We start from the raw sequence: 115343 nt of genomic DNA on the forward strand, positions 1-115343 counted from the left end.
TATTAACTAGAGATCCAAGAATGGTAGAGCGTAAGAAATTCGGTCAGAAGAAAGCGCGTAAGAAATTCCAGTTCTCTAAACGTTAATATCCAACACAAAATTGGGGATTTGTTTTCAAATTCCTTCTGTCATTTCGAGCGAAGTCGAGAAATAATCTATTCGCTTTTGCTAATTAAGACATTTCGACTACGCTCAATGTGACAGAAAAAATTAAATTTAGCCACGAGTTGGCATTTTATTGAAAAGAACCTGAAACGAGTTCAGGTAAAAAACCAGTTATTGTTGTCCATGACGGTTACCGTCAGGATTTAGTTTAGCATCTAAATGACTGAGGCAAGCGAAAGCCACCACTTAGTCATTGCTAATTCAACAGAACGTAAACTATTACAAAAAATGGAAAAAGTAGAAGTAAAAGAACTACTAGAAGCAGGTGTACACTTCGGACACCTAACCCGCAAATGGAATCCAAACATGGCGCCTTACATTTACATGGAGCGCAACGGAATCCATATCATTAACCTTTACAAAACCGCTGCTAAGATCGAAGAGACTTGCGCTGCTTTAAGTAAAATTGCAGCCTCAGGTAAGAAAATCTTATTCGTTGCTACAAAAAAGCAGGCAAAAGACATCGTTGCCGAAAAAGCAGGTGCTGTTAACCAACCATACATTACTGAGCGTTGGCCAGGTGGTATGTTAACCAACTTTGTTACGATTAGAAAAGCCGTTAAGAAAATGGCCTCTATAGATCGTATGAAAAAAGACGGTACTTTCGATTCGTTATCAAAGAAAGAACGTTTACAGGTGGATCGTCAACGTGCCAAGTTAGAAAAGAACTTAGGTTCTATATCTGACATGACCCGCTTACCTGGTGCAATATTTGTGGTTGACATTTTACGCGAGCACATTGCTATTAAGGAAGCACAGAAATTGAACATTCCAATCTTTGCCATGGTAGACACAAACTCTGATCCACGTCAGGTAGATTATGTGATTCCTGCAAACGATGATGCTTCAAAATCTATAAACAAAGTGTTATCTATCGTTGCTTCAGCTATCGAAGATGGCTTAAACGAAAGAAAAGCAGAACGTGCCGAAAAGGATAATAAAGCAAAAACTGATGCTTCGACAAGCCCAGCAGCCACTAAAAAAGCTGAAAAAGCAGAAGTAGCAGTTCAAGAAGAAGAATAAAATAACAATAAGAACATATGTAGAAGTCGTTTAATTCTTTTCTTTGCTGAGAATCAATTAATCGACTTTTTAAATTTAATAACTATGGAAAATACTGTAAAAATTACAGCTGCAGATGTAAATAAATTAAGAAAAGCTACTGGTGCTGGTATGATGGATTGTAAAAAGGCATTAGTTGAAGCAAATGGTGATTTTGACAAAGCCATTGAAATCCTACGCAAAAAAGGACAAAAAGTTGCTGCTAAGAGAGCAGACAGAGAGTCTACCGAAGGTGCTGCAATTGCAAAAGTAAATGACGCTAAAACGGCTGGTGTATCTATCGTTTTAGGCTGTGAAACTGATTTTGTTGGTAAGAACGAAAACTTCGTGGCTTTAGCACACGATTTAGCTGACTTAGCATTAAACTATAATTCTAAAGAAGAATTTTTAGTTGCTGATTTCAACGGCATCACAGTAGCAGAGAAGTTAATTGAGCAAACTGGTGTTATCGGCGAAAAGTTAGACATTAATGCTTTTGAAAAAATAGAAGCACCTTACGTTGGTTCTTATATCCACGCTGGTAACAAAATTGCGACCTTAGTAGGTTTATCTGCAAATGTAGAGGGTGCTGATGTTGTTGCTAAAGATGTCGCTATGCAAGCTGCTGCAATGAGCCCAATAGCACTTAATGAAGAAGGTGTTGATGCCGCAACTATTGAGAAAGAAATTGAGATTGCTAAAGATCAATTACGTCAAGAAGGCAAGCCAGAAGCTATGTTAGACAATATTGCTAAAGGTAAATTAAAGCGTTTCTTTAAGGACAATACTTTAGTGAATCAAGCATTTATTAAAGATAGTAAAGTGAGTGTTGCTGATTACGTAAAGACTATTGGTGATGTTGAAATTACTGTATTTAAACGCGTTGCCTTAGGATAATCTGCCTAACAATAGCAAAGTCAAATTATAAAGAGCCTTTACCACAAAGGCTCTTTTTTTGGTTTTTTTTCACTTTTACAGATGCTAATAATTGTTTAGCTTTGTTCAACTTTCAAATAATCTAATGAAATATAAAAGAATACTACTTAAACTATCTGGTGAAGCCTTGATGGGAGATCGCCAATATGGGATTGACCCAATGCGTTTGGCAGAATATGCGCAAGACATAAAGGAAATTACTGATCTCGGCGTAGAAGTTGCTATAGTTATTGGTGGAGGAAATATTTTTAGAGGTGTAGCTGGTGCCATGAATGGTATGGACCGTGTGCAAGGTGACCATATGGGAATGCTAGCCACCGTGATAAATGGTTTGGCGCTTCAGAATGCCCTAGAAGATGCCGATGTAAAAACACGTCTGCAAACTGCAATTAAAATTAATGAAGTTGCAGAGCCTTTTATTAGAAGAAAGGCACTGAGCCATTTAAGCAAAGGACGTGTTGTGATTTTTGGTGGTGGTACTGGTAACCCCTATTTTACAACCGATTCTGCAGCTGTATTACGTGCTATAGAAATTGGCGCTGATGTGATATTAAAAGGCACACGTGTGGATGGTATTTATACGGCAGATCCAGAAAAAGATAGCAGTGCTATGAAGTTTGACTATATTACTTTTGACGATGTGTTGAGTAAAGGTCTAAAAGTGATGGATACCACGGCTTTTACGCTAAGTCAAGAAAATAAATTACCAATTATAGTTTTTGATATGAACAAAAAAGGAAACTTACTTAAAGTAGTTTCTGGTGAGCCTATCGGTACTGAAGTTAACCTTTAGTTTGGCGTAACTTTTGATAGCTCTCCATTAAAAATTTAAATACTATGAACGAAGACATTCAATTTATAATAGACACTGCTAAAGAAGCTATGGAAAATGCCCTAAAGCATTTAGAAAAGCAGTTGGTTAATATTAGAGCTGGTAAGGCTAGTCCTGCTATGCTAGGAAGTGTAATGGTAGACTATTATGGCTCACAGACTCCGCTAAATCAAGTTGCTAATGTTAATACACCCGATGGTAGAACTATTTCGGTTCAGCCTTGGGAAAAAAGCATGCTTCAAGAAATTGAACGCGGCATTATGCTTGCCAATTTGGGCTTTAATCCTATGAATAATGGAGAAATGATTATTATCAATGTTCCTCCATTAACTGAAGAACGCAGAAAGGAACTGGCCAAACAGGCTAAATCTGAAGCTGAAGACGCTAAGATTGGTGTACGTAATGCCCGTAAGGATGCCATGAATGATATTAAGAAATCGGATGTTTCAGAAGATTTTCAAAAGAATTCAGAAATAGACATACAAGAACTTACCGATTCTTACGTTAAGAAAATAGATCAAATTCTTGATGTTAAGGAAGGTGAGATTATGACGGTTTAGATAGAGTACGTTATTATTCTGTTCCTTAAATAATTGATATAATTTCTGACCTCAAAAACAGAGTATCTACTTTTTCTAATTTTAAATTTAACCCTCTTAAATGCTAAAGCATCTATTTGTTGTTTTTCTTCTTTGTCTTGCAACAAACAGCTTTGCTCAAAATCCTATTTCTAAAGAAAGAGATTCTTCGAAAGTAGCAAGAGACTCCATTAAAAAAGCCGAATTCTTAAAAAATATTGGTAATGGTTATTTACCTATCGGTTTCTTTAATCTAGACCTTAGATATCTCATAAAATATAATCAGTTTGAAGGAATCAGAACAGGGTTGGGCGGTATCACTAATGAGCGTTTTTCCAAAAAATACAGAATAAACGGTTATTTAGTATACGGGTTTTTAGACGAGCGCTATAAGTATAGTATCGGAGGTGGCTTTAGAGTTAACGAAGCATCAAATACCTGGATTAACTTATCGTACACGGATGATTTGCAAGAGACAGGAAGTTCAACTTTTTTGACCGACAAGCGGTTTTTTACTTTTTTTGAACCACGACTCTTAAATATAAACTTATTTCACAGGCATATCACAAAGTCCGTGGGTTTACAACATAAAATATCTAATCATCTACTATCCGAAACCCAATTTGCTAACAGTAGAGTAAACCCAACTTACAATTACAACTTTGTTTTAGATGATGAAACTTTTAACACCTTCAATCTAAGTACAGCTAAACTGAGCTTACAATGGAGCCCTTTTAGTCAATTCGATTTAATCGATGACCGAATTGTTGAAACCAAGGATGGGTATCCAAAATTTACGCTACAAGTTACACAAGGTTTTAAGTCTGTATTTGGTAGTGATTTTAATTTTTCAAAGCTAGACTTCAGAACAGTTCAAAAATTCAACCATAAAAATGATGCTTCAACCAATCTAACTTTGGTTACAGGTATCGCTGGCGGTGAGACGCCGCTTACACATTTATATCATGCTTACCCAAATAATATTACTAAAGAAACCATATTGCAACGTTTTTCGGTGGCTGGTCTTAACAGTTTTGAAACTATGTTTTTTAATGAGTTTTTTAGTGATAAGTTTATGACTTTTCAGGTTAAGCATTTTTTTAGTCCATTTAAAATCTCTGAATGGTTCAAGCCCCAATTGGTGCTTATTTCGCGTTATGCCCTTGGAGATATGAATAGCATAGATAGACATCAAGGAATCACCTTTGATACTCTAAATCATGGATACTCAGAATCTGGTTTTGAAATAAACAAATTACTTTTCGGTTTCGGATTGAGTTTTGCCTATCGTTATGGTGCTTATCACCTCCCAAATTTTGAAGACAATATCGCTTTTAAGTTCACATTTAACCTAACACTTTAATCATTTGGTTCCACGCTGTATTGCAACTCTTTGTAACCTAACCTTCCATCATCAGATACGGATTCAATAACCACCGTAAAATCACCTGTATTGTCTGAGTGGTGATAGCTTAGTTCTGAAAACCCTTTCTCATTGGTCATTAAAACAGGTTTCCAAAAGATTGTAGAACGTAGGTCTGGCTCATTAAATTCAAATGGTCGCTGCTCATCGTCGTATTTTGGAATATAGAATTCTTTTTTTACAGATAATACTGGTACGCTATTAACTGTAACCGTTTTTCTAGATTTTAAGGTATCGTACAATCCATTACCAGATTTTGTAAAAATAGAAATAATACTTCCTGTTGGAAAAGGTGGTCTAGCTCCAGGATTTAATTTTAAGTAAAGTTTTAAAAAGTCTTTGGGGAAGTCAATTAACTCAAAACTTTTTATCTCATCAACTCTCATGTATTGAAGTAAGGAGTAATCATTTTTTTGAACTGGAACACCATCAATAAAGATTATGGTTACATGGCCTCTGCCTCCAACTAAAGATTTTGCTTGTAGATCACCCGTATAAGGATTTCGGGACACGCGGATCTTGTCTGGATAGGAAAACATTAGCACACTGTATAAACCATATGACCAATCTTCTTCTTTTTCTTTAATTTCTTCACCCTCTATAACCATATTTGGCCTTCCATACTTATCGAACATTTCCTGTCGTTCTGGTGTCATTTTATACCCTTCAAGAAATACTTCTTCTAATTGTGTAACTCCTGTTAAGTCCTCAAAGAACCTATCTTCAACTTGCTTATTATATCTGTTGTCTTCTAAAATATTCTCTACTATACTGTCAATAACTACTACTCTTTTTCTAAAATCGTAATTGATTGATAGCGGCTTCTTTTTTGTTAAAGCGATTGTATACTTCTGTTTCTCTTTCTGCGCTATACTTATGGGTACGATAATGATATCTTTAAGTTCCCCATACATGTCCGGAAGGTCAAAAGTAAAACTACCTGGTGCCACTATTTCTTGAGTTTGGATTATTTTTTCGGAGTCAAATGTTATAAGCATCAAGTCTAAAGGCCTTTTTTTTAATCTACTATCTTTAATATTTACAATACCCGAAACAGTTAGGTTCTTTTCTTGTTTATAATTTAACTTTTGTATAGGTTTTTTATACTTGTAATTTCGCCACCCTTGTGTGAGCATTAAATGGTCTATATTTAATTCAGTATCTTCCCTAAAGTACATGTTAGGCGACTCAATGCGACCTTTTAGATCCGAACATAAAAGCATGTACGATAAAATGTTTGGTCTTGATATCCTTGAATGCTCAAATCTTTCTTTTTGAATTACAAGTACTGAATTATTAGATATTAAATCCGACTTATCAGAACTTAAAGTTTCTAAAGTCATTTTAACTTCTTCGCGTTGTTTGTAGATTGATTTATCTAGTGCTGCTTTAACCACAAATCGCATATCATTCCTTTCGTTGAAATATAAGCGTTCTGCTATTGGTAATTCGTTTTGATCCAAAACCGTAAGAACAATCACTCCCTCTGGAAGTGTTTTTTTGGGGATTGAAAAAATATATCTACCATTGATGAGTTGTGCTTTCAAATAATAGTATTGATAACCTCTAGAAGCTACCTTTAAATATGTAGTTTCATCCATTCTATAATTCGAAAATACAGCAGCAGTAATGATATCATTTCTCTCAGAAACATTTAACACATCTCCTTGGTTATAGATTTTAGGGAGCAAAACTCTTTTATTAAATTGTTTGTTATCAATAGATACTATCGATGCTATGTAGTCTTCCGAAGCAGTAACAAAAGGCAATTCAAAACTCCCTATACCCAACCTATTACTTTTAAAATTTGTTATTAATTCGCCTTTTTTGTTCAATATCTTGCCCTCTATAGGAACGCCTTTTCCATTAACGTTAACAGCTTTAAAACCAACTTTTGAGCTAAGACCTTCAACTAATTTTCCACTTTCAGGAAAAAACTGAATATCAACAGTATTTAGAGTTGGAGAAAAGGCATTTTCATATTCTAATCCAAACTCTGTTTGATACCCAATCTTTACTTGTTTTGCATTCTTTGGAACCAAAAAATCTAAAATAAACTTAGAATCTCGAGATTTGTTTAACCATGTAGAATCTCTTTTATCATCAATATTGATAAAAACCTTTAAGGATTTACTATGCTTAGAATCGATTCGATTTGGATATAAGTCTGCTCGAAATTTATAGGCCGTGTTAGAGGAATCAATACGTCTTACATTATCAATTCCTGCACTAGAGAATTCGTTTTCTAAATCTGAAAAAATCTGTATGTAAGTATCAAAAACAAAGTTGTAACCAAAGTTTTTGTTCCATTCGGTATATGCTCTAATCTGATAAACACCTTCGGGATAGGTACTGTTCAAGTCAAAATAACCTTGCCCGACTCCCTTTTTAAGTTTAATGACCTTTGAATCAACAACCTTTTCTTCAAAACTTATTAAATCTACATACAGTATATTACTGGTAATGTGAGAATTGTGTAAAGTAGCGTTTGCTACGATAGCTTTGAACCAAATGGTATTATCCGTTGTATAAACATTGTTATCTAACTGAAGGTAAACCTTCTCGGCTAGGGCCTCATGAGCAAAAGCATCTGCTATTTGGGCATGTAGAGCACCAAAAATGCAAAGCTGAAAAAACAAAATAACCGAAAACAGAAACCTTTTTCCGTTAGGCTTTGCTTCTAAGCAAGTTAAATTATGATGACTAAGGCTATAGCTCAAAACCCAAATTTTGAAGACAAAATTGATTTTAAATTTACATTTAGCATGTCTTTATAGATTTTTTTCAATCACTAGTGTTATTTTCTTGTACACTGTACTCTAATTCTGCATAACCAATCTTTCCTTCCTTAGATATGGTTTCTAAAACAACAACAAAATCACCCTTATTATCCGAGTGGTAAAACTTAACTAGTGCTTTTTCGCTATCCTTCATTTGTACATGCGGTTCCCAATAAATAGTTTGACGATAATCGGGCTTATTCATATAAAAATTGTCTTCCACATCATACCTTGGAATATAAAATTCCTTTGTTGGAGAAAATCCTTGAACATTAAATATGCTTTGCTTTTTGTTAGGTTTCAAAGCGCCAAATAAGCCTTTTCCATTACGTGTATAAATAGACAATATACTTCCCAATAATAATCCAGATGGTGGAATTGTGTTAAATACTTCCGCATACAAAAATTTTATTTTCTGAGGATCATCAATGATTTCAAAACTTGTCACTTCTGATGCAGGTATTTCTTCAACCAAATAGTGACTATATTCATTAACCGGAATTCCATCAACTACAACCATATTTACGTGGCATTTTCCACCCCGAGCAGTACCGATTCTTAATACAGTAGGACGAGCAGATGTTGGGCGGATTACACTATTTATAACCACCTTGTCCCCAAATCCCACTAATACATCTCCCAGTCTGTCAGAATATGTGATATTCTTTCTTATGTCCTCACCATCAATAACTGTATCTGGTAAGCCATACTTTTCTGCCATTTCTCGACGTTTGGGTGTCATAGTGTACCCATAAACTTCCACCTCATCTAATTGAATGCTTCCGTACAAATTCTCAAAATAATCTTTTTCAATTTGCATTATTTCACTCTGTTTTTTTATAATATCCTTATAGATAGTCTCATTGACAATTGCTGCTCCTTTCATATGCTTCTCTACAGCCAATGTCGGTTTTTTTGACATAACAACGTCAATACTACTTTCTTTCTCATTAGCATTTGATGGTTGCATTAATATTTTATTGAAATCACCCATTAAATCTTCAATTTCAAAATAAAAATTGCTTGGAACATTTAAAGTCATACTAAGCAAAGCCAGTTCTCCCTCTAAATCCATCACTACAAAATCCTTGCTGGTGTCTTCGACCTTAGATTGCTTTGTTTTTACTATACCTTTAAACGGTATGCCCATTTCCTTTCTATATTCAAAGACATTGTTAATGGTATTATCGTATTTGTAATTTCTCCAACCCTGAGTAAGCATTAAATCATCAATATTATGCGCACTATCAGTTTCAAAGTAAACATGTGGTGATTCGATATGACCTTTTAAATCCGTAGTTAGTAGCAAATAGGTTAAAACATTGCCTCTTTGAGAATCTTCCATATCTATGCGCGATTTATCCAATACCAAAACGGAAGTGTCGAAATTGTTTGTGTTAGTAGATTTCAACTCAGCTTCTGCTTGCATTGAAATTACCACTTCCTCTCGCACATTAAATGTTTGCTTATTTAGCTTGGCACTAATATTTATGCTAGACATTCCATTTTTATTGAAATACAAACGTTCTGCAATGATTCTCGATTGTTGATCATAAACCGCAAATACAATAATGCCTTCAGGGAAATCAGTTTTAGGGATTGAAATATCACTACCGCTGTTTTCTAGTTTTAAATCTTCGTCTAAATAGGTGATTCCTCTCGAATATCCTTTAAGGGATATGATATCATTTAGGTATGAGTTTGAGTTAAATTCTATGTTTATATAATCTATATCATCATAAACTTGCATCGTAAGACCTTCATTATATATCTTAGGTAGAGACACAATCTTTTCTGTTGTTTCACCATGTATAGCTGTAATTCTCGATTTGTAGATTTTACTGCTATTAGGATTATTGAAGATAAAATGACCCATTCCTAAACTGTTACTCTTAAACTGAGCTACTACAGCATTAGTGTCATCTAGAACTTCTCCTTCAACAGGTACACCCATTCCATTTTGATCAATGGCTTTAAATCCAACCTTACTTGAAATATTATGAATGAGTTTCCCTCCTTCAGGAAAAAATTGCACATCAATGTCAACTCTGCTTAATGCTTTATCCGATAGGCTTAAAATTTTGTTTTGAGAGTTTTTAATTTCAATTGGTTCTGCTTTAAATTCATCGGTAACAATTTGTATCGGTTTAATAAACACGAAATCATTTAAAAAGTTCTTGTTCCATTCCGTATATGCCCTTACACGATATAAACCATGCTCTATACTCGAAGCTACATCAAAATGACCATTACCTAAGCCTTTAGTTAATTTAATTATTTTACTATTGACAACTTCATCTTTCTCATTTATCAAATCCACATAAAGCACACCACTAGAGATAACACCAGTAAGTGTTGCAGCATTAACGACAATAGCCTTAAACCAAATTGTTGAATTAGCTGTATAAATTTGACTATCAGTCTGCAAGTAGATTTTCTCCGCAAAAGTATGACGTGCAATTTCATTATTTACCTGAGCATTTACGAAAGAAAAGAATACATGAATAAGAAACAATAGAAGGATGGAAGTCTTTTTCATAACACTTTGATTTTACTTTCAAGATAATAAAATCCCCGAAAATTCTTACCTAACAAATTGTTAAAACCATTCCTCTAGAATTAATACGGTAAAGTGACGTTAATTAAACTTAATTCCCATTAAGAATCCTTAGGTTTTTTCTACCTTTGCGGCTCATTTTAGACGAGGTATGTTTAAACTATTAACCATAGGTTTTTGGGAAGCCGTTGCAAGATTAATTCTTCGCAATAAAATCTTCATTCTCATCGCTGTAATCGCAGCAACTGTGTTTTTTAGTATGCAGTGGAAACACATGCGCTTCACCTATACTGAAGCCAATATGTTGCCCGATGACCATGAGGTTAATCTTATCTATAATGACTTTCTAAAAGTCTTTGGGGAAGAAGGCAATCTTGTTGTTTTGGGCGTAAAAGACTCAACCGTTTTTTCTGTAGAACAACTTAATAAATGGAACAGGCTAGCCGAGTCTTTTAAATCTTATGATGAAGTAGAGACTGTATTATCCATTAAGGATCTTCAAAAATTAGTTAAAAATACCCAGAAAGAACAGTTCGATTTAGAACCCTTTATTAAAGATTCTATTACAAGTATTGAGGAAATAAATGCGCTTCAAGAAGACTTATTCAAAAAGTATCCTTTTTATGATAACTTCTTGTTTAATACAGAAACTAAGACGATACGAACAGCTATTTATCTTAAGAAAGAGATTGTAAATACATCGGCTAGGAAAGATTTTATAATCAATATTCTAGATAAAAAAATTGAGGATTTTAAGACAAAAACCAATCTTGATGTCAGAGTTTCTGGCATGCCATACATTAGAACACTCAACTCACAAAATATTGTTGATGAAATACCCATATTTATTGGTGCCGCTCTTTTTATAACGTCTTTAATCTTCTTTTTGTTTTTTAGATCTTTTAGAGCCACATTTATTTCACTGATAGTGGTTTGTGTTGGGGTGATGTGGACCTTTGGAATATTGGGTTTACTGGGTTATGAGATTACTGTCCTAACAGCTTTAATCCCGCCATTGATTATAGTTATTGGTATACCTAATTGTATCTTTTTGATCAACAAATACCAGCACGAGGTAAGGTCTCATGGCAATAAAGTAAAATCGCTTCAGCGTGTCATCACTAAAATTGGTAATGCCACGTTGATGACCAATGTTACGACTGCTTCCGGCTTTGCTACCTTTATCCTAACACAAAGCAAATTGCTAAAGGAATTTGGTCTTGTTGCTTCGTTGAGCATCCTTGCCATATTCATCTTATGCCTGCTCATTATACCTATAATGTATACATTTTTGCCTTATCCCAAAGAACGTCACTTAGAACATCTTAATAAACGTTGGATTGGTGGATTTGTAGATTGGATGGAGCGGATGGTTAAGCATAAGAAAATTACCATTTATGTTACTGCACTGATTTTGATTATGGGGAGTATGATTGGTATAAACAAAATTGAGATTTCTGGCAGTTTAATCGAAGACATGCCGAAAAACAAACAATTTTTTAAGGATATCCGCTTTTTTGAAGATGAATTTAATGGCATTATGCCACTGGAAATCATGGTAGACACCAAGCGTAAAAAGGGCGTAATGAAGTTGGCTACCTTGAGGCGTATCAATGAGCTTGAAGAACTTATTGAAGACATCCCAGAATTATCCAAACCTATTTCGGTGGTAAGCCTAGTAAAATATAGTAAACAGGCTTATTATAACGGCAACCCAAAATATTATCAATTACCTACTAGTCAGGAAAACAGCTTCATTTTGTCTTATGCCAAGAACTCGTCATCAGATGTTGATCTGTTAAAGAATTTTGTGGATAGTACAGGCCAGTATGCTCGAGTCACTACATTTATGAAAGACATCGGTACTGATAAAATGGAGCGTATTCAAGAAACACTTCAAAATAAAATTGATAAGCTATTCCCCGAGGAACGTTATGAAGTTACCATGACTGGCAAGGCCTTGGTATTTCAGAAAGGTACAAAATATTTGGTAAGAAACTTGGTCATTTCATTATCACTGGCTATTTTCTTGATTTCGTTGTTTATGGCTTATTTATTTCGTTCCGTTAGAATGATTATAGTATCCCTTATCCCTAATTTATTACCACTTTTAGTCACTGCTGGTTTAATGGGCTACTTAGGAGTACCTATAAAGCCATCAACAATATTGGTCTTCAGTATTGCTTTTGGAATTTCGGTGGATGATACAATACATTTCTTGGCAAAATACAGACAAGAGTTGCAAGCCAATCATTGGAAAATCAGAAAATCCGTCTATGCTGCATTGCGTGAGACAGGCATTAGTATGTTCTATACTTCAATAGTACTTTTCTTCGGATTTTCGGTATTTACCATTTCGAGTTTTGGTGGCACAGTTGCTCTAGGTGCATTGGTATCCATAACCTTATTGTTTGCCATGCTTTCTAATTTATTATTATTACCATCACTTTTATTATCATTAGAACGTAACATTGCCAATAAGGAAGTATTGCGCAAACCAGCAATAGATATTATCCCTTCAGAAGATGAACCTGAAGAACGTATGGAAAAAAATCAAGAACAATTATCTTAGCATTTTCAAAATCATTACAAATGACAACAAAAACCGTAGCAGAATTATTATCAGAAGATATCACTTTACAAGATGTTTCCGTAAAAGGTTGGGTAAGAACTTTTAGGGCAAATCGCTTCATTGCTTTAAATGATGGTTCTACTATAAATAATATACAGTGTGTTGTTGATTTTGAAAATTTTGAAGAAAATCTCCTAAAGCGGATTACAACTGGTGCTGCTGTATATGTTACAGGTGAATTGGTGGAAAGCCAAGGAAAAGGTCAATCTGTAGAGATACAAGTTAAAGAATTGGAAATCTTAGGGGATTCTGACCCAGAAACATATCCAATTCAACCCAAAAAGCATTCATTTGAATTTTTAAGGGAAAATGCACACTTACGTACGAGAACTAATACATTTAGTGCAGTAATGCGCTTACGTTCTTCGTTATCGTTCGCCATTCATAAGTATTTTACTGAAAATGGCTTTTATAATATGCATACACCAATAATTACTGGTAGCGATGCCGAAGGTGCAGGCGAAATGTTCCGCGTAAGTACTTTAGATGCTAAAAATCCACCGTTGACTGATGATGGAGACGTTAATTACAAAGAAGACTTCTTCGGAAAAGAAACTAACCTCACGGTTTCTGGTCAATTAGAAGCTGAGACTTACGCCTTGTCCCTTGGGAAAGTTTATACGTTTGGCCCAACATTTAGAGCAGAAAACTCTAATACATCCCGTCATTTGGCAGAATTCTGGATGATAGAGCCAGAAGTGGCTTTTATGGATTTGGCCGGAAACATGGATTTGGCCGAGAATTTTCTAAAATCAGTACTTAGCTATACTCTAGAACATAATAAAGAAGATTTAGAGTTTTTAGATGAGCGCTTGCGAAAAGAAGAGGAAAAATTACCTCAAGCCGAGCGAAGTCCGATGAACTTAATTGATAAAATTAGGTTTGTTGTAGACAATAACTTTAAGCGGGTAAGTTATACTGAAGCTATAGATATTCTACGCAATAGTAAGCCAAACAAAAAGAAAAAGTTTAACTATCTCATTGAAGAATGGGGAGCAGATTTACAATCAGAGCACGAACGTTTCCTTGTAGAAAAACATTTTAAATGCCCTGTGATTTTGTTTGATTATCCCGCCAATATTAAAGCCTTTTATATGCGACTAAACGACGATGGAAAAACGGTAAGAGCTATGGATGTGCTTTTCCCAGGTGTTGGTGAAATGGTTGGTGGATCTCAACGTGAAGAGCGCTTAGGGGTATTACAAGAAAAAATGAAAGCATTAGACATACCAGAAGAGGAATTGTGGTGGTACCTAGAACTTCGTAAATACGGAACTGCCGTACATTCTGGCTTTGGTTTAGGATTTGAACGTTTGGTTATGTTTGCGACCGGAATGAGCAACATTAGAGATGTAATTCCATATCCTAGAACACCTCAAAATGCAGAGTTTTAATTACCTTTATCATTAAGGAAATTTTATGTCGTTAAAGCAATATTTACAATTTAAACTTTCGCAAAAGCTATCGCCTCAGCAGATTCAACTAATGAAGTTGATACAGCTACCCACACAGGCTTTTGAGCAACGTTTAAAGCAAGAATTAGAAGAAAACCCTGCATTAGATACTGGAAAGGAATCCGAAACATCTGACGATGGTTTTGATGAATTTGATAATTCTGTAGATGACTTTAATGATAATGAAACCATCGATGCCGAGGATATCAATGTCGATGAATATTTGAGCGATGATGAAATACCTGATTATCGTACACAAGCCAATAATTATAGTTCGGATGATGAAGAAAAGCGTGTGCCATATGCTGCGGGAACTTCATTCACCCAGCACTTAACGAATCAATTAAACACATTTAGGCTTTCTGAACAAGAAGAAGAGATTGCTTATTTCTTAGTGGGCAGTGTAGATGAAAGCGGCTACATACGTCGTTCGCTATCAGATATTACTGATGATTTGGCTTTTACCCAAAATGTTTACACTACAGAAGAAGAGGTAGAAAAAGTGCTTAAGGTTGTACAACAATTAGATCCTGCTGGTGTTGGTGCGAGAAATCTTCAAGAGTGTCTTAGTATTCAGTTGAGCAGAAAAGAGCAAAACCCTGATGTAGAGTTGGCATCTGCAATCATCAACAAAGCTTTTGAACAGTTCACAAAAAAGCACTATAAAAAGTTGATGCAAAAATTCGGTGTTAATGAAGAAGAACTCAAAGATGCTATTGAGGAAGTCGAACGGCTTAATCCTAAACCAGGTGGTTCGTATGCAGGCAATAACAAAATCGTTGAGCATATTGTACCAGACTTCGCCATTAAAATAGTTGATGGTGAATTAGAATTGACTTTGAATGGTAGAAATGCACCTGAGCTTCATGTATCTAGGGAATATAACAATATGCTTAAAGGTTATAAGGACAGTAAAGATAAGTCTAAAGCTCAAAAAGATGCTGTACTGTTTATCAAGCAAAAATTAGACGCTGCGAAGTGGTTTATTGAAGCTGTAAGGCAACGCCAGCAAACTCTTTTTGTAACGATGAGTGCCATAATGCACTATCAAAAAGACTATTTTTTAACTGGTGACGAACGTAAACTGCGCCCTATGATTTTAAAGGATATTGCAGACGAAATCGATATGGATGTCTCTACAATATCTCGAGTAGCCAATAGTAAGTATGTTGATACACCTTATGGAACCAAGTTGATTAAAGAGTTCTTTTCCGAATCCATGACCAACGACCAAGGTGAAGAAGTATCCACAAGAGAAATAAAAAAGATTCTCGAAACGGTTATTGAAGAAGAGAACAAAAAGAAACCTCTAACTGACGAAGCCCTTTCAAAAATCCTTAAAGAAAAAGGTTACCCAATCGCCAGACGCACTGTTGCTAAATACAGAGAACAATTAGATATTCCGGTAGCTCGATTAAGAAAGGAGCTATAATAAACAAAATAATGGATGAAAGATTTTATTCTAAGAAGCATATCGTTTGTTTTTCATCCATTAATTATGCCTTTGCTTGGTGTTATTTTTTATTTTCATAAAACTCCTCGTTTTATCCCAGAGCCTATTAGGAATGCTAAAATTTTCTCTATCATTATATTAACGATTATACTTCCTATACTGCTTTTCTTTTTACTTAAAACCATAAATAGGGTGGAGACCATTTACTTAAAAAGTACTAAAGAACGCTTAATCCCTTTAGTTATAAATTGTGTTATCATTACATTGATTCTTATACGTGTTTTATCACCTAATGAAATCATTGAATTGTACTATTTCTTTTTAGGTATATTATGTTCTACGTTAGCATGTTTCATCATGGCTGTTTTTAAAGTAAAAGCGAGCATACATATGATTGCTGCTTCTGGCTTTTTTATGTTTGCCATAGCCATTGGTATTCATTTTAAAATAAACATTAATGGTACAATTGCCTTAATGATGATTATTTTGGGAGCCATTGCAACATCGCGTTTGCATTTAAAGGCTCATACTAATCAAGAGTTGATTATTGGTGTATTTACAGGCCTCTTTCCGCAGTTAGTATTGATGAATTATTGGTTATAGTATATAGAACATTAAACCAATTTTGAAAAATCTCATATCTATAGGTTGATCGTTCAGTCTTACTGAGTTGTCAAAAATTGCATTAAGTCCATAATAGGCATGGAAATTCCAGGTTCCGTAGCCTGCACTAAGAGTTAGACCATATTGAAGCCTATTGAATTCATCAATATTAGATAGTTTTACATCACCACTATCGCTTATAAACTTTGTAGAATTATAAAAAAGGTATCCTATTTTAAAGCCAGAGTATATTCTCCAAAAATTATAATCTGTAGCACTAGATGTCCTCCATCTAAACTCAAAAGGTACTTCTAACAAATAAGTGGTAAACTTATTTCTAGAGACATTAACTTCACTCTCGTCTATAATGTTAAAGGTAATCTCATCATTAGTCTCTAAAATAGAAATGTTCTGGTTATAAGAATTTGAAGATAATCCCAGCCCTATACCTATAGCTACATTTCTTCTTTCGTTAATTGGCATATCTCTAATAAAACCGAAATGAAATCCAGTTGAAAACCCATTTTGATTAACGCCATTAGGCCTTGCTCCTAGAAGATTGTAAGTAACCGAAATGTAAAACTGATCTTCTCGATAGTTCTTGTATAACTCTGATGTATCCGAATTATCATCATTCTGCGAAAAACAAAAACAGCTTATAAAAAGTATAAAAACCAGTTGCACATTCTTCATAAAGCTAAATCTACAAAATCTTTTAAACGACATAAAATAAAAACGTCCTGATTGTTTCATCAGGACGCTTCTGTATAAAATTAAGACTATTATTTATTCTGCTCTAGCATTAGCAATATACATTACCTTTAATGTATTTGCCTTTCTGAGTTCTTGTTTAATGTCTGACACCAAACCTGCATGAGTGTTTTTATCTATTTTAAGACCCACTACAAATTTAGGTTGTAATTCTTCAATCAATTCTGCCTGTGCAGCCAATACACTTGATTGCACTTCCTCAACACTTATTATAGCATCGTTAAATTGGATAACAGGTTCTGTTCCCAATTGCGAAAATGAACTACTTGGTTTACCAGCATAAATAAATGCCGTTCTGTCCTTCTTCAGCTTTTCTACCTGATCTGCACTTGGTAGTACATTCTCAATCATTAAACTACTATCGCGCATTACTGTTGCTACCATGAAAAAGAAAAGCAACATAAATACAATATCTGGTAAAGATGCCGTCGAAATCGCTGGCAAATCTCCTGATTTTCCTTTTTTAAACTTTGACATATGTGTTACTTTTTAACTTTTATCTGGTTCTGCTTCGGATAATTTCATAGGATATAATTTCTTAATAGTCTCAATACGACTATTTAAAATGGTATCCTTGCTAAATTGGTTCTTTTCTTTCTCCGCCAGCATAGCTTTATAAACATTCTCCGCATCAGGGTAAAATCTCTTGTACAAGCGCTCTGCTTCGCGCTCTCTTAAGAAATTATAAGCGGCAACAAGTTCATTCTGAACATCCATGTACTGTTCGTAGGATGTTTCTCTATCATGCTTCATGGATATAATCGCCTTATCTGGATGGTCGGACGATGATGGGTCTTTTTTTCCTTTACAATAATCGCAAGTCTCACCTTCTGCATTTGTACTTCCTCCATTATCTAGGAAATCAATTGCAGCTTGTCTTAAATCTTTCAACTCCATTTGCTCTTCTTCTACAAGCAGTTGGTTACGACGGTTAATTAAAACCGTAAAAAGATTTTTTTGCTTAATTACAGGTGGTTCAACTTCAGAGTCATCGATAGGTGGCAAACTTCTTAATAATCCTTTATCTTTTTCTATCGTTGTTGTTACTAGAAAGAAGATAAGTAATAAGAAGGCAATATCAGCCATCGATCCTGCATTTACTTCTGGTGCTGCTCTTTTTGCCATGCCTTATTATTTACTGATTGTTTTTTTAACGCCAGAGAAAATCATTGAGATTGCTGCAATAACTATCAAAATATAGAAAGCAATTAAACCTCCTCCTACTACTTTTGATTCACTTTCAGAAGCCATTGTATCACCATATTTGTATAGCCCTTTGGCAAATGATTCATCTGGCCCAACCGAAATGACATATGATATAATTAATACTGCTGCGAATGCTCCTATTCCTATTAACGTATTTTTTAAGCCTGAAGTATTTGTGAATAGATTTTTAACAACAAAAACCACCACAAATAATAGAACCAGACCCAATATAATATAGGCAACTATTGCCAATGGATCGACTATGGCAGTATCCCCTGCCAAAGCTGCTGCTTTAATTTCATCATCACCCTCCGCTATTATTCTTCCAAGGAAAATAATACCAGCTAAGCTAATAACTAAAGCTACTATTCTTAATATTTTGTGTAACATAATTTAGTTCGGTCTTTATTATTTTTTGTGTCTTACTAGCAAATCCATTAAAGTGATTGAGGCATCTTCCATATCATTTACAATACTATCAATCTTAGCAATAATGTAATTGTAGAATATTTGAAGAATAATAGCCACAATAAGACCAAATACTGTTGTTAAAAGTGCTACTTTAATACCACCCGCTACCAATGAAGGCTGCATATCACCTGCTGCTTCGATTTTATCGAAAGCTTGAATCATACCAATTACCGTACCCATGAAACCAAGCATTGGTGCTAAGGCAATAAATAAAGATATCCAGGATACGTTCTTTTCTAACTGTCCCATTTGCACACCACCATAAGCTACTACTGCTTTCTCGGCAGCATCAATGTCTTCATCAGCCCTGTCTAAACCTTGATAGAAAATAGAAGCAACAGGTCCTTTAGTATTTCTACATACTTCCTTAGCCGCTTCGATTCCACCGGAAGCTAGTGCATCTTCTACATTTTGGGTTAATTTTTTAGTATTTGTTGTCGAAAGATTTAAGAAGATAATTCTCTCTATAGCAATCGCCAAACCAAGAATTAAACATAATAGTACAATACCCATAAAGCCTGGTCCACCTTCAATAAAACGCTTTTTTAATTCTTGGTGGAAACTCAAATCTTCTGCAGGAGCATCGTCTTGAGTCACAGTTGTTATTGTTGCTGTTGCTGTTGTAGATGCTAAAGTTGTTGCATTAGCGTTAACAGTTCCGATAGCCATTAAACAAGTAATGGCAAGGATAGAAAATAATCTTTTCATTGTTCTTAATCTTAATTTTATTAGTTAAAGTGTTAAAGATAAAAAAAATAATGTAACCTTTCCTTAAAATCTATGCAGAGAGGAAGGGATTCGAACCCTCGATACCCTTTTGGAGTATACACACTTTCCAGGCGTGCGCCTTCGACCACTCGGCCACCTCTCTGTAGGTTTTATTAAAAATTACGGTGTGCCAAATAACAAAAAAAATGTTAAACACTAAAATTTGAGCCGTTAATTTTAGGTCATTTCACCTCTTAACGGTTTTTCAAAATAAAATTGGAATTCTTCAAAGCTAATATTGTATCCTAAAAGGTACATCAATTTAGCCACTGCAGCTTCTGTGGTTATATCCTTACCAGATATAACACCTATACTTTTTAATTGGGAACTTGTGGCATATTTTCCCATAATAACGCTACCGCCAAAACATTGCGTAACATTAATAATGTGCAACCCCTTGGCGATAGCTTTTCTAAGTAAGTCCACAAACCATTTTTCTGTAGTTGCATTTCCTGAGCCATAAGTTTCAATAATTAGACCTTTTAAACCGTTTGTATCTAAGATGGCTTTCACCAAAGGCTCAGAAATACCTGGAAATAATTTCAGTACCCCAATATTTGTATCTAATTGCGTTCTTACAATGAGCTTTTCCTTAAATTCTTCCTTTATCAAAAACTCATGATTAATTTTTAGGTGAACGCCAGATTCTGCCAAAGTTGGGTAATTTGGGGAGTCAAAGGCTTCAAAATGTTCGGCATTAATCTTCGTCGTTCTGTTTCCTCTGTAAAGTTTGTATTCAAAATATAAGCACACTTCCCTTATAGTTGGAATTCCTTCTTTGTGTAGTGACGCTAGTTGAATTGAAGTGATCAGATTTTCTTTAGCATCCGTACGTAAATCACCAATAGGTAATTGAGATCCTGTAAATATGATTGGCTTTTCTAGATTTTCTAGCATAAAACTTAAAACAGAAGCCGAATAACTCATCGTATCGCTACCATGCAATACAACAAATCCATCATAATCTTCATAATTAATTTCGATAATTCTGGCCATGTTTTCCCAATATTCTGGATTCATATTTGAAGAATCTATTGGCTCACCGAAAGATACTGTCTCCACAACACAGTCTAATAATCTTATTTCTGGAATCCTTACCAGTAAACTATCAAAATCAAAGGCTTTAAGTACACCTGTATCAGCTTCTTTTAGCATTCCAATGGTACCACCTGTGTATATCAGTAGAATATTAGGTTTTCTCATATATTAAATTCCAAATACTTGTTTTGAATTTTCCGTCGTGATTTTCGCAATCGCTTCTTTGCTAATTCCGTAAAGTTCGGATAATTTTTCTAATACCTTATTAATATATTGGCTCTCATTTCTTTTGCCCCGATAAGGTTTAGGTGCTAGATAGGGTGCGTCTGTTTCTAGGACAATATGTTTTAAATCTATCTGATTAATAAACTGATCTATTTTCCCGTTTTTAAAAGTCACTACACCACCAATCCCTAACTTCATATTGTAAGATATGGCCTTGTGTGCTTCTTTCAAGGTACCTGTAAAACAATGAAAAATTCCGAATAAATCTTCTGACTTCTCTTGCTCTAAAACATGGAAAATTTCATCAAAAGATTCACGACAATGAATAACAATTGGCAGTTTATACTGTTTTGCTAAATTTATTTGATGCCTAAAAGCTTCAATCTGAATATCCAAAGTGGTTTTGTCCCAATACAAATCAATCCCAATTTCTCCAACAGCATAAAATTTTCGGGATTGTAGCATCTGTTCTACATGTTCTAATTCCTTTTTATAATCGATTTTAACATGCGTTGGGTGAAGACCCATCATTAAAAATATATGTTGTGGAAAATCTTTTTCTAGCTGTAACATGGACTCCGTGTAGGTAGAGTCAATAGCGGGAACAAAAAAACGAGTAACATTACTTTCTATAGCTCTCTTAATCATATCCGACCTATCCTCTTCGAAAGCTTCACTATATAAATGTGTATGTGTATCTGTTATAATCATTTTTCAAAAATAATCGTTTAGAGTATTATATTTGCACAAATTTTAAAAATGGAAACATTAAAAGATTTTCTTCTCAATAAAGGCTATTCCAAAATAAAACTCAAACTGACTACAACCAATCATTTTGAAATTAAGGCTTCCATAAATGGCGTAAAAGGGAGATTCATTGTAGACACAGGTGCATCGAGTAGTTGTGTTGGTTTTGAGGCAATTGACCGTTTTAAACTTAAAGTAAAAGACTCGGAGATAAAAGCCGTAGGGGCTGGTGCCTCTAACATGATGACCCAGATTTCCAATTCAAACCATTTAAAGATTGGAACGTGGAAAAAAAATCGTATCGTCTTAATTTTATTTAACCTTTCGCACGTTAACAACGGTCTTATTAATCACAATGCCGATCCAGTTGATGGGATTATCGGTGCCGATATACTAAAAAAAGGGAAGGCTATTATTGACTATGAAAAAAAATATCTGTACTTAAAATTAAAGGAAATTTCATTACCTAAAGATTCTTAGTATATTTAAGTCCCTAGTTGAATTAATAGCAAAATGAATCCAACCATCATAATTGCAGACGATCACCCTTTGGTGCTTAAAGGTCTTGAGGATTTTTTGTCTGAGAATGATTTCAATGTCCTAGCAAGTGCAAAAAATGGTAAAGAAGCTCTCGCATTAATAAAGGCTCATGTCCCAGACATTGCCATCTTAGATATTAAGATGCCTTTTTACTCAGGCTTACAAATTGCCAAGAAGTGTAAAGCAGCCAACATTAACACAAAGATTATACTTATTACTTTTGAGAAGGATGAAAAAATATATAACGACGCCAAGAAATTGGGTATCTACGGCTACGTCCTAAAGGAATTTGCATTAGACGAAATAGAACATTGCATACACTCGGTTATTAAAGACAAGCCTTACTTTAGCCCTGATCTTTTGGCTTATATCGAAGTAGATAAGGCTCCTGATGGATTAGACTCCCTTACTCAAGCTGAAACTAAAATTTTTAGACTTATTGGAGCCAATAAAACAGCCACTGAAATAGCAAATGAGCTCTTTATTTCGACAAGAACGGTAGAAAAACACAAAAATAATATCCGTCGTAAACTCGCATTAGACTCAAAATCAGCAAGTTTGTATTTTTTCGCTAAAGAAAATCAAAAATATCTCTAAAAATACGTAGTTCTACGTATAGTATGATATTGTTTTATTTATGACATTTACAATGTTATTAATTAAGGGTTAATAACGAGCTATTAATTAGTTCTTAGGGGATTATTTGAGCCTCGGACAATGTTCGGGGCTCTTTTTATGAAAAAAAGTCAAAAAATACGTAGTTCTACGTATAGTATGGTATTATAATTATTCGGAATTTTACAGAGCTATTAACCAACAATGCCTCAGATTAAATTCTCAAAAGCTCTGGTCTGACCTAAAGCTCAGAGCTTTTTTAACAACATACACCATGCGTACAATGAAAGACAATATGGCAAAAAGGGATAGATTATTTATGATACTATTAATAGTAAGTTCTGTTGTAGTCATCTCAGCAAATATAGCTGTTAATTTTTTTAGTTAATTTTAGTTAGTTGCTCTTGTTACTTAAGAGTAAAAAAAGCGCAATCTTCAGAAGAATTGCGCTTTTTTAGTTATTATTTTTCTTGCCTTACATCTCTAAAGCCTTTTTGGGATTATTATCCATCAATAGCTCTACAGGATTTTCGAGTGCTTCTTTAACTGCTACCAAGAATCCAACGGATTCTCTTCCATCAATAATTCTGTGATCATAAGATAAGGCTACAAACATTACTGGGCGAATTTCTACTTTGCCAGCTATTGCAACAGGTCGTTCTACAATATTATGCATTCCTAAAATACCACTTTGTGGAGGGTTAATAATAGGTGTAGACAACATACTTCCAAATACACCTCCATTAGATATCGTAAATGTACCCCCTGTCATTTCATCAACAGTGATTTGGCCATCTCTTGCTCTTATTGCTAAACGCTTAACTTCAGATTCAACACCTCTAAACGTTAAATTCTCTGCGTTTCTAATGACCGGTACCATTAAGCCTTTAGGTCCTGAAACAGCAATACTAATATCCACAAAATCGTAGGTAATCATTTCCTTACCATCGATCATTGAGTTAACAGCTGGATATAGTTTTAAAGCTCTTACTACAGCTAAAGTAAAGAAGCTCATAAATCCAAGGCTTACCCCATGCTTTGCCTTAAAATCTTCTTTATATTGTTTGCGCAAATCGAAGATTGGAGACATATCTACCTCATTAAAGGTCGTCAGCATTGCTGTGGTATTTTTAGCTTCAACCAAACGTTCGGCTACTTTACGACGCAGCATCGACATTTTGCTACGAGAAGTACCTCTATTGCCTCCTGTAGGAGTTCCCATGGATGGCACAGCATTAACAGCATCGTCTTTTGTTATCCTTCCATCTCTTCCAGTTCCTGAAACAGAACTCGCATCAATCCCCTTTTCATCCAATATTTTCTTTGCTGCTGGACTTGGTGTCCCTGTAGCATAAGTTTTAGATGCAACAGGTGCTGCTTTTATTTCTTCTTTCGTAGCAGTCTCTTCCTTGGTTGCTGAGCTTGTCGAAGTGTCTTCTTTTGCTGACGTATCTGACCCTTCTGGTGCTTCAGCACTAGTATCAATTAAACATACCACTTCTCCAACGGCTACTGCATCACCTTCTTCTGCTTTCAGCGTAATAGTACCACTAGCCTCAGCCGGTAACTCGAGGGTCGCTTTATCACTATCAACCTCAGCAATCGCCTGATCTTTCTCAACATAATCACCATCTGAAACTAACCATTCTGCTATTTCTACTTCTGTAATAGACTCGCCTGGTGAAGGCACTTTCATTTCTAAAATCATACTTAATATTGTATTTAACTTTTATGAAGTTGAATTATTCTTTGTATCTTATTTGGTTGTTCTTGCTTTTATCAAAAACGTAATCTATAACTTCTTGATGTCTTATTTTTGAGCGTACAGAACTCCCTGCCGCTGGTGCTCCATAGGGTCTTCTACTAGCAGCTCTCCATTGTCTAGCTTCTTCCAAATGCATCAACATATGCCCATAAGCGCCCATATTTCTCGGTTCCTCTTGCGCCCAAACAACATCATCGACATTTTTATATCTCTTTAAAACAGCTCTAATTCCTGCAGCTGGAAGTGGAAACAATTGTTCTACCCTCACTAAGGCCACATCGTCTCTTCCCCGTTTTTCTTGTTCTTCTAATAAATCATAATAAAACTTACCAGTAACAAATACTAAGGTTTTTACTTTAGCTACATCAGCGGTTTCATCATCAATTAACATTTTAAAACTTCCGTTGGCAAATTCATCTACGCTTGAAACTACTTTTGGATGACGCAGTAGACTTTTTGGTGTAAATACAATTAAAGGTTTTCTGTAATTCGCCTTCATTTGCTTACGCAACAAATGGAACATATTTGCTGGAGTTGTACAATCAGCAACAAACATATTATCCTTAGCACATAATTGCAGGTAACGCTCCATACGACCGGAAGAATGCTCCGCTCCTTGTCCTTCGTATCCATGAGGCAATAATAGCACCAGTCCGTTAGACATTTTCCATTTATCCTCACCAGACGATATGTATTGATCTATCATTATTTGAGCTCCATTACTAAAATCACCAAATTGTGCTTCCCATATGGTTAATGTATTTGGACTTGCCATAGCATAACCATAATCAAAGCCAACCACTCCATATTCAGATAATAGCGAGTTATAAATATTGAATTGTCCCTGATTTTCTGAGATACGATTTAATAGTAGTATTTCTTCCTCACTATCCTCTACTTTAACTACAGCATGGCGGTGTGAAAACGTACCGCGTTCTACATCCTGACCCGATATTCTGACATTAAAGCCTTCTAACAATAATGACCCATAAGCCAAATGCTCTGCCATAGACCAATCGAGTCGATCTTCATTGAACATAGTCTGTCTTGACTCAACTAATCTCTGAATCTTACGGAAAAACTTCTTGTCTTTAGGCAGATTGGAAATCACTTTAGTGACATCTTCTAACACGCTTCTGGAAACCGTTGTGTCCACAGACTCCATCATTTCAATCTCAGTAACGCGCTTAAGGCCTTTCCATTCCTCTTGCATAAATGGTGTAATCTCTGTTTTATCCTCTTTACGCGAGTCTTCTAACTTTTCCTCAAGCTTTTCTTTATATTTTGCTTCAATATGTTTTACATAACCTTCATCTATGGTACCTTCATCCAACAAACGTTGTGCATAGATATCCCTAGGGTTTTTATGCTTTGCAATGGCCTTATACAACAATGGCTGTGTGAATTTTGGTTCATCGCCTTCGTTATGACCATATTTTCTGTAACCCAATAAATCTATGAATACATCGCGCTTAAACTTCATTCTAAAGTGCAGAGCAAATAAGGCTGCATGAACTACCGATTCAGCATCATCGGCATTAACATGTAAAACTGGTGATAATGTCACTTTAGCAACATCAGTACAGTACGTACTTGAGCGACCATCCAAATAATTAGTTGTGAATCCGATTTGGTTATTGACAACAATATGAATCGTTCCATTGGTTTTATAGCCTTCTAACTTAGCCATTTGCACCACTTCATAGACCAAGCCCTGACCTGCGATTGCAGCATCACCATGAACCACAATTGGGAGTACCTGGGAGGCGTCGGAAATTTCATCCTTATCTTGCTTTGCTCTGGCAATGCCTTGCACTACAGCACCAACAGTTTCAAGATGTGATGGATTTGGTGCAATATTTAAATTGATTTTTTTATTGTTATAGGTCTCACGGTTACTTGTCCACCCTAGGTGATACTTTACATCACCGTCAAACACTTTTTCTTCGTAGTCCTTACCATCAAATTCGCTAAAAATATCTTTAGCCGATTTACCAAAAATATTAGTTAGGGTACTTAAACGACCTCTATGTGCCATTCCCATAACAAACTCTTTGACGCCTTCATCTGCTGCACGCTCTATAATGGCATCTACTGCTGGAATTAAAGATTCATTGCCTTCTAGCGAAAAACGTTTCTGCCCAACATATTTGGTGTGCAGAAACGACTCAAAAGCAACCGCTTCATTTAATTTTTTTAGAATATACTTTTTTTCATCAACCATAAATTGTGGATGATTATCATTGACGTTGAGTTTATTCTGAATCCATTGTATTTCCTCTGGTTTCCTTATGTACATGTATTCAACTCCAATTGAATCACAGTAAATACGTTCTAAATGATCAATAATAACCTGAAGTGTATTAGCACCTATACCAATAATTTCGCCTGCTGAAAAAACGGTGTTTAAATCACTCTTAAAGAGTCCGAAATTTTCAATTTCTAAGGTCGGCGCATATTTTCTTCTCGCTCTTACAGGATTGGTCTTAGTAAACAAGTGGCCTCTGCTTCTGTAGCCATCAATGAGTTTTACGACCTGAAATTCTTTTTGAAGTTGTTCTGGAATTTGAGTGGAAACTCCTTCTACAATTTCACCATCCATCCCATAATTTTCTGACCCAAAATCGTACCCTTGAAAAAAGGCACGCCAACTCGGTTCTATAGCATCAGGATTTTGTAGGTATTGGTCGTATAAATCAGCAAAATATGCCGTATGTGCTGCGTTGAGAAAGGAATACTTATCCATTATTTTTACGAGACATTGTCGTTTCAACAAAATTTCTTCAAAAATACAACATTTAACAAAAATAACTGCTGTTTTATTATATTTATAACAAATAGAAAAGAACCCATTTTTATCATGAAAAAATCGGATTTAACAACTTTCAAAAAGGGACTATTAGCCACCTTTTTAGTATTTACTTTTAGTCTTTTTTCTTCAGCCCAAAATTCTTCTGATGGCAACAGGTTTTGGAACAATGTACAATTCGGCGGTGGTATAGGCCTAAACTTTGGAGATGGTTTTTTTAGCGGTGTGCTAGCACCAAATGCATTATACAATATTAGTCCTTATGTAGCCACTGGTATAGGCTTAAATTTTCAATACAGTTCGCAGCGTGATGCTTTTACTTCTACTGTTTTTGGAGGTAGTCTTATTGGTCTGTTTAACCCTTACCCAGAATTACAACTTTCAACCGAATTTGAGCTTCTCCATGTTAATAGGGATTTCGATGAGCAATTTGTGAGTAATCTTGATGACAATTATTTGTACCCTGCGTTGTTTTTAGGAGCTGGTTATCGCAGTGGCAATGTTACTTTCGGCATACGCTACGACATTCTTTACGATGAGGATAGAAGTATTCAAAATCAGGCATGGATGCCGTTTGTTAGGTTTTGGTTTTAATTTATATGGGAAATACCGACTTCCCAGTTTTAATGTGCTCAACTAACTCCTCTAAACTCGTATTATTAAGTTTTCTAATTATAGCCTCCTTCTCGTTGTATGCCAAATGATGGAGAGAACAAGGGTTATCAATATTGCATTTTTTTAAGCTTAATAGGCAAGAATTCATTCGCTGTTCCTCATCCATAGCAATCACTATATCGTAAACTTTCGCCTTCTTATTATCCTCACTCAAATAGAAACCACCTTTTGGCCCTCTGGTTGAGGATATAAGATTCTTTTTTGATAATTCCTGTAGAATCTTGGCGATATATGCCTTCGGAACGTTAATAAGTCCAGCCATATCATTTACGACGACCTTCTTTTCTTCGGATGAATTTACGGCCAAATACAGCACAGCTTTTATGGCATATTTAGTAGAATTAGAAAACATAAATCCAAAATAACAATTTATATCAAAACAAAAAAGACTTTTTTGTCTTAAATATGATTATTATCATATTTTATTAATAAGCCTCCTTCTATATTTGCTTTTACACTAAATCATAGATTCCAATGAGAAAAACACTAAAATTTTTGACGTTAATTATCACAATGATACTATTTAGTTGTGGAGGAAATGACAAAAAAGAAGGCATTTCGTCCGACAAAAAAGAACCTGTAAAGGAAGAGGTAAAGGTACCAGCATCTGAAAGAATTAATTTAAACAACAAAGGAGTAGGAACTATTACATCTGTTGATTTAGGATTAGTTGTAGATCAAGACATGGCAGCACATGGAAAAGAAGTATACGATAGAATGTGTACCGCATGCCATAAGGCTGATAAAAAATTTATTGGCCCTTCACCTAAAGGGATTTTGCAACGTCGTACACCAGAGTGGGTAATGAATATGATTTTGGATCCTGAACGAATGGTTAAAGAAGACCCATTAGCAAAAGATTTACTGATGGAATTTAATGGCTCACCGATGGCCAATCAAAACTTAACCAAGGAAGAAGCCAGAGCTGTTCTAGAATATTTTAGAACACTTTAATAAATAACTATAAAATCAAACCAATGAAAACACTTATCAAATTATTCTATTCTGTTGTGATTTTGGTTGGTCTTATTGCATGCAATAACAACACAAAAACAGACGAAAACACAGCTAAGAATAGTACAACTAATGAAAGTACTTCAGAAAAAACAGGTCAAGCTTTCATTAAAGATGAAGGAGGCAAGCCTAATGCGCTACAGTTAGCGTTGCAGTCCGAAGACCATACTACTTTAGTAGCTGCTGTGCAAGCGGCTGGAGTAGAAAATGCTCTGGTTAATGTTGGTCCGTTAACCGTTTTTGCGCCTAATAATACAGCCTTTGCTAAAATAGACGAAGCTACACTCAACGACCTGTTAAAGCCAGAAAACAAAGAGCAATTGGCATTTATTTTAACCAACCATGTAGCACCTAGTAACTACCCTGTAGAAATGCTACAAAAAAATGCTGCAAAAAACAGAAAGCTCTATATGGCCTCAGGAAAATACGTAGAGGTCACCGAAAAAGACGGTGATTTATATGTTGGTGATACAAAAATCATTGCAACGGTTAACGTAAGTAATGGTTGGGTTCATGTGGTAGAAGATGTCATATTACCCGAGTAATAAATAAACTAATAATAAATCAGTACAGTATGAATAAGATATGTAAATATGTTTTGGGTATCGCTACATTAATTTTTATAACAAATTGTGGGAATAACTCCAATACAAATAATTCTGGCGCTATGGCTTCAAGCAAAGCCGAGAAGGTTTATGTCGCGCCAGGCGAACATGATGAGTACTATGCCTTTTTCTCAGGAGGCTATAGTGGTAATATTACCGTTGCTGGGTTACCTAGTGGTCGTATGTTAAAAGAAATTCCTGTGTTTTCTCAGTTCCCAACCTCAGGTTATGGCTATTCAGAAGAAACCAAACCTATGCTAAACACGTCTTTTGGATTTGTACCATGGGACGATTCTCACCACCCAGATATTTCGCAAACCAATGGTGAACTGGATGGCCGATGGATATTTATAAATGGAAACAATACACCTCGTATTGCAAGAATAAGTTTAGAGACATTTGAAACTGAAGAAATTATCGAATTACCCAACTCTGCTGGTAACCACGCTTCTTCATTTATTACCGAAAACACAGAATATATTGTAGCAGGTACACGTTTTGCTGTACCAAATCCACAGCGGGATATGCCTATAAACGAAATGAAAGGAGAATTCAAAGGCCCTCTTTCGTTTGTAAGCATTGCTGAAAACGGAAGAATGAATTTGGATTTTCAATTAAATATGCCAGGATTCAACTACGATTTAGCACATCCTGGACGAGATAAATCTCATGGTTGGTTCTTCTTCACCAGTTATAATACTGAAGAAGCCAATACCTTAATGGAAGTCAATGCATCTCAAAATGATAAAGATTATGTGGCTGCTGTTAATTGGCAAAAAATTGCTGAATATGTCAAAAATGGTGGAGGAAAAAAGGTTGACGCCACCTATGCCCATAATGTATATGACCATAAGACACATATGGCAACTTCTACCATGAAAGAAGGTGTAACTATGGTAGACCCAAGAGAGGTAGAAGATGCAGTATTTTATATTCCAATTCCTAAATCACCTCATGGTTGTGATGTTGACCCAACTGGCCAGTACATCGTAGGTAGTGGTAAGCTTTCAACTGATTTAAGTGTGTATTCATTCGACAAAATGATTACGGCTATTGAAAACAAGGATTTTGTTGACGAGTCTTATGGAATCCCTGTCTTAAGTTACGAAAACACTTTAGCTGGTGTTGTTAAACAACCAGGCTTAGGACCTTTACATACCGAGTTTGACGATAAAGGTAATGCCTATACAACGTTCTTTATATCTTCTGAAGTCGTTAAATGGAGTTTAGAAACCTTCGAGGTATTAGACAGAGCACCAACGTTTTATTCTGTTGGTCACCTCATGATTCCTGGCGGTAACTCTCGCAAACCATTTGGAAAGTACTTAGTCGCCATGAATAAAATTACTAAGGATAGATACTTACCTACAGGACCCGAGTTAGAACACTCGGCTCAACTATATGATATTTCTGGTGATAAAATGGAATTATTATATGATTTCCCAACTCATGGTGAACCTCACTATGCTGCTGGTATTAGAGCTGACATCATTAAGGAAAAGAGTAAAAAGTATTACGAATTATCCGAAAATGAGCATCCTTACGCCGCTAAGAGTGAGGCTGAAGCCAAAGTAACTCGAAACGGCAATGAAGTACATGTAAGTATGACTACCATAAGAAGTCACTTTGCACCAGACAATATTGAAGGTGTTAAAGTAGGTGATAAAGTATATTTCCATATTACCAACCTAGAGCAAGATTTTGATGTACCTCACGGATTCTCAATTATTGGAGCAAATACTTCAGAGATATTAGTGATGCCTGGACAAACCAAAACTATTGTTTGGGAGCCTAAAAAAGAAGGAGTCTGGCCGTTCTATTGCACGGATTTTTGTTCTGCCTTACACCAAGAAATGCAAGGTTATGTTAGGGTTTCTGGCAGAAACTCAAATACACCACTAAAATATACACTAGATGAATAGAGAAAGAGTTAGATAAGTTTTAGTGTTAGAAAATAATATTTAACTCCGAGTGGACGAGCAGTACCTCTACTCGTCCATTCTTTTAAATTAATATTCTATGAAATCAGCAAGTATAGTCATGATAATAGGCTCAGCTCTATTACTAGGTTTGTTTGTTTTTCCATTATGGAGTATAAAGTTAGAAGCACCTCAATATCCAAGTGGTATTGGCATGTACATTAATTTAGATGGGCTAGAAGGTATTGAAAAGCACGATCTTCAAAATATTGATGGCCTTAATCACTATATCGGTATGAGAACTTTACCAAAGCCAGAAGACATGTGGGAATTTAGCGTATTTCCTAAAGTCGTGGGTGGCATGGCCATATTAGGTATATTAATCGGTCTCATCGGTTTATTTAAAAATATATCGCCCAAATGGTTCTTAGGTTGGTTAATCCTCATGTGCATTCTTGGTATACTTGGCATGTATGACTTTAATGCCTGGCTTGTGGATTATGGCACTAACCTAGATCCAAAGGCCATTATGAAAATGACCGATGCGGATGGTAATCCTCTTAGCTATAAACCTCCTCTTTTAGGAACGAGACATATTTTAAATTTTGTGGCGCATTCCTATCCACATACTGGAGCCTATATGATGGGTTTTGGAATGTTCCTCACATTTGTAGCCTATTTGATAGGGAACAAAAAAATGAAATCTCTTAAGACATGAAACATTTCAATTTAATAGCTATGCTTTTACTTTTCATCAGTTGCAGTAAAACACCTGAGCCGATTAGTTACGGAACAGATATGTGCCATTATTGTAAAATGACCATCGTGACCAAAACACACGCGGCACAGATGGTTACTGATAAAGGTAAACAGTACAAGTTTGACGCTATTGAATGCATGATTCATTTCCTGGATGATAAAGAAGACCTTAAAACTAATAGTAATTTACTAATTGTAGATTACAACCAACCTGGAATAATGGTTAATGCCAGAACGGCCGGATACCTAATTTGTGATGAGATTACAAGTCCGATGGGAGCCAATCTCACAGGCTTTTCTTCAGTAGAAGATGCTCAAAAAACCATTGATAGTAGTAGTTCGACCTTATTTTTTGATTGGGATGGTATTTTCAAAAAGTTTAATTAACTTAATACTATGAAAATACCTTTTTGTGTTCTATTTGTTTTGATCTCAACCTGCTTTGCAGCAGCTAAAACAATAACAATTTGCAAAGCAGGTTGTGATTTTAAGAGCATACAAACTGCCGTTGATAGTTCTAAAAGCAGTGATAGCCTCTTTATTAAGGCTGGTCTTTACAAGGAATCCAATATTGTTATTTATAAAAAATCACTTCACATTTCTGGTGAAAAGGGTACTGTAATCGATACGCAAAACCATGGTTATGGTTTTTCAGTTGAGGCCACCGATATTGTCATTAAGAACCTCACCATTAAAAACATAGAAATAAGTTATACCAAGGAATACGCAGCAATACTATTATTTAAATCTTACGATTTTGCTATTGAAAATGTTAGAGTAGATAATGCCTTTTTTGGGTTCTTAATCCAAAAATCAAAAGATGGTTTGATAAAAAACAATACTATCTCAGGTGATGGGAAAGCTGAAGCAGATTCTGGTAATGCCATCCATTTATGGCATTGCGAAAACATAAAGATTATAGACAATGATGTGCGTAGAATGCGCGACGGTATTTATTTAGAGTTTGGGAATAGCAGTTACATTGCCAATAACTATTCAACTGAAAATATGCGCTATGGACTTCACTTCATGTTTTCAAACGATAATACTTACGAGAATAACATCTTCGAATTCAATGGTGCTGGTGTAGCAGTTATGTTTTCCAAGCGAATCAAAATGTATGAAAATATCTTCAAAAAAAATTGGGGAACAGCATCTTACGGTATCTTGCTTAAAGAAATAAACGATGCTGAGTTAAAACACAATATTTTTGAAGACAACACCATTGGTATTAATGCGGATGGCACTAACAGAATTACTTATACCGAAAACACCTTTAAGAATAATGGTTATGCCATAAAAGTACATGGTGCTTGCTACGATAATATCTATTCGAGGAATAACTTCTTGTACAATTCATTTGACTTGTCTTATTCAGGCAAACTCAACAGCAATAAATTTGAAAGCAACTATTGGAGTAATTATACAGGCTATGACTTAGATAAAGATGGTATCGGAGATGTTCCGTATAGACCCGTGAAGTTATTTTCATATCTGGTTAACAGAACGCCAGAAAGTATCGTTTTATTAAGAAGCTTGTTTATAGATATCATAGACTTTTCAGAAAAGGTATCGCCAGTCTTTACGCCAGAAAACCTTATTGATAATCAACCTCTAATGCATCAAGTTACATGGTAGAGATTATAGATTTACACAAAAAATTCGGTAAAAATAATGTGCTCAATGGTGTTGATTTGAAAATTGATAAGGGAGGGATTTTTGCAGTTTTGGGGCCAAATGGTTCGGGTAAAACGACCATAATAAAATCTATTTTAGGTATGGTCATACCAGAATGTGGTACTATAAAGTTATTTGATACCGATATTAAAAAAAACTCCGATTACAGGTTTAAAATTGACTACTTACCACAAATAGCCAACTTCCCTAGCAACTTAAAAGTGATAGAGCTTTTTAGGATGATTAAGGATTTACGTGGCAAGACAGATAGAGACAAGGAACTCATCAAAACCTTTAAATTAGAGTCCTTTTTAAATAAAAAACTAGGCACACTTTCCGGTGGAACCAAACAAAAGGTCAATATTGTTTTAACTTTTATGTTCAATAGTCCTATAATAATCCTCGATGAACCAACCACAGGCTTAGATCCTATTTCGCTCATTAGGTTAAAAGAACTTATAGCAGAGGAAAAACAGAAAGGAAAAGCCATCTTAATAACCTCTCATATTATGAGCTTTGTAGAAGAAGTAGCCGATGAGATTGTTTTTATCCTCGAAGGCAAAATATACTTTAGAGGCAGTATAAAAGCACTAAAGACAAAGACAAAACAACAAGACTTTGAACATGCAATCGCTAAAATTTTAACAGAACACAGTGTTTAAGATTTTAAAATATAGTTTTTACGATTTAATGCGCAGTAGCTGGAGTTATGTGTACTTAGGGTTTTATCTGCTATTAGGAATTGTACTGTTGTTCTTAAATAATGACCTTTCTAAGGCCATCATTACATTAATGAATGTTATTATCGTTTTAGTACCTCTAATAGGAACCATTTTTGGAGTGATGTATTATTACAATTCTAAAGAATTCACCGAACTTTTATTGGCACAGCCCGTAAAGCGTTCTTCCATTTTTTTAGGGCAATATTTGGGTGTTTCAATATCACTGTCCATGAGCTTAGTTTTAGGGCTAGGGCTGCCTTTTGTTGCCTATGGTCTATTTAGGTCTAATGCCATTTGGGATTTTTCATTGTTGCTAATTGTCGGCATCTTTCTCACATTCATTTTTAGTGCTTTAGCCTTTAATATTGCGCTATCCAATGAAAATAAAATCAAAGGTTTTGGTTATGCCATTCTGATGTGGTTGCTGTTGGCAGTTGTTTACGATGGTCTTTTCTTAGTGTCTCTTATTCTTTTTGAAGACTATCCATTAGACAAGTTATCGTTAATTGCTACCATGCTGAACCCCATTGATTTATCAAGAACGCTCATCATTCTAAAGCTAGATATTTCTGCATTATTGGGTTATACGGGTGCCGTATTTAAGCAATTCTTCGGAACAAGTTTTGGGTTGATTATCTCTTTTATAATGCTATTAATCTGGGTGCTATTGCCAGTACTTCGTATTATAATTAAGTCCAAAAGAAAAGACTTTTAGTTTTAGCGAAAGAACTTATTGAATCTAACAAACACTGATATTTATCAGTTTATTTCGGATAAAATAGTCCGAAATTTGCAATGTGATAAAACAGTTTATAAACAAAATTACCGCAATACTCTTGGTCTTTGTTTTATTGGCCAACAACATCAATACCATAGTTATTGTTGCGGATTTTGTCATTAACCAAGATATTATTGCTGCAACTCTTTGCATCCAAAAAAAGGAGCAAAAGAGCTGTAATGGAAAGTGCTATTTACGTAAGGAGCTAAGCAAAGCCTCTAAAAAAGCACCCAATGAGTCAAGGCTAGCACATCAATTTACAGAATTATCATATTTCTTAAAAGCACCTGATGCATCAATTCAGAATGTAACACTTTCCACGACTCATAACAAATCCTTTATTTTCTCATCTTGTAATCTCCATCCACGGTTATTGGTTCTAAAAATAGCTCATCCCCCAGAATTTGCATGATTTCTTTAATACAAATCCGTTTTCTCACAAGAGGGAACTATTTATTAAAAAACTAGTTAAAATATAATTATGCAAACACAATCAAAATGGCATGATAAAGTACTTATGGCTTTACTATGCGGCATTATTTCCACAATTTCGGCAATTGCACAAAATACAATAAACATAAAACTATTGGATAAAGCAACTTCGCAACCCGTAACAGATGTAACATTTGAGTACGGTAACCAAAACGGTGTTTCGGACGCCAATGGCTTTATCACTTTTACCTATGAAAAAAAGCGTTCAATGACCTTTTCACATATAAATTATGGAGTATGGTCTTTAAATGACGCTCAAATCTTAGAAATGATTGAAAAAAAGACACTTCTGTTGACTAGTGTTACTGAAAATCTATACCCTGTGACAGTTATAGCACTCAGGTCCAAAAATCAGCCTAGTAAAGATGTTAAGCTCGAATACAGGGATCAATTAGCCCATGACGCAGCCAATATCCTAAACAAAAAACCTTCTCTTAATAGTATTAGAAAAGGAGGTAATTATGGATTTGACCCTGTTTTTAGAGGCTTTAAATATGACCAGCTAAACGTAGTTTTAAATGGTGCTCAAAGTGCCACGGCAGCTTGTCCAAATCGTATGGATCCACCAACAAGTCAAATGGCGCCAAATATGTTAGAGCGTGTAGAGATTCTAAAAGGACCGCACGCCCTCAGATTTGGAACTGGTTTTGGAGCAACCATAAATTTTGTTCCTGAGAAAAGGCGTTTTTCAGAAGAAAATGATGTTTATGGCCGCTTATCCAACAGTTATGACGGCAATGGTAATATCCTTAGGAACGAAGGGCAAATCGGTTTCAGTGGGAAAAATCATGACATTGCTGTATTTGGATCATGGTCTCAAGGTAATGACTATACCACAGGAAATGGTGAAACTGTTGCTGCGGATTTTGAACGAGGAAGCTTTGGTACAAATATAGGATTCATGTTTTCTGAAAACAGCCAACTCAGTGTATCGGCAGTTTATAATGTGGCTAGAGATGCTGATTTTCCTGCATTACCCATGGATTTACGAAAGGATGATACTTGGCTGTTAAATGCTAGGCATGACATTACTTTTGACGAAAAAAAGCATCTAAAGTCATGGAACACAACCGCTTTTGCTTCTTTTGTGGACCATCTTATGGATAATCTCCTAAAACCACTTGACCCAAGAATGCTCAATGCTCAAACCAATGCTACAACTTACAATTTTGGAGGACGTACAGAAGGTGTTTGGAACTTTGAGAACTCTAATCTCTTTGCTGGTGCTGATTTTAGGCAAGAAGGTGCCGAAGGTATTCGTGAGCGCGAATTCCTCATGGGGCCAAATGCAGGAAATACATTTACGGACAATGCATGGCAAGATGGTTTCATTTCAAAAACCAGTGTTTTTGCCGAATATCATTTTAAACCTAAAAACACTAGATTTATAGTTTCCACGAGACTAGAATTAAATAATGGCAATATCAACGACCTTACGGAAGAGTTTGAAAATAATAATGGCGAAAGTCAAGTCACTCAGTTTAATCCTAGTATTAGTATTGGCGCCAGTAAAAACCTCAGTAAAGGCATAACACTTGGAGTTTGGTTGGCACGCGCACAACGAAGTGCTGGCTTAACCGAAAGGTATATTAATTACTTTCCTGTAGGGCAAGACCCCTTCGAACTTTTAGGGAATCCTCAGTTAGACCCTGAAATAAATAATCAATTGGATGTAACATTTCAGTGGCAAAAGAAAAACACGCTTGTCTCTGTAGATGTATTTGCCGGATATTTAGAGGATTTTATATCTTCATTTATCGATCCAAGTCTTACGCCTAGATTACCTAATAGTCCTGGTGTGAGACGATTTGTAAATATTGAAGACGCCTTTAAAACTGGTTTTGAAATCAATTGGCGCCAACAGATTTTAGTAAATCTTGAGCACCAAGCTGGTATAGCCTACACTTATGCTCAGGATTTGGAACGTGATGAACCACTTCCGGAAATTGCACCTTTAGATTTTAGATACACGCTATCAGGAAGTTATTTAGACGGAAAGCTATTGCCAGAATTGACCTTTAGGCACGTTCTAGAACAAGCGCGGATATCTGAAGAGTTTGGAGAAACCGAAACTCCTGCATTCTCTGTTTTAGATATTCGATTGGCTTACCAATTCTCAAACTCTGCCAGAATTACTGCTGGTATTAATAATGCTTTTGATGAAAATTATTACGAACACCTCAACCGTTCTGTGAGAGGCAACAACCTCCCTATTTTTGCGCCAGGACGTAATGTGTTTGCATCTATAAACTTTACGTTTTAAAACAGTTATAATTTGAGTCTTACCAAAACACAACAACCACTTCACATTTAGAAGTGGTTGTTACTCTTATAACATAGAATCATGATAGAAACTATACCTTTTCTATCAAATAGCTAATCAAATTGGTTATAGCAGTAATACCTACAAGCTTATATGTTGCAGGTAAAACATGAAACTATTTTTATAGCCAATAATTGCACAACTTTTTTAATTGAAATTTTCAGAGAAGCACTAACTTCATTTTTTAAGCGAATTTAGATTTGTACCAAACCTTTTGCCATTCGCGCTGAAGGATTAAAAACGCAACATGTTCTGAAAGCTTAACTAAATCTTCACCATCTAAAGCACGAATTTTACTTTCGGAAACATCAACCTGATAAAGAAGATTCAGGTAATCTGAAAATTTATTTTGAATCAAATGAAAAAGGGTTTCTTGTAGCACTAATTTTAAGCTCAAAGGCAGGGTTTCTTCATCAAATTCCAAACCCACATTGGCATACAATAAATCCTTGTTCAATTGAACAATTAGCTTTTGATAAAGATTAAATGCATTGACTTCAGCAATTAAGTCGTCAAAAGTACTTGGCAGTGTCATTACACACGTCTTGTCATTAAATATTCACCAAACGACCTCAGCAATTGCTTCTTATTACTAGAAATATTTAAGTCTTCAAGAATATTAAACGCTTTATCTGTATAGACTTCAACAGCATCTTGTGTAGCTTGAGTGGCACCCGAATTATTGAAAAGGGCTTTTACTTTACTAATCTTTTCATCATTAGAAATTGAGCTACTCGACATAACAGTAATTAAAGTAGATGTATCATCTTCATTGCCTAACTCTAAAGTCTTAAGGTATAAATAGGTTTTTTTGTTCTCTAAAATATCTCCCCCTACTTGTTTACCAAAAGTTTCTGGATTACCGAAAGCATCGAGGTAATCATCTTGCAATTGAAACGCAATACCTAAATAACGTCCAAAATCATAAATTAAATCCTGATCTTCTATAGACGCATTGGCAACAATGGCACCCATTTTCATAGCTGAACCTACCAAAACAGCTGTTTTGTACTCAATCATTTTTAAATATTCAGTAATGGTAACATCATCTCTAGTCTCAAAATCGATATCGTACTGCTGCCCTTCACAAACTTCCAAGGCTGTTTTACTAAAGAGTTTTGCTAAAGATTGAAACGTTTCTGGCTCATAATTTTCAAATAACTTATAGGCTAAAATCAACATAGCATCACCTGAAAGTATGCCAGTATTTAAATCCCATTTTTCATGTACCGTCTTTTGACCTCTTCGTAAAGGTGCGTCATCCATAATATCATCATGAATCAATGAAAAATTATGAAATACCTCAATCGAAAGTGCGGCATCCATTGCGGATTTGATATTGCCGTCAAAAATTTCACAGGCCATTAAAGTTAGAACAGGTCGTAAACGTTTACCTCCAAGCTTAAGAATATAATTTATGGGTTCGTAAAGGTTTTTTGGTTCTTTTTCAACAGCAAAATCTTCTAAATAAGTAATAAAAGATTTTTGATAGGCTTCTATATTCTGCATAGCGCAAAAATAAGGCTTAATACATGTTTAAAGCTAACGTTACCAATGTTAAATAATTATTAAAACTTTGGAAACTTTTATTGTTTTTAAAGTTTCCTTATCTAAATTTGCAGCCTAATTTATGAGAGAAAAAATTATATACAAGGCATCTAAGTTATTCTTAACACTTGGTTTTAAGAGTGTTACTATGGATGATATTGCAAATGAATTGGGTATTTCTAAGAAAACCATCTATGTACATTTTAGCAATAAAACGAAGTTGGTAGAGGCAGTAACTTTCCATTTGTTTGACACTATTTGCGATGGAATAGATGATATTTGCGAAAAGGCTCCTAATCCAATTGAAGAGTTATACTCAATAAAAATGTACGTAATGCATCATCTTAAAAATGAAAAAACATCTCCAATTTTTCAATTAAAGAAGTATTACCCTCAAATCCATAACCAATTGAAGTTTAAGCAATTTGAAAAGATGCATACCTCTGTAGAGGAAAGTCTTCAGCAAGGTGTAGATTCAGGAGTTTTTAGAGATACTATAGATGTCGACTTTATTTCTAGAATGTATTTTACAGGTATGACAGGTATTAAAGAAGAACTGTTCTTCCCCAGGAACAAATACCCAATGGAGTATTTAATGGAAAGCTATCTAGAATACCACTTGCGTGCTATCGTTACCGAAAAGGGGTTCAAAATATTAAATCAATTTATAACGAAAAATCAATCATAACAACTAATGAAACATATTTCAATACTACTAATGCTGATGTGTTTAAGTTTTGGATTTTCCCAAGACATCCCTAATAGCTTTTCCCTACAAGAGGCTATTGACTTTGCATTAGAAAATAATAGAGTTGCAAAAAATGCGGCGCGAGATATTGAGGCTGCCGAAAAGCAAAAGTGGGAGACCACTGCCACTGGCCTACCTCAACTAGACGCCAATATTAGCTATCAGAATAATTTAAAGCAACAGATATCCTTGGTGCCAGCGGAATTCTTCGGTGGAGAAGCAGGGGAGTTTGTTGAAGTTATATTTGGTGTACAACACAATGTCAATGCTACCGCAACTTTAAATCAACTCATCTTTGATGGCTCATACCTTGTAGGTCTTCAATCCGCGAAAGTCTTCCTTGAAATTTCAAAAAATGCGAAGGTTAAAACAGATTTAGAAGTTAGAAAGAATGTAATTAGTGCTTATGGCAATGTCCTTTTGTCTGAAGAAACTATAACCATTTTAGAAAAAAATATTGATGTAGTCCAGGAGACATTAGATGAGACCACAAAAATTTATGAAAATGGATTAGAAGAACTAGAAAGTGTTGAACAGCTCCAAATCACATTATCTAATCTTCAAAGTAGTTTCAATAATGCTAAGCGCCTAAAAATTATAGCATACCAAATTCTCAATATTGCTATGGGTATTGAGTACACCGCATCGATAACTTTAACGGATACTCTTGAGGATTTAACCTTAAAAAACATCTCTTTGGAAACCTTAGAACAGCAAGATGATGTTACGACGACGATAGACTATCTTATCGCGGAGAACGACAGAAAATCAAAGGAGTTACTGTTAAAGTTAGAAAAATCTAAAGCTTTACCACGACTAAGTGCTTTTTTAAATGGTGGTTATTTAGGGTTTGGTAATGAATTTACATTTTTTAACCGCGATCAAGATTGGGCAGGTTTTTCAACACTCGGGTTTAGCCTGGATATACCTATTTTTAGCTCAGGTGGAAGAAGTGCAGCAACACAACGCGCAAAAATAAATCTCGAAAAATCCAAAGATGAATTAATTGAAACCGAACAGCGACTTGGTCTCGAAATTGAAACTGCTAAAAGCAACTACAGGTTTTCTACAGAAGACTATTATAACAAAAAACGTAATCTTGATTTGGCAGAACGTATTGAAGTAAAAAATCAAACTAAATTTTTTGAAGGTATTGGCTCTAGTTTTGACTTAAGACAGGCACAAATCCAATTATATGATGCACAAAGAGATTTATTACAAGCTATGTTGGATGTTATAAATACCAAAGCAGAACTGGAAACTATTACCAATAGAATTTCAGAAAACTAATCCATAATAAACACTAAAAAATGAAACATATATTATCCATAGTATTAATCGTCGTTCTCTTTACCGCTTGTAGTGGAAACAAGAATACCGATTCTGTAGACACTGTAATTACTGAAGGTGATTTGGAAAAAATGAAAAGTAAGAGAGATCAGGTTTTAAAATCCTACGATAGCATAGGCAAAATCCTAGGTACTTTAGAAGTTGCTATTTCGGAGAAAGACACCTTAAAACGATTACCATTGGTGACATCTTTCAAAGTTAAAGACACATTGTTTAACCATTTTATTGACATACAGGGTGATGTAGACACTAAAGAGAATATTATTATTTACCCTGAGTATTCTGGTACTTTGACCCACATCTATGTTAAGGAGGGACAAAATGTATCCAAAGGGCAATTATTAGCTAAAATTGATGATGGTGGTCTAGCTAATCAATTAGCACAAATGAAAACGCAATATGAATTGGCCAAAACTACTTTTGAAAGACAAGAACGCCTTTGGAACCAAAAGATTGGAAGTGAAATTCAATACCTTCAGGCCAAAGCCAGTATGGAAGGCCTTGAGAACTCAGTAAAGCAAATGCAATCGCAACTAGGCAAAACTAATATTAGAGCGCCTTTTTCTGGAACCATTGACGAGATAATCACAGATCAGGGGCAAGTTGTAAGTCCTGGAGCCAACCAGTTAATGCGTGTTGTAAGTTTAAAAAACATGTACGTAAAAGCATCCGTTCCAGAGACCTACCTCGGCACCATCAAAAGAGGCACATACGTTAATGTCGCATTCCCATCCCTTGGTCAACAAATTGATGGCAAGGTGAGACAAGTTGGTAATTTTATCAATCCAAACAATAGAACTTTCGAGATAGAGATAGCAATTCCTAATAAAGAGCAACTTATAAAACCGAACTTAGTTGCTAATCTAGAAATTAACGATTACAAAAAGGAAGGTGCACTTGTAATTCCTGATAACGTTGTGCAAGAAAACGCATTAGGACAAAAGTTTGTTTATCTCATTCCTGACGTAAAAAATTCTGAAACTAAGGTCATAAAGACCCAAGTCGACTTAGGATTAGCTTATGGCGGTTATGTAGAAGTATTGAATGGTATTAAGGATGGTGATGTCATTGTTAAAGACGGTGCCATAACCATGAGAGATGGTCTTACAGTAAAAGTAAAATAATCTATTAGTTATTAATCATGGAAAAAACAAAATATAAATATTTCGGCCTCTCATCATGGTCAATAGACAATAGAAAAACAGTCTTTGTTATTATTGCCATTATACTTATCGGAGGTCTATTGAGCTATTCGTCCTTACCAAGAGAATCGTTTCCTGAAATCATAGAATCAAAGATTTATGTGAGTTCTATATATCCAGGAAATGCAGCAGAAGATGTTGAAAAATTAATCACCAAACCTTTAGAGGAAGAATTTGATGATATTACAGGTGTTACCAAAATCACTTCTACCTCAGTACAAGATTATTCATCAATTCAGGTGGAATTTCAGGAAGACATAACTCCAGAAGAAGCAAAAGTTAAGATTAAAGATAAGATTGATAATGTAAAAGCACAGCAAGACTGGCCTACTCTTGATGGTGGCGTAAAGGTAGAGCCAAATGCATTCGATCTTAACATATCTGAAGTAACACCAATTGCCAATATCAATATCACAGGAGATTTTACTTCCGAACAATTAAAGGACTTTGCAGAATTACTCCAGGATGAGATTGAAGAACTTCAAGAAATAAAAGAAGCACAAATCTTAGGAGCAGAAGAAAAGGAAGTTGAGGTAGCGGTTGATATTTTTAAAATGAATGCATCCAACCTAAGTTTTAATGATATTATTGGTGCCATTCAATCCGAAAATGTCACAATTTCTGGTGGAAATGTTATTCAAAATGGCATGCAAAGAAACATTCGAGTGCTTGGGGAAATCGACGACCCTCAACAACTCCAAAATGTCGTAGTTAAAAATGATGGTGGACGAATTCTTTTAAGAGATATTGCCAAAGTTAACTTTAGAGAGAAAGATAGAACAACCTATGCCAGAGAATATTCCGATCCTGTGGTGATGTTGAGTATTATGAAGAAAAGTGGCGAAAATATGATTACCGCTATTGAAAAAATAAAAGTAATTATAGAAGAAGCAAAAGCCAACTATCTTCCAAGTAATGTAAATATTTCTATTACCAATGATCAATCCACCCGAACTGAAGCGCAAGTCTCTGAATTAGAGAATAGTATCATATTTGGTGTTCTTTTAGTTGTTGGTGTTTTAATGTTCTTTTTAGGGTTTAGAAATGCCATATTTGTCGGTATAGCCATACCGCTATCCATAATGATGTCCTTTTTAATATTACCCATATTTGGTGGTTTTATAGGCATCAACATAACACTCAATACCATGGTACTATTTGCTACGGTTATGGGGCTTGGTATGCTGGTAGATAATGGTATTGTGGTCGTTGAAAATGTATATCGATTGATGGACGAAGGTGTACCAAGGTTAGAAGCCGCCAAACAAGGGGTAGGTGAAATTGCATGGCCAATTATAGCCTCTACCGCAACGACACTAGCTGCGTTTTTACCTTTAGGGTTTTGGCCAGGTATTATGGGTAAGTTTATGATTTATTTCCCATTAACACTTGCCACAGTTTTAGGATCTTCTTTATTTGTGGCATTGATTATAAATTCAATGTTGACTTCGGTGTTTATGAAAACCGAGGAGGCAAAAATGGAAAAAAAAGCCCTAGTTAGAATCAGTTTAAGCTTATTCGCTTTTGGTGGCTTACTAGTGGCATCTTATTTCATGAAGAATGGAATTATATTCATGTCATTAGGCTTAGTATCTTTATTACTAGGAATTATTTTAAGTGTAGTTGGATGGCTTAATAGAAAATGGACTCACATTCTAAAAATTGGTTTAGCTATCTTTGGAATAGGCATTTTCTTTTCAATCATCGGGTTTACAGGTGGACCAAAAGCATTTTTAGGGTTTGGTAATCTATTTATTTTACTATCTGGTATCCTATGGGCGCATAAATACTTTTTATTACCGCTTTCAGAAAAATTCCAGAATACTTTATTACCTGCTTTAGAAAATAGATACAAGCGCTTTTTAGATTTTGCACTTAGAGGAGGTAATGCCTATAAGTTTTTCTTCGGAACATTTGGGTTACTCATTCTTTCATTTTTTGTTTTTGGAGCATCTTCAATCAACACCTTATTCTTCCCAGAGAATGAAGCTAACCAGGCCATAGTTTATATTGAATATCCTGAAGGTACAGATATTGCCAAAACCAATGAGGTCACTCAAGATATTGAAGCTAAAGTCATAGAAACCTTAGATCAATATACCTACATGAAAGACGGAGTGCCTTATAACTACATGGCAGAGTCTATTATTTCGCAAGTAGGTGAAGGCGCAGGCAATCCACAAACTGATGGAGGTTCTCAAAACGAAATGCCACATAAAGGTAAGGTTACTGTTTTGTTTAGAGAGTATAAATACCGCTTAGATGCAAATGGCGAGAAAGTGAGCAGTAATGATGTTTTAACAGAAATGCGAAAAGCAGTTCAAGGCTACCCAGGTGTTTCTGTAATCGTCGATAAAAACCAAGATGGACCACCAGCGGGTTATGCCATAAATTTAGAGATTAAAGGTGAGGATTATAATGAATTATTAGTCGAGGCAGAGAGCATTCAGCAATTTGTTAATCAGTCTAATATTCCTGGAATCGAGGAACTGAAAATCGATGTTAATCAAAATAAGCCTGAAATGGAAGTTTTCGTTGATCGAAAAAAGGCTGGTGATCTTGGTGTTAGTACTGCCATGATTGGCCAGACATTACGACAAGCGATATATGGTTTTGATGCATCAACATATAAGGAAGGGGAAGATGATTACGACATATACGTGCGTTTTAACAATGAAAACCGATATAACGAAAGTGCACTTTTCAATCAATCTGTGACGTTTAGAGATAACAATGGGAATCTCAAAAAAATACCAATATCATCTGTTGTCAACAAGCGTAATATTGCCACATTTAGCTCTATCAAACGTAAAAATTTAAAGCGAGTTATCACCATCTATTCTAATGTTTTACAAGGCTATAATGCTACCGAAATTGTGGGCAAAATCAATAACCTAATGACTAATTACAGCTTGCCCAGAGGTATCACTTATGAGTTTACTGGTGAGCAAGAAGAGCAAGCTAAAAACATGGCTTTTTTGCAAAATGCGCTTATTATAGCATTAGCACTAATTCTATTGGTCATTGTAGCACAATTTAACTCCATAAGTAAACCTATAATCATTTTTGGAGCTATTATTTTAAGTTTTATTGGTGTGCTATTCGGAATGGTCATCTTCGGCGATGACTTCGTAATTATTATGACAATGATGGGTATTATTGCCCTAGCAGGAATTGTAGTAAATAATGCCATCGTACTTATTGACTATACTCAATTGTTAGTAGATAGAAAAAAACTCGAACTTGGTCAAGAGGAAAACAGTCTTTTAACTAGGGAGCAATATCGGGAAGTTATAATTGAAGGTGGTAGAGCACGTTTAAGACCAGTTTTATTAACAGCAATCACCACAGTATTAGGTTTATTGCCTTTAGCAATCGGTTTTAATATTGATTTCTTTTCTTTATTTACAGAGTTTGATCCAAAAATTTATTTTGGTGGAGATAATACCATATTCTGGGAACCAATGTCTTGGACGATTATTTACGGATTAATTTTTGCAACCTTCTTAACTTTAGTTATTGTTCCAGTAATGTTTTATTTATTGAATAGAGCAAAAATTAGGTTTGCATCCAATGAAAAAAATACTGAACTAGTTATAGATAAGCAGTAATTAAAAAAGCCCTTAGATATTTCTTAAGGTTTGATTAATAGCGAAAAAAGCCGCAACAATTGTTGTGGCTTTTTTATTTTTTTGTCCTTAAGTTGATTAAATTTGCACCGCTGTTCACCAAAGCTCTTTAGAGTGCGAAGCATTTAATTTTTTGATATGTATAGAAGTCATAATTGTGGCGAATTAAGAGTCACCGATAACAACACAGAAGTTACACTGGCAGGTTGGGTACAAGGAGTTAGGGATAAAGGATTTATGATTTATGTAGATCTTAGGGATCGTTATGGTATAACCCAACTTTATTTTGATGAAGACCAGACTTCAAAAGACTTAATGGAGCAAGCTCAAAGGCTAGGTCGCGAATTTGTGATTCAAGTTAAAGGAACCGTTCAAGAACGTGCCTCAAAAAATCCAAATATCCCAACAGGTGACATTGAGGTTCTAGTATCGGAATTAACAGTTCTAAATAACTCCCTTGTACCTCCATTTACTATTGAAGATGCTACTGACGGTGGTGATGATCTTCGTATGAAGTACCGTTATCTAGATATTCGCCGTAATCCTGTTAAAGACAGTTTGATTTTTAGACATAAAGTGACCCAAGCGGTTAGAAATTATTTATCGAGTGAAGGTTTTATTGAAGTTGAAACTCCTTACTTAATAAAATCCACACCAGAAGGTGCTCGCGATTTTGTGGTACCGTCGCGTATGAATGAAGGTCAATTTTATGCGCTTCCACAATCACCTCAAACTTTCAAACAATTATTGATGGTAGGTGGAATGGATAAATACTTTCAAATTGTAAAGTGTTTTAGGGATGAAGATTTACGAGCGGACCGTCAGCCAGAGTTTACACAGATAGACTGCGAAATGGCTTTTGTAGAGCAAGAAGACATTTTAAATACTTTTGAAGGTTTAACAAGACATCTCCTCAAGGAAATCAATGGAGTTGGAATAGACAAATTCCCTCGAATGCTCTATGATGATGCGATGCGTCTTTATGGCAACGACAAGCCAGACATTAGATTTGGGATGGAGTTTGGTGAACTCAACACGGTTGCTCAGCACAAAGACTTCAATGTCTTTAATTCAGCTGAATTGGTCGTTGGTATTGCGGTTCCTGGCGGAAATAGTTATACCAGAAAAGAGATTGACAAACTCATTGATTGGGTAAAACGACCGCAAGTTGGGGCCTTAGGTATGGTCTATTGTCGTTGCAATGATGATGGTTCATTTAAGTCTTCGGTAGATAAATTCTATGACCAGGACGATTTAGCCAAATGGGCAGAAGTTACAGGAGCCAAAGCAGGCGATTTAATCTGTGTGCTTTCTGGTGAAACCCATAAAGTAAGAGCACAGTTAAGTGCGTTGCGTATGGAATTAGCAGAACGTCTAGGTTTACGTAAACCTAATGAGTTTGCTCCACTTTGGGTGATGGATTTCCCACTATTGGAATGGGACGAAGATACCGAACGCTACCATGCCATGCACCATCCGTTCACTTCACCTAAACCTGGTCAGTTAGAATTGTTGGATACTAAACCAGGAGAGGTTAAAGCCAACGCTTATGATTTAGTCTTGAATGGTAATGAAATTGGAGGAGGCTCTATCCGTATCCACGACAAAGCAACCCAAGCTATAATGTTAAAACACTTAGGGTTTTCAGAAGAAGGAGCCAGAGCACAGTTTGGTTTCTTAATGGATGCTTTTGAATATGGTGCACCACCACATGGAGGCATTGCTTTCGGGCTTGATAGACTGGTAGCTATTCTTGGAGGCCAAGAAACCATAAGGGATTTTATTGCCTTCCCAAAAAATAATTCGGGTCGCGATGTAATGATAGATGCACCAGCTCCCATTGATGATGAACAACTTGAGGAACTCAATTTAAAATTGAATTTAAAATCATAATAACCAAATCCTGCAAAAGCAGGATTTTTTTATTTAGATTTAAGCTATGCCAACTAAATCGAATTTTTTCAAGCGCTTACACATTTGGAGATACAAGCATATCTCTGAAAAAAACTTTATCTTTTTATTAAGTTTACTCATTGGGTTAATAGCCGGTTTAATTTCAGTTTTTATTAAGAACGTCACCTTTGCCATTGAAGCAATCCTTGAAAAAGGTATCATTCTCTCTGAGAACAGTATTTATTTTATTTTGCCCATTGTAGGATTGTTTCTAGTCTACTTATTCGTTAGGTATATTTCAAAAACACCTAGCAAACACGCCATTCCATCTATATTATTTGCTTTATCAAAACGCGATGGCATTATTCATAAACGGAACATCTATTTACCATTGATAACGGCACCATTAACCGTAGGTTTTGGAGGTTCGGTTGGTTTATTAGGACCAGCCATTGCGTCGGCGTCAGCCTTAAGTTCTAATCTAAGTCGTTTATTGCATATTGACCGTAAGACGAGAAGCTTACTCATTGCCTGCGCTGCCGCAGGCGCCATTGCTTCTATTTTTAAGTCTCCGATTGCTGCCATAATTTTTGCTATCGAAGTCTTTAGTTTAGATTTAACTTTTGCTTCCTTATTACCACTTTTAATAGCATCCGTTTCTTCCGTAATCACCTCCTATTTCTTTTTGGGTGATAGTGTACTTTTCGATTTTAATGTCACAGATAAGTTTGCCATCAAAGACACTTTATTTTATATTTTATTAGGTATAGGCACTGGCATTGCCTCTATCTATTTTTCAAAAATCTATTTTGGGATTACCGCTTTCTTTAATCGATTTAAATCCGCACGGCAAAAGCTGATTATTGGAGGAATCGCCATTGGAGTGATGTTATTTTTTATTCCACCGCTCTATGGTGAAGGGTTTGGTTTTATCAACAACTTAATGTTAGGTAATGATACTGAAGCTCTGGGAAATACACCTTTTGATCAATATTTGGATAATATTTGGATTGTTATCGGATTACTTTTTGGTATTACCATCTTTAAAGCTATTGCGATGACAACAACCTTTGTGGCTGGAGGAACTGGTGGAATTATTATTCCTTCATTGGTAATGGGTAGTGCCTTAGGCAATGTCGTTGCTAAAGTGATTAACCATTGCGGTCTGGGTTTTTCAGTATCTGAGGCTAATTTTACATTAATTGGAATGGCTGGTCTTATTGCTGGTGTGCTTCATGCACCATTAACCGCTATTTTCTTAATTGCTGAAATTACTGGTGGTTACCAATTGTTTGTACCTCTAATGATTACCTCTTCAATGTCTTTCATCATTAACAAAAATGGACTCGACCATACCATATACACTAAAGAGCTGTTAGAAAAAGGAGCCCTATTAACCCAGAATAAAGATAAAAGTGTGTTAACCCTTATGAAGCTAGACTCAGTTATTGAACAAGACTTTGTAACCCTATACCCTGAAATGACTTTAGGAGACATGCTAAAAAAAGGCGTTTCAAAATCGAATCGAAATTTGTTTCCAGTGATTGATGAAACACATAATTTCATAGGGATTATTCAGTTGGACAATATTCGGTCGGTGATGTTCGATCCAAGTCTGTATGACTCTACCACGGTTGAAACCTTTATGCAAAAACCACCAGAAATTATTTATTACGAAACCGATTCCATGGAAAAAGTAATGACAAAGTTCCAAACCTCTCGTGCGTGGAACCTGCCCGTAATTAAAGACAATAAGTACTATGGTTTTGTTTCAAAATCCAAGCTCTTAACGGCTTATCGCCGCGAATTGATTAATTTTACATCATGAAACCTATTCACATCATAACGTTAATTGCTTTTATCGCTTCAATCACTAGTATAGTTTGTGGTTTGGCATTAAGTGTTGATTATTCCCAAAAACTTGTTGGCTTTGGTGTACTCGGTTTATTTCTCGTTGTTTTTCCCCTATTTTCCTACTACAGATGGAAAGGGAAAGATGTAAAAGACTACATGTTAACAAAGGAGAATCTTGAAAAAATGAGAGAAAACCAAAAGCGTCACAAGTATTAAGAAATTGTAACTTTTTGAAATAAAGTGCCTTATTTCTCATTAGTGAAATAAATAACTGTACCTTTGCACTTTAATTTTTATTTATTTATAATGACTGGAACAGTTAAATTTTTCAATGATTCCAAAGGCTATGGATTCATTACCAACGAAGAAACAGGAAAAGACATCTTCGTACACGTATCAAACCTTAATGGCGTAGAGTTACGCGAAGGTGACAATGTAGAGTACACAGAAGAAGAAGGAAGAAAAGGAATGGTAGCTGCTAATGTACAGGTACTATAAGTATATATCTTACAAGTTTCAACGCTCAACCTTTGGTTGGGCGTTTTTTATTTAAAGACAATTGCAAGTTATTTTTTATAATCTTTACGATATAATAAGGCTGCGTCATAACGGAAGTTGCCATTCCTTCAGGGGATTTGTGCATGACTTCTACTAAAATACGATCTGTATTATTTTCAATATTTAATTCTATGCTATAACCTCCTGAGATCTTTACCTCATCAAAAACAGCAACGATTCTAAATTTTGAAAAATCTATTTTAGTCTCCAAAAAACTTTCAGACACGCTATTTACCGAATTTATCTTCTCTAATAATTTGTCCCAGTCTTTTTCATTAGAAATCACTGTGCTTTGCTTTTCTAATCCTTCGTCACCTGAACCGTAAAGGTTACCTTTAGCAATCAAAACCACATTTTCAACACCACTTGTTTTAGAGTTATTGGCTTTTGTCTTACAATTTAAAGGAAGTAAAAGTATTAGTACGACAATGATTTTATTCATGTTAAATAGTCTCTTAGTTCAAATTACGCTTTTCAATAAAAAAACGCTTCATAAGTTCTGATGCTTCATCAGCCAAAATACCACTGACCACTTTAGTTTTAGGATGTAGTTGAGTTCCCATGGCTCTAAATCCGCGCTTTTCATCAGAAGCCGCATATACAATTTTAGCAATCTGGCTCCAGTACAAAGCACCAGCACACATTTGACAAGGCTCTAATGTAACATAAAGTGTACATTTGGTTAAATACTTTCCTCCTAAAAAATTAGCTGCAGACGTAATAGCTTGCATTTCTGCATGTGCAGTGACATCATTTAACTGCTCAGTGAGATTATGAGCTCTAGCAATAATCCGATCTTCAACCACAATGACTGCACCTACTGGGATTTCTCCTTTTTCAAAGGCTACCTCAGCCTCCTGAAGTGCTTTTCGCATAAAATAGGTGTCATCATATGGCTTAATCATAGTGGTAAAAATACGATTCTATTTGAACTAATAATATAATTTCTATATGGTACATTTGTAGTACTTTGAAAAAGTTGTTAGAACATATTAATCTGCCTAAAGATTTACGTCAACTTAAGTCATCTGACTTACCTCACCTTGCCAAAGAGTTACGTGAGTTTATCATCAATATTGTGGCGACCAAAGAAGGCCATTTAGGGGCAAGTTTGGGAGTTGTAGAATTAACCATTGCCTTACATTATGTGTTTAATACTCCTGAAGATTTGTTAATTTGGGATGTTGGGCATCAAGCCTATGGTCATAAAATTTTAACTGGTAGAAAAAACATATTTGATACCAATAGGCAACTCAATGGTATAAGTGGATTTCCTAAGCGAAGTGAAAGTACGTATGATACTTTTGGTGTAGGGCATTCTTCCACTTCAATTTCCGCCACTTTAGGGATGGCAATTGCATCACAGCTTAAAGGAGAAGACATACATCATATTGCAGTTATTGGTGATGCTTCTATTGCTAGCGGCATGGCTTTTGAAGGACTCAATCATGCTGGAGTTACTGATGCTAATCTGTTGGTTATCCTTAACGATAACGCTATAGGTATCGACCCTAGCGTTGGAGCCCTAAAACAATACCTCACCAATGTAAAAAAGGGCACTCAAAAGCAAGATAATGTTTTTGAAGCTCTAAACTTTGACTACTCTGGTCCGATTGATGGTCATGATTTACCGCTTTTAATTTCAGAATTAGAACGACTTAAAACAATTAGAGGACCTAAATTCTTACATGTCATTACCACCAAAGGTAAAGGCTTAAAACAAGCTGAAAAAGACCAAGTAAAATACCATGCACCCGGCAAATTCGATGCTAGCACTGGAGAACTAATTGCTAAATCCGGCTCTAGCCAGCCACCAAAGTATCAGGATGTCTTTGGTGAAACGATTGTTGAACTCGCTTTAGAAAATGAAAAAATCATTGGTATTACTCCTGCTATGCCAACAGGAAGCTCCTTAAAATATATGATGGGAAAAATTCCAGATCGCGCCTTCGATGTTGGTATTGCAGAACAGCATGCTGTAACCCTAGCTGCTGGTATGGCTAGCCAAGGACTCATTCCGTTTTGTAATATTTATTCTACCTTTTTACAACGTGCTTACGATCAATTGATTCATGACGTTGCTTTGCAAAACCTCCCTGTTATTTTTTGTCTAGACAGGGCTGGATTAGTAGGTGAAGATGGTGCAACACATCATGGTGTTTTTGACTTGGCCTATTTAAATTGTGTTCCTAATCTCGTCATTTTTGCTCCAAGAGATGCCATCGCTTTACGAAACATCATGTATACGGTTCAATTAGGCATTGATTTTCCTATTGCTATTCGTTATCCAAGAGGTAGAGGGCACCTTCTAAATTGGGAAAAACCTTTCAAAATTATTAAAATTGGTAGAGGTGTAACTCTAAAAAAGGGAAAGCAAGTTGCAGTTCTATCTGTAGGAACCATGGCAAAAACCGTAGAAGATGCTATAGCAGATTTAGACGTATCGCATTACGATATGCAATTTATAAAACCACTTGATGAAGACTTATTGCATAAAATCTTTAGAGAACACAAAACAATATTAACCATTGAGGATGGTACTGTTGTAGGAGGTTTTGGAAGTTCTATTTTAGCGTTTGCCAATAAAAATAACTATAAGCAACCCATTGAGGTATTAGGTATACCAGATAAATTTATTGAACATGGCTCAGTTAGTCAACTGCATCAACTTTTACAATTAGATTCAAAATCCATAAAAAAGAAAGTTGAAGATTTACTCTTCGTTCTCAAGAATAGCTAAATCTGTTTGATTTTCAATCTGCTCTACATCTGAAGTATCTTGAATAACCATTTCATCTTTCTGATAAGAGATATCATCGAGCATTAATAGACAAGCGAGGACTACCATAAAAATGACCAAGCCTCCGGCAATATTATTTCTCATAAGTAGGTTTTTTGGGGTTGATTATGAGATAAATAAAATAAATAAATCGGTTAAAAACAAAATTAATCGATGAAGTGCATCTATAAAATTTGACCTTTGAGCTTTTGGTGTAACAACAAAGCATTTGTGTCTGATAATTTTGAGATATAGAAACATATCGCCATAAGATTGTCATACAAAGACATGTTATTTAGATTCACAGTTTCTGGAAGAAGGTTTAACAACAATCTATCATAGTGAGTTAAATTATCAATATAATAGTTGTAAGCTAAATCCCCATGTACGTTTAGTAATTGATTTAAAATCTCGTACCCAGCAATTTCTTTGTTAATGACTTCTTTTGAGCGATAGACATTTTTTACGCTCAAATCAATGATATCCTTTATTTGTGCCTTGTATTGGCTTACATCCAAAAGGGCTGTTTCAAAATCCCCATTTAAAATAGAGGTTTCGTTAGCCATAAAGATTGAAGCAGCTTCGTCTATTAAAGTATTTATAGCTAAAGCCCTTAGATAGCTCACGCGGTCTTGGGTAGTTTTTAAGGCGTTATAGTTTGATGTAATAATTCTGCCCTTCACTAGTTTTATTAAATATTCTAGCGCATAGTCTTCTTCAATAAGCCCTAGGTTAATACCGTCTTCAAAATCGATAATAGTGTAACAAATATCATCTGCTGCTTCAACTAAATAAGCTAATGGATGTCTATTATAACTTAGATGGTCATTACTTCTTTTTATCAATCCTAACTCGTTAGCTACATCCTGAAACATAGCTTTCTCACTCTGGAAAAAACCGTATTTCTTATCTACGATATGACTTGTTGGTTGCTTAGGAAGTGATTCTTTAGGATATTTCATAAAAGCACCTAATGTAGCGTAACTTAGACGTAATCCTCCTGCTCTTCCTGGCCTACTTTCCGTCAGGATTTTAAAGCCATTGGCATTCCCTTCAAAATCACATAAATCCTGGTATTCTTCATCAGTCAGCCCTTTTTTAAACCGAGAGCCTTTTCCATTTTTAAAATAAGCTCCAATCGCTTTTTCTCCAGAATGACCAAAAGGAGGATTTCCTATATCATGAGCCAATGCAGCCGCAGCAACTATGGCACCAAAGTCGTTAATCTTGTAACCATGCACGCTCAATAGATGTGGATGCTTTTCTAAAAGTAACTTCCCCACTTGTCTCCCTAAAGACCTGCCAACGACACTTACTTCTAAGCTGTGTGTTAGTCTTGTGTGCACAAAATCAGTTTTTGATAGCGGAACGACTTGCGTTTTATCCTGCAGACTTCTAAACTCCGAAGAAAATATAATCCTATCATAATCAACCTCAAAACCAACACGAGTTTCATCCTGTTCCTTTCTAAGCCTCTTATTCGTATCCCCTAAACGCTTTAAGGATAATAGTTGTTCCCAATTCATAGAGTAACTTTTAGTAGGTGCAAGATAGATAAAATGCTACAGAGTTGATTACAAAACACATAGTTAGAAATTAGATTTTTAATGTTACCAAATTGTTTCCTTAACATCAATCTGCTTAATATTTTCCTAACGGTAAACTAACCTTTTCATTACAAATCTTTAATTTTCGTATAACCTATAACAACGGTAATCAAAGTTTCTTTGCATCATTAATAGATTCATATATAATGAAACATTTTTTAACCGTATTGACTACATTTTTTGTAGTTATTTGTTTCGCTCAAAACACGGGATCTGTTGCAGGGAAGGTAACAGATAAGGATTTCAATAACGAGCCATTACCTTTTGTAAATATTTTAATCAAAGGCACTACCAATGGTACATCCTCTGACATTGATGGTCTCTATGTAATTGATGATTTGGAACCTGGTTCGTATACCGTTGTATTTAGTTACGTGGGATATGAAACTCAAGAAATTCCAGTTACTGTAGAGTCAGGTAAAGTCACTAATATCAATGTTCCTATGAGTGCTAGTGCAGCCAGTCTTGACGAAGTGGTTATTACAACCACAACAAGAAAAGAAAGTGTTGCCGCCCTACTCCTTGACCAGAAAAAAGCGATTGAGATAAAAGAAAGTATTGGAGCTGTAGAATTAGAAAGACTAGGGGTTGGCGATGCCTCTGCAGCAACAGCTAAAATTTCAGGTGTATCTAAATCAGAGGGTTCAGGTCAGATTTACGTTAGAGGTTTGGGGGATAGATACCTAACTACAACAGTAAATGGACTTCCTATACCTTCAGACAACATCGACAAAAAGAATATAAATCTCGAGCTTTTTCCTACAAGATTTATTAGTAGTGTATCTATTAGTAAAACGTTTTCACCATACAACTCCACCGATCAAGCGTCTGGTAATATAAATATTACTTCAAAAAACATTACGTCTCGCAAAGACTTTGGTATAAGTCTGTCAAATGGTCTTAATACGAATGCTGTTTTTGTAACGGATAATTTTGTAACAACAGCTTTAAATGATGATTTGAGCTTTGGCATATTTTCCAGACCTTACGATAATAGTAATTTAGCCAATGCTTTGACAGAGCAAAGCTGGAATACTATCGGTATAAATAATCCCATTAACTATTCATTTAGCTTTAATGCTGGAGGTTTTTTAGATGAAGAAGGAAAGTTTAGACTTTCTTTTTCTGGTGGGCAAAGCGTGGATAACGAATACCGTGAAGGTGTATTCAGATTTTTCGATAGAGGAATTACCGAAAGTCTTGTAGATGAAGACGACCCAAATGGCCCCAGAGGAGCAAGAGACTTTGTGCCTGATGGTGACAACAGATATTGGCAAAGAACAGTCAACACCAATGGGCTTCTTGTTGGTCAATACAAAATAAACCAAAATAACCAACTTAAGTTCAATGCATTTGCCATAAATAAGGTACGAGAAGAAGTCTATGAAGGTGGGCGAAGTGGCGATGCTATCTTTTTTGACGAATTGACGCCAAACCGTATAGCTGGTAATCAGTTTGTGAGGGACCAAAACATTAAGAACACATTTTTATCTACCATACAATTAATCGGTGATCATAATTTGAGTGCCAAAAATAAATTAGACTGGGCTATAGGCTACAATCGCTTGGCAGCAGATGAACCCAACCGTATTAGAAATGAATTGAATTTTAGAAACGTTGATGGCGTACCTCAAGATGAAAGACCTATAGAATTTGGAAATACAGGTGGGTTTCAACAACGAAAAAGTTCTCAGGAAATATTGGACAATGAATATAATGGTAGAATAAAAGATGTCATCAGCTTAAAAATGGATGAAGATGAGAATGATATTTATAAGCTAAGTTTTGGCGGGGACGGAAGATATAAACAAAGAGATTTTGAATCACTTTTTGAAGGCTTTGAAGAAGGCGGTCCTATTGGATCATATAACCCAGCATCAATAGATAATTTAAGTGCGGATTTCACTCAGGAGAATGTAGATAATGGGAATTTGATATCACCACCTCCAGTTAATGATATGTATGATGCAGAATTAACCTCCTATGCAGGATTTGTTGATTTTGTAGGTGTTTTCGGTAAGTTGACTGCAGAGGTAGGCTTAAGGTACCAGAGCGATAGGATTTTTGTTGATTATTTTGTCAACAATGCTCCTGGAGGTCCTGATGGAGAAGCCGAGTTATCATATAATAATTTATACCCCTCATTTAATTTAAAATACGATCTCAATGATAGAATGGCATTGAGGCTTTCTGGTAGTTTAAGTCAAACACTTCCCGAGTTTAAAGAGATTGCCCCTTTTGAATATGTATCGCCAGAAGGTTTAATTGAAGCGGGTAATAGACTTGTTGAACGTTCTACCAATGCTAACATAGACTTGAAATATGAGTTCTTTCCGTCTAATGACGAGCTAATATCAGTAACCGCTTATTATAAAAACATTGATGACGCTATAAACAGATCTCTACGGACAGGTGGTGGTGATGTATTTTCTTATTACAATACTGGTGACGCTCGCATATTTGGTGCAGAATTGGAAGGGAGAGTTTATTTAATAAAAAAAGGAGATTCTCTACCAAATCTTAAACTTTCCGGAAATGTATCGTACATCAATCACAGACAGACTTTAAAAGATAGGTCTGAAGGCATAAATGAAAATGGAGCACAAAGAACCTTTCAATATGGAGGTAATGATGAAATAGGATTGGAAGGCGCATCAGACTGGACTACAAATTTAGCATTGACCCTGAATACAGGTAATGAATTTCCCTTTGAATTCACACTAGCCGGTAATTATGCGTCGGATCGTATTTACGCCATTGGTTCTCCAATCTTTCAGGGAGAAGATCCAAATAATCCAGGGAACAATCTGGAAGACTTCAATTTTAATGGAGAAATTGTCGAAAAGGGGTTTGTGGTACTAGATTTTATCGTAAACAAAGACATTAATGAGCATATAAGTTTAGGTCTCACGGGAAGAAACCTATTGAATCCGGAAATCGAACGATTTCAAAATGTAGCATCTGATTTTGGCAACTCTTCTGCGACGCAAGAGGAAACTGTGCTAGCATATAAAAGAGGAGTAAATTTTAGCTTGAATATATCCTATAAATTTTAAACAATGTTGAACATATTTTATAAATTTTATACAATGAAAACAATTAAGATCAATTTTATTTTAACGATGATTCTTTCATTAGCTATAGTATCGTGTAACAACGATGATGATGGAGGAGGAGGAACACCACCAGAGCAAGGTCTAGATGGTTTAATAACAGCGGACTTAACACTCGATCCAAGTGTTACTTACAACCTTTCTGGAGATGTAAGAGTGGCCGAAGGAGTTACTTTAACCATTCCAGCTGGAACAGAAATAGTTTCTGCAGTAGGAACTGGAAACTATTTGGCTGTTTTACAAGGGGGAATGATAGACATCCAGGGAACACCTACAAACCCAGTTGTCATGAGATCTTCTAGTGGCACCGCCGGATCATGGGGTGGACTTTTATTATGTGGTAATGCGCCAACAACTGCTGGTGAAGACGTAACAGCAGAAGTAGGTGGCCTTGTTTATGGAGGCGCAAGTGCAAGTGATGATTCTGGTAACATAAATTACTTAATCATAAGAGATGCAGGTGCACAGATTAATGCGGATTCTCAATACAATGGTTTATCGTTATATGCTGTTGGTTCTGGAACATCAATTTCTAACGTAGCTATTATAAACGGTGCTGATGACGGAGTTGAATTCTTTGGAGGTACGGTAAGTGCAAGCAACATCTATTTAGAAAACAACGAAGACGATGCTGTAGACTGGACAGAAGGATGGAATGGTACATTATCTAATACATATGTTGTTAATACTATTCAAGGATTTTCTACTGCAATAGAAGCTGACGGTACAGCAAGTAACCCAACAATCGAAAACTTTACTGCCATCTCTTCAACTGGTGGTTTAGCTGTTCAAATGAAAGCAGCTTCTACAGCTACAATCAACGGATTTACTGCCACAGGCTTTGATATTCTATTTGAATTTGCAGGAACATCTACTGCAGCAGAATTGGTCATAGACGGTGCAGCCGCAAATACTGCAGACGATGCTGTTTATGCAAGTTCACCAACTAATGCGAGTGACTTCGCATGGGCAACAGATAATATTGTTGGTAGCGCTTTACCGGCCAATATTACTTCAGATTTAACTTTAGACCCATCAATCGAGTATACAATTAGTGGTCCAGTATTAGTTAATAGTGGTGCTACATTAACTATTCCAGCAGGAACAGTTATTGTATCGGATTCTGGTACTGCAAATTATTTAGCTGTTTTACAAGGTGGTTCAATCGACATCCAAGGTACTGCAGGAAATCCAGTAGAAATGCGTTCTGTTGATGGCAACCCTTGGGGTGGTTTACTTGTATGTGGTAATGCTTCTACAACCGCTGGAACAAATGTAACTGCTGAAGTTGGTGGTCTTGTTTACGGTGGTAACAATGACACCGAGTCTTCTGGTAGCATAGATTACCTAATTTTAAGAAATACTGGAGCTCAAATTAATGCTGATTCTCAATTTAATGGATTATCACTTTATGCAGTCGGATCTGGAACTTCAATAAGTAATGTTGCTGTAATCTCTGGGGCTGACGACGGTATCGAGTTTTTTGGTGGAACTGTAAGTGTAACTAATTTCTACGCTGAAAACATCGAAGACGATGCGATAGACTGGACTGAAGGTTGGAATGGAACTATGGATACGGCTTACATTGTAAACACAATTCAAGGTTTCTCAACAGCTATTGAAGCAGATGGTACTGCCAGTAACCCAACGTTGAATAACTTAACTGCTATTTCTTCTACAGGTGGTTTAGCTATCCAAATGAAAGCAGCTTCTACCGCTACAATTAACGGTTTCTCTGCGACTGGTTTTGATCTTTTATTCGAATTTGCAGGAACATCCACGCCAGCTGAATTGGTGATTGATGGGGCCGCTGCAGATACTGCAGACGATGCTGTATACGATACTTCACCAACAAACTCAAGTAATTTTGCTTGGGCAACTGAAGGTTTAACTTCTGAGGCTTTACCAGCTAATATTACTACGGACACGACGTTGGATCCTAGTGTTGAGTACACTATTAGTGGTCCTGTTTTAGTTAACAGTGGTGCAACATTGACTATTCCTGCTGGAACCGATATCATTTCAGAATCAGGTACTGCAAATTATTTAGCTGTATTACAAGGTGGTTCAATCGATATCCAAGGTACTATGGCGAATCCTGTAGAAATGCGTTCTGTAGATGGCAACCCATGGGGAGGTCTTTTAATCTGCGGAAATTCTACAACAACAGCTGGTGAAAATGTGACAGCTGAAGTTGGTGGATTAGTTTATGGAGGAAGTAACCCTACTGAATCTTCTGGTAACATCGATTACCTCATCTTAAGAAATACTGGAGCTCAAATCAATGCCGATTCTCAGTTTAACGGATTATCCCTTTATGCTGTTGGTTCTGGTACAACAATAGACAATGTTGCAGTAATCGATGGTGCAGATGACGGTATAGAGTTCTTTGGCGGAACTGTTAGCGTTACTAATTTTTACGCTGAAAATATTGAAGACGATTCAGTAGATTGGACTGAAGGTTGGAATGGAACTTTAGCAAACTCATTTGTTAAACAGGATATTGTTGGTTTCTCAACTTCTATAGAAGCTGACGGAACTGCAAGTAATCCAACTTTAACAAACTTTACTGCTATTTCTACAGAAGGTGGTTTGGCGATTCAAATGAAGGCTGCTTCAACAGCTACGATCAACGGTCTGACGCTTACTGGGTATGCACTTCAGTTTGAGTTTGCTGGAACTTCAACTGCTGCAGAACTTGTCATCGACGGTGTTGCTGCAAACGAAGGAACAACTTACAATACATCTACAACAGTAGAAGCTGATTTCCCTTGGATAGACAATTAATATTGCACCTTTTAGTTTTTTTAATAAAAAACTAAAAGTCCTTATAATTCAAAAAACCCACTATTTCAGTATAGTGGGTTTTTTAATTTTCAATCTAAACTAAATATTTCTTTTTACATTAAAAATCAATCTTATTTGACGATGCAATGACAGCCTCGTTCTTTTTCCATTCATTAATATTGGCGATTGTATTATCCAAGTAGTCAACTTCTTTTAAGGTATCACCAATCCAGAAAAACCACTTTCCTACTTTTTTACCATTATCATATCTTGCGGAAACAAGCTTATTTCCATCTTCACAATAGCTAAACCACTGACCATGAAGCTTACCTTCTATTGTGTAAGAGCCCGTTTGGCTAATCTCACCATTGTCGTGATAGTAAACGACCTCTATTAAATTTGTATCTTTATTTAATTTAAGATTTCTTTCCTGTTGAGCGTATGTAATTCCTATACATAACAGCATCACTAAAACAATTACTTTTCTCATAATATCAAGTTCATTATTAACATTAGTGTTACAAAGTTAACACTAATTTTACTTTTAAACAACATTTACATAACATTAAATTAACATTAAATATGTAAAATTCTGATTATCAATTATTTAAAATTTATAATTAATTAACCTATGAACTAAAAGGATTGATTACCTGTAGTTGCTTGAAAAAATAAATATCCTTTTTTTTTCACATCGTTTAGAACATAACATTTTGGTAACATTACGTTCAAATTAAAACAAGTAATTTGCGTTCAATTATAGCTGTATATTTCATGGAAAACCTTTATGTCTATATGCTAGCTGCATTGGCTTTTCTGGCAATTGCAGATTTAGTAGTTGGTGTAAGTAATGATGCCGTAAACTTTCTAAATTCCGCCATAGGCTCTAAAGCTGTTTCTTTTAAAACCATAATGATTGTTGCTAGTCTTGGTGTTGCTGTCGGTGCGATGACCTCTAGCGGTATGATGGAAGTGGCTCGTAAAGGTATTTTCAATCCAGGTGAATTTATGTTCAATGAGATTATGATCATTTTTATGGCAGTGATGCTCACGGATATACTTCTTTTGGATTTTTTCAACACCTTAGGTCTTCCTACTTCTACCACTGTTTCTATTGTGTTTGAATTATTAGGCGCTTCTGTTGCCGTAGCTCTAATCAAAATTTATGGCAACCAAAACCAATCAATTATCGATTTAGGCAACTACATTAATAATGAGAAAGCTATTGAAATTATACTTGGTATACTACTATCCGTCGTAGTTGCATTTACTATTGGTGCAATCATTCAATATATATCAAGGCTTTTGTTATCCTTTAATTTTAAAGAAAAACCCATTTGGTATAGTGCTGTTTTTAGTGGTTTTGCTATAACCTCAATTATGTATTTCATTATAATTAAAGGGTTAAAAAACGCAACCTTCATGGATGAGTCCATATTAGCTTTTTTAAATGACCATCCATTATATTTTATTGAAGCAAGTTTTATCGTTTTTACTTTAATTTCATATTTGGCCGTAAGATTTTTTAATGCCAAAATTTACACAATCATAATTATCGTTGGCACCTTTGCTTTAGCTGTGGCTTTTGCTGGCAATGACTTAGTGAACTTTATAGGTGTACCTATTGCAGCTTATAACTCTTATGAAGCTTGGTCTGTTAGTGGCGCTGACCCATCTAATTATGTAATGACTGCCTTAGGAGAACCTGTACAAACAGAACCCTATTTACTTTTAGTTGCAGGTTTAATCATGGTATTAACGCTATGGTTCTCAAGTAAAGCAAAAGCCGTTGTTAAAACTTCTGTGGATTTATCGCGACAAGATGAGGGTGCAGAACGTTTTGAACCTAATTTCTTATCTAGAAATATTGTACGGATGACTATTGGAATTAATGAGAGGGTAAACAGCATTCTTCCAATTTCCTTCAAGGAATGGTCTAAAAAACAATTTCAAGAGCCCAATGTGATTATTAAAGGTAACGATAAGCCAGCATTCGATTTGGTGAGAGCGGCTGTAAATTTAATGGTAGCGAGTGTTCTAATCTCTATTGCCACTTCAATGAAGTTACCCTTATCAACAACTTATGTCACTTTTATGGTGGCCATGGGTACATCTTTGGCCGATAGGGCCTGGGGTAGTGAAAGTGCTGTTTACAGAGTCGCTGGTGTACTTAATGTTATTGGAGGTTGGTTTTTTACAGCATTTAGCGCATTTACTGCGGCAGCTATTATGGCTTATATCTTGTATTATGGTAAAGGTTATGCTTTGATAGGGCTTGTAGTCTTGGCCATTACCTTACTAATTAGGAGCTACTTATCTCATCGTAAAAGCTCAAAAATTATGAAAGCAGAAGACCATCTTGAACGCGCTGAGAGCAGTTCTACCCAAGGTGTCATTCACGAAAGTGCTTCTAATATTGCAAATGTTGTAAAACGAGGCAACAGAATTTACACATCAGCCATAAATGGCTTGGCAGTACAAGACCTGAAACGCCTAAGGAAGAACAGACAGCAGATTGATAAGCTCTCTGATGAAATTTACGATCTAAAGGATAACATCTTTTACTTTATTCGTAATCTCGAAGAGCCAAGTGTTGCTGCGAGTAATTTCTACATCAATATCTTGGGGCACTTACAAGACATGACACAATCCCTAGAGTATATCTCTAAGGCGAGTCATAAACACATAAATAACAACCATAAAAAACTAACGTTTAGCCAGGTTAGAGAGCTTAAGGACTTGGACGCCAATATCGAAAAACTATTCGAAACTACGCAAACCGCATTTGAGACACGGTCTTTTGAAATGATTGGCGCCGTCATTAAACAGAAAATCAATATTTTTGACTTGGTTAAGGAAAAAATTCAAAGACAGGTAGAGCGCACAAGAAGTGAAGAATCTAGCCCAAAAAACACAACACTTTATTTTAGTTTATTGCTTGAAACAAAGGATCTTTTAACTGCTATGATGAACCTATTAGAGGAATACTACCATTCCCATGACAGTTCGATAGTACCTGCCCAACCTACATTAATTGATGACCCTGTAGATTAAGACAATGGATAAGTACCCTAAATCCGAGTATTAGGATAAAATACTAGCATCTCATGTTTACTTTTTATGTGTGCCAAGCTTCTTTGAGAGATTGTAATCCGATAAATAAAAGGTGCAAAACCAATGATAAAGCTGCCTAAGTTTTAAATCTGCTTTTTGAGAAAGGTAAGATCAAAACTATCTACACCTGCATTCTGGCAGATAAGGATTATATGACTTAAGTAGTTAAGAAGTCTGACTTATTCCAAAGCTTCTATTAAACATTCTCGCCAATATGCTCCGTGTTTTATTGCCTGCCAAGAGAAGAAGGATATCACTCATAGCTTTCAACTAGAAAAGAAAAACATCAATCGATTCCAAAAGCCATAAAATATTCGTAAATCCGTTATCTATAGCTAATTTCCTGAAAAGATGAAGCTAATAAAATTTTATTTGATAGCTAAAATTACACAAAATCATGTATTACGACATCCAAAAAACGTATTTGGTCGTATATGTAATCGTATTGAATAAACTAACCTAAAATTTAAACATGAAAAAAATTTCAATCCTACTAGTTGCAACTATCGTATTAAGTTCATGCGTTTCAAAAAAGAAATACATGGCCCTAGAACAAGAAAATGGTGAGATCAAAAGTCAACTGACCAAAACTCAAGTTGAAAAGGAAGATTTGGAAAACAAATTTGCCGTAATTCAAGAGCGTGTTGATCGCTATAATAAAAAAATCAACACATTGAATGAGGATGTTGAAGGTCTTAAAATAGAAAACGACATTAAATTAGATGTTAATGCAGATGGCACAGTAATGTCTAATGAAAGTAAGCGTAAGATGCTAGCGACTTTAGAGAATGTAGATGCTGCAAAACTAGCTGAGGCTAAGACTTTAAAAGATTCGATGAACTTAGCGGTTCAGTACAATCTTGAAAAAAGTTTAGACACTACAGAATTAAATGAAGATGAAGACATCGCTGTTAACATTAATGAGACCGTTGTGATGATTTCGATTTCTGATAAAATGCTTTTTAATTCTGGCAGCTATAGAGTTAGCAGTAAAGCAAACACTATTCTTCAGAAACTAGCAGATGTCATTAATTCTGAAGAAAGTATTGATGTTATGGTCGAAGGCCACACGGACTCTAGAAGTATCAATACCGAAAAGATTAAAGACAACTGGGATTTGAGTGTATTAAGAGCGACGTCTGTTGTAAGAAAGTTGCAGCATAAATACAACGTAAATCCAGAAAAACTTATAGCATCTGGTCGAAGTAGTTATCAACCTTTAGTTGAAAACAATACTAGAGAGAACCGTTCTAAAAACAGAAGAACACGCATTATTTTGATGCCAAACATAGATAAGTTCTTTGCTTTAATGGAGGCAAATTAATTGATCCATTATTTTATAGAGGTGAAAAAAAGCACTCTCCCGTATAGCTCGGCATTGAGTGCTTTTTATTTTTAAATATATTTTTTAACCAAAGTATTAAGCTACCTTTTATTCTGGCAGTTTTCCGATTTGACCGAGTTCAGACTCGGATTCTTTTTTACTTTCAAACTTTCTAACATCCACAACGTAAGTTTTTGATATAGAGTTGTACCAACCTTTACCACCTTCTCCAAGAAAAGAAAATTGTTCAAAAGGAATAAACCTACATAATGTCCGTATAAAATATCACTAAGGTATTGGAACTGGGATACCCTCAATAACATTTTGCTTTAACAGCAAGAAAGCGATTAAGTGCTCAGAAGAGCTTGGGGGTTCAATCTTCTTTAGCGCCCAATCGCTTTTTATCGCTGGAAAATTTTCAAATGGTCTTAAAAAGCATATGCTTTTTAGTTCCGTCCATTACATAAGTATCGATTAATTAATGAGTAGGTTTTGCTATGGATATTCTCAATCATAATTTGGAATGCTTGGTTCGCGATTCCATCACTTGCGGCAAAAAAGGTTAAAATATGTTGTATAAAATAAGGTTCTTTATCATTTAATTTTATTGCCTAATCGATTTAAATCCTCGTGACATTCAATCTTTTCCGCAGTCCAAAAACTGTTTCTAGTTCCTTGCGATATGTTTTTACTACTTTTTGAGGGTTTAATTTGTTTTAATTTAGGCAGGGCAAAGATTTAAAAATGTCCAAGAAAATGAAAGTCAATCCTATAAACATTTTCAACAAGTTTTTAACAAACTCTTGAATTGTCCAGAACACCTAGGGAAAGCAAAATTTAGGTTTAGTTATTTGATATTCAGTTATTTAAAAATTCTTAAATATCTCGTATTTCTTGTGAGTTTTATCGTATTAAATCTAAGGCTAGGAGGCGTATTTATTGAAGTCTTACATTTTTTTTAACAAAAAAAAGAGTGCTATTTAAGCATTCTTTTTTTTCTAATAACTAACTAATGAAAAAGCAATCCTTAAAATTGCTTGCAATAAAATTAAAATAAAAGTCAAGATTTGAAAAATCCTGACTTTTAATCGATTAATAGCGTTTAACTGTCTTAAGAATAAACCCTCATCTACTCTTAATTGGTCAGTCTTATTACTCAAATATCAAAATAAATCTACTTACAACTCTACACTATTGTATAATTGGTAAAAAAAAGTGTATAGATGGATGGGCTTAAATTTGAAATATTAAATTTTAACACATTATACACAAAACACTGCACGATATACATAAACACACTAAGGAAACCCTTTATATGTATATCTTTATGGTGTAGAAATTTAATTATGTTAAAAGCTGTAATTGTTGATGACGAACCAAAAGCTATTCAAAGCTTAATTTGGGAACTAGGTAACTTCAAGGAGGAAATTGAAATTATGCAATCCTTTACAAATCCTGAAGAAGCTTTGAAATACTTAACCTTAAATACCCCTGACTGTCTGTTTTTAGATATACAAATGCCGACCATAGGAGGGTTTCAATTTTTAGAGCAATTAGATGAGATTAATTTTGCAGTAGTTATCACAACGGCATACGATGAGTATGCCATAGAAGCGTTGAAACATGACGCTATAGATTACTTATTAAAGCCTATAGACTCTGATGACTTAAGGGATACGCTTAGTAAAATAAAAAAGCATAGTAATCGCCAATTCAGCATTTCTAAACTAGAAAACATGTTGTTGAATTTTAATTCGAAATTCGACAGAAAACGTATTACAATTAATACGGATGGAAAACTTCTATTTTTAGATGTTGATGATATTATCTACGTAGCTTCAGACGGCAACTACAGTACGCTATTCCTTAAGGATGAAAAGAAAATAGTTGTGACAAAAAAAATAAAAGAGGTCGATGCCATTTTACCAGAGCATCATTTTTTCAGGATACACAACTCTTATATCATTAACCTCGGTAAAATAAAAGCTTTTATAAAAAATGAAGGTTATGTCATTATGGACAGTAATCATAAAATTCCCGTGGCAAGACAACGTAAATCCGATTTTCTCGAAAAGCTATAGTCTTAAAGTTGAGTCTTAAAATATCATATCGCTATTTTGTTATTCTACTGGTATTTCTAGTAAATCAAATAAGCAATACCCAGAATTTAGAGTTAAACAATGCCATAGATTATTTAAATAAAAACAAACCTTCTACCTACTCTGGCATTGACTCTTTACTAAAACCTTTTCAAAGGGATAGCTTAAAAATGAAGCTGTTTTTAGAAGCTTCAAAGTTAAATTCCTATGATGAAGGTACTAGCTATGCTCTAAATGCCATAGGTGTTATTAACAGAAATTTATCTAACTACAATAAATCCATAGCACTTCATGAAGAAGCAAAGTCTTATGCCGATAAGGCCAATAGTAACGAACTAAGAATTGTTAGTTTAAATATGATAGGAGTAGCGTATCGAAGAATGGATGTTATTAAATCTGCCTTGGATTACCATACCCAAGCCTTAAAAATAGCTTATGAGGTTAATAATCCTTCCCCAACGGTAAGCTACAATATTGCCGTTTCCCAAAATAGCATTGGAAATATTTATTTGGCACTCAAACAATATGACATCGCTATAATTCAGTTTAAAAAATCATTAAAGATTGAGGAAAAAGCTAATAATAAATTGGGCTTAGCCATTAACTATCACAACATAGGTTATGCCGAAGAAGGAAAAGGCAACCTAGATGTGGCCTTGGCGAATTATGAGAAGTCCTTGTCTTATAATGAAAGCATAAATTCTGATATCGGAAGAATGATATGTTTTAATAGTATTGGTGGTATTTACTTAAAAAAAGAAGATTATAACAAAGCTGAACCTATTATTAGAGATGCTCTTAAAAAAGCATTAGCCTTAAAAGATCAATTTTACATTGCATCATCATACATTAGCCTCGGACAGCTTGAAATTGAATTAAATCAAATCCTAGAAGCTGAAGATCACCTCAAAAAGGGGCTTGAGGTGTCAAAAACTTACAAACTTAAATCTTCTGAGGCCGCTTCGAGTAGCTTACTTTCAGAAATCTATCAGAAAAAAGGAAATTATAAGGCTGCTTTAGATTACTACCAAGACGCTGTTGATATTGAAAACACCATATTAACCGAACAAAATCTACAATATGTCAATGATATTGTTATTCAGTATGAAAACGAAAACAAAAACAATCAAATAAAAGCCTTAGCTTCAGAAAATGAAAAAGTACGGCAACGCTTAGAACGAAATAAAAGCATCTTTTGGTATTCTATACTAGCGTTAGGTTTAATTTTAACAACTATGCTTATAATTAATAGAACCCGAACCCTAAAACAAGACAAGCAAATTTTGACATTAGAACAAGATATGCTGCGCAGTCAGATGAATCCGCATTTTATTTTCAACTCATTGAACTCTATTAAGCTTTATATCATAAATAACGAAAAGGAAAATGCGGTGTATTATCTCAATAAGTTTTCAAAACTTATCCGTAAAATCCTCATTGCCTCTAAAGAGAAAGAAACCTCACTTCAGGATGAATTAGAAACCATGCAGCTCTACATGAACATAGAAAACATAAGATTTGATAACGAAATAGATTTTAAAATCAATGTTGACGATTCTATAAATACTGGAGTCACTAAAGTGCCATCCTTAATACTTCAGCCATTTTTAGAAAATGCACTTTGGCATGGTTTATTTTCTAAAACCGATGACAAAAAAATTGACCTTAATGTTTCTAAAAACACATCCGATTATATTACTGTCGAAATTATTGATAATGGCATAGGCAGAATTGCATCGAAAAAAATTAGAGACAATAAAAAATTGAAACGTAAATCTGTGGGTATCGACATCACTAAGGCACGTTTGGCAAACTTCTCTAAGGCTTTTGATAACTCTTACACACTTAATATTGATGATCTATACGAAGGCAACACTCCTACTGGAACGCGCGTTACACTCAATATTCCTGTTTAGTATTTAGCTTTCGAGTTTATGTTCTGCCACCTTTTCTAACTCTGCATACCAATCTTCACCAAACTTTCTTATAAGGGCTTCTTTCACAAATTTATAAATAGGCACTTGCAATTCTTTCCCAAGAGTACAAGCAGAATCACAAATATCCCATTTCTCATAGTTGACCCCAGAAAATTCTGAATAGTCCTTAACACGTATGGGATATAGATGACACGACAGTGGTTTTTTCCACTCAATTTCCCCTTGGTTATATGCTTCTTCAATACCGCAAAGCGCTGTGTTTTTTTCATCAAAAATAACGTAGGCACATTCTGCCCCATTGATTAGTGGAGTCTCAAGATCTCCAAACACTGTTTTCACTGAAGTACCTTCGGCTTCAATGACTTCAATACCCTCTTTTCTTAGTAAAGGTTTTACTTTTGGGTAGATATCATCAAGAATTTTTATTTCATCCTTGTCTAGCGGCGCGCCTGCGTCTCCATCCACACAGCAAGCTCCCTTACAAGCAGACAGATTACAGACAAAATCCTTCTCTATAATATCCTCTGAAACTATGGTTTTTCCTAGTTGAAACATGCGACAAAAATAGTTAAACTTTACTGTAATTTAATATTGTAAATCGGTAATTAAATCGCACCTTTGCGGCGAATTTTAAACCCGTAATGGGCATTTGGCAAATTTAACTGAAAAACCTTAGTTAAGCACACTGATTTTAGAATGTAATGATTTAAGCCATAGGACAATGCAACTCAATTTTAAAGAAATATTTACCGCGTTTATGGTATTGTTTGCCGTTATAGATATCATTGGCAACATACCTATTATTATAGATTTACGAAAAAAAGCTGGGCATATTCAGAGTGAGAAAGCCTCCTTAATTGCCGGAATCATTATGATTGCATTTTTGTTTGTTGGGAAGAGTATGCTCTCTTTGATTGGCATTGATGTGAATTCGTTTGCAGTTGCTGGTGCATTTGTATTGTTCTTTATTGCACTCGAAATGATTCTTGGAATTACCCTTTATAAAGACAATGGAGATGAAGCCATAACAGCCTCTGTCTTTCCTTTGGCATTTCCACTAATTGCCGGACCAGGTAGTTTAACAACCCTATTATCATTGCGTGCAGAGTTTAGAATAGAAAATATTATTGTGGCCGTTATTTGCAATGTCATTTTCATTTACATCGTACTTAAAACATCAGCAAGAATAGAACGCGCTATAGGAAAAAACGGAATTAACATTATAAGAAAAGTTTTTGGCGTAATTTTGCTTGCTATAGCCGTAAAATTATTTGCTCATAATATTAAGGCTCTATTTGTTTAAAAACTTGCAAGATGAAGATATTTACAATAATTCTAAGTGTTATTGCTGTCGGACTCATTATTTTTAATGCTACAAAATTGAATTTCGATGCTTTATTTGAAGGAGAAAGCTATACAGCAATTCTCACTATTATAGCGGCGTTATGCGCTATTATTTTGCTTCAAATCCTCAGGATATCTAAAAAAATAGAAACCCTTAGTAAGAAACGCAAATGAAATTTGACGCTTTGATTATTGGTGGTGGAGCCGCTGGTTTGTCCTGTGCTTTGATCCTAGGTTCCGCAAAAGACAAAGCTTTTGCTAAAGACAAAAAGATTGGTATCGTAACACACCAAAAGACATCGCACTTACAGAGTGCCTTGTTTAATAATGTTCTTGGTCTACAACCAGGCACTTTAGGAAAAGATATTTTGGAGAGTGGAAAACAGCAACTTAACAATTTGTATCCTCATGTGGTTCAAATTGAAAAAGAAAAAGTTAAATCCATAGAAAGACAATCTAAGGGTTTTAAAGTAGTCTCTAACAGAAACGAATACTTTTCTAACATAGTCGTTATCGCAGTGGGTTACACCAGTCTTATGACCATTAAAGGATTAGAGCCTTTTATCGAGCCTCACCCAAGAGCTGTAATTGAAAAAGGTAGAATCTGGTTGAAAAACACAGACCATTTAATAGAAAACAACCTTTATGTGGCTGGCACTTTAGCAGGTTGGCGAAGTCAGTTTTCAATAGCTAGTGGCAGTGGGTCTCATGTGGCGACCGATATACTAACACTTTGGAACGGAGGAAAACATACCAAAGTACACGATAAAGTTACTGTTTAAAGTTAGGGTATTCTGTACTTAGAAGTATGACTTCTTGTACCATAACGTCTTCCTTATTGAGAATTTCCTCAAAAGCGTTATCATCAAACAACTGTCTTGCTAAAGTTGCTTTTATCAATAGTCTAATTTCATCATTATAGGCCACAAAAGTAATATTAGTGTCTTCGCGTCGATTAACATAATCCTCAAAGCGCACTACAATATCATCACTGACCTCAAAATTGTTGATAAAATCGTATTTGGTAACATGCTTGTAAGCATTTCTGTCCCTATCTAACTCTTCAAAAACAAAATAACCAAAATGTCCTCTTCGTCTTAGGTAGTTTATGGTTTCGTTATTGAAAGATTGGTCCACAGGCACAAAAATATCTGGAATAATACCACCGCCACCATAAACCACTTTTCCTTTAGGAGTCGTAAATTTTAAGGAATCGTCGACCTTTATGTTATCTACATCTGCCAATTCACCTGTTCTTAGACGTTTGAAATAATCACTGTAATAAGAACGATTATCTCCATTGGTGTAGGGTCTTTGAATAGACCTTCCCGTCGGAGTGTAATATCTCGACACTGTTAGACGCACAGCACTACCATCTCCTAAAGCCATTTCTCGTTGTACCAGTCCCTTACCATACGACCGACGACCAACAATGATGCCCTTATCGTTATCTTGTAGCGCTCCTGCTATAACCTCACTGGCCGAAGCGGAATTTTCATTGATTAAGATATAAATCTCGCCTTCTTCAAAGTCACCTCGCCTTGTAGCATAAGTATGCTCTTCCCTTCCTTTTTTGTCTCTTGTAAATAAAATGAGTTTGTTATTCTCTAAGAATTCATCGGCTATTTGCTCAGCAATACCCAAGAATCCGCCTGGATTATCTCGCAAATCTAAAGCTAGTTTCGTTGCCCCTTGTTCTTGTAGTTCTTTTAGAGCAGATTTAAATTCCTTAAAACTGGACTCTGCAAAACGATTCATTTTTATATATCCCAATTCATCTGTCAACATATAAGCCGCATCAACGCTTTTTATTGGTATATCTTTTCGCTTTATGTCAAACTCGAGTATTTTATCTTCACTTTTTCTGTAAACAGTAACCTTAACCTTTGTGTTTTTATCTCCTTTCAGTCTTTTTGTAATATAATCATTAGTCACTTCGGGACCATAAATCTTTTCTCCATCTGCTGTTAGAATACGATCCCCACCAATAATACCTGCACGTTCACTTGGCCCACCTTCTGTGGGTTTTATCACAGCTATGGTATCCTTGTATGGATAATAATTAATACCTATACCCACAAAATCACCTTTCATATTTTCTGTAATACGCTCTAAATCTTCCTTTGGAATGTATGTGGAATGAGGGTCGAGATTGTCTAAAATACCATTTACCGTAACATTAACGATACTATCGGTATTCACCTCATCAACATACTCATAATCAATGTAATCTATTAAACGATTAAGTTTATCTTTCTTACTGTTGGTAGTAAATAAGCGGTCTGATGTATCCGTAAAATTGAGTTTCCCCCCAATAACAACTCCTGTTGCTATAGCGACACCTATAATTAGCGGTATGTATTTATTTTTTGTAGCCATTAGGCTTCTAAATCTTCAATATGTCTTAATTCTATTCCAGCTTTTTTTAAAAAATCAAGCCCAGAATTGTCTTTATATGCTTGCGAATAGACAACTCTAATAATTCCTGCCTGATGTATCAACTTACTACATTCCTTACACGGAGACAAGGTAATGTACAGCGTCGCACCTTTGCAAGATTGTGTTGAAGCCGCCACTTTTAAAATGGCGTTGGCTTCGGCATGCAGCACATACCATTTGGTATAACCCTCCTCATCTTCACAACAATTCTCAAATCCGGTAGGCGTCCCATTATAACCATCTGATATAATCATGCGGTCTTTAACAATGATGGCTCCCACTTGCTTACGCTTGCAATGCGATAGTTTTCCCCATTCGTGTGCAATACGCAGATAAGCTTTATCATACCGTAACTGTTTACTCTCTGACATTCATCTTATTTATTGCACAAACGTACGATGTTATTAACGAATATAAAAGGATAGAATTGTAATAGCAATGTATTGGTCGTTAAAGTTTTATCAATTAAGAGGCGTTTAACAAATCGCTGCCAGTAATCATTGGAATGACCAAGCCAATAACAATGGCCGAAAGTACCATCATCCAATCGCGACGCGAAAATCTAAAAATGGTCTGAAATAAAAACCCCAAAAACAATACTACAAAAACGATAATAACTTGAGCAATCTCGATACCTAAGGCAAATTCTATAAGCAGTTCTACTTTGTTTTCAGACTGTCCGGCAAACATCTTAAATTCCCTCGCAAAACCTAAGCCGTGTATAAGTCCAAAAAATAAAGTTGTGAAGAATAGCAAGCCTATCTTATTACCTGAATCTTTTTTGCCTGCCGTAAAAACGTTATATATTGCTGCTATTAAAATGGTCACTGGAATTAAAAATTCCACCAATTTACCATTTACAGATACAATATCATAAGCCGCTAAAACCAAGGAAAGTGTATGCCCTAAAGTAAACATGGAAACCAGTAAAAGCACACGTTTCCAATCTTTAAACACATAGGGTACCGCTAATACCATTAAAAAAAGTACATGGTCGTAGCCATTTGGGTCAAGTACATGATTAATGCCATACTGTACATTAAACCAGAAATTATCTAACATAATTAATTCGTTTGGGATGGCATCAAAGTTACGATTTAAATATCAGAAGATATAATTTAGATTACTGTCAACTTTAAACGATTTATAGTATCCTCATTTTTTGGCATATAAGATTTTTCTTCTGGAATGATTAGGCTTTCTAATTGATTGTTAAGAACATGTTGATGCTGTTCCTTTACAAATTTAGATATATCTTCAATCTCTAAAATATCATCCTTTGCATACTTCTCAATATCTTCATTTCTTATTCCAAGCTGAATCGCTCTTCGTTCTAATTTAGCTCTGTATGGGTCGTGGTCTGGATCCCATTGCAATCTAATATTCGAGTTTTTTACGGCATCTTGCCAATTCTCTCTATCATTATAAATATCAGCTTGATAACTTGAATAAACGGCATCATTCAGATAACGTTCGAACACTTCACGTTTAAGATGAATAGCTAACACCACCTCTTGTCCCTCTTTAGTCCCCCAGCCATTACGGTACATCATCCATAAGAAATTAGGCTTAATCCAAGTCATTCGGTTTAAGCTAAAAGCACCACCAAAAAACTGGTTTTTAGCTGCAAAGTTTCCAATTTCAGGTCTATAGGATTGATATACTATGATTTTATTTTCATCATACTGTGCAATAATATGATACCCTTTTTGAGGCCACTCTCTTAATTGTTCTATATATGGTTTTATTTTTATTTTCATTGTTTTAAAAGTTTCAGATACAACTCAAAGTTTTGTTTGTCGAAACAAACAAAAGTAATTTCTTTAACTACTTTTTGAGTATGAAATCTATTAATCTCATGTATTGCTATTTGAGCAGCTAATTCTTTTGGGAACTTGTAAATACCTGTACTTATATTCGGGAAAGCGATACTACTAACCTCATTTTCTATTGCTAGTTTCATTGAGTTCTTATAGCAGTTACCTAAAAGTTTTTCTTTTTCTTTCCCTCCTTGATTCCATACAGGACCAACTGTATGAATAACATATTTAGCATCAAGTTTTCCAGCAGTTGTGATGACTGCTTCTCCAACATTACACTTCCCTTGCCTATTTCTTATTTCCTGACAAGCTTTTAAAATTTCTAAGCCCCCTTTCTTATGAATTGCACCATCAACTCCAGAACCTCCAAGTAATGAAGAATTAGCTGCGTTAACAATTGCATCAACTTTCATAGTTGTAATATCAGATTGGATAACATTTACTTTCATTATAGAGACTATTAATTAAAATCAATAAATTCAGTTGGAACTCTTTCCGTTAACCAAACTCCATTTTCTGATTTAAAAAATTGATGACCATTGTTACACATCTCCAAAGCCCTCACAGTTAATATTATTGGTTTCCCTCTACGTAAACTAACTTTTATAGCCGTATCTTTATCTTTGCTTAAATGAACATGCTGACGACTCATTTTCTTCAATCCTTGCAGTTTTATATCATCCATATACTTTATTACCGTACCATGATATAAATATAGTGGTGGTGATATAAGTTCTAATTTTAAATCAACTGTTTTCAAAGAATGTCCTTGACTCGCCCTAATTTTAGTTTTGAATTCATCAAATACAAAACGTTTCTTATCATTTGTAGCCACAACTTCTTCTAACTCCTCTCTAGAAAACTTAAGTTTTGTATTGGATAAAATATCTGACACAAAAGCCCAACCGTTTTCATCTAATTTTAAATTAATAGTTTCTGGTTTATGCCTTAAAATTAAACTCAAAAACTTACTTACTTTATTTTTTTGTTGTTCTGTCATTACAAAATTTTTGATTATCCAAAATCATAAACATAAACATCGGATTTAGTTAAAGTTTCATTTATTATAGGTTCTATTTCTTCCCATTTTCCTCCTGCTAATCCGCAACCAATTCTCGGCATGTGTACTGAAGCCTTTAGAGCTTTTGCTTGTTCATTAACTACTTTCATGCCCTCTACAACAGCTTCATAACGAATTGGTGGATTACCATTTTCATCTTTTCTTATCTTATGTTGTCCTATTAAATTGGCTACCCATAAATCATCTTCTACCTTTACAAATTGTACTTGCCCCAACTCAAAGTTATTTTTTGATTTGTGCCATTCACGAAATGCTTTTTCTGGCAATGCCCATCTCTTTGAAATTGCAACTACAAACCCTTTACCCCAGCCACCAATATCGTTACAGATATGCACTATTATTTTATTTCCTTTTACTTGTGGAGTTGTTGCATCTCCTTTTAAATATGTTATTACTTTCATTTTATATTATCAAGTTTGCTTTTTCATCCGCTATACCAATTTCAACATGGCTTCCTGAATTGAAATTCAAAAAATCAGATTCGATACCATCACTAAAAATAACGCCTTTAGTTGGCATATTGGATTCAATTTTTAATGTTTGCTTTTTAGTTATTATTCCAAAACCAATATTTGTTTGGGTAACCTTACTTAAGAAAGGTTCTCTAACCACAAATACTAATTTATTATCACCCCAATCCATTTGGGCTTGATTTTCTCTTTCACTTACTATACTATGTCCAATTATATTATTCTTCATATTAAATATTGAACTCAACCAACCTGTAGAGCCTGCACCAGTAGAAACAATAATTCCACTAGATGATTGCCTTTCCTTTTTTCCTTTAAACTCAATATCGTATCTAGATGATACATGAGAATCTGCTCCTATATAAAAATCATTAAAAGCTAACAAAGTCTGACCATCATTTAATACTGCTTTTGCCATAGTCACTTGTTTAGTTGAATATTCACCTTTTAGAACATTTTTTATGACTGCACCTAAATCATCTGGAGTATGTTTCAATAAGACACCATCATAGCGTTCAGAATCAGGATTCACACCTATTATCGGCAAACCATTTACATATTTAGCTGTATTAGCCACTAAACCATCTTGACCTATAACCAGAACCAAATCTTGTTCAGTAAAAATATAAGTAGGCAAAAACGAGCGGTCAATAACTTTATATTTCAAGCGTTTTGAAATGGTCTTTTGAATTTTATTCAGAGATTGATAGAAGGTATCATTTTCTATCTCATAATATTCAAAATCCCCTTCAGACCGCTCAATATAAAACTTGGCTTGAGCTTTTGAGTTAAACCTTTCAATCAGTTGCTCAAGCCTAGTCTTATCTCTTATTATGATTACTTGTTCAAAGCTCATCTTTCTTAAGATTTACTATTTACAATAGCACCTAATAACTCTGGAGAGATATTAAGATTTCCTATTTTATCAGCATTCTCAGCCAGCTCTCTAAAAGCTAAAGCTATATTATTACTTGGGTCATTTCCATTATTACTGATAGCCATTAGCGTCTTCCAATCTAGTTCTTTATAAGGTTTTAATCTAGCATTAAGAACATACTCATTCATATCTGCTTCTTTCTTCTCATTTGTCACTTGAACATCGATTAACTCTTTTTTCTGTTCTTCTAAAGTAATGTTAGAGGTCATTTCCATTTCTTTAAGTTTCTGCTCATTTTGCTGTTTTACAACATCTGTTTCCATTTTCTTTTCAACAATCTGCTTTTGTTTCTCTTCAACAGCAATTTCAGTATTTAATTCACTCTCTTTAATCATACGCTCTTGCTCTACAGCAAAGTTTCTACGCTCGTAGATAGCTTGATCAGCTTCCTTTTGTAAAGACTCTCTCATTTGAGCTTCTAAAGCACGAGCCATTTCTGGGTTAGGAGTGACACCGAGAACATTAACACTTAATATTTCTAATCCAAGCATTTGGACTGTTTTTGATTTTTGAATACTCTCAAATATTTCAGATTCTATGTCTTCAAGCTTTCTTAATGCTTCTTTCAAACTTAAACGTTGTATAATAGATGCACTAGCTGTTTGAGCCTCATTAATGATACGTTGCTGAATTTTTTCGTGGTCATTCTTCAAATACTGTTTTTTCTTATTTACAGTAAAATCTAACGTTTCTGCTAGTTGTTTTGGATTTTGAATCTTATATGTAACCTGCCCTTGTAAAGTAACTTCTTGATAGTCCTTTGTAGTTTCATTGAATACAAATTGAAAATCATTACTCTGTACAGGAATAGAAACAATTGATGAGTTTGGAGAAAAATAGAAAAATGATAAACCTCTTCCTTCTTTCTTTATTTTCCCTCCTTGGTAATGAATCACATAGTTCATTGAGTCGAATTTGATATAATTTATTCCTAACATAACTTTGGGTTTTAAATTATTAATTTGCGTAATTATAACACAAATATAAATTGAGAAAATGAATTCACAAAACTTAATTTGTGTTTTTTTTACACAAATTAAATAATATCTTGTTTTTCAGTATTTTAAATTTCGAAAATAATACCTTCTTTTTTTAGCTGAAAGTAGCGTTTTTGATTAAATTGGAATAGATTAGCTGGTCTTCCTGAACCTTTTGATACTTTTTCGTCTAGCTCATCTAGCACATTGAGACTTATAATTTTCTTTCTAAAATTACGTCGGTCTATGGGTCTTCCTAAAAGTGTTGTGTAGAGTTTTTCTAAATCTGAAAATGGGAATTTCTTATCAAGCAATTCAAAACCTATAGGCTCATATGTGATTTTATCCTTTAATCTCTTTATTGCCATATTTAAAATTTCCTCATGGTCGAATGAAAGTTCAGGTAATTCATTAATATTAAACCATTGAACTTCTTCAGCATCAGTAGATGCGAAGATTTTAAAAGTGTTAGGTCTTACTAATCCAAAATAAGCCACAGATACCACTCTTCCCCTTGGATCTCTTGATGGTTTCCCAAATGTATATAACTGTTCCAGATAATTAATCTTTATACCTGTTTCCTCTTGCAATTCCCTTTCAACAGCTTGCTCTAAGGATTCATCATTTAAAACAAATCCTCCAGGGATAGCCCATTTACCTTTATAGGGATCATACTTACGTCTAATTAATAATACCGATATTTCACCATCTTCATAACCAAATACAACAGCATCTACTGACAGTTTAATTGACTGTTTATTCATATGCGTAGTTTATACACAAAAATAAGTTTTTTATTTATGAAATTTAAAAATGTAAGCTATTATGGTTTTGGAACTACAACCGATCTATTAATCCAGCACTTAATTTCTATCGTTTTGCCACCTAAGCCTTTTAAAAATACCTTTTCTTTAGTTGGAGCTTTTGCCTCATAACTAGCTACATATTGATTAACATATGTTTGGAGTGTAGGATCAACACGAGATGCTTTTTCTGCCTCCTTAGCCGCTAACCAATAGACAGCCCTTTGGTAAAAATTGTCCTTCCCACAACTCTTATCCTTGGCACTATCGGCATACATTTGAGCAATTAAAAAATGTGGTCGCCCATTAGACGGATTGAGTTTTAAAGCCTTCAGCAGATAACTACGTGCCTTTACAAATTGATTCTTATTCTTTAATATAACTCCAATCCTGAACGCAATGTTCGATTTTTTATACGATCTGGTTTCTAACTGAAATGCTTCTTCTAAATACTGATACGCTTCTTTATCTTTTCCTTTTTTGAGCAATACTGTAGCGACATAAAGTTTGGTGTCTGCAGATGGCGCCACCTCGTCGTATTGCTTCACCAATTTTTCGTAGAGCTCATCATCTGTGCATTTCTTATGATACATTCTACTCACGGAACGCTTTAACCAGATAGAATCGTTTTGGTGGGTTTCGAAGCCCTTGGAGTATAGCTGAATTAAAATTTTGCAATTCGCTTTTTCATCTGCAATGGCATCCATGTTGTTCTTAATCAAAGTATAATTTTTCAGATAACTTTCATAAGCCCTTCTATTGTTGCTTTCCCTAGTCGTAAGTGATTTCCCTTTTTCTAATTTTAACACTAAGGCATTTAGTTTCTCTGAATAATTCTGTATTTCTAGCTCTATCTTCTCGCTAATATCATCATAGGTATTGAATAATTCTGTTGCTGACTTTTTGCCCTCATCAAACAATTCTACCATTAAAGAAAAATACGTATACAGACTCTTTGGATGTGTAAACGTTGCTTTATCTGATTTGAAAACCTCATCAAAACAATCGAAAAGTTCATTATTATTTTTACCTAACTCATCTTTATAATCATATTGTAATTGACAAGATTTGACGCCAAATTCCCCTTTAGGTGTTCTACTTTCAAAATACTGTTTTCGATCTTTCCAAAGCGCGATTAAATCTTCAATAAAACCTTTCTTCTCAACTCCTTCTGTTTTTCCAATCTTATACTTTAGAATTTTTTCACCATCGGCATAAATCGCTAAACTCAACTCTGGACAATTAGTTCTAATATGCAACCATGGCTCATATGCAGTATCATATTTTTTTGCCTTTACATATTGGTTAGCTAATGAAAGCTTTGTTTGGCATTCAATATTGTTTTGCGCATTTGTTATACCTATAAACAAGAAGAAATAAAAGACAATTGATTTTTTGGTCATAATGTATTTGATTAGTAGTTAGTTACACACTAAAAAGCTACAAAAAACATACCAAAGGCCTGTAGAGAAAAAAGTAAGCTTTATGTTTTAGCTTACTTTGCGATTTATTTGTGCTTAAAATCGGAACTAATGCTTAAAGATAGCGTCAAGGCTGATTCGCTAAAGTCTCGCTTTCAGAAATAGTTACTGTTTCTCCATTTTTTAACTGAATAGTAAATGGCGCTTTTGACTTTATCAATTGCCGTTGGTATTGATCCAAAGTACAAAAGCTACTAAATTGCTTCCCATCATATTGCAGTATCTCGTCTCCTTGTCTAACCCCTAAATTCCAGATTTCGCTTCCTTTTACAACACTTATAATTCTCATCGCACCATCGTAATAAGAAGCGTAACACGGATAATGATTATAAACCTCTTTAATCCGGGAAGATGAGACATAGAGTTTATTCTTTTGTAAACTTAAAAAAAGGGATAATCCTTTCCATAAATCATTTCCAATTTTTGAAGACTTTAAGTCATTATAATAAATAATAGGTGATACCATTACATTTTTAGATGTACTTTCTGGAAACTGAAACACCTTTGGTTTAGTAGCGGTAAATACACCATTGACATCAAAACTACCTGAATACACCTCAACTTGAGGAAAATCATCAATGTTAGTTAAGTTATACTCTTTTTTCGATATATTAGACGATATACCCGCACCTGTATCTAGTAAAAATTTAAAGCGATTTTCTTTGCGTTTCAAATACACATAGGGATGGTTTTTGATAAAATCAAAGCTTAACTCGTGCATTGAATCAACCTCATTAGGTAAATAATCTTTTGGATACATAACAAGTATTTTCTGCTTAAAATCAATTTGCCAATTGAGCTCCTTGATAATGTCAATACCGAGAATACCATCAATATTATGGCAGGAAAAAATAGTATTCTCAGCCGTATTTAAGATGCGGTGTCCTGTAATTTTTCTACTTCCTATGTTAATAGGACCACTCTTATAAAAACGCATTTTACTGCGCAAACCACTAGAAGATACTACACTAAGGGATTTATTAGTTCTTTTCAATTCATCTCTTGCCCAGTCATAAGCCACTGAATATTCTGCACCAGTGTCAAAAGCAAATTCTTTCTCTACACCATTAAATGATACAGGAATTATGATTAAACCCAAATCATTTCTAAAGGGAATCGTGTCTTGAAACTTTTGGCCAAAGCCTAGCTGGGTGAACAACAAGAAAACAAGTAGGAAAAATTGGCCTTTCATAGTTTGATAGGTTTAGAGACCAATATAAGAAACCAAAAAATTCTTTGGAATAGATTTATGTTTTTATTAATCAATTACTAAAAACAAAAAACTTCCAGTGTTATGAAACATTGGAAGTTTTGTACCAAAGGTGGGACTCGAACCCACACGCTATTGCTAGCATCGGATTTTGAATCCGACGTGTCTACCAATTCCACCACTTTGGCAATTTCGGACAGCAAAAATATAAAATATTTTTCGTCAACCAACTAAAAACAGAGGGATTATCCTTTAAGGAGCGAATAATTTTCCTAAATTTGAGCCCATCTTATAACTCAACTAACAACTCTTTTAATTACTAACTCAAATGCCCAATAATACTACTGAAGCCAAGATTTTTACATGTTCTCAAAGTAAAGATTTAGCAGAAGAAATTGCAGCTGCCTATGGTGTAAAATTAGGTAATGTTATTACATCCACGTATAGTGATGGTGAATTTCAGCCTTCTTATGAAGAATCTATACGAGGTACACGAATTTTTATAATAGGTTCTACGCATCCAGGACCAAAGAATTTAATGGAAATGCTATTAATGATTGACGCTGCCAAACGTGCATCGGCAAGACATATAACAGCGGTAATGCCTTATTTTGGTTGGGCAAGACAAGATAGAAAGGATAAACCAAGGGTCCCTATTGCTGCAAAATTAGTTGCCAAAATGTTAGAAGCAGCTGGTGCAACACGTATCATTACTATGGATTTACATGCAGATCAAATACAAGGGTTTTTTGAAAAACCTGTAGATCATTTATTTGCATCGACGATATTTTTACCTTATTTAAGAAGCTTAAATCTAGATAATTTAACTATTGCCTCGCCAGATATGGGTGGGTCCAAACGAGCTTATGCTTATTCTAAAGCTTTAATGAGTGATGTGGTCATATGTTACAAGCAACGTGCAAAGGCTAATGTCATATCGCACATGGAACTTATTGGAGATGTTACTGGTAAAAATGTAGTTTTGGTGGATGATATGGTCGATACTGCAGGCACTTTAACTAAAGCTGCGGATTTAATGATGGAGCGTGGTGCTATCAGTGTAAGAGCTATCTGTACACATCCTATTTTATCGGGCAGTGCCTATGAACGTTTAGAGAATTCAAGACTCGAAGAGTTAATTGTTACCAACTCAATCCCCTTAAAACAAAAAAGTAATAAGCTAAGAGTCTTAAGCTGTGCAAACTTATTTGCTGATGTCATGTATAATGTACACCACAACCAGTCCATTAGTAGCAAATTTGTGATGTAAAGATTGTCTCTCTAAGTTACCAATACTTATTTAAAGTCTTATTAAACCTGAAAATGCAAAAAATAGCATAAAACACTAGTATTTTTATATTATATGCTTAAATTTGCAGCCCTCAAAATGAGGTAATTAAACATATAATAACCAAACATTTAAAATGAAACATCTTTTGATGTTACATATGACAATTAAAAAACAATAAACAAAAACTCATGAAATCACTTACAATCAACGGATCTCAAAGAGAAAGCGTGGGCAAATCGTCAACTAAAGCCTTACGTAATGCTGGTCAGATTCCTTGCGTATTATACGGAGGAGATAAGCCACTACATTTCTCTGCACCAGAGTTGGCATTCTCTAAACTAGTATACACACCAAATGCGCATACTGTTGTGATTGCCTTAGATAACGGTGAAACATACAATGCAATTATGCAAGATATTCAGTTTCATCCAGTGACCGATAGAATCTTACACATCGATTTCTATCAAATTTTTGAAAACAAAGAAATCTCCATGGAAATTCCTGTTCAAATAGTTGGAACGTCTAAAGGTGTTTTAAATGGTGGAGTTTTAAGAAGACCTTACCGTAAGCTAAGAGTAAAGGCCATTCCTTCTAAATTACCAGATTTTATTGAAGTAGATATTACCCCATTAAAAATCGGAAGTAAACTTTACATAACAGCATTAGAGAATGAGGATTATAAATTTTTACATCCAGATAACACTGTTGTATGTCAGGTAAGACGAAGTAGATTAGCTGTAGTAGACGAAGACGAAGATGAAGGAGATGAAGCAGCAGCTACAGAAGGAGGTACGGATGCGGCACCTGCAGCTGAAGCAGCACAAGAATAACGAATTAGTATTCCTCTAATACCCAAAAGCATTCTGATACAGAATGCTTTTTTTATTTTTACACAAAGTGAAAAAATGTTTAAGTTTCTAAAAAAGTGGCTTGGTTTTAGCAATGTAATTGAGCAAAATGAAGAAGACCTTATGAAAAAATTTTTAATTGTAGGTTTGGGTAATATTGGCGAAAAATACAACAATACTAGGCATAATATTGGGTTTAAGGTATTAGATCATCTAGCTGAAAAAGAATCCATTTCTTTTGAAACAGTAAAGTTAGGGGATTTATCCAAATTAAAAATCAAAGGACGAACACTTGTTCTTCTAAAACCTAGCACATATATGAACCTCAGCGGTAAAGCTGTAAAGTATTGGCTAGAAAAAGAAAAAGTTCCCATAGAAAACTTACTTATTGTTACTGATGACCTTAACTTACCTTTTGGTACAATTCGTCTAAAAACTAAAGGAAGTGATGGAGGCCACAATGGTCTAAAAGATATTCAAGAGAAATTACAAACCACTAAATACAATCGTTTTAGGTTTGGAATTAGTGATGCGTTTAGCAAAGGAAGACAGATAGATTATGTACTAGGTAAGTGGAATGACGAGGAAAATGTAAAGTTAGATGAACGCCTAAATACATCAATTGAATTGATAAAATCTTTTGTTCTTGCTGGTGTTAATAACACCATGAATCAATTTAATGGAAAATAAAACAAGCCTCCAATTAAATATCTCTTAGCCTTGTATTAATCCTCTATTTTATTATAATTTTTCTGGCTATGTTGATCAATTCATTTTTAATTACTAGTAGATAGATACCAGATTCTGCATAACTAAGGTCAATTGATTCTCTAAAGCTAGAAACTCCATTTACATATTGTTTTTCAAAAATTCTTCGTCCTCTTATATCATAGATTGAAATGTCAAAATCGTCAGTAATAGAACTATCTAACACAACATTAAACCTACCATCACTAGGATTGGGATAGATGTTTAATTCGATATCATTGTCATCAAATTCGCTTACAGACAAAGATTCTTGCACGGAAAAATTAGCCCGATTAATTGCATAAAATATGTTATTGTGCCCTTCTACTTTTACTCTGGCTGTTGATGTATTACCACCGACATCAGGCACAATTATATCATGTATACCATCATTTGGCACATCAGAAGCTAACACAAACGGATAGGTAAATCCTCCATCTATCGATAACTGTATATTTACTGTAGGCGTATTTACAGCACCAACATCTGTACCTGCAACGTTCCATGTCACTGTTTGATTAGTGCCTTCATCCCAAATTTCATTTGTGGTTTGTGAGGTAACAACAAACGGCCCTGAAATCCCATCGACGCTCACTGACATGGTATCATAACTACTTTGTGGTGTCTGACCTACGCCATTTGTTTCACTTCGATCTCTTACAGTCAAAGCAAAATTTAACGTCCTTCCAACGGTTGAAACAGTTTCCCATGAAGAGTTATCTGAAGTTTCAAAGGGGTTTATTTCCGTTAACAGGTTAGAAATAACTCTTTCAACAATAGGCATATATCGATCTGGAGATGTGCTCGGAGGTCTTGACCTCCATAAAGCGCCTGTGGTTTTAGTAGGTCCAAAATTATCTGTAGTTGTTATGCCGTCATCAATCTGTTCCCAATTATAGTATAAAATATCACTATCAGCATCCGTTGCGCTTCCCTTCAAAACAAAGGCTGTTCCATTAGGTATTGTATAATCCGGTCCAGCATCAGATACTGGCGGATTATTGCTAATTGGCGTACTAGTCCAGCACGTTCTAGTTTGTAAATTATTCAAAATTTGTAAAATACTGTAGTAATGGAAATAAGGATCGGAGTGATCTTGCACGTCATTACTAAAGGTTATTCCGGCATAACCCATAATCGTAGTCCCACTTCCAGGTTCTGCATTTACTCCTCTGCCTTCACTACTAAATGACCAAGTATGATTGGCACCCATTTGGTGACCTATTTCGTGTGGCACATAATCAATATCAAAAAAATCGGACATGTATGGACCTCCATCATTATCTAAAAAAGTATGCCTAGACCAGCCTCTACCTTTTTGATTATCAACACACACACAGCCTATACAACCCGCATTACCATTATTTGCGCCGAAAGCAAACAAATGTCCTACATCATAGTTGGCTTCGCCAATATTTAGTGTCAGTGTCGTTTGAAGTTGAGTATTGAAAGCACCAGTGTAAGGATCTGTTACAGGATCGGGATAAATAATTTCTGTTCCACTTACTAAGATAAAAGTCACAGCCATATCTACCTCAAAAACTTCATTATTCCTATTTAAAGTAGAAACAACTTGTGCCAAAGCATCCTCTTGAGCGTTCCCATTACCTGCATTTCCGTCATCCCAAAAATTGGTATATTCACCTGTTGTAGATATTGCTATTCTAAATGTTCTAAGAATTTGATCATTCGCATCTCTGCCAGTAATACCATTAAAATCCATTAGGAAAAATTCATCTCCTGTTAAACACCCATAACTTTTTACATTGCGCGTCCATACATCCCTAGTGTAAGTAATGTAAGATGTATTGTCTATTCTACTTGTTGGCACTGTAAAGGTTAAAGGTTCATCTGATGAAGTAATCATTGTTTGAAGCCCTTGTGGAGTTACACTAAAACGTACTCTAGTTCCAAGATGATCGATACTAAACCCTAAATAGGTCTTAATATTTGGGTATTGCCGCGATAATTCTTCTGAGAGAATTGGAGCTTCAACAACCCTAAATTGTTCCATCTCACCCTTATTATTTGGAAGGTAAATCGTGGTATTAGAAATTCTGGTACCAGACGACCGAAGTGGCGCATTTACCAACTGTGCTTTAAAGGCATCATAATCTAAGTTATATGTTTGATAAAACTTTTCGTTTAATTCGGACTTGTTGTCGCCAGAACTTAAATTTTTATCTTTTTTTTGCCAATAACTCTGTTGAGCTATGGCAGAAAATAAGGTTAAAAACATGGATAATGACAAAACAAAATGTAGTTTTGTTTTCATAATTTTTTTGGGTAAAAATAAAGTTTAACGAATTTAAGATTTTTTGTGCTAACAGTAAGTATTTTGCCGAAAAACAACCAAAACCTTACAAAATTTGACTTTTGATTAAGAATTCTTCAAAAATTATCACGGTAGGAACATTCGATGGTGTTCATATTGGCCATAAAAAAATTTTAAATCGCGTAGTTAACCTAGCCAGCGAGAACAACCTCTCACCTTCTGTCTTAACTTTTTTCCCTCATCCTCGGATGGTACTTCAAAAAGCCGATGATATTAAATTACTGAATACAATTGAAGAACGTATCAGCATATTAAAAAATTATGGCATAAAGGATGTTGTCGTTAAGGAATTCAACCCAACATTTGCCAACCTTTCAGCAGAAGACTATGTAAAAAAGATTTTGGTCGATGAACTCAATACCAAACAAATCGTCATCGGTTACGATCATCATTTTGGCAAAAACAGAAGTGCTAATATCAATGATTTAAAACATTTTTCGAGAAAGTATAACTTTACAATTGAGGAGATTTTGGCTCAAGATATTGAGGATGTTACGGTAAGTTCTACAAAAATTAGAAATGCTTTGAATACTGGAAAGATCAGCATTGCAAATTCTTTTTTAGGTTACAATTATTTTATCACTGGTGAAGTTATTAAAGGAAAGGGATTAGGTAGAACTTTGGATTTTCCTACGGCTAACATTTATATTAAGGAAAACTACAAATTAATCCCTGCCAATGGTGTCTATGTCGTAAAATCCAGAATTGAAGATTCTACTGTATATGGCATGATGAATATTGGCATAAACCCAACAGTAGATGGAAAAACGCGTTCTATTGAAGTGAATTTCTTTAATTTTGATAAAGACATTTATGGAAAAGTGATACGAATAGAATTTCTTCATTGGTTGAGAAGTGAGCAAAAATTTGAGAATCTTGAAGCTTTAAAAAAGCAATTAAGTACTGATATGAATAATGCCAAAGACTTTATAAAAACGCTAAATGAATAAGTTTTTATTTAAACATATCGATAATTCAGGACTTATTGTTTTCAGGATTGTCTTTGGACTTCTATGTTTTTTAGAATCAGTTGGCGCCGTGTTTACAGGTTGGGTAAGACGCACACTTATTGAACCAGAATTCACCTTTTCGTTCATTGGGTTCGAATGGCTACAACCGCTACCAGGAAATTGGATGTATGCTTATTATATAGTTATGGGTATGTTCGGATTGCTCATTATGGTGGGCTACAAATACAGATTCAGCATGTTTATGTTCGCCACCATGTGGACGGCAACTTACTTAATGCAAAAATCATCCTATAACAATCATTATTACCTTTTATTTATTTTAAGTTATTTAATGGTGTTTTTACCAGCACATAGATATGCGTCTTTAGATGTTAGATTCAATCCCTCATTAAAGCGTATATCAATGCCTAGTTGGTGTAAATGGATCTTTGTCATTCAGTTATTTATCCTTTACACATATGCTTCTATCGCAAAACTGTATCCAGATTGGCTAGACACATCGGTGGTTGCTTTATTAATGAAAGGAAGAGCCTATTATCCAATTATAGGCGATTTGTTACAAAAAGAATGGATACATTATTTTATTGCTTATGGAGGTATTTTATTTGATGGGCTAATTATTCCATTATTATTGTTGAAACGCACACGAAAGTATGCTTTTTTTATATCTATATTTTTTCATTTGTTCAATTCTATAGTTTTTCAAATTGGGATTTTTCCTTATTTATCATTAGCCTTCAGTTTGTTCTTTTTCGAACCCAAAACGGTAAGGGATATTTTCCTAAAAAAGAAAGAATTCTATACATTAAACGAGCTTAAGGTTCCTACGTATAATAAGTTGTTGATTGGTATTTTTTCAATTTACTTTTTAATTCATATTGCACTTCCGTTACGTATTCATTACTTTGAAGATAATGTGTTATGGACTGAAGAAGGCCATCGGCTTTCTTGGCGCATGATGCTTCGCGCAAAAAGAGGTACTGTGGCTTACACCGTAATTGATGAAGCTACCAATAACACCATCCCTATTAAGCTCAATGATTATCTCACCAAAAAACAGCAACGCAGTGCGAGTACTAAACCCGATTTTATTTGGCAATTTGCACAACGCCTAAAAAAAGATTTTGCTAAACATGGCAAATCGGTAAAAGTATACGTAAGAGCTTATGTGAGTGTAAATGGGAAACCCTCAAAGCAGCTTATTGACCCCAAAGTTGATTTGGCAAATGAAGAATGGTACCATTTTAAACACCACGACTGGATATTGCCTTCGAAATAGTTTTTATCCGCTCAAATTCTTTTTACATTTGTGGCTTGATTTTCTTATGCCTATTGGCGTAAACTCAAAATTGCAGATATGTTACAAGTTGCTTTTATAAGAGAGAATAAGAACGATGTTATTCAACGTTTATCTAAACGAAATATCGACGCTACCCAAATGGTTAATGACGCTATTTCTTTGGATGAAGAGCGAAGGCATCTTCAAACTAAACTAGACAGCACAAAGTCAGAATCTAATACCTTGTCAAAAGAAATAGGCAACTTGTTTAAATCTGGAGAAGTTCAAAAAGCAAATGCGTTAAAATCAGAAACTTCCGCGCTAAAAGAGACCGTAAAAACTTTAGAACAGGAGCTAAACGAAAAAGCTGATGCGCTTAAAGAACTGCTTTATAAAATTCCGAATGTTCCTCATGCTTCAGTCCCCGAAGGTAATTCTGACGAAGACAATGAAGAGATTTTTAGAGCAGGTTATATTCCTCAACTGGCTGAAGATGCCCTACCACATTGGGAGTTAGCAAAGAAATACGACATTATTGATTTTGAACTCGGCAACAAAATTACTGGTGCAGGGTTCCCAGTCTATAAAGGAAAAGGCGCCAAATTGCAACGTGCCTTAATTACCTATTTCCTAGATAAAAATACAGAAGCCGGTTATACTGAATATCAGCTACCTCATTTGGTTAATGAAGCCTCAGGAATTGGAACTGGTCAGTTACCAGATAAGGAAGGGCAGATGTATCATGTCACTGCAGATAATCTGTACCTCATACCAACCGCTGAAGTCCCAGGCACAAACCTATTTAGAGATACACTTTTAAATGAGAGTGATTTACCCATTAGTGTTACAGGTTATACACCTTGTTTTAGAAGAGAAGCAGGAAGCTATGGAGCACACGTTAGAGGTTTAAATCGATTGCATCAATTTGATAAGGTAGAGATTATTAGAGTAGAACATCCTAATAATTCATATAATGCCTTTGAAGGCATGATTGCTCATGTCAAAGATATTCTTAATGAGCTAAAACTACCTTATCGAATTTTAAAGCTGTGTGGAGGTGATGTTACTTTTGCTTCAGCTTTAACGTATGATTTTGAAGTATTTTCAACGGCTCAAGACCGTTGGTTAGAAATTTCTTCGGTGTCTAACTTTGAAACTTTTCAAGCCAATCGTTTAAAATTACGTTTCAAAAATAGTGAAGGTAAAAATGAATTATGCCATACCTTAAATGGCAGTTCATTAGCATTGCCAAGGGTTTTAGCAGGTATTTTAGAAAACTATCAAACTAAAAATGGTATCAGAATTCCTGAAGTTTTAATCCCTTATACAGGTTTTGATGTGATTTCTTAGCCTTTAATTTTTGAGGAATTCTGACTTTTTTGTTAAAAAAATATGTTTTTTATCGATTTTTAGTGTATTTCTTCGGTTTTTTTAATTATTTTTGAGAAGTTAGTAGTCCCAATTTAGAACAAAACCTAATTATGAAAAACATTAAACGTATTGCACTTCTTGTTGCATTAGTTGTTATGGTAAGTAAAGTGTTTTTTTAACTATAATTAGAAAAATAGTAAAATAGTAAAACGCCAAGACAAAGTAATTGAATCATGTTTAGAACAAATAATGGTTAATAGCACATTTATTTTGCTGGTTAAAATGCCTAAACACTCAGTTTAGGCATTTTTTTATAAAAACATTTACAATAACTAGATATCGCATTTGTTATATTTACAAAAAATGCTCAATTGAAAACATTACCTATCATAATAGTTCTTTTATTAGGTACTCTTTTTGGCTTTACCCAAAACAGTGAGGTTCTAGCAGATAGTTATTATAAAAAGGGCGAGTTCAAAAAAGCCTTAGTTATCTATGAAAACCTTAATAGGGAAAAACCATATAGCTACAAATACCTTTACAAACTTATAGATACCCACCAACAATTAGAGCAATTTAACCAAGCAGAAAATATACTTGTACAGCGCTTAGACAAACGTAAAAACCCAAGCCTAATAGTAGAGTTAGGTTATAATTATCAACTTAAGGATAGTTTAGATAGAGCAGACCTTTTGTATAAAGAAGCCATATCGTACATCGACGAAAATCCAAACTACATATACAGCGTCGCCAAAAAATTTGAGGATCATTCCCTTTTAAACCAAGCTATTGAAGTCTACAATAAGGGTAAAATCTTAACACCAGACAAAAACTATAGTATTCAATTAGCTCGAATTTATGGTGACCAAGGGAACATAGAAAAAATGTTTGAGAACTATATTGATTATGTGGCTTACAGACCTAACTACCTCAACAATATCAAACGTGCAGTGAGCGACTTCATATCAGAAAATAAGGATAATGAGAATAACATCTATTTGAGGCGTCTACTTCTGAAGAAAATTCAACAAGAACCTAGCCCTTATTGGTATGAGTTATTGAGTTGGTTATATGTACAAGAAAAGGCTTATAATAAATCCTTTGTTCAGGAAAAGGCACTTTACAAACGTAATCCCGAAAGTTTGGATCGCATCATTGAATTAGCTATTACAGCACTCAATGATAATGACGATGAAACCTCAAAGACTATTTTTAATTATATTCTAGAAACCACACAAGATGCCAGCACGGCACTGACCGCACATCAATACATCTTAGAAATTGATTCTGAAAATGCAACATCAGAAAAAGAGCTCAACCGTATTGATGACCAGTATAATGCCTTATTTGATGCATTTGGAAAGTCAGAATTGACATTAGCATTACAACTGGCTTACGGTGAATTTTTAGCATTCTACCAACAAGATACAGAAAGTGCTACAGCCTTCTTAAGACAAAGCATGAAGCTTAATATATCAGAATTTCAGGAAGCGAAAGTTAAGTTACTTTTAGCTGATATTCTGGTACTTCAAGAGCGCTTTAACGAAGCATTAATCTTCTATTCGCAAATTCAATTAAGTTTAAAGAATAGTACCATTTCTCAAGAAGCACGATTCAAAGTAGCCAAGACCAGTTATTACAAAGGAGATTTTGATTGGGCGGAATCGCAATTAAAGATTTTAAAATCTTCTACATCACAGCTTATTGCCAATGACGCGTTAGATTTAAAACTATTGATTTCGGATAATAAATACGAAGACAGTACACAAACCGCCCTAAAGCATTATGCCAAAGCTGATTTGTATGCATTTCAAAACAAAACGGACGAAGCCATCACTTTGTTAGATAAAATTTTGGAAGAACATAAAGGTGAAAGTATTACAGACCAAACCTTATTTCAACAAGCCAAGCTATTTGAAAAGAAAAAACAGTACAATAAGGCTGAAGCCAACTACCTTAAAATAATTACGGATTGGAAGGAAGATATTTTGGCTGATGATGCTCATTACCGTCTAGCGGAACTTTACAATACACACTTGGCAAAACCAGAAGGAGCCAAGCAACTCTACGAGAAAATCATCTTTGATTTTGAAGATAGTATCTACTTTATCGACGCTCGTAAAAAGTTTAGAATGCTGAGAGGTGATAGCATAAACTAGCTTATAGGTCTGGTGACTGAGGCTCTCGAAGTCACCATTACAAATAAAAGCGGCTTCGAGAGCCTCAGCCGCCAAGAATTAATACTAAAGTTGAATCCAATAATATACAACGTCACAGTCAATATCGACGATTCCGTCCACGACGAATGGCTCACTTGGATAAAGGAACATATTCCACAAGTCTTGGCCACAGGTAGATTTATTGATGCCAAACTCACCAAAGTGCTCGTTGAAGAAGAAATGGGAGGCACTACCTATTCCATACAATACAAAGCCCATTCTAGAGAAGCTTTAAATGCATATTACACGAAAGATGCTGAGCGACTCAGAAGTGATGGTATCAAACGTTTTGCCGATAAGATGCTGGCTTTTAGAACGGAATTAGAGGTTATTGATGAGTATTCGGTTAATTTCAATTAAGTTTGCTTGTCATTCCGACAGAACTGTTACACTGAGCGACAGTCGAAAGATTCGAAATGACAAATCGTTACTATATCATTAAACTATAAATTTTTCCATTTCGTGCCAAACCAACATCAAGTCAAAGCCAAAAAGCACTTAGGTCAGCATTTTCTTAAGGATGAGAATATTGCCAAAAAAATAGCAGACACCTTGTCATTAAAAGGTTATGACGATGTTTTGGAAATCGGCCCAGGTATGGGAGTATTGACCAAGTATCTGCTCAAAAAAGACATCACTACTCATGTTATAGAAATCGATACGGAATCTGTAGATTATCTAAAAAACAACTACCTCAACCTTGCCGATAGAATCTATGAAAAAGACTTCTTAAGGTACGATTTGACCGAAATTTTCAATGACAAACCTTTTGCTATTATTGGTAATTTCCCCTACAATATATCGTCTCAAATCATTTTTAAAACACTTGAGATGCGTCAGCAAATCCCTGAGTTTTCAGGTATGTTTCAAAAAGAAGTGGCCCAACGTATTTGTTCTAAAGAAGGCTCTAAGGTTTATGGCATTCTTTCGGTATTAACACAAGCTTTTTATGACGCTGAATACCTATTCAGTGTATCACCAACCGTATTTAATCCACCACCAAAAGTAGAATCTGGCGTTCTACTACTCAAAAGAAAAGTCAACTTTATGTTGCCTTGCGATGAAGACCTATTCTTTAAAGTGGTTAAGACCGGCTTTCAGCAGCGCAGAAAAACATTACGAAATAGTTTAAAAGCATTTAATCTTTCCGATAATTTAAAAGCAAATACTATCTTTGGGCAGCGACCAGAGCAATTAAGTGTTGCGCAGTTTATTGAACTGACGTCGTTAATAGAGAAAGACCAAAATTAAAGACTTGGTCATTGCAAGGACAAGGAACGTGGCAATCTCAACTAATCAATACTTTTAATTGAGTAGATTGCTTCACTAAGTTAGCAATAACAAAATTAAATCACGTGGAAGAGCTTCAAGATAACATACAATTTCAGCTAACCGATGAACTTATTGAAAAGGTGGAAATCCTTGTCGAAGATCAAAACGACAAGGAACTCAAAAACCTTCTCAATGAGTTTCACTATGCTGATATTGCCGAAATTCTTGATGAACTCGATTTAGACGACGCCATTTATGTCATTAAACTCTTAGATTCTGAAACAACATCAGATGTACTTACGGAGCTCGATGAAGATAATCGCGAAAAAATACTCAAAAATCTATCTGCCAAAGAGATAGCAGAGGAATTAGAAGAGTTAGATACCGATGATGCGGCAGATATCATTGCTGAACTTCCTGAGGAGCGCCAAGAAGCTGTGATGTCTCAAATTGAAGACGAAGAGCATAAAGCCGAAATCCAAGAGCTCCTCACTTATGATGACAATACTGCAGGTAGTTTGATGGCAAAAGAGCTTGTTAAAGTTTATGAAACCTGGACAGTTGCCGGCTGCTTAAGACGCATCAGAGGACAAGCCAAAGAAGTGACAAGAGTACATTCTATATATGTTGTTGATAAAGAAGAGAAGCTGATTGGTCGTTTATCACTAAAGGATCTAATTGTTGCTAAAAGCGATCAGAAAATTGCGGAAATTGCTAAGGACAATGTAGATTTTGTTCATGTCAATGATGATGATGAAGATGTAGCTAAAGTTATGGCCAAATACGATTTAGAAGCCATTCCGGTAGTAGATGATAACCAAACCTTATTGGGTAGAATTACCATTGATGATATCGTCGATGTCTTAAAAGAAGAAGCCGATAAAGATTATCAATTAGCTGCAGGTATTACTCAAGATGTCGATTCTGATGATAGCATTATTGAGCTTACCAGAGCGCGATTGCCATGGCTCTTTTTAGGGTTAATAGGTGGTGTCGGTGCATTTATTATTATGTATTATTTTGAAGGCTTCCTCCCTAAACAAGCTGTGATTTTGTTCTTATTCACACCATTAATTGCAGCAATGGCTGGTAATGTTGGTGTACAGTCTAGTGCTATCATTGTGCAAGGTCTAGCCAATGATGATGTTAAGGGCAGTATCAATAACCGTCTCATCAAAGAGATGTTACTTGCGGCATTAAATGGAGTCATTCTATCTTTGTTTCTCTTTCTGTTTGTTTGGATCTGGACTCAAAATTTTGAATTAGCATTAGCCATTTCCATTTCTCTCATAGCTGTAATCATCGTTGCAGGTTTGATAGGCACTTTTGTGCCTTTGTTTCTAGACAAACGTGGTATAGACCCTGCCATAGCTACTGGTCCCTTTATTACCACCAGTAATGACATTTTTGGTATTGTTATTTATTTATTAATTGCCAAACTCATTCTAGGTATTTAATACAAATCCTTTTGTAACTTTATTGCATGAAGGCAATAAACATTAAAGACAAGCATACTTTGTTTTCAAAACAATGGCATCCACATCGTATAGCGACAGTTGATGATATGCAAGTGATACTTGCAAAAATTAAAGGTGAATTTGTATGGCATAGCCATCAGCATGAAGATGAATTGTTTCAGGTGATTAAGGGTACACTTTACATGCAATTTAGAGATCGGACAGAAGTCGTTAAGGAAGGAGAAATGATTGTAGTGCCCAAAGGCGTTGAACATAATCCTTGCACAAAGAATGACGAAGAAGTACACCTTTTACTATTCGAAAAATTGAATACGGCTCACACTGGCGATGTTGAGCATCAGAGAACACAAACTGAATATCCTTGGATTTAATTCTCTCATTCCTGCCTTCGCAGGAATGACAGTACGCATATGAAAATTTTACATTTAGACTCTAACCATCCACTACTTTTAAATCAGCTTAACGATTTAGGATTTACCAATCATGAAGATTATACATCTTCAAAAATAGAAATCGAAGCCAAAATTGCAGATTATGAAGGTATTATTATTCGCAGTCGTTTTACAGTAGATAAGCAATTTCTAGATGCCGCAATCAACCTAAAATTCATAGGTCGTGTTGGCGCTGGATTAGAAAACATTGATTGTCATTATGCCGAGGAAAAGGGAATTGAGCTCATATCGGCTCCAGAAGGGAATAGAAATGCCGTTGGCGAACATGCATTAGGTATGTTATTATCGCTTTTTAATAAACTCAACAAAGCGGATAAAGAGGTCAGACAGGGTAAATGGCTACGTGAAGCGAATAGAGGTATAGAGCTTGATGGAAAAACCGTTGGGCTTATCGGTTATGGCAATATGGGTAAAGCTTTTGCTAAAAAACTAAGGGGCTTCGATATTGAAGTACTTTGCTATGACATAAAAGCTGGTGTTGGTGATGAAAATTGCAGACAAGTTACTTTAGAAGAACTGCAAGAGAAGGCCGATGTATTAAGTTTACACACTCCTCAAACTCCTCTTACCACGAATATGATAAACTCTAATTTTATTAATGCATTCAAAAAACCGTTTTGGCTTATTAATACAGCACGTGGCAAAAGTGTAATTACTGAAGATTTAGTTGATGCACTAGAATCTGGAAAAATCCTAGGCTCCGGATTAGATGTTTTGGAATACGAGAAGTCCTCATTTGAAAATCTATTTAAAATGGATGAACCTAAATTTAGATGGATGCGCAAAGGGAAAAAGACCAATTTACCAGATGCGTTTCAATACCTTATCAATGCTGATAATGTATTACTAACACCACATGTCGCTGGTTGGACAGTTGAAAGCCATATTAAATTAGCGCAAACCATAGTAGATAAAATCAAAGCAAAATTTTGCTAATTTTAGAGCATGAAGAAAACCATTCTTGTTTTTGGATTGCTTATACTAGCACTACTTTTACTTTTTCACTTTAGCAAATATGCAGTAATATCAGGAGACTTAAAAGTAGAGTTTGTTGTGGCTATAATAGCCATTGTTTTTTTCTTTATTGGTATATACATAAACAAAAAGAGTTTACACCAATCCGTTAAACCTTTAGGAGAAATCGACCATCAAAAAATAAAAGAACTCGATATAAGTAATCGAGAATACGAAGTTTTGCAAAAAATAGCTGAAGGTTTATCTAATAAAGAAATTGCAGATAGTCTTTTTTTATCTGAAAGTACAATCAAAACCCATGTCTCAAATCTTTTGGTCAAACTAGATGCAAAACGAAGAACACAAGCTGTCAAAAAGGCAAAATCCTTCCAAATACTATAATTTAAATCGCTTTTGAACTAAAGTATGAATGCTTTGGTACTTTCGTATGAGTACCAAATCATTAATCAAATCTACTTTTGATCTGCTTAATCATTAAATCAATTATTATGAAAAGTACGATATTAAAATTTGGATCTTATGGACTAATTACAGGTTTTATTATTTTTATTTTACATCTTATCATAGGTATAGATAATTTGGATTATTCCACAAATGAAATCTTAGGTTATGTCTCGATTTTTATTTCACTATCTTTTATCTTTTTTGGATTAAAACACTATCGAGACAAAATAAATAATGGAGTATTATCCTTAGGGAAAGCCCTATCCATAGGAATCCTTATTTCATTATTAGTCGCTTTAGGAATTAGTATTGCGGACTTCGTATATACTAAATTCATTAATCCTGATTTTTTTAGTAACTATGAACAAATGATGAAAGAACAGGGTAAGGCCGATCAAGTTATGGAAATGACTAGTGCCACAGGCGCAATATTTATGATGGTTCTGGTTACCGTTATTGGATTTATTATATCTTTAATCTCAGGCTTAATTCTACAACGTAAATAACTTAAATCAATCAAATTATGCAATACAACGCTACATCACCTGAGGACTACATCGGTCAGGTTCCAGAAGAACGTCAGGAAGCTTTAAAAAAGTTACGTCAGGTTATCAAAGACAATTTACCTGAAGGATTTGAAGAAGGTATACAATACAAAATGATAGGTTACTATGTGCCGCATTCTGTTTATCCAGATGGCTACCATTGTGACCCTAAGACACCTCTACCATTTATAAGTTTTGCATCTCAAAAAAACTCGGTTAACTTATATCATAGTGGTATTTATGCAAAAAAAGAACTATATGATTGGTTTGTAAACGAATATCCCAAACATTGCACACGCAAACTAGATATGGGCAAAAGTTGCATTCGATTTAAAAAAGTTGAAGAAATTCCTTTTGAACTCATTGGAGAACTAACCCGTAAAATGACCTGTAAGGAATGGATAAATATCTATGAAACTGCCTTAAAAAAGAAATAACATGAAAAAACGCGTAACAGGAATTGGAGGTTTGTTCTTTAAATCCAAAAACCCACAGGCATCAAAGGATTGGTACAAAAAACACTTAGGCTTTAATACAGACGCTTATGGATGTACGTTTTGGTGGAAAGATAAAGATGGGAATGATTGTTCTACACAGTGGAGTCCCTTTAAAGAGGATACCGCTTACTTTCAACCTTCCGAGAAACCCTTTATGTTTAACTATCGCGTTGAGAATCTAGAAGCATTATTGGAAATTTTAAGAAAAGAAGGTGTAACAATTGTAGGAGACATGGAGACATATGATTATGGGAAGTTTGCTTGGGTACTGGATAATGAAAACAATAAAATTGAATTATGGGAACCAATTGACTCTGCATTTCAATAATTGCATAACATTTTTTTAGTAATTTTAGGCAACACTATTAATCATTAAAACTATTTAAACTATGTCAGACGATAATAAAGATTTAGGCGACGAGCTTAACGATATGATTGGCGATGCCAAGGAAAGTGCTAAAAAAGCAGGAGAAAAAATTACCCAAAAAACCAGTGAATTAGCCGATGACGCTAAAGAGTTTGCTGAAGAGGCTAAAGAAAAGGCTACAGAGTTTGCTAATGAAGCAAAAGAGGTATTAAGTGATGGAAAAAATGTTGCTATTATTGCTCACATCACTCTCATCGGATGGATTATTGCAATAATAATGAATAGCAGTAATAAAACTGAATTAGGGTCTTTCTACATAAGACAAATGCTTGGATTTATAATTATTTCTTTTGTTTTGGGGTGGATACCAATTTTGAATATACTTGTTTTATTAGTATTATTTGTTGCATGGATAATGAGCTTAATTGGTGCATTAGGTGGCGAAAAGAAAACATCTTTTCTCCTTGGAAGTCAATTTCAAGAATGGTTTAAAAGTTTATAGAAAATCATTTAAACCCAGAATTAATATTCTGGGTTTTCTTTTTATAAACCATAATCTCGAGATAAACAATCGCTAATTCACAAGGCTGTAACCAAAATGTATTATAGACCTCTTTATTTATAGTATAAAAGGCTATAATTTATGCCTTTACAACTTTTAGTAAAAAATAAGATGGCTCACCTTGTTTTCCGATAGTAAAAAAAACATCGCTCCCATCTACACTAACAAAAATTTCCATTTGTATATTTTCACCATTTGCAATACTAACAAGTGAATTTTCATTAATTTTAGAAAGACTCCAAGTAGACTGATTTATTGCTGAAGTCAGCATTTGAAAAAAACTATTAGCTGCAGTAGTTTGCAGATTAAATGTTTTATCTGAATTAAAAGTAAATTGGGCGTTCTTAAAACTATCCACCATCAAACTAAAGGGTGGTTCTTTGGAAGACTTTTCTACACTAACAACATTCCAATTGCCTTCTAAAAAATCATCATTTACAATTTGAGAATCACTATCTAAATTATAATCCGAAGGCACGGAGTCCCCTACACGTTGACTCCCCATGTAGCCATTAAAAAATACCCCAACAATTGGTGCATAGTTTCCAAACCTGTCTACATAAAATTTGTCTGTATTAACCTCAATACTTGATTGAATATCCTTGTCATATAAAATAGTAACCTTCTTATTCAGTGTAACTTGTTTAAACGAAGAATCCTCTAGGTCCCCAACTGTAAAATAAGCCCATTCATTAACTCTAAACCTACCATAGAAAATCCAATAACCTTCACCTTTTAGATTTTCATTAAATAAGGCTCTCATAAAATGCTGAACAGATCCTTTAAAAGCTCGTTCCCTTTTTTTAATAGTACTTTTTTTATTTGATTTTTTTAAATCCTTGTAGAAAGTAGTACCATAATATGTGAGTCTATTCTTTGTGAATGAATTTGTGGGGATATTGGCATATTTAAAACTTAACTCAAAATCAATGATATCATAATCTATTTCATATTGTAAAGCCTTGTTTTCAATTTTTATTGGAGCTTTAGCACTTGCTGAGAGGACCCTATTTTCCTTATCATAACGCAATATAAGATCATCTTCATTTAATATCTTACAGGATTTTGCAATTTTTGAAGTCCCTAAAAATTCTTTTCTGAATAAACGTAGTTTTTGCTTTCGGGTTAACCCGTCATCGTAATCTAGGTTAACCTCATCTAAAGCTATAGAGCTTGGCTTTAAAGCTATCGCTATATGTTCCTTATCCCTGTAATCATTAATAATGATTTTTTCAAAGCCCAAATAGGAAATCACTAAACTCGACTGAATGGCATCAGTGTAAGTAATTGAAAACTCACCATTTTCATTAGTAGTGGTTCCAACAGTGGTATTGTCAAAGTAAACAGAAACCGTTTCTAAAGGTTGATTGGCACTAGCATCAACTATGGTTCCTGTTAATATCTGTGACCAACAGCAGACAGGGGCTAATAAAAAAATCCATAGTCTATTTATCATGGTTATCAATAAATTTACGCTCAAGCTCGGCCTGAAACTCTTCCATTACTGGTCTAACCGTACTTTCTGGTAAATCTGCTATTTTTATGTACATCAATCCATCTACCGCATTATTAAACAAAGGATCTACATTAAATGCCACAAGTTTGGCATTTTGTTTTATATATTTTTTGAGCAATACTGGCAGTCGCAAAGCACCAGGCTCAACTTCGTCTATAATTTTGTCGAATTTATTTAAATCGGCTTCTGTTTCGTCAAAAACAAAATCCTTATCTGCATCTTTTAACTTTACCTTAAATTCCTTTTTAGGGTGAACATATTGCGCCACATAAGGATCATAATAGTGCGATTTCATAAACTCAATCATCAGACTCTTCGAAAAGTTAGAAAATTGGTTACTTATACTCACACCTCCAATTAAATATTGATGTTCAGGATGACGCAATGTAGTGTGAACTATCCCTTTCCAAAGCAAAAAAAGTGGCATTGGTTTTTGCTGATATCTTTTTACGATAAAGGCGCGTCCCATTTCTATGGACTGACTCATCATCTTGTAAAGCTCTGGCTCAAAACGAAATAAATCCTGCAAATAAAACCCATTAATCCCAAAACGTTCAAAAATCTGGGATCCCAATCCCATTCTGTAGGCGCCAGCAACTACATTTTTGTCCGTATCCCATAAGAACATATGGTGATAATAAGTGTCAAAAGTGTCCAAGTCAATAGCTTCATTAGTCCCTTCCCCTACTTCTCTAAAAGTAATTTCCCTAAGTCTTCCTATTTCCCTTAAAATATTTGGCATATCCTTAGCTGATGCCAAATACACCTCATAGTTTTTACTTACCAGAAGTCGACAATCCTTTTGTCTTAGACCTTCAACCTCGTCCATCATTACTTCAGGATCAATGGGAGTTACAATACGTTTGGCAGTTTTCGGAACCTTAACGGTAGATTTAATGTTGTCTAAAATCTTTGGTTTATCCTCAAAACTTTTAGACAGCATATAGGTTTTTCGCCTTAGAAAATCTGAAAAATCGGGTAAATCGCTATGCTCTTTTTGATCCTTCACCGAAATAGGACGACCTATCCTTACATTAATAATTCTTCGTTTTTGGGTTAACAATTCTGAAGGTAATTTTGCTGTTCTAAGCGTATCACTGATTTTAGACAATCGGTAGAATAGTCTACTATTTTTGGCATGAAAATATATAGGAACCACTGGCACTTCAGCTTTCTTTATGAGCTTCATAGCCGCTTCTTCCCATGGTTTATCTACAACTAATTTCCCATCTCTATAAGTTGATACTTCACCTGCAGGGAAAACACCTAGGGGATGACCTTCCTTTAAATGCTTTATTGCATTTTTAAACCCAGTAATACTGCTCTTTACATTCTTTCTGTCTTCAAAAGGATTCACAGGCATTATGTAGGGTATCAGCGGTTCTATTCTGTGAAGTAAAAAATTAGCGATAATTTTAAAATCTTCACGTTCTTCTAGCATCAATTTTAGCAATAAAATACCATCTATACCTCCAAGTGGATGATTAGAGATGGTAATGTAAGCACCATCTTTTGGAAGACGCTTTAAATCTTCTTCTGGGATTTCGAATTTTATCTGAAAATCATCTAATAACGCATTTAAAAAGTCTAAATCCGAAAGATGTTTGTTGCGTCTGTATATCTTATTTATGGAGGAAATTTTTAGAACCTTCATTAATAGCCAACCAAAAAAAGTTCCTATGAAACCATACTTGTCTGCATGAATAGCTTTGGCAACTTCCTTTGCTGTGACCAATCCCGTATCAGACGATTTCCCCATAAAACAAATTTAGTAAAATGTTATTTAGTTACGATTTGAACGGTTTCTTGTGTTAATTGTTTCAATAAGACAGTTTTATCCCTTTCAAGTTCTTTTATGGCAGCTTGATTGTAATGTCTAATGGTATATAGACTCACATTATCGTGGCATGTTACATTAAATTTTGCTTTTAAGTGTTGTATTAACTTATCACGATTGTTATAAATATTATCTATGCATACTGAAAAACTAATGGCTGAATTCTGAATGACATCTACCTTCATTTTATATAGATGCAATAAACTAAATATGTCACTAATGTTTTCTTCTACGATATAAGAGAAATCCAAGGATGACAGGGAAATCAAAATCTGATTTTTCTTAACAATAAAGCAAGGGATTTCTGGCTCTATAGCTTCTCCTTTGCTGACACAAGTACCTTGTGCCGTAGGATTTAAAAATGATTTTACGTAAAGTGGAATTTCTTTTTGCTGTAAAGGTTGAAGCGTTTTTGGGTGAATGACTGACGCGCCATAAAATGCTAGCTCTATGGCTTCCCTGTAGGAAATTTGATGCAATAACTGAGCGTTTTCAAAATAGCGTGGGTCGGCATTTAAAACTCCAGGAACATCTTTCCAAATAGTTACATTTTCGGCATTTAAACAATAGGCAAAGATAGCAGCGGTATAGTCACTACCCTCTCGTCCAAGGGTTGTTGTAAAATTATTGGCATCGCTACCCAAAAAACCTTGTGTAATATTAAGAACCGACCTATTTAGATTTAATGAAATATTGTCTTGGGTTTGTTCCCAATTCACATTGGCTCTTCTATAATAATTATCGGTTTTAATATAATCCCTTACATCTAGCCAAGTATTTTCTAAGCCTATCTCGTTAAGATAATAGCTAATGATGGTCGTCGATATAAGTTCGCCAAAGCCTATGGTTTGGTCATAGACATAATTGTAGTCTGGCGATTTGTTACTCTTAAAAAACAAAGCCATTTCATCAAAAAGTGCTTTTACAGCAGCAAATACCTGATGGCGTTCATTGTCGAATAAATCCAGTAAAATCTCATTATGATACTTAATGACTTCATGAATAGAACTTTGCAACTCATTTTTGTTTTCAAAGTAGTTTTTAATGACTACTTCCATAGCATTCGTCGTTTTTCCCATAGCTGAGACGACTACCAATGTGTTCTCGTAACCAGTTGTTTTTAAAACTGTAGCTAAATTCTTTACCCCTTTCGCATCTTTTACCGACGCTCCCCCAAATTTATAAACGCGCATTATATCTCTTTTAGATAATTTTCAATTCCTTTTTCATCAAGCTGAACCACATCCCAATCTCGCATTACTTTTGCACCTTTTTTTTCGTAGAACTTTATAGCTGGCTCATTCCAATCCAGAACTTCCCAATTAATGCGTTTTACACCCAATGATTTACCATATCTTACCACTTCATCTAATAACAGAGTACCTATGTTCTTACCTCTTTGCGATTGGCTTACTATTAAATCTTCAAGATGTAAGACTTCACCTTTCCAAGTTGAATATCGCATATAAACTAAAGCCATACCTTCAATTTTTTGGTCGACTTCTACCACAAAGCACGTAAACTTAGGATGATTATTAAACCCATCAGATTGTAACATGTCTATAGTAACCTCAACCGCATTAGGTTCTTTTTCAAAGACAGCCAGTTCTTTTATAAGTTCTAGAACTCTTGGCATATCTTTTTCTGTGGCGAGTCTTGGTTGGTTCATTTTTTTCTTTTTTAAAAAAAGAACTCAAATATAATCTAAACTGACTTTAGATAACAATTTATTTAAATCACGAAAACGTTATAGTTTGTTAAAAAATGCGATATTTGTGGCAATTAATCAATATAAAAACTTCATGTCTCAACGCAATCAAACTCTAGGTGAGTTTATCATTGAAAACCAAGCTTCATTTAAATACACTTCCGGCGAACTTTCAAGACTTATTAACTCTATTCGATTAGCAGCAAAAGTGGTCAATCACGAAGTTAATAAAGCAGGATTGGTCGATATTCTTGGTGCGGCTGGTGATACCAATGTGCAAGGCGAGGATCAGCAAAAGCTAGATGTCTATGCCAATGAGAAGTTTATACAGACCATGACCAATAGAAATATTGTTTGTGGTATTGCGAGTGAGGAAGAAGATGATTTTATTACCATTAATAGTCAAGATGAAAATCACCAAAACAAATATGTGGTTTTAATAGATCCTTTGGATGGGTCTTCTAACATCGATGTTAATGTATCGGTAGGTACGATATTCTCTGTATATAGAAGAGTTACACCTGTCGGAACACCAGTAGGCTTAGAGGATTTTCTTCAGAAAGGAATCAACCAAGTGGCTGCCGGATATATCATCTATGGAACCTCAACCATGCTTGTTTACACGACTGGTGATGGTGTTAACGGCTTTACACTAAATCCTGCAATAGGCTCTTATTATTTGTCTCATCCAAACATGCAGTTCCCTGAAGATGGGCGCATCTATTCCGTTAATGAGGGTAACTATATTCATTTTCCTCAAGGCATCAAAGATTATATTAAATATTGCCAAATGGAGGAAGGAGATAGACCATACACCTCTCGATATATTGGTTCTCTGGTTTCTGATTTTCATAGAAACATGATTAAAGGCGGTATCTATATGTATCCTAAAAGCTCTAAAGCTAGTAATGGAAAACTACGCCTGCTATATGAGTGTAACCCCATGGCTTTTTTGGCTGAACAGGCTAATGGAAAAGCAAGTGATGGTTTTACACGCATTATGGAAATTGAACCCACTGAACTCCACCAACGTGTTCCTTTTATTTGTGGCAGTAAAAATATGGTAGGAAAAGCTGAGGAATTTATGCAAAAATCGATATAAGAAAGAACAAAATTGTTTGTCTTTTTTATGTGTTTAAGAATTCATTACTGATTCATCTTTTTCATCTTCTCAGTAAACTCATTTAGGTCTACCTCGTAGTAGACCAAACTTAACGCTTTATCGGCAATATATTTTACATTTTCAGGATTAAACCCAAGACCAATGCACAGTTTTTCTAAAAGACTAACTTGATGCTCCCCTTCGATATGGTCCGCCCATACCATGCGTGCCAAATCGTATAAACGCTCTAAACGCTTATCATAAGAATGTGGTGCGTTAATGGGATGGCTTTTGTAATTCTTTAAAATGGCTTTGTAATCGTGTTCTGTAATATCTAATCGAATAGCCAAACGATCTAAAAATTCTCTTTCAGCATCATTGATAACCCCGTCGCTCATTGCCACCCTAACTATAGCGGCAAAATGGTCTTCATTTCGCTTTTTAAATCCACTTTCGAATAAATCTGAAATTGACATATATTGTATTTAATTCTTCTAAGAGCAAATATATGTTAATCCGATTTTAAAAATAAGATCAATCCACTATTTTTTCACATGTAAATAATCTAAGATCGGGAAAGCCTTCTTCCAATATTCTTTCTTCATAAATGAATGTGTTTTCGTTTAAAGTCTGTATGGTGTATTCAAAATCAATATCTCCCATCGCCGAATTTAAAAAGACCTTATTCCCAGAAACTTCGTATAGTCCTGTTCCCCCTATACCTCCACATATCCCCATATCTCCTGGACCGGAACCATAAGTACCATCATTATTATAAGAAAATCTCCAATCTAAAACACATGGGCCTTCTTCTTCTTCACCGTCTATTAACACAGACGTTGGTCTCCAATCACCCAAAATTAATTCTGCGTAATTAGAAGTGTCTGGTGTTTCTTCGTCGCTGTCGTCATTATTACTACAACTACTTAATAGTATTAATGTAATACCAAAAAAAATGATTTTTAAGTTTTTCATTGCCTAATGTATTTAGTGATCTTTTCTTTCTTATCGTAGAATTCCGAAAATGTCATCTATTTATTTTCAATACTGTCTAAAGAAATAATAAAGAACCCCTAAATTTAAACTGTATAACACTTCAAAACCATATTGGTATTATTCATAGGGCTATTAACATTCTTAACCTTAAGTCACCTTATTTTGACATTCTATTTAGAAATTAGGTGAAAAGTGTGAATTCAGTGGTTGAAAAATAAGTCAATGTTCTACAAGAATATACAGCTCTAGAAATTTGGTCTCTAAAAAGCTATTGACAATTCCTTAACTGACTTAGTTTCAAATAGGTTTATTTGTCTAATTTACATGTAGACTTATTCATCATTTAATAACTTTGAAAATTCGAATTTTCAAAGTTATTTTTTTATTTTCATAAGCCAATTTTTAAAAATATCTATACGCTTTCTGAATTAGAAATGCCGTTAAACTTCTTTAAATCATAAAAAATATGTCATTAGAATTGCTAAAAAAGCAAGGGATTGAAAAAATTCATGCCGACTTCCATGACCTGATTGTATTGTTCAAGGAAATGCTGATTTCAATAGGGGAAAAAGATTTAGCTGAAAGCTTACCTTTTGGAAAGTCTGAAATTATACACCAAAAACATGATTCAGAAGAAAAGTTTATTCAAGCTATTGGAATTTGTTTTGAGTTATTGAATTTAGTTGAAGAAAATGCCGCAGCCCAATATAGGCGTCGAGCAGAAACCCAACTTGGTATAGAGTCCACCAGAGGTTCATGGGGCGAAGCGATAAGCCAGTGGAAAAAAGAGGGGCTTAGCCAAGAGACTATAGCCAAAACACTACAGCGCATGAGCGTTATGCCAGTACTCACGGCACACCCTACAGAAGCAAAGCGACTTACTGTGCTCAATATTCATAGGGAGTTCTATCTTTTACTCGTAAAAAAGGAAAACCCTAATTGGTCTAATGCCGAACAAGAAAGTCTAAAACAAGAGATTAGTAGTTTAATGGAGCGTTGGTGGCGTACAGGCGAAATTTACTTGGAAAAACCAAGACTTCAAGATGAACGAAATAATCTTATGCACTATTTTGTGAATGTCTTTCCCGAAGCTGTAAATCTTGCCGATAACCGTCTAAAGGAAGCTTGGAAATCTTTCGATTTTTCAAAAGAGTTATTGGAATGGCCAGAGCATTTTCCTTTGGTACATTTTGGGAGTTGGGTAGGTGGAGATAGAGATGGACATCCTTTTGTAACACCAGAGTTTACACAATCCACACTAGAGTTGCATCGCAATGCAGCATTAAATATGCTCAGAAAGCAACTTGTAGATTTAACGGTGAAACTTAGTTTTTCGGGTTATCGTGTTTCTTTCCCCGAAAACTTCTTAAAAGAAATCGAAGACCTTGGAAATTTCCTTGGATTTGAAGGTCAAAAAGCATTGGATAGAAATCCATCAGAACCTTTACGTCAATATGTTAATTTGCTCTTGGTAAAATTAGACAATACCATAGAAGAAAAGCATGGCCTTGGTGAGGAAAGCTACTTCAAAAGCGCCAATGATTTGGCTAAAGAACTCAAAAAGTTAAGAAAGTTGCTTGTCGATTTAGGTGCAGAGCGTATTGCTAAACAAACGCTTTTTCCTGTAGAACGCTTAGTGCGATGCTTTGGGTTTCATTTAGCAAAACTAGATATAAGAAATAACAGTACCTATCATGAAAAGGCTATAACCCAGATATTGGCCACTGCTGGTTTTGAGGATTCAGATTATGCCTCTTGGGATGAAGAAAAGCGACTAATGTTTTTAAATAAAGAATTAGAGAGTAATCGTCCTTTTTTGGTTTCAGGCACCTCATGTGGAATAGAAGCTGATAATGTTTTGGGCTACTTGAGTGCCGTGAAAAATTATATTGATAAATACGGTACGGATGGAATAGGCTCTATTATTGTGAGCATGACACGTAGCTTAAGCGACCTGCTTTTGGTGTTTGTCCTTTTAAGGGAAGTCGGCTTACAACATGTTAGTCTTCCTGTAGTGCCTCTATTAGAGACCATTGAAGATTTAATCGCTGGTCCTGATATCTTGTCTGACTATTTAAACCATCCTGTACTGCAAAAACAGATTAAAGCATCATCAACTTTTACTCAAGAAATTATGCTTGGTTATAGTGACAGCAATAAAGATGGTGGCATATTAACAAGCCGTTGGAATATCTACAAAGCGGAAGAAAATCTTACCAAAGTGGGTGATACGTTTGGTATAGATTTATGTTTTTTCCATGGTCGTGGCGGAACGACGAGTCGTGGTGGTGGAAAAATTCATCGTTTCTTAGATAGTATGCCAGCTACTGCTATGAGCGGAAAAATTAAAATGACCGTTCAAGGCGAAACCATAGCCAATCAGTTTGCCAATCGTCTCACAGCTACCTATAATTTAGAAATGTTTACCGCAGGAACTGCAAAACAAGCCTTGATTAAGAGTGACGGCCACCAAGATGTTGAACTTTATGAGATGATGAATAACATGGTTAACTTGGCCAGAAAGAAGTACAGAACACTCATTGACCATCCCAACTTCATTGCATTTTATTCTAAGGCAACACCTATTGATGTATTGGAGCAGAGTAAAATTGGTTCGAGACCGGCACGACGCACAGGTCAACGAAGTTTAGATGACCTCAGATCTATACCATGGGTGTTTAGCTGGAGCCAATCTAGATTTAATCTCACAGGTTGGTTTGGTATGGGAGAAGCACTTGAAACTTTCAAAGAACAAAATCCTGAAGATTATAACAGACTGCAAAGGCTTGCAAAAGATTGGCCTTTCTTTAAGTACTTATTAATTCAGGTGGAGACCAATTTAATGAATGTTGATACGCAGATAATGCATGCTTTTTCTGAAATGGTTGAGGACAAAAGCACTAAAGAAGAGCTAATGCAATTGGTGCTTCACGACTATGAGAAATGTCTCGAGATTATTCAAGATATTATGGGAGAGTCCTCTGATACAAGAAGAATTGCCGCAACAGATAATAAAAAATTGAGGGATGCGTCCCTAAAGGCATTACACAAGATACAGCTCGATAATATTAAGAGATGGCGTGAATTGAAAGATGTAAATACCCCAGAAGGTGAGCATTACCTGTTACGCCTTTTATTATTATTGAACGCACTTTCGGGTGGATTAAAGAGCACAGGTTGATATCATAAGGCGAGCGTTAATGATGCTCGCTTTATTGTTTTCACTTAATTTAAAGAATGAGTTTTTCATATAAGCTTCTAGGACAATGAGTAAAGTCCTTCACTATTCATGTAATTTTCACAATATTTAATAATCTTCTTTGCTTTGGTACTGTAATAAAATTATTTTAGACCATTAAATTGAAAAAATGTGTAACTTATGAATAAGTCTACAGACTGACTTCAGAGAAATAAAAAATTAAAGCTATTACATATGAGTTTTTTTAAGCGCGTATTATCCACCATTGTAGGACTTATTATTTTTTCAATTTTAGGCTTCATACTATTCTTAATAGTAATCGCTTTTGTTGGAAGTCAAGGAGAAGAGCCAATTATAGTAGATAATAATTCGGTATTGAACTTAAAGCTAGATTTCGAGATCGAGGATCATATCGGCAAGAAAGAATTTAAAGACTATACCTTCTTAAACGAGTATCCTAAACATAGCCTCTTTGGAATGATTAAGTCCATTGAATTTGCCAAGACAGATCCCAAAATAAAAGGTATTATCATAGAAAACAATTTGACTTTTGCAGGCTATGCACAGCTTAAAGCACTCAGAGATGCTTTAATTGACTTTAAGGATAGCGGCAAGTTTATAGTTTCTTACTCGGATATCTACACACAACAATCCTATTATTTAAGTTCGGCAGCGGATACAATGTACGTTAACCCTTCAGGCACTATCGAATTTAAAGGTTTGGCTTCACAACAATATTACTTTAAGGATTTTCAGGAAAAAACAGGTTTAAAAATGGAAGTGGTACGCCATGGCAAATACAAAAGTGCAGTAGAGCCGTTTTTAGAAAATAATATGAGTGCCGCTAATAGAGAACAAATAGAATCCTATTTAAATTCAATCTGGTCAACAATTAAAACCGATATTAGTCAAAGTAGAAGTATCCCTTCGGAAACTTTAAATACAATTGCAGATAGTCTGCTAGGCCGTACGCCAACATTAGCATTAGAAAATAAGCTTGTTGACAGGGTTGGCTATTATGATGAATTTACTAATGATATTAAGCACCAAATCGGAATTATGACCGAAGATGAGTTACCCAGTATTGACATTCGTGATTATTCAGAATACACCTATTCTAAACGGAAATCTAGCTACAAGAAAGATAAAATAGCCGTGATTTTTGCTGAAGGAGACATCATATATGGAGAAGGCAATGAAGACTTTGTAGGACAAGGTATCATAAACAAGTCCTTGAAAGAAGCCCGAGAAGATGATAAGGTTAAGGCTGTTGTGTTACGTGTGAATTCCCCAGGAGGAAGCGCCTTGACTAGCGAATTAATTTGGAGAGAAATCGAATTGACTAAAAAAGTAAAGCCTGTAGTTGTTTCTATGGGTAACTACGCAGCTTCTGGAGGCTATTACATTGCGTCTAATGCGGATTATATTGTGGCAGAACCCATGACAGTAACAGGAAGTATAGGCGTATTTGGCATATTACCAAATGGCACCGAGCTTTTTGAGAAATGGGGCATCAGTACGCATCAAGTAACTACAAATACGAATGCCATTACCTATAGTTTTTCTAAACCCTTATCTGTAAGTCAACGTGAGTATATCAAGGAAGGCATTATAGATGTTTATGATTTATTCTTAACTAGAGTTGCACAAGGTCGAGGCATGTCAAAAGATGATGTTAATACTATAGCACAAGGACGTGTGTGGACAGGTAGTGAAGCCATCAAAGTTGGTCTTGTAGACGAATTGGGTGGTCTTGATACAGCACTAGAAAAAGCTACAGAATTAGCTAACATTGATAACTATGCCATAAAAGAATTCCCTGTCTTTCAGAAGGATTTTATGGAATCATTGGGTCAATTAGGATTGATGAAAACCAAGGAAGAACTTTTAAAAGAAGAATTAGGTGAAGAGGGGTATAAGGTTTGGAAAGACATAAAAACACAAACACAACGCGAAGGTGTGCAGCTGTTATTTCCTTATGGGACGCATATAGAATAACTGATTTATTAGTAAAACCCTGTAAAATGTTTCATTAAAACCTTAAAATGTTTAGTGAATACCAATACCGTTTTTATAGTTTTATGCGTTTAAATCTTGCGGTATATCATAATGAAACCCTATTCCATATCAGAGTTTGTAAAGTACATTAATGTCTCAAGGAACAAGAGTGATGACATTCACATTACCAAATACCATGATCATAAAAATTTGCGCTTACAGTCTGATGCCATTACGGCAAACTTTTACCTTATCGCTTTAAAGTATGATTTCGAGAATTATGAAGTTTTTGGTCAGACCAACTATGATACAGGAAATGCTTTTGCATACTTCGACCTACCTCACCAACCCATACAATGGTCTGTAAAAAGACCTTGGAGTGGCTATCATATACTCATCAATGAAACCTTATTTAAACGATTTGCCAAGGACTACAATTTTCTTAACTATAAGAATCACGAATCGCTTTTTGTCACTCAAGAAGAGGAGCAACTCTTAATAGATTTATTTAAAAAAGCCTATGATGAGTACTACAAAGAGAATTTTTCAATAGAAATACTCTTATCTTATGCACAATTAATCCTATCGTATATTAATACTTTTTACCAACGCCAGTTTAAAACACGGAGCAAAAAGTACAACAAAGTAGTCTCTGATTTTTATAAAAATCTTGAAGCTTACTTTGATGAAAGTAAAGCTGTATTTGAATTACCCTCAGTTTCCTATTTTGCCTCAAAATCTAATCTGTCTTCAAACTATTTTGGAGATGTCATTAAACACTTCACAGGTAATTCGCCAGCCGAACATATACAAGAGCATCTACTTTTAATTGCAAAAAACAGATTGCGTCAACCCGATTTAAGTATTAGCCAGATTGCTTATAGTTTAGGCTTCGATTATCCTACCTATTTTACACGCTTTTTCAAGAAAAAAACAGGTGTTACGCCAACTGTTTTTAGAAAGCAGTAATTTGTTTCAGTGATCCTGTAATTTGTTTTCAACCTTTAGTTAATACTTACAATAATTTTGTGGTTATAAAAACAAAAATATGGCTTTCAAAAAAACATTAAATTATAGTATTGACAACACCCTAAAAGGTAGGATGGGCGAAAACGTATATCATAAAGCGTTAGACCAACAAAAGGAAATTTCCGAAGACAATTATGCCACCATAAAATATTTGGCAGAGTTTGCCGTTCGGCCGATGTTTAGAACACCAGTGCACAAAACACCAGCAGACCATGGTATGGAGACTTGGGAAGATATTTATTTCCCATCCAGTGATGGCACACCATTAGAAGGTTGGTACATTCCATCGGTAAAAGGAGAATCAGATCAATTAATTATTATCAACCATCCTATGCCCATGAGTAGATCTGGATTTACTGGACATTTTGGAGTACCATTTTCATCAGTAGATACTTTAGAAATTGATTTTGTTGCCCACATGAAACATTTGTCTGAAGCAGGTTATAACATTTTGGCTTATGATTTGCGAAACCATGGCAATAGTAGTACTGCTAATGGTGGTATTTGTGGTATTGGGCGTTATGAATGGCGCGATGTGGTCGGTGCACAACTATACGTAAAAAGTCATCCCAAATTAAGCACCATGAAACTAGGCTTGTATAATCGTTGTACTGGCGGAAATGCAGCCTATGAAGCCATGTACCATCATCCAGAATTGTTTGAGGACATTAAGTGCTTTTTTGGGCCATTAACCGTTTCTATGACGGCATTAATGACGGCATTTGCTGGCTTAATGGGGTTAAACCAATACATGGAATTAATGGATTACGAACAGCTGAAGTTAGGCGGATTTACCAATGGTGAAATGCATCCGCAAAATTATGCTCAAGCTGTAAAGGTGCCTTATTTTATGGCACAAGTAATTGAAGATGATTGGACGGATAATCCAAAAGATGCGCAAGACATTTTTGACACTATTAGTTCTGAAGACAAAGAATTATTCTGGATTGAAGGGACAAATCGACGATTTGATGGGTATAACTACTTTGGCTTATATCCCGAGAAGATGATTGCCTTTTTTGACAAGTACATGAAGTAAACTTAAATTGTTGATTAAAATAATTTGGCATGTATAAAGCAGTATGTAAGTACTGCTTTTATTATTTTTACTATATAAACTAAAGTAATTGAAGACATGAAAATCCATCACATTAGAAATGCAACAATGACTATTGAGACTGGTAAACACGTTATTTTAGTTGATCCAATGCTTGGTGCTAAAGGAACGGCTGGGCCTCCTTTCACCTTATTTCGATTTAAGCCAAAGCGTAATCCCATTGTGGATTTACCAGACAACTGCCAACCTATTTTAGATAAAGTCACACATTGTCTCATTACTCACAAGCATCCCGACCATATTGATAAAGTTGCTGAAGCCTTTTTAAAAGAAAAAAATATACCTGTTACTTGTAGTATTTTGGATGAAGTATTTTTTAAGAAAAAAGGATTGAATGTTGTACACACTGTTGACTATTGGAAACGTATTGATTTCTTAGGTGGGAAAATAGAAGGGATTCCTGCACGTCATGGTTATGGTTATGTGGCGAAACCCATGGGAAATGTGATGGGATTTTATTTAGAGTTCAAAGATGAGCCTAGTTTATATTTGAGCAGCGATACCATTTACACCAATGAAGTCGATAAAGTACTCAGAGACTATCAACCAGATATTTCGGTAGTGGCTTCCGGTACTGCGCAATTAGACGTTTTCCAGCCTTTATTGATGCGTATGAATGATATTGTTAAGTTTACAAAAACGGCACCAGGTAAAGTTATCGCTAATCATTTAGAAGCGGTTAATCATTGTCCAACAACGCGATTGGATTTA

The 115343-nt window shown here is 35.0% G+C and carries 103 protein-coding genes, 2 tRNA genes and 1 pseudogene (1 of these 106 running past the window's edge); 64 read left to right on the forward strand and 42 right to left on the reverse strand.

Annotated elements, in window-relative coordinates:
- The 6 genes from rpsI to Q0992_RS11880 all read left to right on the forward strand — a co-directional run.
- A partial coding sequence (gene rpsI / locus Q0992_RS11855; protein WP_299524755.1) for a 30S ribosomal protein S9 occupies positions 1–86 on the forward strand: 86 nt, incomplete at its 5' end.
- Between the two features lie 307 nt (positions 87–393).
- Positions 394–1188, forward strand: coding sequence for a 30S ribosomal protein S2 (rpsB, locus tag Q0992_RS11860; RefSeq protein WP_299524419.1), 795 nt, complete (start codon positions 394–396; stop codon positions 1186–1188).
- An 84-nt stretch (positions 1189–1272) separates the two neighbouring features.
- Entirely contained in the window at positions 1273–2103 is an 831-nt protein-coding gene (tsf, locus tag Q0992_RS11865) for a translation elongation factor Ts (protein ID WP_299524422.1), read from the forward strand.
- A 124-nt stretch (positions 2104–2227) separates the two neighbouring features.
- On the forward strand, positions 2228–2935 hold the full coding sequence (pyrH, locus tag Q0992_RS11870; protein WP_299524425.1) for a UMP kinase: 708 nt from the start codon (positions 2228–2230) through the stop codon (positions 2933–2935).
- Positions 2936–2979: 44 nt separating this feature from the next.
- A complete protein-coding gene (gene frr, locus Q0992_RS11875; RefSeq protein ID WP_299524428.1) occupies positions 2980–3534 on the forward strand; it encodes a ribosome recycling factor in 555 nt (184 codons plus the stop codon).
- 100 nt (positions 3535–3634) lie between these two features.
- The gene (locus tag Q0992_RS11880; RefSeq protein ID WP_299524431.1) at positions 3635–4915 is read left to right on the forward strand and encodes a DUF5686 family protein; all 1281 of its coding nucleotides are present in this window, start codon (positions 3635–3637) and stop codon (positions 4913–4915) included.
- Here Q0992_RS11880 and Q0992_RS11885 read toward each other — a convergent pair.
- Together Q0992_RS11885 and Q0992_RS11890 are read right to left on the reverse strand one after the other, a co-directional pair.
- Complete coding sequence (locus Q0992_RS11885; protein ID WP_299524434.1) at positions 4912–7695, reverse strand: hypothetical protein; 2784 nt, start codon at positions 7693–7695, stop codon at positions 4912–4914. The two genes, Q0992_RS11880 and Q0992_RS11885, sit on opposite strands and share 4 nt — an antisense overlap.
- A 64-nt stretch (positions 7696–7759) precedes the next feature.
- A complete protein-coding gene (locus Q0992_RS11890; protein WP_299524437.1) occupies positions 7760–10294 on the reverse strand; it encodes a hypothetical protein in 2535 nt (844 codons plus the stop codon).
- Positions 10295–10463: 169 nt separating this feature from the next.
- Between Q0992_RS11890 and Q0992_RS11895 the strand changes: the two genes are divergently transcribed.
- The 4 genes from Q0992_RS11895 to Q0992_RS11910 are packed head-to-tail and all read left to right on the forward strand — an operon-like array spanning position 10464 to position 16454.
- Positions 10464–12884 carry an efflux RND transporter permease subunit gene (locus Q0992_RS11895; protein ID WP_299524440.1) on the forward strand — a complete coding sequence of 807 codons (2421 nt, stop codon included), beginning with the start codon at positions 10464–10466 and terminating at the stop codon, positions 12882–12884.
- A 20-nt stretch (positions 12885–12904) separates the two neighbouring features.
- Complete coding sequence (asnS, locus tag Q0992_RS11900; protein ID WP_299524442.1) at positions 12905–14338, forward strand: asparagine--tRNA ligase; 1434 nt, start codon at positions 12905–12907, stop codon at positions 14336–14338.
- 25 nt (positions 14339–14363) lie between these two features.
- Positions 14364–15830: an RNA polymerase factor sigma-54 gene (gene rpoN, locus Q0992_RS11905; protein WP_299524445.1), complete on the forward strand. Its 1467-nt coding sequence runs from the start codon at positions 14364–14366 to the stop codon at positions 15828–15830.
- A gap of 15 nt (positions 15831–15845) precedes the next feature.
- Entirely contained in the window at positions 15846–16454 is a 609-nt protein-coding gene (locus tag Q0992_RS11910) for a hypothetical protein (protein ID WP_299524448.1), read from the forward strand.
- On the opposite strand, the gene Q0992_RS11915 is transcribed toward Q0992_RS11910, so the two are convergent.
- The 8 genes from Q0992_RS11915 to Q0992_RS11950 form a co-directional block, all read right to left on the reverse strand.
- Positions 16449–17147 (reverse strand): porin family protein, encoded by a 699-nt coding sequence (locus Q0992_RS11915; RefSeq protein WP_299524451.1) that lies wholly within the window; start codon positions 17145–17147, stop codon positions 16449–16451. The genes Q0992_RS11910 and Q0992_RS11915 overlap by 6 nt on opposite strands.
- A 93-nt stretch (positions 17148–17240) precedes the next feature.
- Entirely contained in the window at positions 17241–17702 is a 462-nt protein-coding gene (locus Q0992_RS11920; RefSeq protein WP_299524453.1) for a biopolymer transporter ExbD, read from the reverse strand.
- Positions 17703–17714: 12 nt separating this feature from the next.
- Complete coding sequence (locus tag Q0992_RS11925) at positions 17715–18350, reverse strand: biopolymer transporter ExbD (protein WP_299524456.1); 636 nt, start codon at positions 18348–18350, stop codon at positions 17715–17717.
- Between the two features lie 6 nt (positions 18351–18356).
- Entirely contained in the window at positions 18357–18821 is a 465-nt protein-coding gene (locus Q0992_RS11930) for a hypothetical protein (protein ID WP_299524459.1), read from the reverse strand.
- A gap of 18 nt (positions 18822–18839) precedes the next feature.
- Positions 18840–19610, reverse strand: a complete 771-nt coding sequence (locus Q0992_RS11935; RefSeq protein WP_299524462.1) for a MotA/TolQ/ExbB proton channel family protein — start codon at positions 19608–19610, stop codon at positions 18840–18842.
- Positions 19611–19685: 75 nt separating this feature from the next.
- Positions 19686–19773, reverse strand: a tRNA-Ser gene (locus tag Q0992_RS11940).
- A gap of 74 nt (positions 19774–19847) precedes the next feature.
- On the reverse strand, positions 19848–20873 hold the full coding sequence (locus Q0992_RS11945) for an asparaginase (protein WP_299524465.1): 1026 nt from the start codon (positions 20871–20873) through the stop codon (positions 19848–19850).
- 3 nt (positions 20874–20876) lie between these two features.
- Complete coding sequence (locus Q0992_RS11950) at positions 20877–21644, reverse strand: TatD family hydrolase (RefSeq protein ID WP_299524468.1); 768 nt, start codon at positions 21642–21644, stop codon at positions 20877–20879.
- A gap of 48 nt (positions 21645–21692) precedes the next feature.
- On the opposite strand from Q0992_RS11950, the gene Q0992_RS11955 reads away from it, so the two are divergent.
- Both Q0992_RS11955 and Q0992_RS11960 read left to right on the forward strand, forming a co-directional pair.
- On the forward strand, positions 21693–22160 hold the full coding sequence (locus Q0992_RS11955) for a TIGR02281 family clan AA aspartic protease (RefSeq protein ID WP_299524471.1): 468 nt from the start codon (positions 21693–21695) through the stop codon (positions 22158–22160).
- A gap of 33 nt (positions 22161–22193) precedes the next feature.
- On the forward strand, positions 22194–22817 hold the full coding sequence (locus tag Q0992_RS11960; protein WP_299524473.1) for a response regulator transcription factor: 624 nt from the start codon (positions 22194–22196) through the stop codon (positions 22815–22817).
- A 493-nt stretch (positions 22818–23310) separates the two neighbouring features.
- Here Q0992_RS11960 and odhB read toward each other — a convergent pair whose 3' ends face one another.
- Positions 23311–24543 (reverse strand): 2-oxoglutarate dehydrogenase complex dihydrolipoyllysine-residue succinyltransferase, encoded by a 1233-nt coding sequence (odhB, locus tag Q0992_RS11965; protein ID WP_299524476.1) that lies wholly within the window; start codon positions 24541–24543, stop codon positions 23311–23313.
- A gap of 34 nt (positions 24544–24577) precedes the next feature.
- Positions 24578–27346: a 2-oxoglutarate dehydrogenase E1 component gene (locus tag Q0992_RS11970; protein ID WP_299524479.1), complete on the reverse strand. Its 2769-nt coding sequence runs from the start codon at positions 27344–27346 to the stop codon at positions 24578–24580.
- 114 nt (positions 27347–27460) lie between these two features.
- Here Q0992_RS11970 and Q0992_RS11975 point away from each other — a divergent pair, with 114 nt between their 5' ends.
- The gene (locus tag Q0992_RS11975) at positions 27461–28003 is read left to right on the forward strand and encodes an alpha-ketoglutarate decarboxylase (protein WP_299524483.1); all 543 of its coding nucleotides are present in this window, start codon (positions 27461–27463) and stop codon (positions 28001–28003) included.
- A gap of 1 nt (position 28004) precedes the next feature.
- On the opposite strand, the gene Q0992_RS11980 is transcribed toward Q0992_RS11975, so the two are convergent.
- Complete coding sequence (locus tag Q0992_RS11980) at positions 28005–28436, reverse strand: Rrf2 family transcriptional regulator (protein ID WP_299524486.1); 432 nt, start codon at positions 28434–28436, stop codon at positions 28005–28007.
- A 122-nt stretch (positions 28437–28558) separates the two neighbouring features.
- Here Q0992_RS11980 and Q0992_RS11985 point away from each other — a divergent pair, with 122 nt between their 5' ends.
- The 10 genes from Q0992_RS11985 to Q0992_RS12030 all read left to right on the forward strand — a co-directional run bounded on the left by Q0992_RS11985 (position 28559) and on the right by Q0992_RS12030 (position 38313).
- Complete coding sequence (locus Q0992_RS11985) at positions 28559–29038, forward strand: c-type cytochrome (protein ID WP_299524489.1); 480 nt, start codon at positions 28559–28561, stop codon at positions 29036–29038.
- 23 nt (positions 29039–29061) lie between these two features.
- The gene (locus Q0992_RS11990) at positions 29062–29643 is read left to right on the forward strand and encodes a fasciclin domain-containing protein (RefSeq protein WP_299524492.1); all 582 of its coding nucleotides are present in this window, start codon (positions 29062–29064) and stop codon (positions 29641–29643) included.
- Between the two features lie 29 nt (positions 29644–29672).
- Positions 29673–31625 (forward strand): Sec-dependent nitrous-oxide reductase, encoded by a 1953-nt coding sequence (gene nosZ / locus Q0992_RS11995; RefSeq protein WP_299524495.1) that lies wholly within the window; start codon positions 29673–29675, stop codon positions 31623–31625.
- 97 nt (positions 31626–31722) lie between these two features.
- Complete coding sequence (locus Q0992_RS12000) at positions 31723–32340, forward strand: hypothetical protein (RefSeq protein WP_299524498.1); 618 nt, start codon at positions 31723–31725, stop codon at positions 32338–32340.
- Positions 32337–32768: a nitrous oxide reductase accessory protein NosL gene (locus Q0992_RS12005; RefSeq protein ID WP_299524501.1), complete on the forward strand. Its 432-nt coding sequence runs from the start codon at positions 32337–32339 to the stop codon at positions 32766–32768. The genes Q0992_RS12000 and Q0992_RS12005 overlap by 4 nt, the downstream gene beginning before the upstream one ends.
- Before the next feature lie 9 nt (positions 32769–32777).
- Positions 32778–34019, forward strand: coding sequence for a nitrous oxide reductase family maturation protein NosD (locus Q0992_RS12010; protein ID WP_299524504.1), 1242 nt, complete (start codon positions 32778–32780; stop codon positions 34017–34019).
- The gene (locus tag Q0992_RS12015; protein ID WP_299524507.1) at positions 34013–34720 is read left to right on the forward strand and encodes an ABC transporter ATP-binding protein; all 708 of its coding nucleotides are present in this window, start codon (positions 34013–34015) and stop codon (positions 34718–34720) included. Before Q0992_RS12010 ends, Q0992_RS12015 begins: the two co-directional genes overlap by 7 nt.
- On the forward strand, positions 34713–35495 hold the full coding sequence (locus Q0992_RS12020; protein WP_299524510.1) for an ABC transporter permease: 783 nt from the start codon (positions 34713–34715) through the stop codon (positions 35493–35495). The genes Q0992_RS12015 and Q0992_RS12020 overlap by 8 nt, the downstream gene beginning before the upstream one ends.
- A gap of 82 nt (positions 35496–35577) precedes the next feature.
- Positions 35578–35970, forward strand: a complete 393-nt coding sequence (locus Q0992_RS12025) for a hypothetical protein (protein WP_299524513.1) — start codon at positions 35578–35580, stop codon at positions 35968–35970.
- 69 nt (positions 35971–36039) lie between these two features.
- Positions 36040–38313 carry a TonB-dependent receptor gene (locus tag Q0992_RS12030; RefSeq protein ID WP_299524516.1) on the forward strand — a complete coding sequence of 758 codons (2274 nt, stop codon included), beginning with the start codon at positions 36040–36042 and terminating at the stop codon, positions 38311–38313.
- A gap of 244 nt (positions 38314–38557) precedes the next feature.
- Here Q0992_RS12030 and Q0992_RS12035 read toward each other — a convergent pair whose 3' ends face one another.
- Positions 38558–38908: a hypothetical protein gene (locus tag Q0992_RS12035; RefSeq protein ID WP_299524519.1), complete on the reverse strand. Its 351-nt coding sequence runs from the start codon at positions 38906–38908 to the stop codon at positions 38558–38560.
- Entirely contained in the window at positions 38908–39882 is a 975-nt protein-coding gene (locus Q0992_RS12040; RefSeq protein ID WP_299524522.1) for a polyprenyl synthetase family protein, read from the reverse strand. Before Q0992_RS12040 ends, Q0992_RS12035 begins: the two co-directional genes overlap by 1 nt.
- Before the next feature lie 121 nt (positions 39883–40003).
- Here Q0992_RS12040 and Q0992_RS12045 point away from each other — a divergent pair, with 121 nt between their 5' ends.
- The 8 genes from Q0992_RS12045 (at position 40004) to Q0992_RS12080 (ending at position 51095) form a co-directional block, all read left to right on the forward strand.
- Positions 40004–40609 carry a TetR/AcrR family transcriptional regulator gene (locus Q0992_RS12045; protein WP_299524525.1) on the forward strand — a complete coding sequence of 202 codons (606 nt, stop codon included), beginning with the start codon at positions 40004–40006 and terminating at the stop codon, positions 40607–40609.
- 6 nt (positions 40610–40615) lie between these two features.
- Positions 40616–41959 (forward strand): TolC family protein, encoded by a 1344-nt coding sequence (locus tag Q0992_RS12050; RefSeq protein WP_299524528.1) that lies wholly within the window; start codon positions 40616–40618, stop codon positions 41957–41959.
- 20 nt (positions 41960–41979) lie between these two features.
- Complete coding sequence (locus Q0992_RS12055) at positions 41980–43143, forward strand: efflux RND transporter periplasmic adaptor subunit (RefSeq protein ID WP_299524531.1); 1164 nt, start codon at positions 41980–41982, stop codon at positions 43141–43143.
- Positions 43144–43160: 17 nt separating this feature from the next.
- Positions 43161–46832, forward strand: a complete 3672-nt coding sequence (locus Q0992_RS12060; protein WP_299524534.1) for an efflux RND transporter permease subunit — start codon at positions 43161–43163, stop codon at positions 46830–46832.
- A gap of 156 nt (positions 46833–46988) precedes the next feature.
- Positions 46989–48743, forward strand: a complete 1755-nt coding sequence (aspS, locus tag Q0992_RS12065; RefSeq protein ID WP_299524537.1) for an aspartate--tRNA ligase — start codon at positions 46989–46991, stop codon at positions 48741–48743.
- A gap of 46 nt (positions 48744–48789) precedes the next feature.
- Positions 48790–50571, forward strand: a complete 1782-nt coding sequence (locus Q0992_RS12070) for a chloride channel protein (RefSeq protein ID WP_299524540.1) — start codon at positions 48790–48792, stop codon at positions 50569–50571.
- Complete coding sequence (locus Q0992_RS12075) at positions 50568–50813, forward strand: hypothetical protein (RefSeq protein WP_299524543.1); 246 nt, start codon at positions 50568–50570, stop codon at positions 50811–50813. The genes Q0992_RS12070 and Q0992_RS12075 overlap by 4 nt, the downstream gene beginning before the upstream one ends.
- A gap of 90 nt (positions 50814–50903) precedes the next feature.
- Positions 50904–51095, forward strand: a complete 192-nt coding sequence (locus Q0992_RS12080) for a cold-shock protein (RefSeq protein WP_299524546.1) — start codon at positions 50904–50906, stop codon at positions 51093–51095.
- A 25-nt stretch (positions 51096–51120) separates the two neighbouring features.
- Here Q0992_RS12080 and Q0992_RS12085 read toward each other — a convergent pair whose 3' ends face one another.
- Both Q0992_RS12085 and Q0992_RS12090 read right to left on the reverse strand, forming a co-directional pair.
- On the reverse strand, positions 51121–51597 hold the full coding sequence (locus Q0992_RS12085) for a protease complex subunit PrcB family protein (RefSeq protein ID WP_299524549.1): 477 nt from the start codon (positions 51595–51597) through the stop codon (positions 51121–51123).
- A gap of 13 nt (positions 51598–51610) precedes the next feature.
- Positions 51611–52060 (reverse strand): nucleoside deaminase, encoded by a 450-nt coding sequence (locus Q0992_RS12090; RefSeq protein ID WP_299524551.1) that lies wholly within the window; start codon positions 52058–52060, stop codon positions 51611–51613.
- Positions 52061–52125: 65 nt separating this feature from the next.
- On the opposite strand from Q0992_RS12090, the gene Q0992_RS12095 reads away from it, so the two are divergent.
- Entirely contained in the window at positions 52126–53895 is a 1770-nt protein-coding gene (locus tag Q0992_RS12095) for a 1-deoxy-D-xylulose-5-phosphate synthase (protein WP_299524554.1), read from the forward strand.
- On the opposite strand, the gene Q0992_RS12100 is transcribed toward Q0992_RS12095, so the two are convergent.
- On the reverse strand, positions 53869–54039 hold the full coding sequence (locus Q0992_RS12100) for a hypothetical protein (protein WP_299524557.1): 171 nt from the start codon (positions 54037–54039) through the stop codon (positions 53869–53871). The two genes, Q0992_RS12095 and Q0992_RS12100, sit on opposite strands and share 27 nt — an antisense overlap.
- A gap of 80 nt (positions 54040–54119) precedes the next feature.
- Positions 54120–55460: a deoxyguanosinetriphosphate triphosphohydrolase gene (locus tag Q0992_RS12105; RefSeq protein WP_299524560.1), complete on the reverse strand. Its 1341-nt coding sequence runs from the start codon at positions 55458–55460 to the stop codon at positions 54120–54122.
- Between the two features lie 227 nt (positions 55461–55687).
- On the opposite strand from Q0992_RS12105, the gene Q0992_RS12110 reads away from it, so the two are divergent.
- Positions 55688–58597 (forward strand): TonB-dependent receptor, encoded by a 2910-nt coding sequence (locus tag Q0992_RS12110; protein WP_299524563.1) that lies wholly within the window; start codon positions 55688–55690, stop codon positions 58595–58597.
- A 33-nt stretch (positions 58598–58630) separates the two neighbouring features.
- Positions 58631–61441, forward strand: coding sequence for a hypothetical protein (locus Q0992_RS12115; protein WP_299524566.1), 2811 nt, complete (start codon positions 58631–58633; stop codon positions 61439–61441).
- Between the two features lie 118 nt (positions 61442–61559).
- Here Q0992_RS12115 and Q0992_RS12120 read toward each other — a convergent pair whose 3' ends face one another.
- Entirely contained in the window at positions 61560–61931 is a 372-nt protein-coding gene (locus tag Q0992_RS12120) for a nicotinic acid mononucleotide adenyltransferase (RefSeq protein ID WP_299524569.1), read from the reverse strand.
- Between the two features lie 284 nt (positions 61932–62215).
- Between Q0992_RS12120 and Q0992_RS12125 the strand changes: the two genes are divergently transcribed.
- Together Q0992_RS12125 and Q0992_RS12130 are read left to right on the forward strand one after the other, a co-directional pair.
- A complete protein-coding gene (locus tag Q0992_RS12125) occupies positions 62216–64495 on the forward strand; it encodes an inorganic phosphate transporter (RefSeq protein ID WP_299524572.1) in 2280 nt (759 codons plus the stop codon).
- 532 nt (positions 64496–65027) lie between these two features.
- Positions 65028–65879 carry an OmpA family protein gene (locus Q0992_RS12130; protein ID WP_299524575.1) on the forward strand — a complete coding sequence of 284 codons (852 nt, stop codon included), beginning with the start codon at positions 65028–65030 and terminating at the stop codon, positions 65877–65879.
- A 339-nt stretch (positions 65880–66218) separates the two neighbouring features.
- Here the strand turns inward: Q0992_RS12130 and Q0992_RS12135 are convergent.
- Positions 66219–66542 (reverse strand): annotated as a pseudogene (locus tag Q0992_RS12135) (ribonucleotide-diphosphate reductase subunit beta); the annotation flags it as partial.
- 683 nt (positions 66543–67225) lie between these two features.
- On the opposite strand from Q0992_RS12135, the gene Q0992_RS12140 reads away from it, so the two are divergent.
- Entirely contained in the window at positions 67226–67960 is a 735-nt protein-coding gene (locus Q0992_RS12140; protein WP_299524578.1) for a LytTR family DNA-binding domain-containing protein, read from the forward strand.
- 8 nt (positions 67961–67968) lie between these two features.
- Entirely contained in the window at positions 67969–69894 is a 1926-nt protein-coding gene (locus Q0992_RS12145; RefSeq protein ID WP_299524581.1) for a tetratricopeptide repeat protein, read from the forward strand.
- A gap of 3 nt (positions 69895–69897) precedes the next feature.
- Here the strand turns inward: Q0992_RS12145 and Q0992_RS12150 are convergent, their stop codons facing one another.
- The gene (locus Q0992_RS12150; protein ID WP_299524591.1) at positions 69898–70470 is read right to left on the reverse strand and encodes a DUF3109 family protein; all 573 of its coding nucleotides are present in this window, start codon (positions 70468–70470) and stop codon (positions 69898–69900) included.
- A gap of 166 nt (positions 70471–70636) precedes the next feature.
- Between Q0992_RS12150 and Q0992_RS12155 the strand changes: the two genes are divergently transcribed.
- From Q0992_RS12155 to Q0992_RS12165, 3 genes are read left to right on the forward strand one after another with little or no spacing between them, the layout of a single operon-like run.
- On the forward strand, positions 70637–71218 hold the full coding sequence (locus Q0992_RS12155; protein ID WP_299524594.1) for a MarC family protein: 582 nt from the start codon (positions 70637–70639) through the stop codon (positions 71216–71218).
- Between the two features lie 11 nt (positions 71219–71229).
- Positions 71230–71433: a hypothetical protein gene (locus Q0992_RS12160; RefSeq protein ID WP_299524597.1), complete on the forward strand. Its 204-nt coding sequence runs from the start codon at positions 71230–71232 to the stop codon at positions 71431–71433.
- Positions 71430–72041: an FAD-dependent oxidoreductase gene (locus Q0992_RS12165; protein ID WP_299524600.1), complete on the forward strand. Its 612-nt coding sequence runs from the start codon at positions 71430–71432 to the stop codon at positions 72039–72041. The genes Q0992_RS12160 and Q0992_RS12165 overlap by 4 nt, the downstream gene beginning before the upstream one ends.
- Here the strand turns inward: Q0992_RS12165 and Q0992_RS12170 are convergent.
- The 13 genes from Q0992_RS12170 to Q0992_RS12230 all read right to left on the reverse strand — a co-directional run bounded on the left by Q0992_RS12170 (position 72031) and on the right by Q0992_RS12230 (position 82665).
- Positions 72031–73638, reverse strand: a complete 1608-nt coding sequence (locus tag Q0992_RS12170) for a S41 family peptidase (RefSeq protein ID WP_299524603.1) — start codon at positions 73636–73638, stop codon at positions 72031–72033. The two genes, Q0992_RS12165 and Q0992_RS12170, sit on opposite strands and share 11 nt — an antisense overlap.
- Positions 73638–74069 (reverse strand): dCMP deaminase family protein, encoded by a 432-nt coding sequence (locus Q0992_RS12175; RefSeq protein WP_299524606.1) that lies wholly within the window; start codon positions 74067–74069, stop codon positions 73638–73640. Before Q0992_RS12175 ends, Q0992_RS12170 begins: the two co-directional genes overlap by 1 nt.
- 94 nt (positions 74070–74163) lie before the next feature.
- Complete coding sequence (locus tag Q0992_RS12180; protein WP_299524609.1) at positions 74164–74760, reverse strand: HupE/UreJ family protein; 597 nt, start codon at positions 74758–74760, stop codon at positions 74164–74166.
- Between the two features lie 56 nt (positions 74761–74816).
- Positions 74817–75458, reverse strand: a complete 642-nt coding sequence (locus Q0992_RS12185) for a DUF4291 domain-containing protein (RefSeq protein ID WP_299524612.1) — start codon at positions 75456–75458, stop codon at positions 74817–74819.
- Complete coding sequence (locus Q0992_RS12190; protein WP_299524615.1) at positions 75455–75967, reverse strand: O-acetyl-ADP-ribose deacetylase; 513 nt, start codon at positions 75965–75967, stop codon at positions 75455–75457. Before Q0992_RS12190 ends, Q0992_RS12185 begins: the two co-directional genes overlap by 4 nt.
- Before the next feature lie 11 nt (positions 75968–75978).
- Entirely contained in the window at positions 75979–76518 is a 540-nt protein-coding gene (locus Q0992_RS12195; protein WP_299524618.1) for an RNA 2'-phosphotransferase, read from the reverse strand.
- A gap of 14 nt (positions 76519–76532) precedes the next feature.
- Entirely contained in the window at positions 76533–77000 is a 468-nt protein-coding gene (locus tag Q0992_RS12200) for a macro domain-containing protein (RefSeq protein ID WP_299524621.1), read from the reverse strand.
- 1 nt (position 77001) lies between these two features.
- A complete protein-coding gene (locus Q0992_RS12205) occupies positions 77002–77925 on the reverse strand; it encodes a sugar kinase (RefSeq protein WP_299524624.1) in 924 nt (307 codons plus the stop codon).
- 5 nt (positions 77926–77930) lie between these two features.
- Positions 77931–78944, reverse strand: a complete 1014-nt coding sequence (locus Q0992_RS12210; protein ID WP_299524627.1) for an SPFH domain-containing protein — start codon at positions 78942–78944, stop codon at positions 77931–77933.
- Between the two features lie 125 nt (positions 78945–79069).
- Entirely contained in the window at positions 79070–79747 is a 678-nt protein-coding gene (locus tag Q0992_RS12215) for an NUDIX domain-containing protein (protein ID WP_299524629.1), read from the reverse strand.
- 59 nt (positions 79748–79806) lie between these two features.
- Positions 79807–81189 (reverse strand): hypothetical protein, encoded by a 1383-nt coding sequence (locus Q0992_RS12220; RefSeq protein ID WP_299524633.1) that lies wholly within the window; start codon positions 81187–81189, stop codon positions 79807–79809.
- A gap of 145 nt (positions 81190–81334) precedes the next feature.
- Positions 81335–82459: an aspartyl protease family protein gene (locus Q0992_RS12225; RefSeq protein ID WP_299524636.1), complete on the reverse strand. Its 1125-nt coding sequence runs from the start codon at positions 82457–82459 to the stop codon at positions 81335–81337.
- A 122-nt stretch (positions 82460–82581) separates the two neighbouring features.
- A tRNA-Leu gene (locus Q0992_RS12230) sits at positions 82582–82665 on the reverse strand.
- A 140-nt stretch (positions 82666–82805) separates the two neighbouring features.
- Between Q0992_RS12230 and Q0992_RS12235 the strand changes: the two genes are divergently transcribed.
- From Q0992_RS12235 to pth, 3 genes are all read left to right on the forward strand, one after another.
- Positions 82806–83747, forward strand: coding sequence for a ribose-phosphate pyrophosphokinase (locus Q0992_RS12235; protein WP_299524638.1), 942 nt, complete (start codon positions 82806–82808; stop codon positions 83745–83747).
- A 209-nt stretch (positions 83748–83956) separates the two neighbouring features.
- Positions 83957–84598, forward strand: a complete 642-nt coding sequence (locus tag Q0992_RS12240; RefSeq protein ID WP_299524641.1) for a 50S ribosomal protein L25/general stress protein Ctc — start codon at positions 83957–83959, stop codon at positions 84596–84598.
- Between the two features lie 141 nt (positions 84599–84739).
- Positions 84740–85306 (forward strand): aminoacyl-tRNA hydrolase, encoded by a 567-nt coding sequence (gene pth, locus Q0992_RS12245; RefSeq protein WP_299524644.1) that lies wholly within the window; start codon positions 84740–84742, stop codon positions 85304–85306.
- 43 nt (positions 85307–85349) lie between these two features.
- Here pth and Q0992_RS12250 read toward each other — a convergent pair whose 3' ends face one another.
- The gene (locus tag Q0992_RS12250) at positions 85350–87638 is read right to left on the reverse strand and encodes a reprolysin-like metallopeptidase (RefSeq protein ID WP_299524648.1); all 2289 of its coding nucleotides are present in this window, start codon (positions 87636–87638) and stop codon (positions 85350–85352) included.
- 101 nt (positions 87639–87739) lie between these two features.
- Between Q0992_RS12250 and Q0992_RS12255 the strand changes: the two genes are divergently transcribed.
- The 14 genes from Q0992_RS12255 (at position 87740) to Q0992_RS12320 (ending at position 100070) form a co-directional block, all read left to right on the forward strand.
- Positions 87740–88648, forward strand: coding sequence for a bifunctional riboflavin kinase/FAD synthetase (locus Q0992_RS12255; RefSeq protein ID WP_299524651.1), 909 nt, complete (start codon positions 87740–87742; stop codon positions 88646–88648).
- Positions 88641–89948, forward strand: coding sequence for an HTTM domain-containing protein (locus Q0992_RS12260; RefSeq protein ID WP_299524654.1), 1308 nt, complete (start codon positions 88641–88643; stop codon positions 89946–89948). Before Q0992_RS12255 ends, Q0992_RS12260 begins: the two co-directional genes overlap by 8 nt.
- Before the next feature lie 78 nt (positions 89949–90026).
- Positions 90027–91298 (forward strand): serine--tRNA ligase, encoded by a 1272-nt coding sequence (gene serS / locus Q0992_RS12265; RefSeq protein ID WP_299524657.1) that lies wholly within the window; start codon positions 90027–90029, stop codon positions 91296–91298.
- Positions 91299–91690: 392 nt separating this feature from the next.
- Entirely contained in the window at positions 91691–93478 is a 1788-nt protein-coding gene (locus Q0992_RS12270; protein ID WP_299524660.1) for a hypothetical protein, read from the forward strand.
- 99 nt (positions 93479–93577) lie between these two features.
- Positions 93578–93898 (forward strand): DUF4286 family protein, encoded by a 321-nt coding sequence (locus tag Q0992_RS12275; protein ID WP_299524758.1) that lies wholly within the window; start codon positions 93578–93580, stop codon positions 93896–93898.
- Between the two features lie 102 nt (positions 93899–94000).
- On the forward strand, positions 94001–94789 hold the full coding sequence (gene rsmA, locus Q0992_RS12280; RefSeq protein WP_299524663.1) for a 16S rRNA (adenine(1518)-N(6)/adenine(1519)-N(6))-dimethyltransferase RsmA: 789 nt from the start codon (positions 94001–94003) through the stop codon (positions 94787–94789).
- A gap of 104 nt (positions 94790–94893) precedes the next feature.
- On the forward strand, positions 94894–96267 hold the full coding sequence (gene mgtE, locus Q0992_RS12285) for a magnesium transporter (protein ID WP_299524666.1): 1374 nt from the start codon (positions 94894–94896) through the stop codon (positions 96265–96267).
- Positions 96268–96293: 26 nt separating this feature from the next.
- Entirely contained in the window at positions 96294–96659 is a 366-nt protein-coding gene (locus tag Q0992_RS12290; protein ID WP_299524669.1) for a cupin domain-containing protein, read from the forward strand.
- A 39-nt stretch (positions 96660–96698) separates the two neighbouring features.
- On the forward strand, positions 96699–97676 hold the full coding sequence (locus tag Q0992_RS12295) for a 2-hydroxyacid dehydrogenase (protein ID WP_299524672.1): 978 nt from the start codon (positions 96699–96701) through the stop codon (positions 97674–97676).
- A gap of 9 nt (positions 97677–97685) precedes the next feature.
- Entirely contained in the window at positions 97686–98096 is a 411-nt protein-coding gene (locus tag Q0992_RS12300; RefSeq protein WP_299524675.1) for a response regulator transcription factor, read from the forward strand.
- A gap of 107 nt (positions 98097–98203) precedes the next feature.
- Positions 98204–98665 carry a DUF4199 domain-containing protein gene (locus Q0992_RS12305; RefSeq protein WP_299524678.1) on the forward strand — a complete coding sequence of 154 codons (462 nt, stop codon included), beginning with the start codon at positions 98204–98206 and terminating at the stop codon, positions 98663–98665.
- A 17-nt stretch (positions 98666–98682) separates the two neighbouring features.
- Positions 98683–99141, forward strand: coding sequence for a DUF1801 domain-containing protein (locus tag Q0992_RS12310; RefSeq protein ID WP_299524681.1), 459 nt, complete (start codon positions 98683–98685; stop codon positions 99139–99141).
- 1 nt (position 99142) lies between these two features.
- Complete coding sequence (locus Q0992_RS12315) at positions 99143–99529, forward strand: VOC family protein (protein ID WP_299524684.1); 387 nt, start codon at positions 99143–99145, stop codon at positions 99527–99529.
- 61 nt (positions 99530–99590) lie between these two features.
- Complete coding sequence (locus Q0992_RS12320) at positions 99591–100070, forward strand: YtxH domain-containing protein (protein WP_299524687.1); 480 nt, start codon at positions 99591–99593, stop codon at positions 100068–100070.
- Positions 100071–100209: 139 nt separating this feature from the next.
- On the opposite strand, the gene Q0992_RS12325 is transcribed toward Q0992_RS12320, so the two are convergent.
- From Q0992_RS12325 to Q0992_RS12340, 4 genes are read right to left on the reverse strand one after another with little or no spacing between them, the layout of a single operon-like run.
- A complete protein-coding gene (locus Q0992_RS12325) occupies positions 100210–101586 on the reverse strand; it encodes a carboxypeptidase-like regulatory domain-containing protein (protein WP_299524690.1) in 1377 nt (458 codons plus the stop codon).
- Positions 101576–103405: a lysophospholipid acyltransferase family protein gene (locus Q0992_RS12330; protein WP_299524693.1), complete on the reverse strand. Its 1830-nt coding sequence runs from the start codon at positions 103403–103405 to the stop codon at positions 101576–101578. The genes Q0992_RS12325 and Q0992_RS12330 overlap by 11 nt, the downstream gene beginning before the upstream one ends.
- A gap of 20 nt (positions 103406–103425) precedes the next feature.
- Entirely contained in the window at positions 103426–104676 is a 1251-nt protein-coding gene (locus Q0992_RS12335; RefSeq protein ID WP_299524696.1) for an aspartate kinase, read from the reverse strand.
- Positions 104676–105152, reverse strand: coding sequence for a GNAT family N-acetyltransferase (locus tag Q0992_RS12340; protein ID WP_299524699.1), 477 nt, complete (start codon positions 105150–105152; stop codon positions 104676–104678). Before Q0992_RS12340 ends, Q0992_RS12335 begins: the two co-directional genes overlap by 1 nt.
- 133 nt (positions 105153–105285) lie before the next feature.
- Here Q0992_RS12340 and fbp point away from each other — a divergent pair, with 133 nt between their 5' ends.
- Positions 105286–106293: a class 1 fructose-bisphosphatase gene (gene fbp, locus Q0992_RS12345; protein ID WP_299524761.1), complete on the forward strand. Its 1008-nt coding sequence runs from the start codon at positions 105286–105288 to the stop codon at positions 106291–106293.
- Positions 106294–106337: 44 nt separating this feature from the next.
- Here fbp and Q0992_RS12350 read toward each other — a convergent pair whose 3' ends face one another.
- Together Q0992_RS12350 and Q0992_RS12355 are read right to left on the reverse strand one after the other, a co-directional pair.
- Entirely contained in the window at positions 106338–106769 is a 432-nt protein-coding gene (locus Q0992_RS12350; RefSeq protein ID WP_299524702.1) for a TerB family tellurite resistance protein, read from the reverse strand.
- Positions 106770–106827: 58 nt separating this feature from the next.
- Positions 106828–107268 (reverse strand): lipocalin family protein, encoded by a 441-nt coding sequence (locus Q0992_RS12355; RefSeq protein ID WP_299524705.1) that lies wholly within the window; start codon positions 107266–107268, stop codon positions 106828–106830.
- A 487-nt stretch (positions 107269–107755) separates the two neighbouring features.
- On the opposite strand from Q0992_RS12355, the gene Q0992_RS12360 reads away from it, so the two are divergent.
- The 5 genes from Q0992_RS12360 to Q0992_RS12380 form a co-directional block, all read left to right on the forward strand.
- Positions 107756–110470 (forward strand): phosphoenolpyruvate carboxylase, encoded by a 2715-nt coding sequence (locus Q0992_RS12360; RefSeq protein ID WP_299524708.1) that lies wholly within the window; start codon positions 107756–107758, stop codon positions 110468–110470.
- Between the two features lie 252 nt (positions 110471–110722).
- Entirely contained in the window at positions 110723–112486 is a 1764-nt protein-coding gene (gene sppA / locus Q0992_RS12365) for a signal peptide peptidase SppA (protein ID WP_299524711.1), read from the forward strand.
- Positions 112487–112597: 111 nt separating this feature from the next.
- Positions 112598–113455 (forward strand): AraC family transcriptional regulator, encoded by an 858-nt coding sequence (locus tag Q0992_RS12370; protein ID WP_299524714.1) that lies wholly within the window; start codon positions 112598–112600, stop codon positions 113453–113455.
- 79 nt (positions 113456–113534) lie between these two features.
- The gene (locus Q0992_RS12375) at positions 113535–114554 is read left to right on the forward strand and encodes an alpha/beta hydrolase (protein WP_299524717.1); all 1020 of its coding nucleotides are present in this window, start codon (positions 113535–113537) and stop codon (positions 114552–114554) included.
- A gap of 96 nt (positions 114555–114650) precedes the next feature.
- On the forward strand, positions 114651–115343 hold the 5' portion of the coding sequence (locus Q0992_RS12380; RefSeq protein ID WP_299524720.1) for an MBL fold metallo-hydrolase. It continues 75 nt past the right edge of the window; only the first 693 of its 768 coding nucleotides appear in the window; its start codon is at positions 114651–114653; its stop codon lies beyond the right edge, outside the window.

The sequence above is a fragment of the Winogradskyella sp. genome, assembly GCF_028289625.1.
Classification (GTDB): Bacteria; Bacteroidota; Bacteroidia; order Flavobacteriales; family Flavobacteriaceae; genus Winogradskyella.

Excerpts from the sequence above, each read along its gene's own strand:
- Q0992_RS12100 (WP_299524557.1), bottom strand. The coding sequence starts at position 54,039 with ATGAGAAATAATATTGCCGGAGGCTTGGTCATTTTTATGGTAGTCCTC.
- Q0992_RS12040 (WP_299524522.1), bottom strand. The coding sequence starts at position 39,882 with ATGCAGAATATAGAAGCCTATCAAAAATCTTTTATTACTTATTTAGAA.
- Q0992_RS12370 (WP_299524714.1), top strand. The coding sequence starts at position 112,598 with ATGAAACCCTATTCCATATCAGAGTTTGTAAAGTACATTAATGTCTCA.
- Q0992_RS12160 (WP_299524597.1), top strand. The coding sequence starts at position 71,230 with ATGAAGATATTTACAATAATTCTAAGTGTTATTGCTGTCGGACTCATT.
- Q0992_RS12075 (WP_299524543.1), top strand. The coding sequence starts at position 50,568 with ATGAAACCTATTCACATCATAACGTTAATTGCTTTTATCGCTTCAATC.
- Q0992_RS12165 (WP_299524600.1), top strand. The coding sequence starts at position 71,430 with ATGAAATTTGACGCTTTGATTATTGGTGGTGGAGCCGCTGGTTTGTCC.
- sppA (WP_299524711.1), top strand. The coding sequence starts at position 110,723 with ATGAGTTTTTTTAAGCGCGTATTATCCACCATTGTAGGACTTATTATT.
- Q0992_RS12035 (WP_299524519.1), bottom strand. The coding sequence starts at position 38,908 with ATGACACTGCCAAGTACTTTTGACGACTTAATTGCTGAAGTCAATGCA.
- Q0992_RS11890 (WP_299524437.1), bottom strand. The coding sequence starts at position 10,294 with ATGAAAAAGACTTCCATCCTTCTATTGTTTCTTATTCATGTATTCTTT.
- Q0992_RS11950 (WP_299524468.1), bottom strand. The coding sequence starts at position 21,644 with ATGATTATAACAGATACACATACACATTTATATAGTGAAGCTTTCGAA.
- Q0992_RS12005 (WP_299524501.1), top strand. The coding sequence starts at position 32,337 with ATGAAACATTTCAATTTAATAGCTATGCTTTTACTTTTCATCAGTTGC.
- Q0992_RS11910 (WP_299524448.1), top strand. The coding sequence starts at position 15,846 with ATGAAAGATTTTATTCTAAGAAGCATATCGTTTGTTTTTCATCCATTA.
- Q0992_RS11970 (WP_299524479.1), bottom strand. The coding sequence starts at position 27,346 with ATGGATAAGTATTCCTTTCTCAACGCAGCACATACGGCATATTTTGCT.
- asnS (WP_299524442.1), top strand. The coding sequence starts at position 12,905 with ATGACAACAAAAACCGTAGCAGAATTATTATCAGAAGATATCACTTTA.
- Q0992_RS12220 (WP_299524633.1), bottom strand. The coding sequence starts at position 81,189 with ATGACCAAAAAATCAATTGTCTTTTATTTCTTCTTGTTTATAGGTATA.
- Q0992_RS11920 (WP_299524453.1), bottom strand. The coding sequence starts at position 17,702 with ATGTCAAAGTTTAAAAAAGGAAAATCAGGAGATTTGCCAGCGATTTCG.
- Q0992_RS12000 (WP_299524498.1), top strand. The coding sequence starts at position 31,723 with ATGAAATCAGCAAGTATAGTCATGATAATAGGCTCAGCTCTATTACTA.
- Q0992_RS12315 (WP_299524684.1), top strand. The coding sequence starts at position 99,143 with ATGAAAAAACGCGTAACAGGAATTGGAGGTTTGTTCTTTAAATCCAAA.
- Q0992_RS12355 (WP_299524705.1), bottom strand. The coding sequence starts at position 107,268 with ATGAAAAACTTAAAAATCATTTTTTTTGGTATTACATTAATACTATTA.
- Q0992_RS11980 (WP_299524486.1), bottom strand. The coding sequence starts at position 28,436 with ATGTTTTCTAATTCTACTAAATATGCCATAAAAGCTGTGCTGTATTTG.
- Q0992_RS12070 (WP_299524540.1), top strand. The coding sequence starts at position 48,790 with ATGCCAACTAAATCGAATTTTTTCAAGCGCTTACACATTTGGAGATAC.
- Q0992_RS12330 (WP_299524693.1), bottom strand. The coding sequence starts at position 103,405 with ATGGGGAAATCGTCTGATACGGGATTGGTCACAGCAAAGGAAGTTGCC.
- fbp (WP_299524761.1), top strand. The coding sequence starts at position 105,286 with ATGTCTCAACGCAATCAAACTCTAGGTGAGTTTATCATTGAAAACCAA.
- Q0992_RS12310 (WP_299524681.1), top strand. The coding sequence starts at position 98,683 with ATGCAATACAACGCTACATCACCTGAGGACTACATCGGTCAGGTTCCA.
- Q0992_RS12085 (WP_299524549.1), bottom strand. The coding sequence starts at position 51,597 with ATGAATAAAATCATTGTCGTACTAATACTTTTACTTCCTTTAAATTGT.
- Q0992_RS12045 (WP_299524525.1), top strand. The coding sequence starts at position 40,004 with ATGAGAGAAAAAATTATATACAAGGCATCTAAGTTATTCTTAACACTT.
- pyrH (WP_299524425.1), top strand. The coding sequence starts at position 2,228 with ATGAAATATAAAAGAATACTACTTAAACTATCTGGTGAAGCCTTGATG.
- Q0992_RS12215 (WP_299524629.1), bottom strand. The coding sequence starts at position 79,747 with ATGAATAAACAGTCAATTAAACTGTCAGTAGATGCTGTTGTATTTGGT.
- Q0992_RS12090 (WP_299524551.1), bottom strand. The coding sequence starts at position 52,060 with ATGATTAAGCCATATGATGACACCTATTTTATGCGAAAAGCACTTCAG.
- Q0992_RS12080 (WP_299524546.1), top strand. The coding sequence starts at position 50,904 with ATGACTGGAACAGTTAAATTTTTCAATGATTCCAAAGGCTATGGATTC.
- Q0992_RS12290 (WP_299524669.1), top strand. The coding sequence starts at position 96,294 with ATGAAGGCAATAAACATTAAAGACAAGCATACTTTGTTTTCAAAACAA.
- Q0992_RS12235 (WP_299524638.1), top strand. The coding sequence starts at position 82,806 with ATGCCCAATAATACTACTGAAGCCAAGATTTTTACATGTTCTCAAAGT.
- Q0992_RS12055 (WP_299524531.1), top strand. The coding sequence starts at position 41,980 with ATGAAACATATATTATCCATAGTATTAATCGTCGTTCTCTTTACCGCT.
- Q0992_RS12150 (WP_299524591.1), bottom strand. The coding sequence starts at position 70,470 with ATGTTTCAACTAGGAAAAACCATAGTTTCAGAGGATATTATAGAGAAG.
- Q0992_RS12325 (WP_299524690.1), bottom strand. The coding sequence starts at position 101,586 with ATGATAAATAGACTATGGATTTTTTTATTAGCCCCTGTCTGCTGTTGG.
- tsf (WP_299524422.1), top strand. The coding sequence starts at position 1,273 with ATGGAAAATACTGTAAAAATTACAGCTGCAGATGTAAATAAATTAAGA.
- Q0992_RS12205 (WP_299524624.1), bottom strand. The coding sequence starts at position 77,925 with ATGAGCTTTGAACAAGTAATCATAATAAGAGATAAGACTAGGCTTGAG.
- pth (WP_299524644.1), top strand. The coding sequence starts at position 84,740 with ATGAAAAAATTTTTAATTGTAGGTTTGGGTAATATTGGCGAAAAATAC.
- Q0992_RS12375 (WP_299524717.1), top strand. The coding sequence starts at position 113,535 with ATGGCTTTCAAAAAAACATTAAATTATAGTATTGACAACACCCTAAAA.
- Q0992_RS12060 (WP_299524534.1), top strand. The coding sequence starts at position 43,161 with ATGGAAAAAACAAAATATAAATATTTCGGCCTCTCATCATGGTCAATA.
- aspS (WP_299524537.1), top strand. The coding sequence starts at position 46,989 with ATGTATAGAAGTCATAATTGTGGCGAATTAAGAGTCACCGATAACAAC.
- Q0992_RS11955 (WP_299524471.1), top strand. The coding sequence starts at position 21,693 with ATGGAAACATTAAAAGATTTTCTTCTCAATAAAGGCTATTCCAAAATA.
- Q0992_RS12190 (WP_299524615.1), bottom strand. The coding sequence starts at position 75,967 with ATGAAAGTAAATGTTATCCAATCTGATATTACAACTATGAAAGTTGAT.
- Q0992_RS12240 (WP_299524641.1), top strand. The coding sequence starts at position 83,957 with ATGAAATCACTTACAATCAACGGATCTCAAAGAGAAAGCGTGGGCAAA.
- Q0992_RS12170 (WP_299524603.1), bottom strand. The coding sequence starts at position 73,638 with ATGGCTACAAAAAATAAATACATACCGCTAATTATAGGTGTCGCTATA.
- Q0992_RS12130 (WP_299524575.1), top strand. The coding sequence starts at position 65,028 with ATGAAAAAAATTTCAATCCTACTAGTTGCAACTATCGTATTAAGTTCA.
- Q0992_RS12180 (WP_299524609.1), bottom strand. The coding sequence starts at position 74,760 with ATGTTAGATAATTTCTGGTTTAATGTACAGTATGGCATTAATCATGTA.
- Q0992_RS12120 (WP_299524569.1), bottom strand. The coding sequence starts at position 61,931 with ATGAGAAAAGTAATTGTTTTAGTGATGCTGTTATGTATAGGAATTACA.
- Q0992_RS12195 (WP_299524618.1), bottom strand. The coding sequence starts at position 76,518 with ATGACAGAACAACAAAAAAATAAAGTAAGTAAGTTTTTGAGTTTAATT.
- Q0992_RS12105 (WP_299524560.1), bottom strand. The coding sequence starts at position 55,460 with ATGAATTGGGAACAACTATTATCCTTAAAGCGTTTAGGGGATACGAAT.
- Q0992_RS12360 (WP_299524708.1), top strand. The coding sequence starts at position 107,756 with ATGTCATTAGAATTGCTAAAAAAGCAAGGGATTGAAAAAATTCATGCC.
- Q0992_RS11895 (WP_299524440.1), top strand. The coding sequence starts at position 10,464 with ATGTTTAAACTATTAACCATAGGTTTTTGGGAAGCCGTTGCAAGATTA.
- nosZ (WP_299524495.1), top strand. The coding sequence starts at position 29,673 with ATGAATAAGATATGTAAATATGTTTTGGGTATCGCTACATTAATTTTT.
- Q0992_RS12015 (WP_299524507.1), top strand. The coding sequence starts at position 34,013 with ATGGTAGAGATTATAGATTTACACAAAAAATTCGGTAAAAATAATGTG.
- Q0992_RS12210 (WP_299524627.1), bottom strand. The coding sequence starts at position 78,944 with ATGTTAGGAATAAATTATATCAAATTCGACTCAATGAACTATGTGATT.
- Q0992_RS12125 (WP_299524572.1), top strand. The coding sequence starts at position 62,216 with ATGGAAAACCTTTATGTCTATATGCTAGCTGCATTGGCTTTTCTGGCA.
- Q0992_RS12030 (WP_299524516.1), top strand. The coding sequence starts at position 36,040 with ATGCAAACACAATCAAAATGGCATGATAAAGTACTTATGGCTTTACTA.
- Q0992_RS11960 (WP_299524473.1), top strand. The coding sequence starts at position 22,194 with ATGAATCCAACCATCATAATTGCAGACGATCACCCTTTGGTGCTTAAA.
- Q0992_RS12305 (WP_299524678.1), top strand. The coding sequence starts at position 98,204 with ATGAAAAGTACGATATTAAAATTTGGATCTTATGGACTAATTACAGGT.
- Q0992_RS12225 (WP_299524636.1), bottom strand. The coding sequence starts at position 82,459 with ATGAAAGGCCAATTTTTCCTACTTGTTTTCTTGTTGTTCACCCAGCTA.
- Q0992_RS12155 (WP_299524594.1), top strand. The coding sequence starts at position 70,637 with ATGCAACTCAATTTTAAAGAAATATTTACCGCGTTTATGGTATTGTTT.
- Q0992_RS12350 (WP_299524702.1), bottom strand. The coding sequence starts at position 106,769 with ATGTCAATTTCAGATTTATTCGAAAGTGGATTTAAAAAGCGAAATGAA.
- Q0992_RS12300 (WP_299524675.1), top strand. The coding sequence starts at position 97,686 with ATGAAGAAAACCATTCTTGTTTTTGGATTGCTTATACTAGCACTACTT.
- Q0992_RS11945 (WP_299524465.1), bottom strand. The coding sequence starts at position 20,873 with ATGAGAAAACCTAATATTCTACTGATATACACAGGTGGTACCATTGGA.
- Q0992_RS12200 (WP_299524621.1), bottom strand. The coding sequence starts at position 77,000 with ATGAAAGTAATAACATATTTAAAAGGAGATGCAACAACTCCACAAGTA.
- Q0992_RS11880 (WP_299524431.1), top strand. The coding sequence starts at position 3,635 with ATGCTAAAGCATCTATTTGTTGTTTTTCTTCTTTGTCTTGCAACAAAC.
- Q0992_RS12010 (WP_299524504.1), top strand. The coding sequence starts at position 32,778 with ATGAAAATACCTTTTTGTGTTCTATTTGTTTTGATCTCAACCTGCTTT.
- Q0992_RS12340 (WP_299524699.1), bottom strand. The coding sequence starts at position 105,152 with ATGAACCAACCAAGACTCGCCACAGAAAAAGATATGCCAAGAGTTCTA.
- Q0992_RS11975 (WP_299524483.1), top strand. The coding sequence starts at position 27,461 with ATGAAAAAATCGGATTTAACAACTTTCAAAAAGGGACTATTAGCCACC.
- Q0992_RS12295 (WP_299524672.1), top strand. The coding sequence starts at position 96,699 with ATGAAAATTTTACATTTAGACTCTAACCATCCACTACTTTTAAATCAG.
- Q0992_RS12115 (WP_299524566.1), top strand. The coding sequence starts at position 58,631 with ATGAAAACAATTAAGATCAATTTTATTTTAACGATGATTCTTTCATTA.
- Q0992_RS12260 (WP_299524654.1), top strand. The coding sequence starts at position 88,641 with ATGAATAAGTTTTTATTTAAACATATCGATAATTCAGGACTTATTGTT.
- Q0992_RS12335 (WP_299524696.1), bottom strand. The coding sequence starts at position 104,676 with ATGCGCGTTTATAAATTTGGGGGAGCGTCGGTAAAAGATGCGAAAGGG.
- Q0992_RS11935 (WP_299524462.1), bottom strand. The coding sequence starts at position 19,610 with ATGAAAAGATTATTTTCTATCCTTGCCATTACTTGTTTAATGGCTATC.
- Q0992_RS11915 (WP_299524451.1), bottom strand. The coding sequence starts at position 17,147 with ATGAAGAATGTGCAACTGGTTTTTATACTTTTTATAAGCTGTTTTTGT.
- Q0992_RS11985 (WP_299524489.1), top strand. The coding sequence starts at position 28,559 with ATGAGAAAAACACTAAAATTTTTGACGTTAATTATCACAATGATACTA.
- rpsB (WP_299524419.1), top strand. The coding sequence starts at position 394 with ATGGAAAAAGTAGAAGTAAAAGAACTACTAGAAGCAGGTGTACACTTC.
- Q0992_RS11990 (WP_299524492.1), top strand. The coding sequence starts at position 29,062 with ATGAAAACACTTATCAAATTATTCTATTCTGTTGTGATTTTGGTTGGT.
- Q0992_RS12320 (WP_299524687.1), top strand. The coding sequence starts at position 99,591 with ATGTCAGACGATAATAAAGATTTAGGCGACGAGCTTAACGATATGATT.
- Q0992_RS12250 (WP_299524648.1), bottom strand. The coding sequence starts at position 87,638 with ATGAAAACAAAACTACATTTTGTTTTGTCATTATCCATGTTTTTAACC.
- frr (WP_299524428.1), top strand. The coding sequence starts at position 2,980 with ATGAACGAAGACATTCAATTTATAATAGACACTGCTAAAGAAGCTATG.
- Q0992_RS12140 (WP_299524578.1), top strand. The coding sequence starts at position 67,226 with ATGTTAAAAGCTGTAATTGTTGATGACGAACCAAAAGCTATTCAAAGC.
- Q0992_RS12185 (WP_299524612.1), bottom strand. The coding sequence starts at position 75,458 with ATGAAAATAAAAATAAAACCATATATAGAACAATTAAGAGAGTGGCCT.
- Q0992_RS12175 (WP_299524606.1), bottom strand. The coding sequence starts at position 74,069 with ATGTCAGAGAGTAAACAGTTACGGTATGATAAAGCTTATCTGCGTATT.
- Q0992_RS11930 (WP_299524459.1), bottom strand. The coding sequence starts at position 18,821 with ATGTTACACAAAATATTAAGAATAGTAGCTTTAGTTATTAGCTTAGCT.
- Q0992_RS12050 (WP_299524528.1), top strand. The coding sequence starts at position 40,616 with ATGAAACATATTTCAATACTACTAATGCTGATGTGTTTAAGTTTTGGA.
- Q0992_RS12110 (WP_299524563.1), top strand. The coding sequence starts at position 55,688 with ATGAAACATTTTTTAACCGTATTGACTACATTTTTTGTAGTTATTTGT.
- rpoN (WP_299524445.1), top strand. The coding sequence starts at position 14,364 with ATGTCGTTAAAGCAATATTTACAATTTAAACTTTCGCAAAAGCTATCG.
- Q0992_RS11925 (WP_299524456.1), bottom strand. The coding sequence starts at position 18,350 with ATGGCAAAAAGAGCAGCACCAGAAGTAAATGCAGGATCGATGGCTGAT.
- odhB (WP_299524476.1), bottom strand. The coding sequence starts at position 24,543 with ATGATTTTAGAAATGAAAGTGCCTTCACCAGGCGAGTCTATTACAGAA.
- serS (WP_299524657.1), top strand. The coding sequence starts at position 90,027 with ATGTTACAAGTTGCTTTTATAAGAGAGAATAAGAACGATGTTATTCAA.